Origin of the sequence: Achromobacter xylosoxidans, assembly GCF_014490035.1 — a bacterium.
GTDB classification, from domain to species: domain Bacteria; phylum Pseudomonadota; class Gammaproteobacteria; order Burkholderiales; family Burkholderiaceae_B; genus Achromobacter; species Achromobacter bronchisepticus_A.
The window spans coordinates 4,057,885-4,170,966 of sequence record NZ_CP061008.1 but is presented as its reverse complement, the minus strand read 5'-3'; the positions used below and the strand labels follow the sequence as shown (position 1 = coordinate 4,170,966).

At 66.8% G+C, this 113,082-nt stretch carries 103 protein-coding genes, 1 tRNA gene, 2 pseudogenes and 1 riboswitch (2 of these 107 cut by a window edge); of the genes and pseudogenes, 57 read left to right on the top strand and 49 right to left on the bottom strand.

The window, feature by feature from the left end:
• Together IAG39_RS19360 and IAG39_RS19355 are read right to left on the bottom strand one after the other, a co-directional pair.
• A protein-coding gene (locus tag IAG39_RS19360; protein WP_118935022.1) for an AMP-binding protein crosses the window boundary here: on the bottom strand, positions 1-1,076 show its 5' portion. Its footprint begins 541 nt before the window's first position; 1,076 of the gene's 1,617 nt are visible here — the first part of the coding sequence; it begins with the start codon at positions 1,074-1,076; its stop codon lies off the left edge, out of view.
• Between the two features lie 3 nt (positions 1,077-1,079).
• Complete coding sequence (locus tag IAG39_RS19355) at positions 1,080-2,120, bottom strand: cyclase family protein (RefSeq protein WP_118935020.1); 1,041 nt, start codon at positions 2,118-2,120, stop codon at positions 1,080-1,082.
• Positions 2,121-2,223: 103 nt separating this feature from the next.
• On the opposite strand from IAG39_RS19355, the gene IAG39_RS19350 reads away from it, so the two are divergent.
• Together IAG39_RS19350 and IAG39_RS19345 are read left to right on the top strand one after the other, a co-directional pair.
• Complete coding sequence (locus IAG39_RS19350) at positions 2,224-3,219, top strand: Bug family tripartite tricarboxylate transporter substrate binding protein (protein WP_059380587.1); 996 nt, start codon at positions 2,224-2,226, stop codon at positions 3,217-3,219.
• Positions 3,216-3,938 carry an SDR family oxidoreductase gene (locus tag IAG39_RS19345; RefSeq protein ID WP_118935018.1) on the top strand — a complete coding sequence of 241 codons (723 nt, stop codon included), beginning with the start codon at positions 3,216-3,218 and terminating at the stop codon, positions 3,936-3,938. The genes IAG39_RS19350 and IAG39_RS19345 overlap by 4 nt, the downstream gene beginning before the upstream one ends.
• On the opposite strand, the gene IAG39_RS19340 is transcribed toward IAG39_RS19345, so the two are convergent.
• Positions 3,935-4,810, bottom strand: coding sequence for a GlxA family transcriptional regulator (locus IAG39_RS19340; RefSeq protein WP_118935028.1), 876 nt, complete (start codon positions 4,808-4,810; stop codon positions 3,935-3,937). The two genes, IAG39_RS19345 and IAG39_RS19340, sit on opposite strands and share 4 nt — an antisense overlap.
• A gap of 90 nt (positions 4,811-4,900) precedes the next feature.
• On the opposite strand from IAG39_RS19340, the gene IAG39_RS19335 reads away from it, so the two are divergent.
• On the top strand, positions 4,901-5,575 hold the full coding sequence (locus IAG39_RS19335) for a DJ-1/PfpI family protein (protein WP_118935016.1): 675 nt from the start codon (positions 4,901-4,903) through the stop codon (positions 5,573-5,575).
• Positions 5,576-5,594: 19 nt separating this feature from the next.
• Here IAG39_RS19335 and IAG39_RS19330 read toward each other — a convergent pair whose 3' ends face one another.
• Positions 5,595-6,077: an Lrp/AsnC family transcriptional regulator gene (locus IAG39_RS19330; protein ID WP_054454795.1), complete on the bottom strand. Its 483-nt coding sequence runs from the start codon at positions 6,075-6,077 to the stop codon at positions 5,595-5,597.
• 142 nt (positions 6,078-6,219) lie between these two features.
• On the opposite strand from IAG39_RS19330, the gene IAG39_RS19325 reads away from it, so the two are divergent.
• The gene (locus tag IAG39_RS19325) at positions 6,220-6,741 is read left to right on the top strand and encodes a LysE family translocator (RefSeq protein ID WP_223283516.1); all 522 of its coding nucleotides are present in this window, start codon (positions 6,220-6,222) and stop codon (positions 6,739-6,741) included.
• A gap of 145 nt (positions 6,742-6,886) precedes the next feature.
• Here IAG39_RS19325 and IAG39_RS19320 read toward each other — a convergent pair whose 3' ends face one another.
• Both IAG39_RS19320 and IAG39_RS19315 read right to left on the bottom strand, forming a co-directional pair.
• On the bottom strand, positions 6,887-8,773 hold the full coding sequence (locus IAG39_RS19320; protein ID WP_059380583.1) for an ABC transporter ATP-binding protein: 1,887 nt from the start codon (positions 8,771-8,773) through the stop codon (positions 6,887-6,889).
• A gap of 352 nt (positions 8,774-9,125) precedes the next feature.
• Positions 9,126-9,839 (bottom strand): GntR family transcriptional regulator, encoded by a 714-nt coding sequence (locus tag IAG39_RS19315; RefSeq protein WP_187774052.1) that lies wholly within the window; start codon positions 9,837-9,839, stop codon positions 9,126-9,128.
• A 139-nt stretch (positions 9,840-9,978) separates the two neighbouring features.
• On the opposite strand from IAG39_RS19315, the gene IAG39_RS19310 reads away from it, so the two are divergent.
• The 14 genes from IAG39_RS19310 (at position 9,979) to IAG39_RS19245 (ending at position 21,464) form a co-directional block, all read left to right on the top strand.
• Complete coding sequence (locus tag IAG39_RS19310; RefSeq protein ID WP_054456504.1) at positions 9,979-10,842, top strand: VOC family protein; 864 nt, start codon at positions 9,979-9,981, stop codon at positions 10,840-10,842.
• Positions 10,839-11,564, top strand: coding sequence for a class II aldolase/adducin family protein (locus IAG39_RS19305; protein WP_240633286.1), 726 nt, complete (start codon positions 10,839-10,841; stop codon positions 11,562-11,564). The genes IAG39_RS19310 and IAG39_RS19305 overlap by 4 nt, the downstream gene beginning before the upstream one ends.
• Positions 11,561-13,015, top strand: a complete 1,455-nt coding sequence (locus tag IAG39_RS19300; protein WP_059374175.1) for a 2-hydroxymuconic semialdehyde dehydrogenase — start codon at positions 11,561-11,563, stop codon at positions 13,013-13,015. The genes IAG39_RS19305 and IAG39_RS19300 overlap by 4 nt, the downstream gene beginning before the upstream one ends.
• Before the next feature lie 74 nt (positions 13,016-13,089).
• Positions 13,090-14,265, top strand: coding sequence for an ABC transporter substrate-binding protein (locus IAG39_RS19295; protein WP_059374176.1), 1,176 nt, complete (start codon positions 13,090-13,092; stop codon positions 14,263-14,265).
• A 19-nt stretch (positions 14,266-14,284) separates the two neighbouring features.
• A complete protein-coding gene (locus IAG39_RS19290; RefSeq protein ID WP_059374177.1) occupies positions 14,285-15,205 on the top strand; it encodes a branched-chain amino acid ABC transporter permease in 921 nt (306 codons plus the stop codon).
• A 28-nt stretch (positions 15,206-15,233) separates the two neighbouring features.
• Positions 15,234-16,265: a branched-chain amino acid ABC transporter permease gene (locus IAG39_RS19285; protein ID WP_059374463.1), complete on the top strand. Its 1,032-nt coding sequence runs from the start codon at positions 15,234-15,236 to the stop codon at positions 16,263-16,265.
• Positions 16,262-17,035 (top strand): ABC transporter ATP-binding protein, encoded by a 774-nt coding sequence (locus IAG39_RS19280; protein ID WP_118932986.1) that lies wholly within the window; start codon positions 16,262-16,264, stop codon positions 17,033-17,035. Before IAG39_RS19285 ends, IAG39_RS19280 begins: the two co-directional genes overlap by 4 nt.
• A gap of 11 nt (positions 17,036-17,046) precedes the next feature.
• A complete protein-coding gene (locus IAG39_RS19275; protein ID WP_118932987.1) occupies positions 17,047-17,745 on the top strand; it encodes an ABC transporter ATP-binding protein in 699 nt (232 codons plus the stop codon).
• 1 nt (position 17,746) lies between these two features.
• Complete coding sequence (locus tag IAG39_RS19270) at positions 17,747-18,517, top strand: SDR family NAD(P)-dependent oxidoreductase (RefSeq protein WP_118932988.1); 771 nt, start codon at positions 17,747-17,749, stop codon at positions 18,515-18,517.
• Between the two features lie 89 nt (positions 18,518-18,606).
• A complete protein-coding gene (gene aac(6') / locus IAG39_RS19265) occupies positions 18,607-19,050 on the top strand; it encodes an aminoglycoside 6'-N-acetyltransferase (RefSeq protein WP_118932989.1) in 444 nt (147 codons plus the stop codon).
• Between the two features lie 98 nt (positions 19,051-19,148).
• On the top strand, positions 19,149-19,400 hold the full coding sequence (locus IAG39_RS19260; protein ID WP_118933037.1) for a hypothetical protein: 252 nt from the start codon (positions 19,149-19,151) through the stop codon (positions 19,398-19,400).
• Between the two features lie 3 nt (positions 19,401-19,403).
• The gene (locus IAG39_RS19255; RefSeq protein WP_223283388.1) at positions 19,404-20,072 is read left to right on the top strand and encodes a hypothetical protein; all 669 of its coding nucleotides are present in this window, start codon (positions 19,404-19,406) and stop codon (positions 20,070-20,072) included.
• 65 nt (positions 20,073-20,137) lie between these two features.
• Entirely contained in the window at positions 20,138-20,440 is a 303-nt protein-coding gene (locus IAG39_RS19250) for an ArsR/SmtB family transcription factor (protein ID WP_054456511.1), read from the top strand.
• A 61-nt stretch (positions 20,441-20,501) separates the two neighbouring features.
• Positions 20,502-21,464: a zinc-dependent alcohol dehydrogenase family protein gene (locus IAG39_RS19245; protein ID WP_118932990.1), complete on the top strand. Its 963-nt coding sequence runs from the start codon at positions 20,502-20,504 to the stop codon at positions 21,462-21,464.
• A gap of 16 nt (positions 21,465-21,480) precedes the next feature.
• Here IAG39_RS19245 and IAG39_RS19240 read toward each other — a convergent pair whose 3' ends face one another.
• The 12 genes from IAG39_RS19240 to IAG39_RS19185 form a co-directional block, all read right to left on the bottom strand.
• Positions 21,481-23,883, bottom strand: a complete 2,403-nt coding sequence (locus tag IAG39_RS19240) for a TonB-dependent siderophore receptor (protein WP_118932991.1) — start codon at positions 23,881-23,883, stop codon at positions 21,481-21,483.
• 114 nt (positions 23,884-23,997) lie between these two features.
• Positions 23,998-25,023, bottom strand: a complete 1,026-nt coding sequence (locus IAG39_RS19235) for a FecR domain-containing protein (protein ID WP_118932992.1) — start codon at positions 25,021-25,023, stop codon at positions 23,998-24,000.
• A 34-nt stretch (positions 25,024-25,057) separates the two neighbouring features.
• Positions 25,058-25,564 (bottom strand): sigma-70 family RNA polymerase sigma factor, encoded by a 507-nt coding sequence (locus IAG39_RS19230; protein ID WP_059374186.1) that lies wholly within the window; start codon positions 25,562-25,564, stop codon positions 25,058-25,060.
• 194 nt (positions 25,565-25,758) lie between these two features.
• Positions 25,759-26,268 carry a flavin reductase family protein gene (locus IAG39_RS19225; protein ID WP_118932993.1) on the bottom strand — a complete coding sequence of 170 codons (510 nt, stop codon included), beginning with the start codon at positions 26,266-26,268 and terminating at the stop codon, positions 25,759-25,761.
• A gap of 75 nt (positions 26,269-26,343) precedes the next feature.
• On the bottom strand, positions 26,344-27,372 hold the full coding sequence (locus IAG39_RS19220) for a methionine synthase (protein WP_118933039.1): 1,029 nt from the start codon (positions 27,370-27,372) through the stop codon (positions 26,344-26,346).
• 26 nt (positions 27,373-27,398) lie between these two features.
• Entirely contained in the window at positions 27,399-28,382 is a 984-nt protein-coding gene (locus tag IAG39_RS19215) for a DUF1852 domain-containing protein (RefSeq protein WP_118932994.1), read from the bottom strand.
• A 236-nt stretch (positions 28,383-28,618) separates the two neighbouring features.
• Positions 28,619-29,509 (bottom strand): LysR family transcriptional regulator, encoded by an 891-nt coding sequence (locus tag IAG39_RS19210; protein ID WP_059374189.1) that lies wholly within the window; start codon positions 29,507-29,509, stop codon positions 28,619-28,621.
• A 56-nt stretch (positions 29,510-29,565) separates the two neighbouring features.
• A complete protein-coding gene (locus tag IAG39_RS19205) occupies positions 29,566-31,944 on the bottom strand; it encodes a TonB-dependent siderophore receptor (RefSeq protein WP_223283389.1) in 2,379 nt (792 codons plus the stop codon).
• Positions 31,945-32,183: 239 nt separating this feature from the next.
• A complete protein-coding gene (locus IAG39_RS19200) occupies positions 32,184-33,164 on the bottom strand; it encodes a FecR domain-containing protein (protein WP_223283390.1) in 981 nt (326 codons plus the stop codon).
• Entirely contained in the window at positions 33,140-33,652 is a 513-nt protein-coding gene (locus tag IAG39_RS19195) for a sigma-70 family RNA polymerase sigma factor (RefSeq protein ID WP_118932997.1), read from the bottom strand. Before IAG39_RS19195 ends, IAG39_RS19200 begins: the two co-directional genes overlap by 25 nt.
• Before the next feature lie 52 nt (positions 33,653-33,704).
• Positions 33,705-34,847 carry an NADH:flavin oxidoreductase gene (locus IAG39_RS19190; RefSeq protein ID WP_118932998.1) on the bottom strand — a complete coding sequence of 381 codons (1,143 nt, stop codon included), beginning with the start codon at positions 34,845-34,847 and terminating at the stop codon, positions 33,705-33,707.
• A gap of 1 nt (position 34,848) precedes the next feature.
• A complete protein-coding gene (locus IAG39_RS19185; RefSeq protein ID WP_118932999.1) occupies positions 34,849-35,244 on the bottom strand; it encodes a RidA family protein in 396 nt (131 codons plus the stop codon).
• A 139-nt stretch (positions 35,245-35,383) separates the two neighbouring features.
• Here IAG39_RS19185 and IAG39_RS19180 point away from each other — a divergent pair, with 139 nt between their 5' ends.
• Entirely contained in the window at positions 35,384-36,292 is a 909-nt protein-coding gene (locus IAG39_RS19180; protein WP_118933040.1) for a LysR substrate-binding domain-containing protein, read from the top strand.
• A 31-nt stretch (positions 36,293-36,323) separates the two neighbouring features.
• On the opposite strand, the pseudogene IAG39_RS19175 reads toward IAG39_RS19180, so the two are convergent.
• Positions 36,324-37,015: pseudogene (locus tag IAG39_RS19175) on the bottom strand (TetR/AcrR family transcriptional regulator).
• A gap of 15 nt (positions 37,016-37,030) precedes the next feature.
• Here IAG39_RS19175 and IAG39_RS19170 point away from each other — a divergent pair.
• Complete coding sequence (locus tag IAG39_RS19170) at positions 37,031-38,458, top strand: MFS transporter (RefSeq protein ID WP_118933000.1); 1,428 nt, start codon at positions 37,031-37,033, stop codon at positions 38,456-38,458.
• On the opposite strand, the gene IAG39_RS19165 is transcribed toward IAG39_RS19170, so the two are convergent.
• A complete protein-coding gene (locus IAG39_RS19165) occupies positions 38,436-39,365 on the bottom strand; it encodes a LysR family transcriptional regulator (RefSeq protein ID WP_118933001.1) in 930 nt (309 codons plus the stop codon). The genes IAG39_RS19170 and IAG39_RS19165 overlap by 23 nt on opposite strands.
• A 153-nt stretch (positions 39,366-39,518) precedes the next feature.
• Between IAG39_RS19165 and IAG39_RS19160 the strand changes: the two genes are divergently transcribed.
• Complete coding sequence (locus IAG39_RS19160) at positions 39,519-42,101, top strand: penicillin G acylase (RefSeq protein WP_118933002.1); 2,583 nt, start codon at positions 39,519-39,521, stop codon at positions 42,099-42,101.
• Here the strand turns inward: IAG39_RS19160 and IAG39_RS19155 are convergent.
• The gene (locus IAG39_RS19155) at positions 42,073-45,684 is read right to left on the bottom strand and encodes an ATP-binding cassette domain-containing protein (protein WP_059374198.1); all 3,612 of its coding nucleotides are present in this window, start codon (positions 45,682-45,684) and stop codon (positions 42,073-42,075) included. The genes IAG39_RS19160 and IAG39_RS19155 overlap by 29 nt on opposite strands.
• A 92-nt stretch (positions 45,685-45,776) precedes the next feature.
• On the opposite strand from IAG39_RS19155, the gene IAG39_RS19150 reads away from it, so the two are divergent.
• A complete protein-coding gene (locus IAG39_RS19150; RefSeq protein ID WP_118933003.1) occupies positions 45,777-46,745 on the top strand; it encodes a LysR substrate-binding domain-containing protein in 969 nt (322 codons plus the stop codon).
• Positions 46,746-46,760: 15 nt separating this feature from the next.
• On the opposite strand, the gene IAG39_RS19145 is transcribed toward IAG39_RS19150, so the two are convergent.
• The 10 genes from IAG39_RS19145 to IAG39_RS19100 form a co-directional block, all read right to left on the bottom strand.
• A complete protein-coding gene (locus tag IAG39_RS19145) occupies positions 46,761-47,489 on the bottom strand; it encodes a GntR family transcriptional regulator (protein WP_059374200.1) in 729 nt (242 codons plus the stop codon).
• On the bottom strand, positions 47,486-49,015 hold the full coding sequence (locus IAG39_RS19140) for an AMP-binding protein (RefSeq protein ID WP_118933004.1): 1,530 nt from the start codon (positions 49,013-49,015) through the stop codon (positions 47,486-47,488). The genes IAG39_RS19145 and IAG39_RS19140 overlap by 4 nt, the downstream gene beginning before the upstream one ends.
• Positions 49,016-49,044: 29 nt before the next feature.
• Complete coding sequence (locus IAG39_RS19135; protein ID WP_118933005.1) at positions 49,045-50,283, bottom strand: thiolase family protein; 1,239 nt, start codon at positions 50,281-50,283, stop codon at positions 49,045-49,047.
• A complete protein-coding gene (locus tag IAG39_RS19130; protein ID WP_118933006.1) occupies positions 50,280-50,987 on the bottom strand; it encodes an ABC transporter ATP-binding protein in 708 nt (235 codons plus the stop codon). The genes IAG39_RS19135 and IAG39_RS19130 overlap by 4 nt, the downstream gene beginning before the upstream one ends.
• Positions 50,984-51,739, bottom strand: coding sequence for an ABC transporter ATP-binding protein (locus tag IAG39_RS19125; protein WP_118933007.1), 756 nt, complete (start codon positions 51,737-51,739; stop codon positions 50,984-50,986). Before IAG39_RS19125 ends, IAG39_RS19130 begins: the two co-directional genes overlap by 4 nt.
• Positions 51,736-52,752, bottom strand: coding sequence for a branched-chain amino acid ABC transporter permease (locus IAG39_RS19120; RefSeq protein ID WP_118933008.1), 1,017 nt, complete (start codon positions 52,750-52,752; stop codon positions 51,736-51,738). The genes IAG39_RS19125 and IAG39_RS19120 overlap by 4 nt, the downstream gene beginning before the upstream one ends.
• Entirely contained in the window at positions 52,749-53,606 is an 858-nt protein-coding gene (locus IAG39_RS19115) for a branched-chain amino acid ABC transporter permease (RefSeq protein WP_059374206.1), read from the bottom strand. Before IAG39_RS19115 ends, IAG39_RS19120 begins: the two co-directional genes overlap by 4 nt.
• An 84-nt stretch (positions 53,607-53,690) precedes the next feature.
• Positions 53,691-54,872 carry an ABC transporter substrate-binding protein gene (locus IAG39_RS19110; RefSeq protein WP_118933009.1) on the bottom strand — a complete coding sequence of 394 codons (1,182 nt, stop codon included), beginning with the start codon at positions 54,870-54,872 and terminating at the stop codon, positions 53,691-53,693.
• A 173-nt stretch (positions 54,873-55,045) separates the two neighbouring features.
• Positions 55,046-55,849, bottom strand: coding sequence for an N-formylglutamate deformylase (hutG, locus tag IAG39_RS19105; RefSeq protein WP_118933010.1), 804 nt, complete (start codon positions 55,847-55,849; stop codon positions 55,046-55,048).
• Positions 55,850-55,967: 118 nt separating this feature from the next.
• On the bottom strand, positions 55,968-56,921 hold the full coding sequence (locus IAG39_RS19100) for a LysR family transcriptional regulator (protein WP_165867861.1): 954 nt from the start codon (positions 56,919-56,921) through the stop codon (positions 55,968-55,970).
• Between the two features lie 103 nt (positions 56,922-57,024).
• On the opposite strand from IAG39_RS19100, the gene IAG39_RS19095 reads away from it, so the two are divergent.
• Entirely contained in the window at positions 57,025-58,290 is a 1,266-nt protein-coding gene (locus tag IAG39_RS19095; RefSeq protein ID WP_118933012.1) for an MFS transporter, read from the top strand.
• Here IAG39_RS19095 and IAG39_RS19090 read toward each other — a convergent pair.
• Positions 58,251-58,889 carry a TetR/AcrR family transcriptional regulator gene (locus IAG39_RS19090; protein ID WP_059374210.1) on the bottom strand — a complete coding sequence of 213 codons (639 nt, stop codon included), beginning with the start codon at positions 58,887-58,889 and terminating at the stop codon, positions 58,251-58,253. The genes IAG39_RS19095 and IAG39_RS19090 overlap by 40 nt on opposite strands.
• Positions 58,890-59,039: 150 nt before the next feature.
• On the opposite strand from IAG39_RS19090, the gene IAG39_RS19085 reads away from it, so the two are divergent.
• From IAG39_RS19085 to IAG39_RS19070, 4 genes are read left to right on the top strand one after another with little or no spacing between them, the layout of a single operon-like run.
• The gene (locus tag IAG39_RS19085) at positions 59,040-59,723 is read left to right on the top strand and encodes a MarC family NAAT transporter (RefSeq protein WP_059374211.1); all 684 of its coding nucleotides are present in this window, start codon (positions 59,040-59,042) and stop codon (positions 59,721-59,723) included.
• Positions 59,710-60,744 carry a DUF4105 domain-containing protein gene (locus IAG39_RS19080; protein WP_118933013.1) on the top strand — a complete coding sequence of 345 codons (1,035 nt, stop codon included), beginning with the start codon at positions 59,710-59,712 and terminating at the stop codon, positions 60,742-60,744. Before IAG39_RS19085 ends, IAG39_RS19080 begins: the two co-directional genes overlap by 14 nt.
• Positions 60,741-62,642, top strand: coding sequence for an esterase/lipase family protein (locus IAG39_RS19075; RefSeq protein ID WP_118933014.1), 1,902 nt, complete (start codon positions 60,741-60,743; stop codon positions 62,640-62,642). The genes IAG39_RS19080 and IAG39_RS19075 overlap by 4 nt, the downstream gene beginning before the upstream one ends.
• Positions 62,642-62,863, top strand: a complete 222-nt coding sequence (locus IAG39_RS19070) for a hypothetical protein (protein ID WP_124260369.1) — start codon at positions 62,642-62,644, stop codon at positions 62,861-62,863. The genes IAG39_RS19075 and IAG39_RS19070 overlap by 1 nt, the downstream gene beginning before the upstream one ends.
• Positions 62,864-62,910: 47 nt before the next feature.
• On the opposite strand, the gene IAG39_RS19065 is transcribed toward IAG39_RS19070, so the two are convergent.
• A complete protein-coding gene (locus IAG39_RS19065) occupies positions 62,911-64,191 on the bottom strand; it encodes an LLM class flavin-dependent oxidoreductase (protein WP_059374215.1) in 1,281 nt (426 codons plus the stop codon).
• A 174-nt stretch (positions 64,192-64,365) separates the two neighbouring features.
• Positions 64,366-64,472: riboswitch (TPP riboswitch) on the top strand.
• A gap of 102 nt (positions 64,473-64,574) precedes the next feature.
• On the opposite strand from IAG39_RS19065, the gene IAG39_RS19060 reads away from it, so the two are divergent.
• Complete coding sequence (locus tag IAG39_RS19060) at positions 64,575-66,026, top strand: sodium:solute symporter family protein (RefSeq protein WP_059374216.1); 1,452 nt, start codon at positions 64,575-64,577, stop codon at positions 66,024-66,026.
• A 47-nt stretch (positions 66,027-66,073) separates the two neighbouring features.
• Here the strand turns inward: IAG39_RS19060 and IAG39_RS19055 are convergent, their stop codons facing one another.
• Genes IAG39_RS19055 through IAG39_RS19045 form a run of 3 tightly spaced genes read right to left on the bottom strand, consistent with a single transcriptional unit; the run spans position 66,074 to position 69,957 of the window.
• Positions 66,074-67,585, bottom strand: a complete 1,512-nt coding sequence (locus IAG39_RS19055; RefSeq protein ID WP_118933017.1) for an AMP-binding protein — start codon at positions 67,583-67,585, stop codon at positions 66,074-66,076.
• Positions 67,582-68,796, bottom strand: coding sequence for a thiolase family protein (locus tag IAG39_RS19050; RefSeq protein WP_059374218.1), 1,215 nt, complete (start codon positions 68,794-68,796; stop codon positions 67,582-67,584). The genes IAG39_RS19055 and IAG39_RS19050 overlap by 4 nt, the downstream gene beginning before the upstream one ends.
• Before the next feature lie 27 nt (positions 68,797-68,823).
• Positions 68,824-69,957, bottom strand: coding sequence for an ABC transporter substrate-binding protein (locus IAG39_RS19045; RefSeq protein ID WP_118933018.1), 1,134 nt, complete (start codon positions 69,955-69,957; stop codon positions 68,824-68,826).
• Positions 69,958-70,078: 121 nt separating this feature from the next.
• On the opposite strand from IAG39_RS19045, the gene IAG39_RS19040 reads away from it, so the two are divergent.
• Together IAG39_RS19040 and IAG39_RS19035 are read left to right on the top strand one after the other, a co-directional pair.
• Positions 70,079-71,035, top strand: a complete 957-nt coding sequence (locus IAG39_RS19040) for a LysR substrate-binding domain-containing protein (RefSeq protein ID WP_118933019.1) — start codon at positions 70,079-70,081, stop codon at positions 71,033-71,035.
• 160 nt (positions 71,036-71,195) lie between these two features.
• The gene (locus IAG39_RS19035; RefSeq protein WP_059374221.1) at positions 71,196-71,909 is read left to right on the top strand and encodes an autoinducer binding domain-containing protein; all 714 of its coding nucleotides are present in this window, start codon (positions 71,196-71,198) and stop codon (positions 71,907-71,909) included.
• 134 nt (positions 71,910-72,043) lie between these two features.
• Here IAG39_RS19035 and IAG39_RS19030 read toward each other — a convergent pair.
• Together IAG39_RS19030 and xth are read right to left on the bottom strand one after the other, a co-directional pair.
• Positions 72,044-72,119: transfer RNA gene (locus tag IAG39_RS19030), tRNA-Ala, on the bottom strand.
• A 66-nt stretch (positions 72,120-72,185) separates the two neighbouring features.
• Positions 72,186-72,968: an exodeoxyribonuclease III gene (gene xth / locus IAG39_RS19025; RefSeq protein WP_059374222.1), complete on the bottom strand. Its 783-nt coding sequence runs from the start codon at positions 72,966-72,968 to the stop codon at positions 72,186-72,188.
• 349 nt (positions 72,969-73,317) lie between these two features.
• Between xth and IAG39_RS19020 the strand changes: the two genes are divergently transcribed.
• The 6 genes and pseudogenes from IAG39_RS19020 (at position 73,318) to IAG39_RS18995 (ending at position 75,348) form a co-directional block, all read left to right on the top strand.
• The gene (locus tag IAG39_RS19020) at positions 73,318-73,839 is read left to right on the top strand and encodes a sigma-70 family RNA polymerase sigma factor (RefSeq protein ID WP_118933020.1); all 522 of its coding nucleotides are present in this window, start codon (positions 73,318-73,320) and stop codon (positions 73,837-73,839) included.
• Positions 73,840-73,990: 151 nt separating this feature from the next.
• A complete protein-coding gene (locus IAG39_RS19015) occupies positions 73,991-74,239 on the top strand; it encodes a FecR/PupR family sigma factor regulator (RefSeq protein ID WP_118933021.1) in 249 nt (82 codons plus the stop codon).
• 142 nt (positions 74,240-74,381) lie between these two features.
• Positions 74,382-74,483 (top strand): annotated as a pseudogene (locus tag IAG39_RS19010) (antibiotic synthesis protein MbtH); the annotation flags it as partial.
• A 40-nt stretch (positions 74,484-74,523) separates the two neighbouring features.
• Positions 74,524-74,664: a hypothetical protein gene (locus IAG39_RS19005; RefSeq protein WP_187523984.1), complete on the top strand. Its 141-nt coding sequence runs from the start codon at positions 74,524-74,526 to the stop codon at positions 74,662-74,664.
• A 202-nt stretch (positions 74,665-74,866) separates the two neighbouring features.
• Positions 74,867-75,133 (top strand): hypothetical protein, encoded by a 267-nt coding sequence (locus IAG39_RS19000; RefSeq protein ID WP_059374273.1) that lies wholly within the window; start codon positions 74,867-74,869, stop codon positions 75,131-75,133.
• Positions 75,130-75,348: a hypothetical protein gene (locus tag IAG39_RS18995; RefSeq protein ID WP_059374274.1), complete on the top strand. Its 219-nt coding sequence runs from the start codon at positions 75,130-75,132 to the stop codon at positions 75,346-75,348. The genes IAG39_RS19000 and IAG39_RS18995 overlap by 4 nt, the downstream gene beginning before the upstream one ends.
• A gap of 41 nt (positions 75,349-75,389) precedes the next feature.
• On the opposite strand, the gene IAG39_RS18990 is transcribed toward IAG39_RS18995, so the two are convergent.
• Positions 75,390-76,175, bottom strand: a complete 786-nt coding sequence (locus tag IAG39_RS18990) for a 3-oxoacyl-ACP reductase (RefSeq protein WP_059374275.1) — start codon at positions 76,173-76,175, stop codon at positions 75,390-75,392.
• A gap of 18 nt (positions 76,176-76,193) precedes the next feature.
• Positions 76,194-76,997 carry a FadR/GntR family transcriptional regulator gene (locus IAG39_RS18985; protein ID WP_054456557.1) on the bottom strand — a complete coding sequence of 268 codons (804 nt, stop codon included), beginning with the start codon at positions 76,995-76,997 and terminating at the stop codon, positions 76,194-76,196.
• A 245-nt stretch (positions 76,998-77,242) separates the two neighbouring features.
• Here IAG39_RS18985 and IAG39_RS18980 point away from each other — a divergent pair, with 245 nt between their 5' ends.
• Positions 77,243-78,679 (top strand): aldehyde dehydrogenase family protein, encoded by a 1,437-nt coding sequence (locus tag IAG39_RS18980; protein ID WP_187523986.1) that lies wholly within the window; start codon positions 77,243-77,245, stop codon positions 78,677-78,679.
• Between the two features lie 90 nt (positions 78,680-78,769).
• The gene (locus IAG39_RS18975) at positions 78,770-79,474 is read left to right on the top strand and encodes a riboflavin synthase (protein ID WP_059374277.1); all 705 of its coding nucleotides are present in this window, start codon (positions 78,770-78,772) and stop codon (positions 79,472-79,474) included.
• 33 nt (positions 79,475-79,507) lie between these two features.
• On the opposite strand, the gene IAG39_RS18970 is transcribed toward IAG39_RS18975, so the two are convergent.
• The 3 genes from IAG39_RS18970 to IAG39_RS18960 all read right to left on the bottom strand — a co-directional run bounded on the left by IAG39_RS18970 (position 79,508) and on the right by IAG39_RS18960 (position 82,913).
• Positions 79,508-80,029, bottom strand: a complete 522-nt coding sequence (locus tag IAG39_RS18970) for a 2'-5' RNA ligase family protein (protein ID WP_118933022.1) — start codon at positions 80,027-80,029, stop codon at positions 79,508-79,510.
• A 65-nt stretch (positions 80,030-80,094) separates the two neighbouring features.
• Entirely contained in the window at positions 80,095-81,588 is a 1,494-nt protein-coding gene (locus tag IAG39_RS18965; RefSeq protein ID WP_118933023.1) for a M81 family metallopeptidase, read from the bottom strand.
• A 23-nt stretch (positions 81,589-81,611) separates the two neighbouring features.
• Complete coding sequence (locus tag IAG39_RS18960) at positions 81,612-82,913, bottom strand: MFS transporter (protein ID WP_118933024.1); 1,302 nt, start codon at positions 82,911-82,913, stop codon at positions 81,612-81,614.
• Between the two features lie 193 nt (positions 82,914-83,106).
• On the opposite strand from IAG39_RS18960, the gene IAG39_RS18955 reads away from it, so the two are divergent.
• On the top strand, positions 83,107-84,021 hold the full coding sequence (locus IAG39_RS18955) for a LysR family transcriptional regulator (protein ID WP_118933025.1): 915 nt from the start codon (positions 83,107-83,109) through the stop codon (positions 84,019-84,021).
• Between the two features lie 57 nt (positions 84,022-84,078).
• Positions 84,079-84,663, top strand: coding sequence for a spermidine N1-acetyltransferase (gene speG / locus IAG39_RS18950; protein WP_013393257.1), 585 nt, complete (start codon positions 84,079-84,081; stop codon positions 84,661-84,663).
• Between the two features lie 70 nt (positions 84,664-84,733).
• Here speG and rtcR read toward each other — a convergent pair whose 3' ends face one another.
• Complete coding sequence (gene rtcR / locus IAG39_RS18945) at positions 84,734-86,347, bottom strand: RNA repair transcriptional activator RtcR (protein ID WP_118933026.1); 1,614 nt, start codon at positions 86,345-86,347, stop codon at positions 84,734-84,736.
• Positions 86,348-86,554: 207 nt separating this feature from the next.
• Here rtcR and IAG39_RS18940 point away from each other — a divergent pair, with 207 nt between their 5' ends.
• From IAG39_RS18940 to rtcA, 4 genes are all read left to right on the top strand, one after another.
• Complete coding sequence (locus tag IAG39_RS18940) at positions 86,555-88,117, top strand: vWA domain-containing protein (RefSeq protein WP_118933041.1); 1,563 nt, start codon at positions 86,555-86,557, stop codon at positions 88,115-88,117.
• Between the two features lie 282 nt (positions 88,118-88,399).
• Positions 88,400-89,623 (top strand): RtcB family protein, encoded by a 1,224-nt coding sequence (locus tag IAG39_RS18935; RefSeq protein WP_118933042.1) that lies wholly within the window; start codon positions 88,400-88,402, stop codon positions 89,621-89,623.
• A 39-nt stretch (positions 89,624-89,662) separates the two neighbouring features.
• Positions 89,663-90,481 carry a nucleotidyltransferase domain-containing protein gene (locus tag IAG39_RS18930; RefSeq protein WP_118933027.1) on the top strand — a complete coding sequence of 273 codons (819 nt, stop codon included), beginning with the start codon at positions 89,663-89,665 and terminating at the stop codon, positions 90,479-90,481.
• A 17-nt stretch (positions 90,482-90,498) separates the two neighbouring features.
• Positions 90,499-91,542, top strand: a complete 1,044-nt coding sequence (rtcA, locus tag IAG39_RS18925; RefSeq protein ID WP_118933028.1) for an RNA 3'-terminal phosphate cyclase — start codon at positions 90,499-90,501, stop codon at positions 91,540-91,542.
• A gap of 12 nt (positions 91,543-91,554) precedes the next feature.
• Here rtcA and IAG39_RS18920 read toward each other — a convergent pair whose 3' ends face one another.
• Positions 91,555-93,963 (bottom strand): heavy metal translocating P-type ATPase, encoded by a 2,409-nt coding sequence (locus IAG39_RS18920; RefSeq protein ID WP_223283391.1) that lies wholly within the window; start codon positions 93,961-93,963, stop codon positions 91,555-91,557.
• A 133-nt stretch (positions 93,964-94,096) separates the two neighbouring features.
• On the opposite strand from IAG39_RS18920, the gene cadR reads away from it, so the two are divergent.
• From cadR to IAG39_RS18890, 6 genes are all read left to right on the top strand, one after another.
• Positions 94,097-94,531: a Cd(II)/Pb(II)-responsive transcriptional regulator gene (cadR, locus tag IAG39_RS18915; protein WP_118933030.1), complete on the top strand. Its 435-nt coding sequence runs from the start codon at positions 94,097-94,099 to the stop codon at positions 94,529-94,531.
• Positions 94,532-94,719: 188 nt separating this feature from the next.
• A complete protein-coding gene (locus IAG39_RS18910) occupies positions 94,720-95,901 on the top strand; it encodes a CaiB/BaiF CoA transferase family protein (RefSeq protein WP_118933031.1) in 1,182 nt (393 codons plus the stop codon).
• Positions 95,902-95,980: 79 nt separating this feature from the next.
• Positions 95,981-96,724 (top strand): FadR/GntR family transcriptional regulator, encoded by a 744-nt coding sequence (locus tag IAG39_RS18905; RefSeq protein ID WP_118933032.1) that lies wholly within the window; start codon positions 95,981-95,983, stop codon positions 96,722-96,724.
• Positions 96,721-97,536, top strand: coding sequence for an enoyl-CoA hydratase (locus tag IAG39_RS18900; RefSeq protein WP_059374288.1), 816 nt, complete (start codon positions 96,721-96,723; stop codon positions 97,534-97,536). Before IAG39_RS18905 ends, IAG39_RS18900 begins: the two co-directional genes overlap by 4 nt.
• 178 nt (positions 97,537-97,714) lie before the next feature.
• The gene (locus IAG39_RS18895) at positions 97,715-98,698 is read left to right on the top strand and encodes a Bug family tripartite tricarboxylate transporter substrate binding protein (protein WP_118933033.1); all 984 of its coding nucleotides are present in this window, start codon (positions 97,715-97,717) and stop codon (positions 98,696-98,698) included.
• Positions 98,699-98,784: 86 nt separating this feature from the next.
• Entirely contained in the window at positions 98,785-99,378 is a 594-nt protein-coding gene (locus IAG39_RS18890) for a nitroreductase (RefSeq protein ID WP_118933034.1), read from the top strand.
• Here IAG39_RS18890 and IAG39_RS18885 read toward each other — a convergent pair.
• Positions 99,339-100,835, bottom strand: coding sequence for an MFS transporter (locus IAG39_RS18885; protein ID WP_118933043.1), 1,497 nt, complete (start codon positions 100,833-100,835; stop codon positions 99,339-99,341). The genes IAG39_RS18890 and IAG39_RS18885 overlap by 40 nt on opposite strands.
• Before the next feature lie 118 nt (positions 100,836-100,953).
• Between IAG39_RS18885 and IAG39_RS18880 the strand changes: the two genes are divergently transcribed.
• Complete coding sequence (locus tag IAG39_RS18880) at positions 100,954-101,781, top strand: AraC family transcriptional regulator (protein ID WP_118933035.1); 828 nt, start codon at positions 100,954-100,956, stop codon at positions 101,779-101,781.
• 196 nt (positions 101,782-101,977) lie between these two features.
• On the opposite strand, the gene IAG39_RS18875 is transcribed toward IAG39_RS18880, so the two are convergent.
• Positions 101,978-102,319, bottom strand: a complete 342-nt coding sequence (locus IAG39_RS18875) for a hypothetical protein (protein WP_059374290.1) — start codon at positions 102,317-102,319, stop codon at positions 101,978-101,980.
• A gap of 272 nt (positions 102,320-102,591) precedes the next feature.
• On the opposite strand from IAG39_RS18875, the gene IAG39_RS18870 reads away from it, so the two are divergent.
• From IAG39_RS18870 to lpdA, 4 genes are read left to right on the top strand one after another with little or no spacing between them, the layout of a single operon-like run.
• Positions 102,592-103,824, top strand: coding sequence for a 3-methyl-2-oxobutanoate dehydrogenase (2-methylpropanoyl-transferring) subunit alpha (locus IAG39_RS18870; protein WP_059374291.1), 1,233 nt, complete (start codon positions 102,592-102,594; stop codon positions 103,822-103,824).
• A 2-nt stretch (positions 103,825-103,826) separates the two neighbouring features.
• The gene (locus IAG39_RS18865) at positions 103,827-104,870 is read left to right on the top strand and encodes an alpha-ketoacid dehydrogenase subunit beta (RefSeq protein WP_059374292.1); all 1,044 of its coding nucleotides are present in this window, start codon (positions 103,827-103,829) and stop codon (positions 104,868-104,870) included.
• A 3-nt stretch (positions 104,871-104,873) separates the two neighbouring features.
• Positions 104,874-106,202: a dihydrolipoamide acetyltransferase family protein gene (locus IAG39_RS18860; protein WP_187774051.1), complete on the top strand. Its 1,329-nt coding sequence runs from the start codon at positions 104,874-104,876 to the stop codon at positions 106,200-106,202.
• 2 nt (positions 106,203-106,204) lie between these two features.
• Positions 106,205-107,608, top strand: coding sequence for a dihydrolipoyl dehydrogenase (gene lpdA / locus IAG39_RS18855; RefSeq protein ID WP_118934635.1), 1,404 nt, complete (start codon positions 106,205-106,207; stop codon positions 107,606-107,608).
• A 60-nt stretch (positions 107,609-107,668) separates the two neighbouring features.
• Here the strand turns inward: lpdA and IAG39_RS18850 are convergent, their stop codons facing one another.
• Positions 107,669-109,672, bottom strand: a complete 2,004-nt coding sequence (locus IAG39_RS18850) for a PEP/pyruvate-binding domain-containing protein (protein ID WP_118934637.1) — start codon at positions 109,670-109,672, stop codon at positions 107,669-107,671.
• A gap of 432 nt (positions 109,673-110,104) precedes the next feature.
• Between IAG39_RS18850 and cnbCb the strand changes: the two genes are divergently transcribed.
• Both cnbCb and IAG39_RS18840 read left to right on the top strand, forming a co-directional pair.
• Positions 110,105-111,031 (top strand): 2-aminophenol 1,6-dioxygenase subunit beta, encoded by a 927-nt coding sequence (cnbCb, locus tag IAG39_RS18845; protein WP_118934639.1) that lies wholly within the window; start codon positions 110,105-110,107, stop codon positions 111,029-111,031.
• Between the two features lie 19 nt (positions 111,032-111,050).
• A complete protein-coding gene (locus tag IAG39_RS18840) occupies positions 111,051-111,869 on the top strand; it encodes a tRNA U-34 5-methylaminomethyl-2-thiouridine biosynthesis protein (protein WP_118934640.1) in 819 nt (272 codons plus the stop codon).
• A gap of 62 nt (positions 111,870-111,931) precedes the next feature.
• Here IAG39_RS18840 and IAG39_RS18835 read toward each other — a convergent pair whose 3' ends face one another.
• Positions 111,932-113,082 carry the 3' portion of a fumarate hydratase gene (locus IAG39_RS18835; RefSeq protein WP_059374301.1) on the bottom strand. It continues 403 nt past the right edge of the window, so 1,151 of the gene's 1,554 nt are visible here — the last part of the coding sequence; the start codon falls outside the window, past its right edge; its stop codon occupies positions 111,932-111,934.

Genomic DNA, 113,082 nt, shown 5'->3' with positions numbered 1-113,082 from the left:
CGGGCGCGCACGCGCGCCTCGGGGTAGATCAGCGTGCCGCCCGGCTGGTGGCGCGCGGACACGTCGCCCTCGGCGGGATCGCGCGGCTGGCCGGCGACCAGGGCCACCAGCTCGCTGGAACCGTACAGGCCGGTCAGCGGCACGCCGGCCTCGCGGGCCAGGTCCAGCATGTTGTCCAGCGCCGGCGTGAAGCTGGCGAAGCCGAACAGCCGCACCGAGGCGAAGTCGCCTTGGGCTCCCGCCCGCATCATGCCGACCAGGGCCTCGTTGTTGGCGTAGGTGTGCGTCACCGCGTGGCGGCGTACCGCGGCAGAGGACTGGGCGGCGTCGAACACCGGCGCGCAGACCACGGGCGCGCCTTGCGCCAGGCCGCCGGCCAGCGTCGCGAAGCCGAAGGCGCCGCAGAAGGGCGCGCTGGCGAGCACGCAGCTTCGGCCGTCATAGCCATAGGCCCGCGCCACGGTCGCGCCGTGGTTCAACAGCGTGCGCTGGTCGTGCAGCACGAACTTGGGCTTGGACGTGGTGCCGGACGTGGTGAAGCACAGCACGCCCGCATTGGGCTGGGCCGGCGGCGCCGCGTCTGTGCAGGACCGCAGGTCCTGGTAGCGGTGGGCAGGCTTGCCATGAAAGCTGGCGGGCAGCGTCTCGTCGGCATTCGTCAGCGCGATCACGCCTTGCAGGCGCTCCAGATGTTCCGGCGCGACCTCGCCCAGGATGCCCTGGAAGTCTATGCCCTTGAACCCCGGCCAGAACACCAGCCAGTCCGCCTTGCCGCGTCCCAGGATGTCGGCCAGCTCCAGCGCCCGGAAGCGCGTGTTGACCGCCAGCACCAGCGCACCCAGGTGCGCGCAGGCCAGGAACGATTCCACCCAGGCGGCGCAATTGGGCAGCCAGACCGCCACGCGCTGCCCCGGGCGCACGCCGATGCGGGCAAGGCCGGCGGCCAGCGCGCGGCTGTGCGTCCGCAGTTGCGCCGCGCCGATGGGCTGGTCCTGGTCGATCAGCAGCGGCGCATCGGGCTGGCGCGCGGCCAAGGCGTCCAGGTGTTCGGAGAAAGTCGAGTACGGCATGTTCATGGCTTACACCGTGGCGATGGGCGTCACGGGAGAACCCACCGCGCCAGGCATGCGCAAGGGCGGGGCGGTCAGCAGGAAGCGGTTGCGGCCTTGCGCGTGCAGCCAGTCGGCCAGGTCCTTCAGGTACCAGAGTTCGGCCAGCGGCAGGCCCAGCTTGAAGAGGCAATGGTGGTGTAGCGGCAGGATCGAATGTCCAGGGCCGGACGTGCGCGCCGGATAGGCTTCGACCGCATAGTTGTCCGCGCAGATCGCGGCGATGCCGGATTGCGTGATCCAGTCCAGCAGCGCCGGGTCGGAGCCGTCCAGCACGGCGCCGGTCTGTTCCAGCTTGTGCGGGTCGGGCTGGCCGTCCATGGCCACGATTTCCTCGGCAAAGCCGGTGCGCAGCACCAGCATGTCGCCGCGTTCCACCGTGACGTTCTGCGCCCGCATGGCGGCCTGCAGGCCCGCCAGGTCGACGACCGTGCGGCCGGAACCGTACGCGCGCGCCAGGTCCACCAGCACGCCGCGGCCCTGCATGCCTTTTTCGGCATAGCGGTTGATGCCGAGCTTGCGCGCATACGATCCGCCGGGCGGGCAGCAGGCGTCGTCCGAGTTGTCGGGATCCGCGCCGCCGAACACGTCCACGCCGGCCGCGTAGCCGTTGTAATAGACGCGGCGCGCCTCGCCGTCCCCTTGGATGTCGAACAGCGCGCCCACGTGGCACAGGCCGTCCCACTGGGTGGAGTACTGCATGGACAGCGTGACCTGGTCGTCGGACAGCACGTCCACGGCTTCGGGCTGCACCTGCGACATCTGGAAGTTCAGGTAGGGCGTGCCTTCGCGGAAGGTGGGCTTGAGTGTGGGGGCGTGGCGGCGCGGATTCAGCACGTTGCCGCCCGGCAGGTCCAGCGGCAGCGACAGGCAGAACACCTTGCCCGCGCGCACTTCCCGCACCGCCTGCAGCACTTTTTCCTCGGTCAGCAGGTTCAGGCGGCCGATCTCGTCATCCGGGCCGAAGTCGCCCCAGGTGGAGCCTTCGGGGCGTTGGGTCCAGCGTTTCATCTGCTTGTCTCCTGGAGGTTTTCTATGTTCTTATGAATATAGTACGTATTTACGTACTTTAAAAAGAAATCCGCAATCAGCGGGTTCGATAGGAGACAAGCCCATGACGCAATTCCTGCAGCGCAGGTTGGCGATCACTGCGCCGGCCCTGGCCGCGCTGGCCTTCCTGACCTTGCCCGCGGCGCACGCCGCGGGCTATCCCGATCATCCCGTCACCGTCGTCGTGCCTTATCCGCCGGGCGGGGGCGCCGACATCTTCGGCCGCGCCATCGCCCACGCGCTGGAACCGGGCCTGAAGCAGACCGTGCTGGTCGAGAACAAGCCCGGCGCCGGCGGCAACATCGGCATGGCCTACGTGGCGCGCGCCAAGCCCGACGGCTACACGCTGGGCCTGGGCACCATCGGCACCCAGACCATCAACCAGTTCCTCTACAACAACATGGCGTTCGACCCCGAACGCGACCTGGTGCCCATCGCGCTGGTGTCCACCACGCCCAACGTCATCGCCGTCAGCGCCAAGTCGCCCTACAAAACGGTGGCGGACGTGATCAAGGCGGCCCAGCAATCCAAGGACAAGAAGCTGACCTATGCGTCGCCCGGCATCGGGTCCTCGGTGCACCTGACCGGCGCCTATTTCGAAGCCATGGCGGGCGTGACCATGCTGCACGTGCCGTTCAAGGGCACGTCCGCATCGCTGCCGGCGGTGGCCGGCGGGCAGGTCGACCTGCTGTTCGACAACCTGCCGGGCGCGCTGGCGCAGATCAAGGACGGCAATCTGGTCCGAGGCGTGGCGGTCACGTCCGCGGCTCGCGATGCTTCGGTGCCCAACCTGCCCACCGTCGCGGAATCCGGCCTGCCGGGCTTTGACGTCACCGCCTGGTTTGCGCTGTACGCCCCGCGCAACACGCCGGAGCCCGTGGTCCGGCAGCTGATCGAAGCCGCGCGCAGCGGGCTGAAGAATCCGGCCGTCGCGGCCAACTTCGCCGGCATGGGCGCCAAGCCTGGCACGCTCTTCGGCGCGGACCTGGCGGCCTTCGAGGCCGCGGAACGCAAGAAGTGGGGCGGACTCATCAAGGACAAGGGAATCACCGCGCAATGAACACGCCCACCGCACTGGTCACCGGCGGCAGCCGGGGCATAGGCCGCGCCATCATCGCGCGTCTGATCGACGATGGCTTTCAGGTCGTCAACTTCAGCCGCGGCGCGCCCGAAGCCCTCTTGCCTGGCGAGACGTTCCGCTCGGTCGACCTGGGCGACCCCGCAGCCACCGTGGCCGCCGCGCAGGAGTTGGCGGCCGAACGCCGGGTCCTGCATCTGGTCAACAACGCCGGCATGATCCAGGTCGCGCGCATCGGCGACGTCACCCAGGAGCAGATGGCGCGGATCATGGCGCTGAACGTCACGGCGCCGGTCCTGCTGATGCAGGCCCTGCTGCCCGGCATGCGGGCGGCGGGCTACGGGCGTGTGGTGAACATCGGCAGCCGCGCCGCCCTGGGCAAGGACGGACGCACCGTCTACGGCGCGTCCAAGGCGGCGTTGGCCGGGATGACGCGGACCTGGGCGCTGGAGCTGGCGGGCAGCGGCATCACGGTGAACACCGTGGCGCCAGGACCCATCGCGACTGAACTGTTCAACCAGTCCAACCCGCCGGGCGCGCCACAGACCTTGGCCTTGGAGGCGGCGATTCCGGCAGGAAGGGTGGGCCGGCCCGAAGAGGTCGCGCATGCGGTCTCCATGTTCATGGACCGGCGGGCGGGTTTCATGACGGGACAGATGCTGTACGTGTGCGGCGGCGTGTCGGTGGGGCTGGCCGGCTAGCCGCTCAGCGCCTGACCCAGCTGCGCCATTTCCTTCCTGGACATCTTGCCGGATGCCGCCAGCGCCTGCGCCCGCTCCAGGCGCAGGCGCTTGAGCACTTCGGTGGGCGCGACGCCGAAATGCGCGGCGAATTTCCGCTGGAAGGTGCGGCGCGACATCTGGCAGGCATCGGCCATGTCGTCGACCGACCAGCGCGCCGACAACTGCGCCTCGATTTTTTCCACCAGGTCGCGGAACGGCGCGGCCACGCGGTCCTGCATACGCAGCGCCTGGCTGTACTGGCGCTGGTCGCCGTTGCGGCGCATGAATACGACCAACCGGCGCGCGACCCGCTGCGACAGGTCGGCGCCGAAGTCGCGTTCGATCAGCGCCAGCGCCAGGTCGATGCCGGCGGTGACGCCGGCCGAGGTCCAGTACTTGCCGCTTTCGATGTAGATGCGGTCGTCTTCGACGCGCAGGGCCGGGTGTAGCTGGCGCAGCCGGTCGGCCGAGCGCCAGTGGGTGGTGACGGCGCGGCCGTCCAGCAGGCCGGCGGCGGCCAGCACGAAGGCGCCGGTGCAGACGCTGCAAGTGCGTCCGGCGTCCGCGTCGCGGCGGCGCAGCCAGGCGCGCGTCTCGCCATGGGCGCCCGCGAAATCGGCGCCGGGGCCGCCGGGTACGAACATCATGTCCAGACGCTCATCGCCGTCGTCGGCAAAAGTGCCGTCCACCTGCATGCGCAGGCCCTGTTCCCAGGTGCTGACCTGCGGCGTGGCGGCGATGGTGCCCAGGCGGTAGAGCTTGCGGCCGGCTTCCTCGTTGGCCGAACTGAAGGCTTGCCATGGTCCGGCCAGATCCAGCGGCTGGAAGCCGTCGTACAGGACGAATTGCACGCGCAATGGCGCATCGGGCGGCGTATTTGGCGCACGCGTCCGGGCGCGTCCGCCTATGCTGGAAGTCGTCGTTTCTAACGGAGCATCGTCATGCATGTGAATTTTCTCTTGTTCGAAGGGCTGACCCAGCTGGACATGACCGGACCGTACGAAGTGCTGGCAGGCGCGCCGGGCTTCACCGTGGATTTTGTCGCAAAAACGCGCGATCCGGTGCGCAGCGATCGCGGGCTGTGTTTCGTGCCCACGCAGACCATCGCATCGGCGCCGCCCTGCGACTTGCTGGTGGTGCCAGGCGGGCCGGGCACGGATGATGCCATTGTCGACGCCGACTGGGTAGCGTTTACACGTGCGCAAGGCCTGGCGGCGCGCTACGTATTCGGCATCTGCACCGGTTCGCTGCTGCTGGGCGCGGCTGGCCTGCTGCGCGGCAGGCGTGCTTCCAGCCACTGGCGCGCACGTGAACTGCTGTCGCGCTTCGGCGCCATTCCCAGCGATGAGCGCATGTGCGTGGACGGCAAGTTCTACACCGCGGGCGGCGTGACCTCCGGCATCGACATGGGGCTGAAGGTGGTGGCGGACCTGTGCGGCGAGGACGTGGCCAAGCTGATCCAGCTGCAGATCGAATACGACCCCAAGCCGCCGTTTCCTGGCGGCACGCCCAAGACTTCGGAGCCGGCCGTGGTGCAGCGTTATCTGGAGATGTCGCAGACGCGTTTCGAGCGCCGCTCGCAGGCGGTGGACCGGGCCGCGGCCGCGATGGCGTGAGTTCGTGCGCGCGGCGCGCTCACTTCGCCAGATGATCCAGCGGCAGCGGGCTTTGCGGCTTGACGGTCTGGATGGCGAAGTTGCTGCGGATGTCCTTCACGCCGGGCAGCTTCAATAGCGTGCCCAGCAGGAAGCGTTCGTAGGCGCGCAGGTCGGGCACCACCACCTGCAGCAGAAAGTCGGACTCGCCCGACACCAGGTGCGCGGCGATGACTTCCGGCAAGGTGCTGACTTCCTCGCGGAACAAGGCCGAGTCGCGCTCGTGGTGCCGCTCCACCTTGATGCCGACGAAGACGGTCAGGCCCAGGCCGACTTCGTCCGGCGCCAGGCGGGCTTCGTATCCCTGGATGACGCCGGCTTCTTCCAGCAGCCGCACCCGCCGCAGGCAGGGCGAAGGGGACAGGCCGATCTGTTCGGCGAGTTCGACATTGGTCAGCCGGCCGTTCTGCTGCAGGGCTTCCAGGATCCGGCGGTCGTAGGCGTCCAGTTCGCGTTTTGGCATGGAATTAGGATTAGGTTTGTTTGATTGGTTGAATATGCCAATCATCATAAATCCGATGGCATGAATAGGATGCACATGCCAGCGCCATTTTCCTAGAATGATCGCCTGAGTCAGGACGGAAAGGAGCGGGGAAATGGCGGATATGGCGATGTTTCTAGGGGCTTTGCTGATCGTCTACGTGGTGCCGGGACCCGACATGATCCTGCTGCTGGAAACCGGTGTGCTGCGCGGCAGAGGGCAGGCGCTGGCGGTGGCCGCGGGGCTGGCCATCGCGCGGGCCGCCCACGTGACCCTGGCCGCGCTGGGATTGGCGGCGCTGTTCAAGACCCATCCCTGGGCGTTCGATGCGGCGCGCACGGTGGGCGGCTGCTATCTGGTCTGGTTGGGCTTGCGGCTATTGCGCGCAGGACCCGTGTCCTACGATGCTTCCGGGCAGGCGCCCGCGAGCCGCGCGGGACTGGGGCCGGCGCTATTGCGCGGCGTGTTGACCAATGTGCTCAATCCCAAGGCCTTGTTGTTCTGCTCGGTGCTGCTGCCGCAATTCGTGTCGCCCGCCCAGGGGCCGATAGGCCAGCAGTTCGCCGTGCTGGGCGTGATCCTGGTCAGCCTGGGCCTGGCGCTGGACGTGCTGTGCGCGTTGGCGGGCGGGGCGGTGGGGCGCTAGATGTCGGCCAGCCCCCGTGCGCAGGAGATCCAGAGCCGGGTGTTCGGGCTGGCGTTGATCGGCTTCGGCTTGCGCCTGACCGTGGCCCAGCGTCCGGCCTGAACCGCCGGCCCCGCAGCTTGCGCCGCGGGACCGGCCGCCAGGCTTACTTGGCGTAGGCGTACGAGGACTCGTCGGCTTCCTCGTCCTTCGGCCGCGGCGGGACCGCGCCGTCCTCCAGCAGCTCCGACTGCGTCAGGCCCTTGGTCAGCTCCAGCGCCTGGCGTTCGAACAGGCGCCGGTACAGGCCGCCCTTCAGGCGGATCAGCGCGTCGTGGCTGCCTTCCTCGATGACGCGGCCGCGGTCCATCACCAGCAGGCGGTCCAGCGCGCGCACCGTGGACAGGCGGTGCGCCACCACCAGCGTGGTGCGGCCCACCATCAGGCGGTCCATGGCCTGTTGGATCAGCACTTCGCTTTCGCTGTCCAGGCTGGACGTGGCTTCGTCCAGGATCAGGATGGGCGCATCGGCCAGGAAGGCGCGGGCCAGGGCCACGCGCTGGCGTTCGCCGCCCGACAGCTTGACGCCGCGTTCGCCGACCAGCGTGTCGTAGCCCTTGGGCAGCGCCATGATGAAGTCATGGGCGCTGGCCAGCCTTGCCGCCTGCTCGATCTCGGCCTGCGTGGCGCCGGGGCGGGCATAGGCGATGTTCTCCGCCAGCGTGCGGTGGAACAGCACGGGTTCCTGCTGCACGATGGCGATCTGGCTGCGCAAGGACGCCTGCCGCGCCTGGGCGATGTCCTGCCCGTCGATCGTGATGCGGCCATCGTTCACGTCGTACAGGCGCTGGATCAGCTTGATGAACGTGGTCTTGCCGGAACCCGAATGGCCGACCAGGCCGACCCGTTCGCCCGGGGCGATGCGCACCGAGAAATGGTCATACAGCGCCTTGTCGTGCGCGCCATAGCGGAACGTCACGTCCTCGAAGCGGATCTCGCCGGCCGTGACGCGCAGTTCGCCCGCGCCGGGCCGGTCGTCCACGCCCAGCGGCTGCTTTTCCAGCGCGACCAGTTCTTCCATGTCGTTGACCGAACGTTGCAGGTTGCGGATGTGCATGCCCACGTCGCGCAGATAGCCTTGCAGCATGAAGAACATCGTCAGGGCGAAGGTGATGTCGCCCACGCTGGCCTGGCCGCGCGACCACAGCAGCAGCGACGCGCCCAGGATGCCCGCCTGCATGGCGACCAGCATGGCGCCCTGGATGCCGCCGTTGATCGTGCCGCGGATCCAGGTGCGGCGCGTGCGGCGGCGCCATTTGTCGACGACGCGGTCCAGCCTGACTTCTTCGCGCGCTTCGGCGCCGAAGGCCTTGACGACCGCATTGCAGCTGACGGCGTCGGCCAGCGCGCCGCCCATGCGCGTGTCCCACGCGTTGCCCAGGCGCGCGGCCGGCGCCACATAGCCCAGCGACAACGCCGCGGTCACGGCGATGTACAGCACCGAGCCCAGGCCCACCACCAGCCCCATGATGGGCCAGTGCGCGCCCAGCAGGGCGGTGGCGCCCACCAGCATCACGACCGACGGCAACAACGCGATCAGCAGCGTGTCGTTGAGGATGTCCACCGCCCACATGCCGCGCGTGATCTTGCGCACCGTGGAGCCGGCGAAGCTGTTGGCGTGCCAGTCCGTGGAAAAGCGCTGCACGCGGTAGAACGCGCTGGACACGATCCCATTCATCATCTTCAGTGTGAAGGTGATGATGTTCTGGAATATGGCCTGGCGCAGCAGCGTGCCGCCGATGCCCAGCGCGATCAGCAGCCAGAACGCGGTGACGGCCGCGCTCCAGACGATTTCGTCGCCGGCCGCGCCCGAGGCCACTGCGTCAACCAGTTTGCCGGCGTACAGCGGCGTCAGCACATCGGTCACCGCCGACAGCAGGGCGAGCACGATGATGCCGGAGGTACGCCAGGGCTGCGCGCGCCAATGGCGGAAGGTAAAGCCAAGGACATCCTTGAAGGTCTGTCCTCGTAGATCGATTTTTTTTCTGGCCATTGCAATGGCCCGGCGTCACCAGGACGCCGGGAGTCCTTGTGTGGAAAGAGGAAGGAGCGGCCTGCGCGGCGAGGCGCGGGCGATTGCGTTCAGGTTTTTGGGGCAGGCACGGAGGACCAGTCGCTAGATAGGCATCCAGCGATGGGTCCGCGCGGGCGACGACTTAATGGCGTCGCGGGGACACGCGCGGGATGGCGGTATGCGGATTCATCATCTTGCGCCTCCCAGTAGTGTGAGATGTGGGGGAAAAGGAATGGGCAGAGGCCCGAATTGAAGATTCTATAGAAGTGGTGTAGGCGAAGCAACGGGTAGGCGCGCGCCGGTGTGGGTTTTTTTCAACTGCGCGCGGCGTTCAGCCTGGGGTGAACAGCGTGGGCGGCAGGCGCGCCACGGCGTCGTAGGTCAGGCGGATGTGGGCGGCCAGCAGGTTACAGGCGCGGTCGGCATCGCGCGCCAGCGTGGCGTCCAGGATGCCCTTGTGTTCATCGTCCAGGTCGCGCGCGATGGGTTTGCGCGTGACGGTCAGGCGGCGGTAGCGCTCGGCCTGCTGGTACAGGATGCCCAGGAAATGATGCAGCCAGCGCGAGGGACAGGCGCGGATCAGTTCGCGGTGGAATTCGCGGTTGCGCTGTTCCCATTCTTCAAAGCGGGTGTCGGGGTCGGCGGCCAGGCGCTGTTCGGCCTTGCTCAGCCGGTGGAAGGCGGCCAGCACCGCGCTTTCCCAGTCGTCGTCGCCCAGCGCGATGGACTGGCGCAGGGCCTGGGTTTCAAGCAGCACGCGGTTCTCGGTGATGTCGCGGAAGTCTTCCAGCGAGATCGGCGTGACGTGGAAGCCGCGTTGTCCTTGCGCGATGACCAGCGCGTCCGACACCAGCAGCGCCAGCGCCTCGCGCAGCGTGCCTGCGCCCACGCCGTAATCGTCCTTCAGGTGTTCGACCCGCAGGCGGGAACCTGGCGGATGCACGCCCTGGATGATGTCGCGGCGCAGGTTGACATAGGCCGCGCCGACCAGGGTGTTGGCCGAGGCGGAATGGGCGAGCGGGGGGAGGGTGGCGCCGTCTGACATGGGAGCTACTTTATCACTGCGTTCAAAAAATCTCGATAAAAATTATTGACGCCGAGATTTATGCTGCTTATCGTAGAAAAAAAGCGTCGAGACCACGACCGGCACGGAGCCGGCGGCAGGCGCAACCTGGAGACAAGCAGTGATACGGCTACACGACATCCGGTACGTCCGGCTGGGTACCCGCGACCTGGAATCCGCGGTCCGCTACGCGACCGCGGTGCTGGGGCTGGAAGTGGCGCGCAAGGAGCACGGCGCGGTCTACTTCAAGTCCGACTCGCGCGACCACACCCTTTGCTACTTCGAAGGCGATCCGCGCGACCACACCACCGCATTCGAAGTGGACACGTCCGAAGAACTCGAGCATGCCGGCGCGGTGCTGGAGCGCAGCGGCTATCAGGTCGCCGCAGGCAAGCGCGAGGACGCCGAGCAGCGCTACGTGCGCGATTTCCTCAGTTTCATCGACCCCTCCGGCAACCGAATCGAGCTGGTGCACGCGCCGCATCACAGCGGCCGCCGCTACTTCCCCAGCCGCGATGCGGGCGTGACCGGCTTTTCGCATATCGGCCTGCGCACGCTGGACGCGCGGCGCGACGAAGCCTTCTGGACCGGCCTGCTGTCGGCCCGGGTCAGCGACCGCATCGGCGAAGCGCCGCTGCTGCGCATCGACGAAGTGCACCACAAGATTGCGCTGTTCCCGTCCAGCTATCCGGGCGTGCAGCACATCAACCACCAGGTCGAAAGCATCGACGACATCATGCGCGCCTGGTATCAGCTGAAGGAATGGCAGGTGCCGATCCGCTTCGGCCCCGGGCGGCATCCGACCTCGGGGGCGATGTTCCTGTATTTCGACGGCCCCGACGGCATGATCTACGAATACTCCACCGGCGTGCGCCTGATCACCGCCGAAGACGAGAAGACCTACCGGCCGCGCAGCTTTCCCGCGGTGCCGTCCTCGTTCTGCATGTGGGGCGCCAAGCCCGACATCCCGGAGTTCAAGACGTGAGCGCCGCGCCGATGAAAGCCGACGCCGGCCAGGAAGCCCTGGTGCGGGCGGCGGCGCGCGGCCTGGCCCGCGCCGGCCTGGTCCACGCCTACGGCCATTGCAGCAGCCGCCTCGACGCCGGTCACTTCCTGGTATGCGCCGCGCGGCCCATGGGCCTGATCGAACCGGGCGAGGCGGGCACGGTGGTGCCGGTGCATGGCGAGCTGCCCGAGGGCGTGCTGGGCGAGGTCCGCATCCATCAGCACATCTACCGCAAGCGCCCCGAAGTGGGCGGGGTGGTGCGTTCCATGCCACCCACGGTCATGACGCTGTCCTCGGCCCGGCTGACGCCGCAGCCGCGCCATGGCATGGGCTCGTATTTTTCTCCGTCCGTGCCGCTCTGGGACGATCCGCAACTGGTGCGCAGCGACGCCCAGGCGCGCGGCGTGGCCCAGACCCTGGGCGCGGCGCGCGCCGTGGCCATGCGCGGCAACGGCGCGGTGGTGGCGGCCGAATCGCTGATGCATGCCGTGGTGCTGACCTGGTATCTGGAGGATGCCGCGCGCATCGAATGGCAACTGCGCTCGGCCGGCCTGGCCGAAGGCGCGCCCACGCTCTCGCCGGAAGAGGCGGCTACCCGCGCCGTGGGCACGGGCCGCATCTACGAGCGCATGTGGGAATACCTGACCGCCGGCGACCCTGAAGCGGCGCTGGCAGACCTGTCACAACCGAGGACGCAATGACCGATTTCCGCAATTTCATCAACGGCGAATGGGTCGCCACGGACAAGACGTTCGACAACCGCGATCCGGTCGACAACCGCCTGATCGGACGCATCCACGAGGCCGGCGACGCCGAGGTCGACGCCGCCGTGCGGGCCGCCAAGGCGGCGCTGCGCGGCCCCTGGGGCAAACTCAAGACGCAGCAGCGCGTGGAGCTGCTGCACGCGGTGGCCGACGGCATCATCCGCCGCTTCGACGAGTTCGTCGATGCCGAGATCGCCGACACCGGCAAGCCCTACGACCTGGCCAGCCATCTGGACATTCCGCGCGGCGCGGCGAACTTCAAGATCTTCGCCGACCTGGTGCGCAACATTCCCAACGAGACCTTCGACCTGGAAACGCCGGATGGCGGCCATGCCCTGAACTACGGCGTGCGCGTGCCGCGCGGCGTGATCGGCGTGATCTGCCCCTGGAACCTGCCGCTGCTGCTGATGACCTGGAAGGTGGGGCCGGCGCTGGCCTGCGGCAACACCGTGGTGGTCAAGCCTTCCGAAGACACCCCGGCCACGGCCACGCTGCTGGGCGAAGTCATGAACGAGGTCGGCGTGCCGCCCGGCGTCTATAACGTGGTGCATGGCCGCGGCCCCGGCTCGGCGGGCGAAAAGCTCACGCGCCATCCGCTGGTCGACGGCATCACCTTCACCGGCGAAACCCGCACCGGCGAAGCCATCATGCAGGCCGCGGCGGTGGGCGTGCGCCCCGTGTCCTTCGAACTGGGCGGCAAGAACGCGGGCATCGTGTTCGCCGACGCGGACTTCGACAAGGCGGTGGCCGGCATCGCGCGCGCCGCCTTCGACAACACCGGGCAGGTCTGCCTGGGCACCGAGCGCGTCTACGTGCAGCGGCCGATCTTCGACCGCTTCGTGGCGGCGCTGGGCGAGCGCGCCCGCGGCTTCAAGCTGGGCCGTCCGAAGGATCCTGGCGTCAACCTGGGGCCGCTGATCTCGCAGCGTCACCGCGACAAGGTGCTGGGCTACTACGCCCGCGCCCGCGAAGAGGGCGCCACGGTGGTCGCGGGCGGCGGCGTGCCGGACATGCCGGATGAGCTGGCCGGCGGCGCGTGGATCCAGCCCACCGTGTGGACCGGACTGCCGGAAACCTCGGCCGTGATCCAGCAGGAAATCTTCGGCCCCTGCTGCCACATCGCGCCCTTCGACACGGAAGAAGAAGCCGTCGCGCTGGCCAACGCCACGCCCTACGGCCTGGCGGCCTCGGTCTGGACCAGCAACGTGGGCACCGCCCATCGCATGGGGCAGGCCCTGGAAGTGGGCATCTGCTGGATCAATTCCTGGTTCCTGCGCGACCTGCGCACGGCCTTCGGCGGGGCCAAGCAGTCCGGCATCGGCCGCGAGGGCGGCGTGCATTCGCTCGAGTTCTACACGGAGCTGCGCAATGTCTGCGTGAAGCTCTGACCTGTAAGCAAGCCTTAGTACCGGCAGGCGCCGCGCAGAACGGCGCCGCCGTCCATCCCCCAAGGAGACTTAGCATGCAAGCATACGCACGCGGCCTGTCCGCGCTGGCCGCGGTCGCGGCCTTGACCGTGGCCAACGCCGCAATGGCGGACATCCGCATCGGCTTTACCGGGGTGCTGTCCGGCCCCCAGGCGGCATTGGGCCAGGATCAATACGACGGCCTGATGTTGGGCATCGAGCAGCTGGGCGGCAGCCTGGGCGGCCAGAAGGCCGTGGTGATCCGCGACGACGACCAGCTCAAGCCCGACGTGGGCGCGCAGATCGTGCAGAAGTTCATCGAGAAGGACAAGGTGGACGTGATCGTCGGCCTGGGCTTCTCCAATGTGCTCATGGCCGAACTGCGGCGCATCAAGGAGTCGGGCGTGGTGGCCCTGTCCACCAATGCCGGGCCCGCGCCCATCGCCGGCCGCATGTGCCTGCCCAACCTGTTCGTACTCGGCTGGCAGAACGACAGCATGTCCGAAGCCATGGGCAAGTACGTCAAGGACCAGGGCTACAAGCGCGCCTACCTGATGTCGTCCAACTACCAGGCCGGCAAGGACAAGCTGGCTGGCTTCAAGCGCTTCTATGGCGCCGCGCCCGCCGACGAGATCTACACCCAGCTGGGGCAGCTGGATTATTCGGCCGAGATCTCGCGCATGCAGTCGGCCTCGCCCGACGCGCTGTTCGTGTTCTACACCGGCGGGGTGGGCGTGAACTTCGTGCGCCAGCTGCGCCAGGCCGGCCTGATGGAAAAACTGCCGTTCTTCTCGGAAAGCCTGATCGACTCCAACACGCTGACCGCGCTGAAGGAACAGGCGGTGGGCGCGATCTACGGCACGCCTTGGGCCACCACGCTGGACAACCCGCAGAACCGCAAGTTCGTCGAGGCCTTCAAGGCCAAGTACGGCCGCTTGCCGTCGGAATATGCGGTAGGCGGCTATGACGCGGCGTTCCTGCTGGATGCCGCCATCAAGCAGCAGGGCGGCAAGGTCGGCGACAGCAAGGCGCTGGCCGCGGCGGTAAAGGCCGCCGGCGCCAACTTCCCCACGGTGCGCGGCAAGTTCCGCTTCAACAGCAACAACATGCCGGTGCAGGACCTGTATGCCTATCAGGTCGTGAAGGAAGGCGACAGCGTGGGCCTGAAGCAGCTGGCCAAGGTGTTCACCGACCACCAGGACGCCTACGTGGCGGACTGCCCGCTGAAGTAACCGTCCCGGGAGACGCCCCATGAACGGATCCTTGCTGTTGTCGCAGATGCTCAATGGCCTGCAGCTCGGCGCCTTGCTGTTCCTGCTGTCCTCGGGGCTGACCCTGATCTTCGGCATCATGAACTTCATCAACCTGGCGCACGGGTCGCTGTACATGATTGGCGCTTTCCTGGGCGCCACCGCCTACAACGCCAGCGGCTCGTTCGCCTTCGCCATCCTGGCGGCGGTGACGGGCAGCGGCCTGGTGGGCGTGGCGCTGGAACGCCTGATCGCGCGGCCGCTGTACAAGCACGACCACCTGTACCAAGTGCTGGCCACCTTCGGGCTGATGATGTTCTTCAATGAACTGGCTTCCGTCATCTGGGGCAGCCGGCCGTATTACGCCGCCGTGCCGCAGGGGCTGGAAGGTGCCGTCAGCCTGTTCGGCAACGACTATCCGGTGTATCGCCTGATGATCATCGGCGTGGGTGCGCTGGTGGCGGTGGGCGCCTGGTTCCTGATCCAGCGCACGCGCTTCGGCATGCTGATCCGCGCGGGCGCCAGCAACGCGCCCATGGCCAGCGTGCTGGGCGCCAACGTGGACCTGCAGAAGACGCTGCTGTTCCTGCTGGGCGCGGTGCTGGCCGGCGTGGCGGGGGCGTTGGCGGGGCCGATCCTTTCGGTGCAGTCCGGCATGGGCGAGCCGGTGCTGATCCTGGCGCTGGTGGTGATCGTGGTCGGCGGCATCGGCTCGGTGCGCGGCACGCTGGTCGCGGCGCTGCTGATCGCGATGATAGACACGCTGGGCCGGGCCTTCCTGCCCGACCTGCTGCGCGCCGTGTTCGACGCCTCCGTCGCCAACGCGGTCGGGCCGGCCCTGGCTTCCATGCTGATCTACGTGCTGATGGCCGTGGTGCTGGCGTTCCGGCCGCAAGGCCTGGTCTTCTCGGCGCGTCGTTGACGCGCGCTTGTACTGGGGTTGGATCATCATGCAAGAACACACATACCGGCGCTGGGCGCTGCCCTTGCTGTTCCTGGTCCTGGCCGGCGTGCCTTTCGTGGCGCAATGGCTGGGCGAACCGTTCTACGTGACGCTGGGCGCGCGCATCCTGATCTATGCGTTGGCCGCGCTGGCGCTGAACCTGGTGCTGGGCTTTGCCGGATTGGTGAGCTTCGGCCACGCCATGTTCCTGGGCCTGGGCTGCTATGCCGTGGGCATCCTCAGCTATTACGGCTTCGGCAACGGCTGGCTGCAACTGGCCGTCTGCATCGCGGTGTGCGCGCTGGTGGCGCTGATCGTCGGCACGGTCTGCCTGCGCACCTCGGGCATAGGCTTCATCATGATTACGCTGGCGTTTGCGCAGATGTTCTATTTCCTGGCGGTCAGCCTGCGCGAGTATGGCGGCGACGACGGCCTGAACATCTACGAAGCCAGTTCCTTCGGCCTGTTCGACCTGGGCGGCAGCCAGCCGGTGTACTGGGCGGCCTGGGCGGTGCTGCTGGTGTCCAGCCTGGCGATGCTGCGCCTGCGCCGCTCGCCCTTCGGCATGATCCTGCGCGCCACCCATGCCAACCCGCGCCGCGTGGACGCGCTGGGCTACTCGGTATTCGGCGTGCGTCTGACGGCCTACGTGGCCTCTGGGGTGCTGACCGGCGTGGCCGGGCTGCTGCTGGCCAACCTGACCGCCTTCGCCTCGCCCAGCTACATGTCCTGGCCGGTGTCGGGCGAGCTCATCGTCATGGTGGTGATAGGCGGGCTGGGCAATGTGCTGGGTCCGATCTTCGGCGCCGTTGCCTATCTGCTGATGGAAGAAGCCTTCAAGAGCATGACGCAGCATTGGATGCTGCTGATGGGGCCGGCGGTGGTGATCATCGCCATGGTGGCCAAGGGCGGCTATGCCAATTCGCTGGCCTGGCTGCGGCGTCCGCCGCCCGCCGCGCCCGCGGCTCAGCCGCCGGCCGCGGGTGAGCAACAGGACCGCCGCCCGCCGGACGCGATCGCCAAGGAGGCTTCGGCATGAGCACGCAAACCGCTGCCGCGCCCGTTGGACTGTCCACGCAGGACCTGGTGCGCCGCTTCGGCGGCCTGAAGGCGACCGACGGCGTGTCGCTGGACGTGGCCCCTGGCGAACTGCACGCGCTGATCGGCCCCAACGGCGCGGGCAAGACGACTTTGATCAACCTGCTGTCGGGCGAGCTGCGGCCCGATGGCGGCGCCGTGCGCCTGGGCGCCTCCGACGTTTCCCGCGCCTCGGTGCAGGAGCGCGTGGCGCTGGGCATGCTGCGTTCCTATCAGGTGACCTCGGTGTTCGACAGCTACACGGTGCTGGACAACGCCTGCCTGGCGGCCTTGCGCAAGCGCCGCCGGCGCCTGTCGGGCTGGACCGCCTTGCGCGATTGCGCCGACGTGGTCGACGCCGCGACCGAGGCGCTGCGGGCCTGCCAGCTGGAAGATGTGGCCGAGGCGCAGGTGGACAGCCTGGCCTACGGCCAGCGCCGCCAGCTGGAGATTGCCATGGCCTTGGCGGGCGAGCCGTCGGTGCTGCTGCTGGACGAGCCCATGGCCGGGATGAGCGCGGCCGAAAGCGCCGGCGTGATCGCCTTGCTGCAAAGCCTGAAGGGCCGCTACACCATCGTGCTGGTCGAACACGACATGAACGCCGTGTTTGCGCTGGCCGACCGCATCAGCGTGCTGGTCTACGGCAAAGTCATCGCCACCGGCAGCGCGGACCAGATACGCAACCATCCCGACGTGCGCCGCGCCTATCTGGGCGACGACGCCGACGCATAAGGAGCCCCGCCATGTTGAGCATCAGCGGATTGACGGCGGCCTACGGGCATTGCCAGGCCTTGTTCGGCGTAGACCTGGACGTGGGCCAGGGCGAGGTCGTCGGCCTGATCGGCCGCAACGGCATGGGCCGCAGCACCGTCATCAAATGCCTGTTCGGCCTGCTGCCGGCCAGCCAGGGCAGCATCCGCTACGGCGAACGGTCCCTGCGCGGACTGGCGCCGTACCGCATCGGCCGGCTGGGCCTGTCGCTGGTGCCCGAAGGGCGCCAGATCTTCCCGACCCTGACGGTGGAAGAGAACCTGATCGCCACGGCGATACACCGCGGCGGCGGCCGCGGCTGGACGCTGGAACGCGTGTATGAACTGTTTCCGCGCCTGCACGAACGCCGCGCCAACCTGGGCACGCAACTATCCGGCGGCGAGCAGCAGATGCTGGCGCTGGGCCGGGCGCTGATGACCAACCCCAGCCTGCTGGTGCTGGACGAAGCCACCGAAGGGCTGGCGCCGGTGGTGCGCGCCGAAATCTGGCGCGTGCTGGCCCAATTGAAAGCCGAAGGTTTGTCGATGATCGTGGTGGACAAGAACACCACGGCCTTGCTGCGCCTGTCGGACCGCAACGTCATCCTCGACAAGGGCGTGACGGTGTGGCGCGGCAGCTCGGCGGAATTGTCCCAGCGGCCCGACCTGGTGGCCGCCTACGTAGGAGTCTGAGATGAGATTGCAGGACAAGGTGGCGCTGGTCACCGGCGCGGCCGGGGGCATTGGACTGGCGATCGCGCGGCGCTTCGCGGCCGAGGGCGCATACGTGCTGCTGGCCGACCGCAAGGAGGCCGAACTGATGGCCGCGGCCCGCGCCCTGGGCGATCGCGCCGCCGCGCTGGTGGCCGACGTGACCGACCCGGCCGACGCCCAGAAGCTGGCCGACGAGTGCCTGCGGCGCTGGGGCGGCCTGGACATCTGCGTCTGCAACGCCGGCGTGATCCGCGCGGCGGACTTCCTGGACCTGAAGCTGGAAGACCTGGATGCGGTCATGAACGTCAACGTGCGCGGCACCTTCCTGGTGGCGCAGGCCGCCGCGCGCGCCATGGTGGCGGGCGGACGCGGCAACGGCGCCATCGTGACCCTGTCCTCGATGACGGCGGAACTGGCGATGCCAGACCAGTTGGCATACGGCGCCAGCAAGGGCGCGGTGCGCCAGATGACCAAGTCGATGGCGCTGTCCCTGGCGCCGCACGGCATCCGCGTCAACGCCATCGGCCCCGGCAGCATCGACACCGAGATCCTGGCCACGATCACCAGCAACCCCGAAGCCCGCCGGACCGTGCTGTCGCGCATTCCGATGCAGCGCCTGGGATCGACCGACGAAGTCGCCAAGGTGGCGGTGTTCCTGGCCAGCGATGACGCCAGCTACGTGACCGGGCAGACGGTGTACGCGGATGGCGGCAGGCTGGCGCTGAACTATACGGTGCCGGTGCAGGAGTAGGGCGCGCGTGCCGACGCCGGATGGGTTTCGACAGCGGGCGGGGCAGGGTGATAAATTTTCGGGCGTCACCTGGAAAACGAACCCTGTCCATGAAAACCGCCGCAATTACCTCCTCCCGGGATAAGGCCTGGCTCCAACTGCGCATGGCGCTTTGGCCTGACGCGTCAGCTGCCGAGCATCAGGACGATATGGACGATCAGGTCTGCGCGCCGGACCGGTACGTTCAGTTCCTGGTGCGCGCCGACGACGGGCTCGCGATTGGGTTGGCCGAAGCTTCCATCAGGACGGACTACGTAAATGGAACGGACTCCAGTCCGGTGGCGTTCCTGGAAGGCCTGTACGTCATGCCCGAGGCCAGGCGGCAGGGCGCGGCCAGGGCCTTGATTGCTGCCGTCCGGGCATGGGCCAGCGACAGGGGCTGCAAGGAGCTGGCCTCGGATACCGCGCTGGACAATGTCGTAAGCCAGGCCACGCATGCGCGTCTGGGATTCAGGGAGACGGAGCGGGTCGTCTATTTCAACATGCCGATCTGAGACGCCAACGCGAGCCTCGCATTGCGAGTAAGGTATGGGCTGGAGGCCCTGATTTTCCGGCACCCAGGCCTGTGCCCTTCAGCGGGAACCCGAACACCATGAAGATACTTCGTCCGGCGCTGCGGACCGTTCTTGCCGCAGCCGCATGCACCTTGGTCGCCGCTTGCGCGGACAAACCTCCCCAGCAAACCGAGCTGGACTATCGCAGCCGCTCTCCGTCCACGGGGCAGGGCACGAACAACGCGCCTGGATCCTCGGACCAACGCCTGACCATACAATCCGGCGAAGGCGAGCGCCTGAATCTGCCCTGGTTCGTCCGGGATACGCAGGAATGGATCAACAGCAACTGACACATGACCAAGCCCATGACCATGCGATGGATACTCCTGGCGCTTGCCGCGCTGGCGGTGTCGCCCGCCATCAATGCCCAAACCACTTCCAAGCCTGCCGCCTGGACCCCGCCCGGCCCGACCGCATGCAGCTTCTCCGGCTGGACGACGAACGACAAGCCGGCCATCCAGGTGCGCGCGGCGGCATCCGCTCAGGCGGCGGTGGTGGGCAGCCTGCCGACGACGCGCGGCGACGGCCCCGATCCCGGGATCGACTACTACAGCGTGACCTTCGACGTGACCGAGGCGCGCGACGGCTGGCTCAAGATCAGGAACGCCAGCGACGACAAGACCGGCGACGAACAGAGCAAGCCGCGGCCCGTGTATCGGGGCGAGGGTTGGATCGAAGCCGCGGATGCGCAGGTCGGCATCCAGTCGGCGCGAGGCTACGCCCGGCCGGATGCAGGCAGTGAACGTTTGCTGGACCTGGGCGGCGACTGGCTGACCGAGCGCGCCACGCTGCGCGGCATCGTCGCCTGCCAGGGCGAATGGCTGTTGCTGGACTACGAGCTGCGCAACAGCGACACGTTCGAACCGCTGGCGCCCAAGGACCGCACGCGCGGGCGGGCGTGGTTTCGCGGCATCTGCTCGTCGTCGGAGACGACTTGCGACATGCGGTCGGTGGACAAGTAGGGCGCGGCACGCAGGGCTCAAATCCAATTTATTGACATATCGGGAAATCCCGATATTATGACGGCATGGATCTGCTCGAAATATTCAAAGCCCTCTCCAACCGTACGCGCCTTGAGATCCTCAAAGGACTGAAGGACCCCGCGAAGAACTTCCCGCCGCAGGACGAAGGCGATGTTCACACGGTGGGCGTCTGCGTCAGCAGCATCCAGGAAGGCGTGGGGCTGTCGCAGTCCACGGTGTCTGACTACCTGGCGACGCTGCAACGCGCCGGCCTGGTGGAAGCCAGGCGCATTGGTCAGTGGACCTACTACAAGCGGAACGAAGCAACCATACGCGCTCTTGCCGGGCTCATCGGGAAAGAGCTGTAATTTTTTTGCAGGTAAATATCGGAAATTCCCGATATCCCTATTTTTCGAATCAAGGAAAGCCATGAAAGCGATGACACTCCAATCATTCGGCGGCCCGGAGTCGTTCGAACTCCGCGACCTGCCCAAGCCCGTGCCGCAGGCGGGACAAGTCCTGGTCCGAGTACACGCCACCTCGATCAATCCCCTGGATTACCAGGTCCGGCGCGGCGACTATGCCGATCTGGTGCCGCTGCCGGCCATCACCGGGCACGACGTCTCGGGCGTGGTTGAAGCCGTGGGGCCGGGCGTGACGGCTTTCGTTCCTGGCGACGAAGTCTGGTACACCCCGCAAATCTTCGACGGGCCGGGCAGCTATGCCGAGTACCACGTCGCAGCAGAAGGCATCGTCGGCAGGAAGCCGCCCGCGCTCAGCCATCTGGAGGCGGCAAGCCTGAGCCTGGTCGGCGGGACCGCTTGGGAAGCGCTGGTCGTGCGCGCGGGGCTGAGAGTCGGGGAGAGCGTTCTGGTGCACGGCGGCGCGGGCGGCGTCGGCCATGTGGCGATCCAGCTGGCGAAGGCCATCGGAGCTCAGGTGTACACGACCGTGCGCGCAGCCAACGCGGAATTCGCACGCGGCATGGGCGCCGACGGGGTCATCGACTACGAAAAGGAAGACTACGTCGACGCCGTCATGCGCGAGACGGGCGGGCGCGGCGTCGACGTCGTGTTCGACACCATTGGCGGCAATAGCCTGGCGCGCAGCCCCGATGCGCTGGCGCAACTGGGGCGGGTCGTCTCGATCGTGGACATCGCCCAGCCGCAAAACCTGATCCAGGCCTGGGGCAAGAATGCGAGCTACCACTTCGTGTTCACGCGGCAGAACCGCGGCAAGCTCGATGAACTGAGCGCATTGGTTGCGCGCGGCCAACTACGGCCGCACGTGGGCGCGGTCTATGCGCTTGCCGAGATCCCGCTCGCCCATGCGCGGCTGGAGAGTCCCAATCACGGGGTGCGCGGCAAGATTGCGATTGTCGTTGCGCCCTAGGCTTGGGGGCGGCTGCTTACCAGTTGATGCGCGCCGTCAGCGTGATGTTGCGTTCATCGCCATAGAAGCAGGTGCCGGGGCAGGCGGCCACATAGGTCTTGTTGGCCAGGTTCTTCACGTTCAGGGCGAACTGCCAATTGTCCCATTGATAGCGCAGCGCGGCATCGTACGTGGTGTACGACGGGACCGCCAGGTCGTAGATCTCCTGGCGTCCCACGTAGCGCACGCCGACGCCCGCGCTCAGGCCCGGCACGGAAGCAAACCGGTAGTCCATCCAGAGCGAGGCCATGTTGCGTGGGACCGAAGCAGGGTGCGAGCCTTCATTGCCCAGATTGCTCTTGGTGACGCGGGCATCCGTCGTCGCCAGCGCCGCCACCAGGTCCAGTTGGCGATTCAGGCTGGCGCGGGCCTCGATCTCGGCGCCCTTCGAACGCACTTCGCCGGTCTGCACCAGGAAGCCCGCGTGGGCGGGATCGCTGGTCAGCACATTGCGTTGCGTGATTTCGTAGAGCGCCACGGTGATGGACGCGTCCACGCCCTTGGGTTCGTACTTCAGGCCGATCTCGTGCTGCACGCCCGTGGTCGGCTTGAAGGGATTGGCGTTGAAGTCCAGGCCCGGGGTGGGCTGGAAGGACTTGCTGTAGCTGTAGTAGGGGGCCAGGCCGTTGTCGAACAGGTACATCAGGCCGGCGCGCGGCGTGAAGGCATGGGAGCTCTCTTCACCCGTACCCGGCCTTGTGTCGGTGCGGACCGAATCGTAGCGGCCGCCCAGCAGCACGATCCAGCGGTCCTTGAACTTGATCTGGTCCTGCGCGTAGAAGCCCAGTTGGCGCATGCTGTTTTCGGAATAGTTGGCGGGGCCAAGATTCGGCCGGGCGCCATAGACGGGCTTGTACAGATCGATCGGCGCGATGCTGCCAAACTCTTGGGAACGCGTGAATTCGCTCTTGCTCCAGTCGATTCCGAACAGCAGCGTGTGTTCGACGCTGCCGTGGCGCAGCTTGCCCAGCAGCTGGTTGTCCACGGCGAGTCCCTTGTCGGTGTCGTAACGGGTTATGGCATAGCGATTGCCCAGGGCGGGGGTCGACGGATTCACGCGCGCGCTCACGGCGGCATACTGGTTGTCGGCCTTGTGTTCGTAGGCCAGCAGGTTCTGTTTCACCTGCCAGTCGTCGTTCAACCGGTGTTCGAGCAGGTAGCCCAGGGTCGTGCCCTTCACGACATAGCGGTCGAAGCCGGGTTCGCCGACGAAGCGGGAGCGCGATATGGGGCCGTTGGGATTGGATAGCAGCGTGCCTTCCAGCGGTTTGCCTGAATCGTAGGGGCTGTCGGTCCGGCTGTAGCTGGCCAGGAGCGTGATCAAGGTGGCGTCGCTGATCTGCCACTCCAGCGCGCCGGCAAGCGACCTGCGGTCATTGTTGATGTAATCGATCATGGTGTCGCTGTCGCGCGCCAGTCCAGTGAGGCGGTAGCGCACGTTTCCGTCCTCCGTCACCGGGCCGCCCAGGTCCATGGCGATCTGCTTCTTGTTCCAGCTGCCTGTCTGCAATTCGAATTCGCGCAAGGGTTCCGCCGTGGGGCGCTTGCTGACCAGGTTGATGATGCCGCCCGGCGCGGCCTGGCCGTACAGGATCGAGGCCGGCCCCTTGAGCAGTTCGATGCGCTCGAAGTTGTAAGGCTCGATCGCGCCGCTGAGCGAATTGATGGGGAACTTGGTGCCGTTCAGATACAGCGGGGCCGCGCCCGTGATGTTGAAGCCGCGGACCGTGAAGCGGGTGCCTATGTGCCTGAGCGCTCCGCCTTCCAGCGACATGACGCTGGCGGTGTAGCCCAGCGCCTGGTCGAGCGAGTCCGCAGCCTGCGCGACGACCTGGTCGCGCGGAACCACCGATACGGACTGGGGCGTTTCGTGCAGCGGCGTGTCGGTCTTGGTGGCGGTCGCGCTGCGGTGGGCGACGAATCCCTGCACCGGGCCGGAGGCGGACTCATGGATGCCCGTGACCGTGACCGCGGGCAAGGTCTGCGCGGACTCCTGGCCCGTCTGCCCGCCGGGCAGCGGGCGCAGCACGTAGCCGCCATTCGGCTGCAGGCGGGCCGCCAGTCCGGTGCCCGCCAGCAGCCTGGCCAAGCCCTCGGACGCCTGGAAGCTGCCTTGCAGGCCGGAACTGCGCTTGTCCGCGATATCGCTGGCCGAATAGGACAGCATCAATCCGCTTTCGAGCGCATAGCGGGTCAGCGCGCTTTCCAGCGGGCCGGCGGGGATCGCGTAGGTCCTGGCGCTGGCTTGGGCCAGGACAGGGTGCGTGCCGGCGCTCAAGGCGACGCCCGTTGCCGTGAACCAGAAGGCGCGGCTTGCGGCCAGCGCCAGAGTGCTGCGGGTAAGGAGGCGCGCGCCGCGCCGAGACAGGCGGTAGTCCATGAGAGATACGGTTTCCGGTAGAAAAATGTGGCTTCTATTAGGTTTGCCACTTGAGAATCGGAAACCCCTCACGTTTGCCCAAAAAATCAGGCGGATGTCTTGCGCATCGCGGCGCTAGATCGTGCGCAGGCGCACGGTGACCCAATACCGCGTCATCCGGTCGACTTCGATCGGATGAGTCCGGCGCAGCATGTCCAGCACCCGGTCGGTGTCGTCCAGCGGATAGACGCCGGAAACCTTCAGGCGGCCGGCATCGGTATCGCAGGACAGCCGGCCGGGCATGTACCGCGCAAGTTCAGCAATGAAATCGGACAGAGGCATGTCCTGCGCGACCAGCATGCCCACGGACCATGAGGCGTCACGCGGGCCGGCGGGCCGGCTGGGATCCATCGAGTCTTGGGTGAACGAGGCCTGTTCGCCAGCATGGATAAGGCGCGGCGCGTCCACATCTAGCGCGGGACGGATTTCCACTGTGCCCTCGAACACCGCGACGTGGCTGCGGCCTGGGAACTGGCGCACGCTGTAGCGGGTGCCCAGGGCGCGCACGCGGCCCTGGGCCGTCTCCACGATGAAGGGGCGTCCGGCAGGGGAGACCGGATCGGGAGCGGTGGCGACGAGTATCTGGCCGCGCAGCAGCCGGACCAGGCGCTGCGCGCCATCGAAGCGCACGTCGATGGCGCTTCCGGTGTCCAGGTCGATGCGGCTGGCGTCGGCCAGCGTGATGCCCTGGCGTTCGCCGGTACGCGTGTGATAGTCGGACTGCCAGTCTTGCCAGCCGCGCCACAGGCTGTCGCGCGCCAGCCAGGCGCCGCCGCCGGCGAACAGGGCCAGGGCCAGCGTCTTGACGGCGCGGCGGCGCGCCCGGCCGCCTCGTTCATCATGCGCCAGCGTGCCGAGCACCAGCGGCGTGTTCAATTCCCGCAGTTGCTGGCCGAACGTCTCGATGTGCCGCCAGGCGCGCTCATGGTCGGGATGCGCCTGGCGCCAGCGTTGGCAGGCTTCGCGCGTGGCGTTGCTGGCATCGGCGGCTTGCAGTGCGACCAGCCATTCCACGGCGCGCAGGCTGACACTCGCGGGCAGCGGCGGGCCGTCCAGCAGGGGAAATGCGGTCGGGCTCGGGTCCGTGGAGGCGATGGGCATGGCGGTGTGGGTCGCGGCCGCAAGAGGGCGGCGATCAGGCGCCGAAAAAACAAAGGTGCGCCGCTTTTGCGATATGGCGCTGCACGGTAGCGAGCGAGACGTTCAGCGTTGCGGCGATGTCCGCCTGCTTCATGCCTTCAAGCTGCGAGAGCAGGAATGCCTGGCGCACCGGCGCGGCCAGCGTATCCAGGCGGCGGTCCAGTTCGATCAGCGTCTCGAGCAGGATGGCGCGCGTCTCGGGGCCAGGCGCTTCCCGCTCCGGCAGGTTGGCCAGGCTGGCCAGATAGGCCTCTTCGATCCTGCGGCGCCGCATGAAATTGGACACCACGCCCTGCGCCACCGTGGTCAGCAGCGCGCGCGGTTCGCGCACCGCGACGGTCTCGCCCCGGACCAGCAGGCGCATGAACGTATCGTGTGCGAGATCGGCCGCGTCAGAGGAATTGCCCAGCCGCCGCCGCAGCCAGCCTTTCAGCCAGCCATGGTGATTCGCGTACAGCACATCGATGCCCTGGGGCGGCACTGCAAACTCGGTCGCGGACATGCGGCCCTCCGGCTCGTCGCGGGCCAGGAGGAAACCGGTGCCCGGAAATAATGAGAATCATCCGCATTCTAAGATGAGTCGCGACGCGCCGACAAGAGGCCAGAGAGCAAGGAGCCGGTGGCGGTTCTTCTCGATCCGGCCTGGCAAGGCTCCCGATTGATTGAAGCGTAGAAGAGGGCAGCGGAGGCAAACCTTCAAACCGCGCCGTGCGCGGCGATGTTCCGATACTGTCCTTTGAAATACAGCAACGGCTGCGTGGAAGCAGCTTCTTGCAGATCCAACGCTTTCACTTCACCAATCACGATCAGGTGATCGCCTGCGGCGTGTTCGGCATAGATCTCGCAATCAAGCCAGTGCAGGCTGCCGGCGATGATGGGATTGCCGAGCGGCGATTCCTGCCACGCGACTTCGTGCCACTTGTCCGTGCCGCGCTGGGCGAATTGGTTGGAAATCCTGACTTGCTCGTCTGACAGGATATTGACTACGAACCGGCCTGCCCGGCGAATCTTGGGGTAGCTGGCCGAACTGGTCATCACATTGAACGACACCAGCGGCGGATTCATCGAAACGCTATGGAACGACTGGCAGGTGAAGCCTATCGGCTCGCCTTCGATGTGCGACGTTATTACCGTGATGCCGGACGCGTAGTGCCCGAGAGCTTCGCGAAAGCGCCTGGGCTCGATCGCAGTACTGGAAAGTGACATAGTGGGGGTTGAATACTGGGTGCAGCTCGATTTGGTCGCCGCGAGCCGCTCGCGACGACCATTTCCGCCTGGGAATCAGTTCGAGAGTTCCCTGCGGACGATTTCAGCGCCGGCGCTCAAGGCGCTCAGCTTGCCTCGTGCGACTGCGCGGGACAGAGGAGCCATGCCGCAGTTGGTGCAAGGATAGAGCTTGTCGGCATCGACAAATTGCAGCGCCTTGCGCAGGGTGTCGGCGACTTCCTCGGGAGTTTCAATGGTATTGGTCGCCACATCGATGGCGCCGACCATCACCTTCTTGCCCCGAATCAGCTCGATCAGATCCATGGGAACGCGAGAGTTCTGGCATTCCAGCGAGACGATGTCGATACTGGATTTTTGCAGCTTGGGAAAAGCCTCTTCGTATTGCCGCCACTCCGATCCCAGCGTTTTCTTCCAATCCGTATTGGCCTTGATGCCATAGCCATAGCAGATGTGGACGGCGGTTTCGCACTTGAGCCCTTCAATGGCTTTTTCCAGCGTGGCCACGCCCCAATCATTCACTTCGTCAAAGAACACGTTGAAGGCGGGCTCGTCAAACTGGATGATGTCGACGCCAGCAGCCTCCAGTTCCCGGGCTTCCTGATTGAGAATCTTGGCGAATTCCCACGCCAGCTTTTCGCGGCTTTGATAGTGGCCGTCGTAAAGCGTATCGATCATCGTCATGGGACCCGGCAAGGCCCATTTGATCGGTTGCTTGGTCTGCTGGCGCAAGAACTTGGCGTCTTCGACGAACACCGGCTTGCGGCGCGCCACGGCGCCCACGACCGTCGGCACGCTGGCATCGTAGCGGTCGCGGATCCTGACCGTCTTGCGGTTCTCGAAATCAACGCCTTCCAGGTGCTCGATAAACGTCGTCACGAAATGCTGACGCGTTTGTTCGCCATCGCTGACGATATCGATGCCGGCGTGCTGCTGTTCCTGCAGAGACAAACGCAGCGCATCCTGCTTGCCCTCGGCCAAGCCCTCGTCCTGCAATTTCCAGGGAGACCAGAGTTTTTCAGGTTCTGCGAGCCAGGAGGGTTTAGGCAGGCTGCCGGCAGTGGAAGTAGGTAGCAATTTTTTCACAATAGATGCCTTGGTGCTTTTGATGATCAAAGAGGGGTGTTTGCGGACCACTGCTCAAGAATCGCCTGGTATGGTTTGATGAAATGCTCTTCGACAAACCGTCCCTGCTCTATAGCCAGCTGGCTACGCTCCTCTCGGTCATAGACAATCCGGGTCAACGAATAATCCTGGTGCTTCAAACTGGGCTGATAGGATCTTCCGGCCGCGGAATTCGCGTTGTAGATCTCTGGCCGGTAAATCTTCTGGAAAGTGTCCATCGTGCTGATGGTGCTGATGAGCTCAAGATTGGTGTAGTCGCTCAGCAAATCGCCGGAAAAATAAAAAGCCAAGGGCGCGGCGCTGTTCGGCGGCATGAAGTAACGAACCTTCATCCCCATCTTCTTGAAATATTCATCCGTCAGCGAGTATTCATCCTGCTGGTATTCCACGCCCAATACAGGATGCTGATTTTCAGTCCGATGATAGGTCTTGCTGCTGGATACGCTCAGGCATATGACGGGCGGCTTGCTGAAGTGCTCTTTGTAAGTGCTTGAATTTACAAAGCACTTGAACAGCTTGCCGTGGAGGTCTCCAAAATTGTCCGGAGTGCTGAACGTGGCTTGATTCTTGGTGTGTTCCAGCAGCAGCACGCTGAAGTCGTAATCCCGCACATACGAGGAGAAGTTATTTCCTACGATGCCTTCAATGCGCTCGTTGGTCTTGCTGTCGACGATGCTGGTCTTCAGTATTTCGATCAAGGGGAGGGCATTGCCGCTGCTTGCGCCGTCTATGCTCATCTCGACGGAAATGATCTCAAGGTTGACGGCATAGCGGTCGCCCTTGGGATTGTCCCAATGCGCCAAGGCATTGAAGCGATTGTCAATCATCCGGAGGGTGTTGCGCAGGTTCTCCTGGCGACTCGTGCCCCTGGCCAGATTGGCGAAGTTGGTCGTGATCCGCGTATTGTCTGAAGGACGATAGTCCTCATCGAAACAAATGCTCTTGATGGCAAATGCAAACTCGTTACTCATGGTGCTCTGCTGCCCTGAATCCTGGATAAAACCCGCGTCTATTTCCTGCTTTTTCAGCGCTGCTTTTTTTATTCAGCAGTCTTGACATTGACGATATAGGAGGCGTAGTTTATGTCGGGCTATCCATGAATAAAAGTGAATTGATCTCATGAAGCCATTAGCTTCATTCATGGATGGATTTGCGGTCGATCGGTCTCGGATCCGACCGCCTGGCGAGCAGACGCTACCGTGAAGAATCAAGCCGCGGCGGGCCTTTTGGCTTGTTCAATGAATGCACGCAGGTAGTCGATTCCCACGTCCGCCTCGCGAGCGCCCAGATAAATGTGCTTGGCAATGCCTTTCTTGCCCAGCCGGACTGGCACCACATTCATGGTGTCCGCGTACTCCAGCACCAGCCAGCGTGGCAACGCCGCCACCCCGCGGCCGCTGGCGACCATCTGCAGCATGATGTCCGTGGTCTCGATGGCCTTGTGCCGCCTGGGCGTGATGCCGGCCGGCGTCAGGAACATGTTGTAGATGTCGAGCCTGTCGACCGGCACCGGATAGGCCACCAGCACTTCGTTGGAGAGTTGTTTGGGGGTGACGTACTCCTCCCGGGCGAGAGGATGGTTGCCAGCGACGACCAGCACCTGTTCGTAGTCGAATACAGGCTCGAACACGAGTCCGGGCTTGTTCAGCGGATCGGGTGTGACCAGCAGGTCGATTTCGTAGCCGAACAGCGCCCCGATGCCCCCGAACTGGAATTTCTGCTTCACATCCACGTCCACATCCGGCCAGGCCGCCAGATACGGGGAGACGATCTTCAGCAGCCACTGGTAGCAGGGATGGCATTCCATGCCGATGCGCAGCGACCCGCGCTCTCCCTGGGCGAACTGGCGCAGACGCTCTTCGGCCAGAGCCAGTTGCGGCAACACCCGGTTGGCCACCGCCAACAGGTATTGACCGGCTTGGGTGAGTCGCAGGCTGCGGCCTTCACGCAGCCAGATGTCGGTCCCCAGTTGCTGCTCCAGCTTCTTCATGCTGTGGCTCAGGGCCGACTGCGTCACGTGCAGGACGCCTGCGGCGGCAGTCAGCGAACCCTGCTTTTCGACCTCCTGCACGATGGATAGATGGATACGATCAAGCATGATGAAAATTCATGGTTTATTGAGATAAAACCATTCTACTTAATCGTTTCCCCCTATCAGAAGGTCCCGCGTACCGTCAGCGTCGCGTTGCGCGGTTCACCATAGAAGCTGCCCCATCCCGGCGCGCCTATCGTCTGGTAGTAGGTCTTGTCGAACAGGTTGTTGACGTTCAATGCCGCCGACCAGTTCTTGTTGATCTTGTAGCCGATGCGCGCATTCCAGACGGCGTAAGGCGCCTGCGAGACCCGCACCGAGCGGGTTTCCGTGTAGCTGCCGGTCTGGTAGTTCACGCCGCCGCCCAAGGTCCATGCCGACCATTCGCCGGGCAGGCGGTAGTCGGACCACAGGCGCAGGATGTGCTTGGGCGTTACCGTGCGTCCGAAGTTGGTGCTGGATACCTCGGTGTCGTCCAGGAACTTCAGGGTGTTGAAGGTGTAGCCGGCAAACAGCTGCCAGCCGGGGGCCACCTCGCCGCTGATTTCGGCGTCCACGCCCTGGCTGCGCACCTTGCCGCTGGACAGATAGCAGATGTCGCCCACGGAGCATGCGCTGACCAGGTCTTGCTGGGCGCGGTTCTTCTGGTCGACGCGGAAGAGGGCGACCGAGGCGTTGACCCGGCCGTCGAGCAGCTCGCCCTTGATGCCCGCTTCATAGTTCTTGCCCAGGATGGGGTCCAGTATCTGGCCCGACGCGTCCACGGCGTTCTGCGGTTCGAAGATCTCCGCAAAGCTGACGTAGCCGGACCACTGGGGATTGAAGGCGTAGATCAGGCCGCCGTAGGGCGTGACGACGCCATTTTCCTTGTAGGGGTCGGTGTACTGCTTGCCATCGTCCCGGTACTTGCCGGTGTTCTCGTACCAGCTGACGCGGGCGCCCGCTACCAGCGTCAACGGATCGGCCAACTTGAAGCGGCCGACGCCGTAGACGCCGGTCTGCTTCATCGTGATGACGGTCGCGGCACCGCGGTAGGCGTTCTCGCGCAGCCAGTCATCCGTGGGTTCGGGCACGTGGTGATCCGGATCCCAGACGTTCACGGCGCGGTTCAGGCGCGCAGTCGCGAAATCGTTCTTGCTGGTCAGTTCGTTGATGCTGGCGCCCACGCTGATCGAGTGCTTGCGGCCCAGCGCCTCAAACGCGCCGTCCACGTCCAGGTTGAGCGCCTTGTTGTGCGTGGAGAAATCGAAGATGCCGGCGTACATCGTCGGCCCGAGCCCGGTGGCCGGATTGACCGCGCCTTCGGTGAAGGCGTATTTGGAATCGTTGGACTCCTGGGTGGAAGTCCCGGTAAGTTTCAGCGACCAGTCCTGGTTGAAGCGGTGCGCGAGTTCGGCGAACACCGTGGTCTGCTTGCCGTTCCAGCGGTTCCAGTCTTGCGAGAGCGAGGTCGAACGCTTCAGCCCGATGTCGTCGCCGTTGGTGTAGTGGGGCAGGCCGTGGAAGAACGGCGTGGATCGCAGTTCTTCGTAGCTGATGCCGCCGGTCAAGGTGGTGGCGGGTCCCAGGTCGTAGCTCAGTACGCCGTACAGCACGCCGGTGCGGCTGTCGGCGTTGTCGTAGAAGTATTCCCGGTCGTTGTAGCTGGCCACGGCGCGGCCGCGCAGGGAGCCTGACGCGTTCAAGGGGCCGGTCGCATCGATGTCGGCGCGATAGTTGTTCCAGGAGCCGCCGCTGGCCAACAGCTGCACCTGGTTTTCGGCCAGTGGGCGCTTGCGCACCAGGTTGACCGCGGCGCTGGGCGAACCGGCGCCCTGCAGCAGGCCGGTGGCGCCGCGGATGATTTCCACGCGGTCCAGGATCACGGTGCTGCTGGTGAAGCTGTTGGCCTGGGGGTAATAGAACGCGCGGTTGACGCCGTCGAACTGATAGCTGTCGACCCGGAAGCCGCGCGAGAACACATAGTTTCCGCCCATCGGGCTCTTGTAGAGCGTCATGCCGGTGCTGTTGGCCAGCACGTCGTCCAGCGTGTTGGCGTTCTGGTCGTCCATGCGCTGGCGCGTCACCACTGTGACCGACTGCGGGATCTCTTTCAGGGTCTGCTCGCCCTTGCCTATGGTCACGATCCCGCTGGTATAGCTGCCCGTGCCTTCCGTGACGGCCGGGTCGGCCATGCCCGTCACCGTGACTGGCGCGAGAGTGGTCGCGTCTCCTTGCTGAATGCGGCGCAGGTGATAACCCTCTCCGTTGGCGTTGGCCACGGCTTGCAGGCCCGTGCCTGCAAGCAGGCGCGTGAGGCCCTGTTCCGCGGTGTAGCGGCCCGTAAGCCCTTGCGTCATCACCCCGCGGGTCAGCGTCGGCGACGCGGCCACGGTGATGTTGGCGGCGACTCCGAACTGGCCCAGCGCTTCATCCAGCGTCGTAGGGGCGATGGCGAAAGCGACCCCTTGCGCGGTCGCGGGCTGAGCCCAGGACGCGGCGGGCGCGGCGAATGGAGCCATTGCGGCCAGAGCCAGATGGACGGCAAGGCGCAAGCGCGCCGGACCAGCCCCGGGCGTCTGGGGCGCGGCAAGAGTAGAGGGTGTATGGCGTGCGGCCATGAGGGCTTCCTGGTTCGTCGATGGGTAGGGCCAGACCGCGGGCGCCTCGGGTCTGTCTCTATGTCTAACGAACCACATCCGAAAATCTTCGCTGGCGTTACAAATTTCCCGGGAGAGCGCCCGGGTTGCGGCTCCGTGCGTCAGGCGCGATCGACGCTGACCCAATAGCGCGTGCGGTATCGCAGCCTCAGGTCGAGTACGCCGGCCAGCACTTCCAGAGCCCGGTCGGTGTTGTCGATGCGGAAGGCCCCCGTGACTTCGAGGTCCGCCACCCTGGGGGCGCAGCGCAGGATGCCGACGCGATAGCGTCCCAGTTCCGCGAGGAACTGATCCAGCCGCATGCGGTTCGCGACCAGCATGCCTGCGGCCCAGGCAGGCTCGGTGCCGTCGACCCGGGTTGCGGGAGACAGCGTGCGGTCGTTGAATTCCGCCTGTTCGCCGGCATGCACGGTCCGCCCGGCGGGGGCCACGCGCACAGCCCCTTCAAAGACGGCAAGACGCGTCGAGCCATCGCTGTCGTCCAGTTGGCGCACGGCAAAGCGCGTGCCGAGCGGCGTGAGCAGGCCGTGCCGGGTCTGTACGCTGAAGGGGCGTCCAGCGCCATCCGCGGCCGTCGCGATCAGGATTTCTCCGCTGCGCAGTGTGACGCGGCGTTGCTGCGCGTCGTAGCGCAGCGCCACTGCGGTATCGGTGTTCAGGGTCAGGAGGGTGCCGTCGGGCAGGGTCATGGTCCGCTGCTCGCCGGTGGCGGTGCGATAGACGGTGCTGCCTTCCCACCAGCCCTCGCGCGCGCCCGCCCATGCCAACGTGCCCAGGCAGAAGCCGCCGGCCGCCCATTTCATGACGCTGCGGCGCGAACGCTGTTCGCAGTAGCGCAGGATGGTCTGGCTGGCGGCGCCCTCGGATACTGTGGTGGCATTGATCTCGCGCCCGATGCCCTGGAGGCGTTGCCACGCGAGCTCGTGGCGCACGTCTGCCTGGCGCCATGCCGCACAGGCGGCCTGCGTGGCCGCGTCGGGGGCATCCCCGGTCCGCATCATCCATCGCGCCGCCTGCCTGATGATGTCGGGATGCAGCCGTTCGGCCTGGGCGGCGTTCATGCGTACAGCACCGCGTAGCAATGCTCCCAGGCCTTGACGATGTCGCGCTGCACGGCCGCCACCGAAATATCGAGTTGCCGGGCGATGTCGCGGTAGGGCAGGCCTTCCACCTGCGCCAGCACGAAGACCCGGCGCGCCCGTGGCGGCAACTGCTCCAGCATGCGGCATACGGCGTTCAACGCTTCCATCACCAGCGCGTGCGTTTCGGGGCTGGGCTCGACGGCCTCGTTGCGCGATGCCAGCGTTTCCAGATAGGCCTGTTCCACAGCGCGGCGGCGCGACTGGTCGATCAGAAGACGCTTGGCGACGGTGGTGAGAAAGCCGCGCGGCTCGGCAAACGCCGCGCGCGACTCGCTGCGCATGACGCGTTCGAAGGTGTCGTGCGCCAGATCCGCGGCGTTTTCGGTATTGCCGCTGAGCCGGCGGCGCAGCATTTGCACGAGCCAGCCGTGATGCTCTCGATACAGGCTGACGAAATCGTCGGAGGAGGCAAAGTCGGCGGGGGGCAAGGGGGGTTCCGTTCAAATGCTAATGGGAATGATTGCTAATTGTATAGGATCGTCATTCCAGGTGTTCCCCACGATGTCGCGCCGCATTGGCCAGGTCCGCAATCGGCGCCAGCAGCGCCCGATCAAAACTCTCCAGCGCCGCGCCCGCGCGCAATCTTGCAGGCCAATCGGAATGCGTCAGCGCGCCGCGTCCGAGCGAGACGAAGTCTGCCTCCTGCCGCGCCATCATCCCGCCGGCCGCCATCGGGTCATGCAGCGACCCGTTGGCTAGTACCGGGACCGCAACGTGCTGCCGCGCCAATGCCGCGAGGCTTGGACCCTGATCTCCAAAAGCCGGACGCCAAGCCTCGAACTCGGTCGTGTGCAGGTAGTCGATGGGCTGCGCGCCCAGCGTGCGGTAGATCTGCGCCGCATCGGCCTCGCCGCCTTCCCACTTGTGGCTGAAGTCATTGACCTTGCCCTGCGAGCTGCGCACGCCCACGACATAGCGCGGTCCGGTAGCCCGGCGCACGGCCTGGATGACCTCCACCGTCAAGCGCAGCCGGTTGTCCAGGCTGCCGCCATAGCGGTCCGCGCGCAGATTGGTGTAGCTGGTGAGGAACTGGTCCAGCAGGTAGCCGTTGGCGCCGTGGATTTCGACGCCGTCGAAGCCGGCCTCCTGCGCCCTGCGCGCCGCCTGGGCAAAGCCGTCGATGGCCTCTGCGATGTCCTTGTCCGACATGGCTTCAGGCATCCGGTACGGCCCGTCGCCCCTATAGAACGCCATTTGCTGTCCCTTGGGCTGTACGGCCGACGGACCCTTGGGCGTGCCGCAATGAGGATTGCCCTGCGACAGCGCGCCCGCATGCATGAGCTGCGCGACGATGCGGCCGCCGTGCGCGTGCACGCGGTCGACCACGGTGCGCCAGGCGTCGCGCTGCGCGTCGTCGGTCAGGCCGGGCTGGAACAGGTAGCCCTGCGCATGCGCCCGGTCGGTGTAGATGCCCTCGGTGATCACCAGGCCGAAGCCGCCGGCCGCGAAGGCTTGGTAGTAATCGGCCATTTGCGACGTGGCGCGGCCATCTTCCGTGGCGCTGACTCGAGTCATGGGGGCGACGGCGAGACGATTGGCCAGGGTCAAGCCCCTTTCCAGCTGTAGCGGCGTGAACAGTCCGACCTGCGCAGCATCGTTCGTACGATAGTCGAGCGCGCCCATGTCAACGGCCCTCCTGCGGACGCACGGCGGCGATGGCCTCGATCTCGATCATGGCGGCCGGGTCGTAGAGCGCCTTGATCTCGGCGATCGTGTCGGCGGGGTAGGGGGCCGAGAAGTGGCGGCGGCGCAGCGTGACCACGTCCTGGAAGTGCCCCATGTCGGTGACGAAGATGGTGACCTTGATGACGTCCTTCAGGCTGGAGCCGCCGGCTTCCAGCGCGCGGCGCAAGTTCAGGAAGGCTTGTTCGCCTTGAGCCAGAAAGCCGCCCTCGACGATCTTGCCGTCATCGCCGGCGCCCGCCTGGCCGGAGATGAAAAGCAGGTTGCCGAACTGGATGCCCTGCGACAGCAGGAAGGGTTCGTAGTTGTCGGGCTGGGTGACGACGCGCTGTAGCATGATGCGATTTCCTTCATTTATGGTTTGGAGGTGAATCAGCGCGAAAATCGCTGATCCATGTCGTAAATGTAGGAATATGCGGGGATGCTGACAAAGGTTCATTTATCAGCTATAAGATGAGAAAATCTCATCCATGACCATGCAACGCCGATCTCTTCCGCTCTCCGGACTGCGCGTATTCGAGGCCGCCGCGCGCCTGGGCAGTTTCAAGGCCGCAGCCGAGGAACTGGCCGTGACGCCGACCGCCGTCAGCCATCAGATCCGCGCGCTGGAAGCGCAGACCGGGCTGGTGCTGTTCGATCGTCACGTGCGCAGGGTGTCGCTGACCGAGGCGGGCGCGCAGCTCTATCCCGTGCTGCGGGATGGCTTCGATGCCTTCGAGGCGGCGCTGGCGCGCCTGACGCAGCAGCGCACGCGGATGCAGGTGACCATCTCCGCGACCAACGCCTTCACGGTGAAGTGGCTGGTGCCGCGCATGGCGGATTTCCGCGGCAAGCATCCCGGCATCGACCTGCAGTTGCAGGCCAGCGACGACGTGGTCGATCTGCGATCGGCCGCGGTCGACATCGCGATCCGCTATGGCCGCGGGCCGTATCCGGGCCTCGTCGCGCAGCCGCTGTTCACGGACCGGTTCGCGCCCGTGGCGAATCCGCGGCTGGGCGTGGCCTCACCGGACGATCTGGCCGGCGTGCCGTTGATCCGTTTCAACTGGAAGCGGTCCCATCCGGACAATCCGACCTGGGAGCGCTGGTTCGAGGTTGCGCGCCGTTCCCTGCCGCGGCAGGCGAGCCAGCTGCGTTTTTCCGATGAGGGCCATGCCATACAGGCGGCCGTGGCCGGCCATGGCGTGGCGCTGGTCAGCCTGGCGTTGATAGCGGAAGAGCTGGAAGCGGGCCATCTGGTGCAGCCCTTCGGCCCGGTGATCGCCGGGCATACCTACCATCTGGCCATGCCCGCCGACCGGCCGCCCTCGGCGCCTGTCCAGGCCGTGGCGCAATGGTTGCGCATGCAGGCGGCGGCGCACGAGCCGGGTCGCAATAACGCATAGGCGGGCCGATCGGGAGCCTGGTTCGCGGTTGTCAGCGAGCCGCTTTTGCAAGCACTTCCATGGCGGCTGCCTTGGCGCGGCCGAACTCCGCATGGTCGTCCATCGACGCGGCGACGTTGGCGTATGCCTGGTAGGCCAGCAGCTCCATGACCAGTTTCGCCTCGTCGGCGTCGGCCGCGATTTGCCCTTGCGCCCGGGCTTCGCGGATCAATTCGTGAAGACGCGCGCGTCCTGCCTCGCGGTATTGCTGGATGGCGTCGCGCAGGGGGCCGGGACGCGCACGATACTCGCTGCTTACCGCAGTGATGACGCAGCCGCCCGGCAGCTGGCGGGTTTCCACGAAGTCGAACCAGCCGGTCATCAGGGCGCGCAGCCGCGTCAGCGGCGTGCGCTTGCGCATGGCCGGTTCGACGACCTGGGTCTGGTACAGGCCTATCGCATGGGCCAAGGCCGCCAGTTGCAGGTTTTCCTTGTCGCCGAACAGAACCTGAAGATTGCTTTTCCCCACTTCGGCCATGTCGGCCACCTGGCCGAAGGTGAGGCCGTCCAGTCCTTCGACGGAGAGGAGCTTTACGGCTTCGTCCAGCACGCGGGTGCGCGCGCGCTCGCCGCGCAGGCGGCGGCCATCGGTTGGGGGAGAGGGGGGCAACGGGTTCATCGGACCTTGTTTTTCTGCTTGCGCGGGTTTCATTCTTTCACGATACTATAAATACGATCGTACATATATAAATGTAAAGAATGAACCCTGAATCCACGCTGCAAGCTGAAAAGAACCGCCCCTGGCGCGCCCTCGCGGTGCTGTTGACGGGCAACTTCGTGACGATCCTGGATCTCTTCATCGTCAATGTCGCGTTGCCCAGCATCCAGAGCGGCTTGTCGGCATCCGATACCGATCTGCAGCTGATCGTGGTGGCTTACGCATTGGCTTATGGCCTGTGCCTGATCAATGGCGCGCGTTTGGGCGATCTGTTCGGGCGGCGGCGCTTGTTCCTGGCCGGCATGGGGCTGTTCACCGTGGCTTCGGCGCTATGCGGGGTGGCGGTCACGCCGTGGCAGCTCATCCTGGCGCGCGCCTTGCAGGGGGTGGGGGCGGGCGTGCTGATGCCGCAGGTGCTGGCTTCGATCAGGGTGGTGTTCGAGGGCGAGGCGCGCAGGCGCGCGTTCGGCATCATGGGCGCGGTGCAGGGCGTGGCCGCAAGCATCTCGCAGCTGCTGGGCGGCATGCTCATCACGCTGAATCCGCTGGATCTGGGGTGGCGGCTGGTGTTTCTCATCAACGTGCCGATAGGCATTGCCGCGTTGCTCGCGGGGCGCCGGGCGCTTCCCGAATGGCGCGCGCCGGTTCCGACGCGGGTGGACCTGCGCGGCGCGCTTGCGGGCGCTGCCGGGCTGGCCCTGATCCTGGTGCCTGTCATGGAGGGACGAGAGCATGGCTGGCCCTGGTGGTCGCTTGCCGGGCCTGTGCTGGCGTTGGGCGTGCTGGCGTATTTCGTCCGCTATGAGAAAACGCTGGCCCGGCGCGGTGGCGTGCCTGTGCTGGATATGGCGCTGTTTGCCAACCGGCCATTCGTGGCTGGCATAGGCGCGGTGTTCTTCTTTTTTTCAGCCATCAGTTCGTTCTTCTTCGCGTTGACGCTGCTGTTGCAGTTCGGGCTCGGATTCGCGCCGCTGGCGGCGGGCGCCGTGTTCACGCCTTCGGCGTTGGCGTTCTTTGGCGCGTCGCTTGCCGGTCCGAAACTGGCCGCCCGCCATGGACGCGGGGCGCTGCTGTTCGGTGTGCTGGTCTTCACCGTGGGCTTGGCGCTGTCTGCGGTTACCGCCGCGATGCAGCCCCAGAACCTGGCGCTGCTGGTGGCCTCGCTGGTGCTGAATGGCGCAGGGCAAGGGCTGGTGATCCCGCTGGCATTCAACGCCATTCTGGGTTCGGTGCAGGAGGAGCAGGCCGGCATGGCTTCCGGCATGCTCAGCACCTTGCAAGTCGTGGGGACTTCCACCGGCGTGGCGGTGGTGGGCGGCGTTATCTTCACAATGCTCGAGGCCGCGGGAAGCCTGTCCGCCGGCGATGGCGCATCGGTCCATGGGCGGGCGCTGGCGGCGGCCATGCTTTACAACATTGCCGCCGCGCTGCTCAGCCTCGTCCTTTTCAGGCTGGCGACGCGCCGATAGGCGCCAAGAATCCGTCCCAGCATTCCCGGGTGAACTCATACAACGCATCCTGCGCCGTCAACGGCGTGCGCCCTGCCAGCCGGGCCAGCGCGTAGTGTCCCTGGCGCTGCGGGTCGGACGGGATCGGCACTTCGACCAGCAGGCCGGCTTCCTGCTGCTGGCGCGTGACGCAGATCACGCCCAATAGCAAGGCGTCCGTGCGCAGCGCCAATTCCACCAGCGCGTCCAGATTCTCGCAGCGGTGCGTGACCATTTGTTCCGGCGCGCCGCCTGGCCCCAGGGTTTCCGCCAGCCGCAGCGAGACTTCCGGGCTGAGAGTGGTGGATGCCACGGGGTATTGGCGGATTTGTTCTATGCCTGGCCGCTTGTGGGCGAGGATGGGATGGCCCTTGCGGCAGACCAGGCCCGCGCGCAGCGCAGGCAGGGCGCGGGTTTCCAGGTCGGCCGCGTCATACAGCATGCGGGCGTCGCAGACCATGGCGTCGATGCGTTCGTCGCGCAGCATTTCCAGCAAGGCGGCGGTGGCGCCCAGTTCGACGCCCACGCGCACCTGGGGATGGCGCTCGGCCATGTGGGCCAGGAAGGGCGACAGCAGCAGGGACGCGGGCGCCGGGCTCAGCCCGATGGACAGCGTGCCCGATTCGCCGCTGTGCAGGGTTTTCAGTTCGCGCTGCAGCTCGGCTTCCTCGAAGCGCATGCGGCGCGCGCGTTCGGCCACGCAGGCGCCGTAGGGCGTGAGGCGCACGCGGCGGGTGCCGCGGTCGAGCAAGGGCAGGCCCAGTTCGGCTTCGAGCGCCTGTATGCTGCGGCTGAGCGCTGGTTGCGACAGATTGACCGCCTCTGCGGCGCGCGAGTAAGTGCCGTGTTCGACCACCGCCAGCAGGTGTTTGAGTTTCTGAAAATCCATGCTCAGACCGCATAAATACTATGAAATAAATGCATTGGAATTATAGATAAGCTGTTCGTATCATGGTCCGCAGACGGCGCCCGCAGAGGCGCCGCACACCGCGTCCGGGACTCGCACCGCGGCGCGGCTCGTCAAATACGGAGACAGATTCGAATGAAGCAGCACTTGTTGTCGGCCGCCATCCTGGCGGCCTGCGCGGCCATGGGCGCTCAAGCCCAGGCCCAGGAAGTCCAGCAGAACGCGCAGAAGCAGTCCCAGGCCGCGATGCGCCCGGCGGGCGCGGCTAGCGGCCAGGTCACGATACGGCGCGACGGCTATGGCATGCCGCACGTCTACGCCAACACCGTGTACGGCATTTTCTACGGCTATGGCTATGCGGTGGCGCAGGACCGCCTCTTCCAGATGGAAATGGCGCGGCGCAGTACCCAGGGCCGCGTGGCCGAGGTGTTGGGCCAGTCCATGGTGGGGTTCGACAAATCCATCCGCGGCAATTTCTCGCCGGAGCGCATCCAGCGCCAACTGGCCGCGCTGCCGGCATCCGAGCGCCAGATCCTGGACGGCTATGCGGCCGGCATGAACGCCTGGATCGCGCGGGTGCGCGCCAAGCCCGGCAGCCTGATGCCCAAGGAGTTCAACGATCTGCGCTTCCAGCCCGCGGACTGGACGGCCTATGACGTGGCGATGGTGTTCGTGGGCACGATGGCCAACCGCTTCTCCGATGCCAATAGCGAGATCGACAACCTGGCGCTGCTGACCGCCCTGAAGGACCGGCATGGCGACGAGCGCGCCATGCAGATCTTCAATCAGCTGCGCTGGATGACCGACAGCCGCGCGCCGACCACCGTGCCCGAGGAAGAGGGCGTGTACCGGCCCGATGGCGCCAAACCCTCCGCCAGGCTGTCCTATGCGCTGCCGCGCTACGACGGCACGCCGCCCATGCTGGAACGCGTGGCGCGCGATCCGCAGACGCGCGGCGTGCTGGACGAGGCGCCCGCGGCCGCGTCGGCGCGCCTGCTGGCGCAGTTCGCGGAATCGGGGCAGCCCGGCATCGCCGGTTTTCCGACCACCAGCAATATGTGGATCGTGGGCCGCGACCATGCCAAGGACGCCCGTTCCATCCTGCTGAACGGGCCGCAGTTCGGCTGGTGGAATCCCGCCTACACCTACGGCATCGGCTTGCATGGCGCGGGCTTCGACGTGGTTGGCAACACGCCGTTCGCCTATCCCAGCATCCTGTTCGGCCACAACGCGCACGTGACCTGGGGCTCGACCGCGGGCTTTGGCGACGACGTGGACATCTACGCCGAAAAACTCGATCCGAACGACCGCACGCGCTACTTCCACGACGGCGTCTGGAAGACGATGGAAAAGCGCACCGAGCTCATCGAGGTCAAGGATGGGCAGCCGGTGGTGATGGACGTGTACCGCACGGTGCACGGCATCGTCACCAAGTTCGATGACAAGCAGCACGTGGCCTATGCCAAGGCGCGCGCCTGGGAAGGCTTTGAGCTGCAATCGCTGATGGCCTGGACCCACAAGGCGCAGTCGCGCAATTGGGACCAGTGGAAGCAGCAGGCGGCGCGCCATGCGCTGACCATCAATTGGTACTACGCCGACGACAAGGGCAATATCGGCTACGCGCACACGGGCTTCTATCCCAAGCGCCGTCCGGGCCACGATCCGCGCCTGCCCGTGCCGGGCACGGGCGAGATGGACTGGGACGGCATGCTGCCGTTCTCGTCCAATCCTCAGGTCTACAACCCGCGCCAAGGCTTCATCGCCAACTGGAACAACCAGCCTATGCGCGGCTATCCGTCCACCGACCTGTTCGCCATCGTGTGGGGCCAGGCCGACCGCTACGCCGAGATCGAGACCCGCCTGAAAGCCATGACGGCCAATGGCGGCAAGGTCAGCGCGCAGCAAATGTGGGACCTGATCCGCACCACCAGCTATGCCGACGTGAACCGGCGCCACTTCCTGCCGTTCCTGCAGCAGGCGGTGCAGGGGCTGCCGGCGGACGATGCGCGAGCCAGGCTGGTTGCGGGGCTGGCGTCCTGGGACGGCATGGGCACGAGCGACAAGCAGGCCGGCTATTACGACAACGCGGGGCCTGCCGTGATGGACGCCTGGCTGCGCGCCATGCTCAAGCGCACGCTGGCCGACGAGATGCCCGCGGACTTCTTCAAGTGGTACAGCGCCACCGGCTATCCGACGCAGGCGGCACCCGCCACGGGATCGGTCAACCTGACGGTGGGGGTGAAGGCGCTGTTCAACGCGCTGGCCGGCCGCGATTCGGGCGTGCCGCAGAAGTACGACTTCTTCAACGGCCAACGGCCGCAGGACGTGAGCCTGGCCGCGCTGGATGATGCGCTGGCGGCGTTGCAGAAGGCCTACGGCCAGGATCCGGCAAGCTGGCGCATACCCGCGCCGCCCATGGTGTTCGCGCCCAAGAACTTCCTGGGCGTGCCGCAGGCGGACGACAAGGCGGTGTTGAGCTTCCCGGCCACGCAGAACCGCGGCACCGAGAACAACATGACGGTGTTCGACGGCCAGGGCGTGCGCGCGGTCGACGTGGTGGCGCCGGGGCAGAGCGGTTTCGTCGCCCCGGACGGCACGCCGTCGGCCCACACCCGCGACCAGTTCGACCTGTACACCAGCTTCGGCAACAAGCGGGTCTGGTTCACGGACGCGGAAGTGCGCGCCAACGCTAAGTCGGTAGAGACGTTGCGCTATTGACGGCGTAGCCGCCCTGGTGGCTGGCCAGGCGCGCATAGACCCCTTGCCGCTTGAGCAACTGGTCGTGCGTGCCGGCCTCCGCCAGCGTGCCGCGTTCCAGCACCAGGATCAGGTCGGCATCGCGTATCGTCGACAGGCGGTGCGCGATGACCAGCGTGGTGCGGTGGCGCATCAGCACGTCCAGCGCGCCGCGTACCTGCATTTCCGATAGCGTGTCCAGGTGCGAGGTGGCTTCGTCCAGGATCAGCACGGGGGCGTTCTTCAGGAAGGCGCGGGCAATCGAGATGCGCTGGCGCTGGCCGCCCGACAACTGCATGCCGCGTTCACCCACGCGCGTCGCCAGGCCCTCTGGCAGAGCGCGCACGAAGTCCGCCAGCGCGGCTTGCTCCAGCGCGCGCGCCAGGTCCGCGGGGCTGGCTTCGGGCCGGGCCAGCCGGATGTTGCCTTCGAGCGTGTCGTTGAACAGATAGGTGTCCTGCGTCACCAGCGCCACGCGCTCGCGCAGGCCGTCGAGCTGCAGTTCGCGCAGGTCCACGCCATCGAGCTTGACCTGTCCCGCGCGCGGATCCCAGAAGCGCAGCAGCAGGCTGGCCACCGTGCTCTTGCCCGCGCCCGATGCGCCCACCACCGCCACGGTGGCGCCGGCCGGCACCTTGAAGCTCAGGTCGCGCAAGGTGTCCGCGTTCTTGCCCGGATAAGCGAAGCTGACGTGCTCGAAGGCCAGCGACAGGCCGTGGGCGGAGACGGGGGCCGGCAGCGGTCCGTCCGTCACCGGTTCCGGTTCGTTGGCGACCACGTGCAGGCGGCGGGTGGCGGCGATGGTGTCCGCCAATTGCCGGCTGACCTGCGAGATCTCGGACACGGGCAGGAAAGTAGCCAGCGCGATCAGCACCAACAGGGGCAGCATGCCGGCCGACAGCGCGCCGGCCGATACCTGCAGCGCGCCCACGACGGCCACCGCCAGGCCGCCCAGGCCCATCGCGATTTCAAAGCCCGCGGTCTGGCGCGACAGGTCGTCCAGGATGTCCAGGCGGCGGGTGCGGTAGCGGTCCGCCACGCGCAGGAATTCATCGCGGCGGCGGCCGGTGGCCTGGAAGGCGGTCAGGTCGGCCAGGCCCTGGATGGTGTCGGTGGTGTGCGCGCTCATCTCGCCCAGCGCCTCGCGCGCCTTGTCGCCCAGCGCGTCGACCTTGCGGCGTCCGCGCACCGGCGACACCAGCGCATAGGCCAGGAAGGGCAGCAGCGCCAGCGCCACCGGCCAGCTGTAGACGCCCAGGAAACCCAGCACGGACAGCGGCACCAGCACCGAGACGATGGCGGGAGCGATGGTGTGGGCGTAGAAGTACTCCACCATTTCCACGTCCTGGGTGGCCAGCGCCACCAGGTCGCCGGAGCGGCGCTGCAACAGGTAGGCCGGCGCCAGGCGTTCCAGCTTGTCGTAGAGCTTGACCCGCATGTCGGCCAGCAGCTGGTAAGCCATGGCGTGGGCCAGCCAGGACTCCAGCCAGTGGAACAGCGCGGCCAGGGGCGCTGCGACCAGCAGGCCGGCGATCAGGGCCGAATAGTCGCGGCCGTCGCGGATGGCGGCGACGATCAGCGCGCTGAACACGCCCACGCCGATGTAGGCCGCGACCCGCGCCACGCCCAGCAGGATCGTGGCGGTCAGCGTGCCGCGCCACGGCCGCACCACTGAAAGCAGGGTGCCGAGCGTGGCGCGCCAGCCGACCTGCACCGCGTCCGCGTCCAGCGAGCGCAGGGCCGGGCCTTGTCCGCCAGATTCCTGAGCGGGATCATCGCGGTCCGTCGTCTGCGCAGGGGCGGCGGCGGCCGGGGCGGCGGATCCCGCCGACGGATTGCGGTGCGCGGCCGCCTGTTCGTGCATCAGGCGGTAGTACAGGCCGCCTTGCCGCATCAGTTCCGCGTGCGGTCCTTCCTCTGCGACCCGGCCCTGGTCCAGCACCAGGCAGCGGTCGGCGCCGATGACGCTGGCCAGGCGGTGCGCCAGGATCAGCGTGGTACGGCCGGCCATCAAGCGGTCCAGCGCCTGCTGGATCAGCGCCTCATTCTCGGTGTCCACCGACGACAGCGCCTCGTCCAGGATCAGGATGGGCGCGTCGCGCAGTAGCGCGCGGGCGATCGCCACGCGCTGGCGCTGGCCGCCGGACAGCTGCAGGCCGCGCTCGCCGATGCGGGTGGCGTAGCCCTCGGGCAGCGCCATGATGAAGTCGTCGATATTGGCGGCGCGGGCGGCGGCGCGCACCTGTTCGTGGGTAGCGTCGGGGCGGCCCAGCCGCAGGTTGTCGTCGATGGTGCCGTGGAACAGCGTGATGTCCTGGCTCACCAGCGCGATGTGCGACAGCAGCGCCTGCGTGTCGAGTTCGTTCACGTCATGGCCGCCGATGCGGATGCGGCCGGACTGGGGCACGCATTCGCGCAGCAGCAGGCGCACGATGGTGGACTTGCCGGCGCCGCTGGGGCCGACCACGCCAACCCGTTCGCCCGCCGCGATGCGGAAGCTCAAGCCCTGGTGGGCGCGGCGCTCGGGCGTGTAGGAAAACGCCACGTTGTCGAATTCGATGGTGGGCGCGAGCCGGCCTGGCGTCTTGCCGCCGGCCTCCGGCGCGGGCGTCAGCGGCTGCGCGTCCGTCAACGCATGGATGCTGGCGGCGGCCGACTGGCCCAGCATGCCCCGGTGCAGCACCGAGCGCAGGTCGCGCAGCGGGCGGAAGATCTCGGTGCCGGCCATCAGCACGATCAGCAGGGCCTCCACGCTCATGTCGCCGTGGGCCACGCGCCAGGCGCCCAGCGTCAGCGCCAGCGCCGCGCCCAGGGCCACGCCCAGGTCGCTGATGCCGCGCGTCAAGAGGCTGACCGACAGCACCCAGAAGGTGTTGTCCGACAGGCTGCGGGCGCGGGCCGCCAGCCGCTGGCCCCAGGCCTTGCCCTGGCCATAGGATTTCAGCGTGGGCAGGCCCTGCACGGCGTCCAGGAAGTCCTCGCCGAAATCGTTCAGGGACTTGCTGCGGGCCAGGCTGGCGCGGCGGTCCAGCATGTGCACCGCCATCGGCCCGAACAGCGCGAACAGCGCGGCCGCCAGGAACACCAGCGCGGTGGGCACGTCCCAGAACGCGATCACGGCGAAGATGGCGAAGGGCGCCGCGGCGGCGATCGCGACTTGCGGCAGGTATTGGCCGAAGAAGGCTTGCAACTGCTCGACCCCGTCGACCACCGTCAGCATCACGCCGCCCGTGCGCTGGTTGGCGAACCAGGCCGGGCCCAGGCTCACGATGCGGTCATAAAGTCGGGCGCGCAGCGCATGCTGCACGGTGGCGGCGCAGCGGTTGGCCTGCACAGTGCGCCAGTGGTCCAGGAAGGCGCGCAGCAGCACCATGGCGGCGGCCCACAGCGCGGGGGCGAGCCAGTCCTGCCAGGGGGCGCCGTCGAACACGCGGGCCAGCAGCTGGCCCAGGAACACGTAGCGGGCGATGCCGGCGGCCAGGGCCAGCAGGCCCAGGCAGATGCCGCCCGCCATGCCGGCGCGCAGGCCCGCCGTCAACTGCCAGAGGCGCGAATCGAAATACATAGCAAACTCCTTTCAGTGCTTGCATGGTCCCCGATCCCGCGACCCGGCGAAAGCGATAGTTTTTCAATCTAGGGTTGAGCTAGACTTGACCCATGGCCGATCTCCCCAACCACACGCCGCCCCTGGCGGCCTTGCGCGCCTTCGAGGCCGTCGCCCGCCTGGGCAGCCTGAGCCGCGCCGCCGCCGAACTCCACGTCACCAAAAGCGCCGTCAGCCATCAGCTGCGGGCGCTGGAGGCGGATCTGGGGGTGGCGCTGCTGCGCCGCGGCGGCACGGTACGCCGCGCCGAAACCACCGCGGCGGGCGCGGATCTGCTGGCGTCGGTGCAACAGGCCTTGACCCTGTTGGAGACCGCCTGCCGCAACGTGCGGGCCTCGGCCCGCGGCAAACGGCGCAATACCCTGAACGTTTCCGCCAACCCGTCGCTGGCCGCCATGTGGCTGGCGCCGCGCATCGGACGTTTCATCGAGCTGCACCCCGGCATCGACATCCAGGTGTACCTGCACGCCAGCCAGGACCCGGCCTGGAAAAGCCAGGACATAGACCTGGCGTTCCTGCACGTGCGCGCCATGGGGCCGCATATCGCGGAACCCGGCGACATTCCGCTCATGACCGAAACGGTGGTGCCGGTTTGCAGTCCGTCCCTGGTCGATCCGGCCGAGCGCGGCGATCCCGCCGTGTTCCTGCGCCATCGCTGGCTGGAGGAAAAGCACGTGGACAGCCCCGAGACCGACTGGCGCACCTGGAGCCCGCGCCTGGGACTGGCCGAATCGGACTGGCAGGAGCCCATGGTGCTGAGCGGCCTGAGCACGGTCGCCGCGGCCGCGGCCGCCGGCGTCGGTATTGCCTTGGGGCGTGCGCCGCTGATCGACGAGGAACTGGCCAGCGGCCGGCTGGTACCCCTGGTGCCGCAGCTGCGCATGGCAGGCTCCTGGGGCTACGTGATGCGGATCCAGGCCAACCGGCCGATGGACGCCGCCTTGCCGACGCTGGTGGAGTTCCTGGCGGAAGAAGGGCGCAGCACCGGCGCCTGGCAGAACCTGGCGGACGCGGGGCATTGAGCCCGCGTCCGGGCGTCAGTCCGCGCCGCCCCGGCCGCGCGGCGGAGAGCTGATGGTGACCGCCGAGGTGACGATCAGCTCCATCAGGATGTTGCGCGCGAGGTTTTCGGCATAGTCGTTGCGTGCCTCCGCCGTGGCGATGGCGCGTTCGACCGACCCCTCCACGATGGCGTTGATCTGCTGGATGTGCAGCTCGCAGATCTGCACCAGGTCCGGGTGGCGCTTCTGGTGGAAGTACAGGAAGCGCCGCGCCAGCGTCTGCAGCATGGCGTGGAACTCGGCCGCGTAGCTGTTGCGCGAGGCGACGCCGATCTGGCTGGTCAGGCTGAAATGCAGGCGCATGTACATGCGCATGTCGTTGACCGCCTTCAGGTCTTCGAGCTCCCGGGCCAGGCGCGCCAGTTCGGCGCGCTCGCCGTCGTCGGCCCACTGCGCCGCCTGCGCCACGATCAGCCGTTCGATCTCGCGGCGCGCCTGGATGATCTTCAACTGGCCTTGGTAGTCGATCTCGGAGATGAAGATGCCTTGGCGCGGGGCGATTTCCACCAGGCGCTGGAACGCCAGCTTCTGCAGGGCGTCGCGCACCGGCGAGCGGCCGATCCCGACGCGTTCGCTCAGGGTGGTTTCCGACCACTGGCTGCCGGGCGGCAGTTCGCCGGTGACGATCATTTCCTCCAGGGCGCAATAGGCCTTTTCGGTCTGGCTGACAGCGGTGCGGCCAAAGAGGGGGAAAGCTTGGGTCATGGAGTCGGAAGCGCGCGTTGTTGAAGTTCGCGTTTTAACACTTTGCCGGTGCTGTTTTTCGGCAATTCATCCAGAAAGACATAGCGCTTGGGGCGCTTGAAGCGCGCGATGGATTCCAGGCACAGCCGGTCCAGGTCCCTGTCCGAGGCCTGGGCGCCGGGCTTCAACACCACGAAGGCCAGCACCGACTCGCCCCATTCGGGGTCGGGGCTGCCGACCACCGAGACTTCCTGCACGGCGTCGTGGCGCATCAGCGCCTCTTCGACCTCGCGCGGATAGATGTTGGTGCCGCCGCTGATGATGACGTCCTTGGAGCGGTCTTTCAGGTGCAGCAGGCCGCGCTCGTCCAGGATGCCGATATCGCCCGTGTGCAGCCAGCCGCCGGCCAGCGTGTCGGTGGTGGCGCGCGGATTGTTCCAGTAGCCCTGCATGACCGTTGGTCCGCTGACGACGACTTCGCCCAATTCGCCAGGGGCTGCGGGCCGGCCGGATGCCTCGCGGATTTCGACGTCCATGGCCGACTGGATGTATCCCACCGAACCCAGCAGCGCGTCATCGTTGCGAGCTACCGCGTCGGCAATCTGGGTCGCGGACAGGGCCGAGATCGACATGGGGCTTTCACCCTGTCCGTAGATCTGCGCCACGCGCGCGCCGTAGCAGGCCACCGCGTCCTTGATGTCCTCGATGTAGAAGGGCGCGCCGCCCACGATCAGCGTGCGCAGACCGGGGGGCGCGCCGCCCGCCAGGCGGGCGTGGCGCACCATGCGCTGCACGATGGTGGGCGAGGCGAACAGGCTGACATTGCGGTAGTGCGTCAGCAGCCCTGATAGTTCGTCTTCGTCCAGGCCGCCGCTGTCCGGCACGATCTGCAAGGCGCCGTGCAGCCAGTACGGAATGCTGTAGAGGCCGCCGCCATGCGACAGCGGCGCCACGTGGACCATGGCGTCGCCAGGCTGTACCGACTGCACGTCGGCATAGAAGTTCAGGCACATGCCGAACAGGTTGGCGTGGCTGAGCATGACGCCCTTGGGCTTGCCGGTGGTGCCGCTGGTATAGAACAGCCAGGCCAGGTCCTGCGGCGGACGCGTTTCCAGGGGCAGCCGGGGACCCAGGGCGCCGGCCGCGTAGTCGGCCGATTCCACGTCCACCACGCGCGTCGCGGGCAGGCTGCGAGCGACGGGCGCCAGCGCCTGCAGCAATTCGCCTTGCGACAGGCACAGGCGCGCATCGCAGTCGCGCAGGATGTATTCGAGTTCGTTGGGATGCAGCTTGGCGTTGACCGGCACGGCGCACAGGCCGGCGTGCCAGATGGCCAGCATCGATTCGATATAGCTGGGGTGGTTGCGCAGCGCCAGCATGACGCGCTGGCCGGGCGCCAGGCCCAGCGGGCCGCGCAGCCAGCCGGCCAGCGCCTGCACCCGGGCCTGGAGCTGGGCGTAGCTGAGGGGATCGCGGGTGCCAGCGGCCAGCGCCGGCTGGTCGGCATAGGTGGTGGCGCTGCGGTGAAAGAGAGAGCTGAGATGCATGGCGGTTTCTGGGTTGATGGGGGCGTGGATCAGCGGCCAAGCAGGGTGATGCAGGTCACTGCCTCTTCCACGCCGTTGAAGCCGCCGCCGTTCTCGGCGATAGCGAAGCGCGCGCCTTCGACCTGGCGGGCGCCGGCTTCGCCGCGCAGCTGGATCACCATTTCATGGACCTGCGCCAGCCCGGTCGCGCCGATGGGGTGGCCGCGCGACAGCAGGCCGCCGGATACGTTGATGGGGATGCGGCCGCCCAGGCTGGTGGCGCCGGATTCGGCCATCGGTCCGCCTTCGCCGAAGGCGCAGAAGCCCAGCGCCTCGGTCTGCTGGATCTCGGCAAATGCCGTGGCGTCGTGCACTTCCGCCAGCGACATGTCCTGCGGGCCGACCCCCGCGCGTTCATAGGCTTCGAGCGCGGCCAGGTGGCACAGGTGTTGGTCGTAGCGGTCGGCCGGGCGGTCCGTGGCGGTGCGCAGCACGCTGGCGTACAGGCGCACGGCGCGGGCGCGTTGCAGGCGCTTCAGGCCCTGGGCGTTGCAGACGATGGCGGCGGCCGCGCCGTCGCTGATGGGCGCGCACATGGGCAGGGTCAGCGGCCAGGACACGGGACGGGCGGCCAGGGCCTCGTCTATCGTCATGGGGTACTGGAACTGGGCCAGCGGATTGCGGGTGGAATGCATGTGGTTCTTGGCGGCCACGGCGGCGAGCTGGCGCTGGGTGGTGCCGAAAGTCTTCATGTGCAGCCGCGCCAGGCTGGCGTAGATGTCCATGAATACGCTGCGCTTGCCAGGCTCTTCGAAGCCGGGCGGGGGCGTCACGTCGGGCGCCAGCGCCATCAGGCGCGCCATCTGCGCTTGTGCGTCGTGCACGTCCCAGGCGCCGTCGAACACGGCGAAGCTCTTCGCCTTGTCCTCGGAAAACAGCTTGTCCACGCCCACGGCCAGGCAGATGTCGCCCGCGCCCGAGGCCACGTACAGGTGCGCCGCGTTCAACGCGGTGCTGGAGCTGGCGCAGGCGTTCTCCACGTTGGTGACGGGGATGCCGGCAATGCCCATGGCCTTCAGCGCGACCTGGCCCGCCACCATGTATTGGCCTTCGATGGAACCCTGGCCAGCGGTGGCGAAGTACGCTGCCTGCAGGTCGGCGGCGTCGCAGCCCGCGTCGGCCAACGCCTGCGTCACGGCGTCGCGCACCAGGTCCTTGACGCTTTTGGCAGGCTGCTTGTCGAAGCGGGTGATGCCCACGCCCGCGATGTAGGTGGTGTCGTTGCTCATGCTTGGATGCCCGTGGTGAGGATGGATTCAATGATGTGGCGGTTGGTCTCGACTTCGGCGGCCGATCCGCTCCAGGCGATTTCGCCGTGGTCCAGCACGTACTGGCGGTGCGCCAGGCGGGCGGGGACCTTCAGGTTCTGCTCGACCAGCACAATGCCGGTGCCTTGGCGGTGGACTTCGGCGAACACTTCGATCAGTTCGTTGACAATGCGCGGCGCCAACCCCTCGGTCGGTTCGTCCAGCAGCAGGACGCGCGGATTACCCAGCAGCGCTCGCGCGATCGACAACATCTGCTGTTCGCCGCCGGACAACTGGTCGCCATGGAAGCCTATGCGTTCACCCAGCCGGGGAAAGACCCGCAGCACGCGGTCCTGCGTCCAGTAGCCGGGCTGGTGCGCCAGCGCGCCCATGCGCAGGTTTTCGCGCACGGTCAGGTTGGGGAAGATGCGGCGGGTGTCAGGCACCAGCGCGATGCCGTCGCGGCTGATCTGTTCGACGGCGCGGCGCGTGGCGTCCTGGCCGCCGATCAGCCGGTTGCCGGCCGAAAGGGGCAGCAGCCCGATCAGCGTTTTGAGCACGGTGGACTTGCCGGCGCCATTGCGCCCCACGATGGCGACGATTTCGTCCTGGGTCGCGCGCAAGCCTATGTTCTTGAGCGCCAACGCCTGGCCGTAATGCACGCTGGCATGTTGCAGTTCGATCATGCCGCCACCTCTTCGCCCAGGTAGACGGCGCGCACGGTGGCGTCGTCGCGGATGGCGGCGGGCGGCCCCTCGGCGACCTTGCGGCCGTTGGACAGCACCACGATGTGTTCCGACAGCGTCATGATCACGTCCATGTTGTGTTCGATCAGCAGTACCGTGCGGCCGGCGGCCGCATGGCGGATCAGGCGGTTGGCGGCGGCGATTTCGTGGTGGCCGACGCCGGCCAGCGGTTCGTCCAGCAGCAGGATGCGCGGATCGGGCAGCAGGGTCAGGCCCAGTTCCAGCGCCCGTTGCAAGCCATACGACAAGGTGCCCGCCACGGTGTCGCGCCAGGCCGTCAGGTCGGTCAGCTCCAGCATGGCGTCGATGGTGGACGCCAGGCGGCGGTCGTAGCGTGGCGCCAGCCAGAACGGCAGCAGATGGGAGTGGCTGATCTGCGCGGCGATGCGCAGGTTCTCCAGCACCGTCATTTCAGGAAAGATCTTGGTGATCTGGAAGCTGCGGCCTATGCCGTGCCTGGCGCGCTCATGGGCCCGCAGGCGCGAGATGTCCGCGCCGTGGCACAGGATGCGCCCGCCATGCCCGGGCAGGTTGCCGGACAGCACGTTGAGCAGGGTGGTCTTGCCCGCGCCGTTGGGGCCGATCAGGCCGTAGACGCGGCCGGTTTCGAAGGCGTAGCTGAAGTCCTCGATGGCGCGCAGCGCGCCGAAGGTGACGCTGACCTGTTCGCATTGCAGGGCGATGTCGCTCATGACGGGCTCCCTTCGCGCGGGGCCAGCGGCACGGCGGGCGCGGATGGACTGGCGGGGGCGGACGCCGGGGGGCGCTTGCGGCTCCAGCGTGCCTGCAGCGCGCCCAGCACCCCTTGCGGGAAGTACAGCGTGGCCAGAATGAAGACCAGGCCCAGGATGCCGTACCAATAGGGCGTCCAGCCGCTGAGCCATTCCTTCAGGGCTTCGAACAGCAGCACGCCGGCCACCGGCCCCCACAGCGTGCCGGCGCCGCCCAGCAGGGTCATGATGATGACGTCGCCGGAGGTGGTCCAATGCAGCATCTGCGGATTCATGTACATCAGCACCGCGGCCAGCAGTCCGCCCGCCAGGCCGCCGACGGCGCCGGACACGAGGAAGGTGATCTGCTTCAGGCGCTGCACGTTGTAGCCCAGCTGGGCGGCGCGGATTTCGTTCTGGCGCACGCCCGCGACCGCGCGGCCGAAGGGCGAAGCGCGCAGCATCGCCATCAGCGCCATCACCAGGGCGAACACGGCGGCGACATACCAATAGAAGTTCACGGTATCGAAGAAGTCGATGCCGGCGAGTTCCGGCCGGCCGATGCCGGGCAGGCCGTCCGCGCCGCCGGTCCATTCGCGCAGCTTGCTGTCGGCCAGGATGTACATGAGCTGCGACAGCGCCAGCGTGACCAGCGCAAAGAAGATCCCCGAGACCCGCAGCGCGAATACGCTGAAGATCCAGGCGCAGGCCGCGCCCGCCACGATGGCGAGCGCCAGCCCCGCCTCGAACGGCAGGCCGTAGCGCTGGGTCGCCAGCGCCAGCGCGTAGCCGCCCGCGCCCAGGAAGGCGGCGTGGCCGAAGGACACCATGCCCAGCAGACCGAACACCAGGTCGAAACCCACGGCGAAGATGGACCACACCATGATCAGGATGGTCAGGTTCAACAGAAAGTCGTTTTGCGTGCAGAAGGGCACCGCGATCACCGCGGCGGCCATGCCTGCCGCGATGGCGGCATCTTGGCGGGAAGTCGTCATGCCAGCCTCGCTTGGCGGGAGAACAGTCCTTGCGGACGGGTGAGCAGGGTGGCGATCAGCATGGCGAACGTCAGGATGTCGACCCAGCTGGGCATGAAGGTGTAGCCCACCGCGCGCACCATGCCGATCAGCAGCGACGCCGCGACCACGCCGCGGATGTTGCCCAGCCCGCCCAGGATCACCACGATGAAGCAGTCGATGATGGTGTTGGTGGCCATGCCCAGCTCGATCGGAAACAGCGGCGCGGAGATGGCGCCGGCCAGCCCGGCCAGCGCCGCGCCCACGCCGAACACCGCGCTGCGGATGGTGGCGGCCGGCAGGCCCAGGATGCGCACCATTTCGCCGTCGCTGCTGGCGGCGCGGACCAGCATGCCGAAGGTGCTTTTCTCCAGCACGAAGAACAGCGCGGCGGACACCAGCAGGCCGAAGGCGATGACGAACAGGCGGTAGACCGGGATGGTGCTGCCGGCCAGCTCGACTGTGCCCGCCAGCAGCGCCGGCATCGGCGTTTCCTGGTAGCCCAGGCCCCAGACGAACTTCACGGCCTCGCTGATGACGAGGATGAAGCCGAAGGTCAGGATCAGCTGATAGAAGTGCGGGCGGTTGTACAGCGGCCGCAGGGCCAGCCTTTCCATCGCCACGCCGACGAGGCCGACGCCCACCGTTGCCACGACCAGCCCGGCGATGAAGGAACCGGTGCGCAACTGGATGTCGAAGGCCAGGTAGGCGCCCAGCATGTACAGCGCGCCATGGGCGAAGTTAATGACGCCCAGCATGCCGAAGATAAGCGTAAGGCCGGACGCCAGCAGGAATAGCAGCATTCCCAGGCTCAGGCCGATGATCACGGTGGACATGGCAGAAATCCGTCAGGCGGCGCGCAGGGCGCGCCGGGGGGAGAGCCGGTCCGCGGGGACCGGCGGATGCGTGACGCGGTGGCGTCAGCCCGCGCAGGGTTCGAAAACCTGATCCGGCGGGAACACCTTGACGATGTCCATGACGTAGGCCGGCTGCGGCGGTTTGCCCGTGGCCACCACGCCCCACAAGCCGTTCTGCATGGCCTGGTGGTCGCAGGCGCGCATGGTCTTCTTGCCTTCCACGGAGTTGGCGCGTTCGCTGGCGGCAAACGCCTCGACCCACTTTTCCTTGTCCCAGGTGCCGGTCTTGTCGACCACGTCCAGCCACCAGCTCATGCCGTCGTAGGCTTCGCCTGCGGCGGCCGAGGGGAACTCGTTGTATTTCTTGCGGAAAGCCTCGACGAAGGCCTTGTTGGCGTCGTTCTCGACGGTGAAGTGATATCTCACGCCCGATTGCACGCCGACCGCGGTGGGGCCGACGCCGGCTGCCATGGTCTCGTCGGCGATCACCGGACCGAAGATCTTGCGCGTCTTGCCGAGTTCGATCTGGCCGGCCTGCTTGACCATGGTGACGGCGTCCGAGCCCGTCATGAACAGCGCCACGCCGTCGGCGTTGGAGCGCGCGATCTTGTCGGCGATTGAGGAATAGTCGCGGTTGCCCAGCGGCGGGAAGTCGGCGCCCACGATCTCGATGCCGGCCTTCTCGGCTTCGCGCCGGTACCAGTCCCAGCTGTCGCGCGTGGCCTGGTAGTCGGCCGTCACGCCGTAGATGCGCTTGAGCTTCTGCTCCTTGGAGTAGGCCAGCGCCATGCGCTGCTCCATGCCCAACGTGTTGGAGGTGCGGAAGGTGTAGCGCGAGCCGCCCGGCACCGTGATCTTGTCGTCGGCCGACATGGTGACCAGATGGGGAATCTTGCGCTGCTTGGCGATGTTCATGATGGCCAGCGTGCTGGCCGAGCTGACCGCGCCGAAGATCATCTGCGATCCATCGGAGATCAGGCGGGTGGTTTTCTGTACCGCGGGCTGCGGCTTGGTTTCATCGTCTTCCCAGGTGACCTGGATGGGCTTGCCCAGCACCTTGCCGCCGCGCTGCTCGATGGCGATGGTGACGCCCTTGCGCATGTCTTCGCCAAAGATGCCGTAGGTCCCCGACAGCGAGACCACGCCGCCGATCTTGAACGTGTCGGGATCGGCGGCGCGCGCCCCTGTCGCATACAGGGCGCACAACGCCAGCGCGCCGCAGGCGGCGTGACTCCATGTCTTCATTTTTGTCTCCACGTATTTTTTATTATGGCTCGTAATGTTTTACGTAGCTCAGTTGAAATACTACGTTTTGGACTGTGATGTGAAAAATTGGGGAATACCCGAGCGCCCAGACAAAAAAACCGCCCCGAGGCGGCTAGCGCCTGGGGCGGTTTGGGGTGGAGGCCGGCTTGCGGTCAGCGCTGGCGCGCCTTGGTCTGCTCCAGCGCCGACTGCACCATGCCTTCGACCAGCGGAATGACCTTGTCCGCCAGCTCGGGCCGATAGCCGTAGGGATGCGTTTCGTCCATGTAGGTGGACTGGCACATTTCCAGCTGGATGGCGTGAACGTTGTCGGCGGGCTTGCCGTAGTGGCGTGTGATGTAGCCGCCCTTGAAGCGGCCGTTCACCGCCCAGGTGTAGGCGGTGTTTTCGCGCAGCCGCTCTTCGACTGGCGCCAGGATGTCGGGCGCGCAGGCCGCGCCGTCGGCGGTGCCGATGTTCAGGTCGGGCAGCTTGCCTTCGAACAGGCGCGGCAGCACGCTGGCGATCGAGTGCGCTTCCCACAGCAGCACGGTGCCGTGCTCGGCCTTGATGCGGTCGATTTCCTCGCACAGCTTGGCGTGGTAGGGCTTCCAGTAGGTCTGTAGCCGGTGCTCGCGTTCCGCGTCGGTCAGGACGGCCGCGTTGCGGTAGAGGGCGTCGCCGCGGAAAGTCTGGGTCGGGCACAGACCGGTCTTGGTCTGGCCGGGATACAGGCTTTCATCGTTGGGCGGACGGTTCAGGTCCACCACGTAGCGCGAATAGCGCGCGCCAATGACGGACGCGCCCAGCGTCTCGGCGAACTTGTACAGCGTGTCCAGGTGCCAGTCGGTGTCGCCCGACTGCAGCCCCAGCGGCGTCATCTGCGCGCGCTGCGCGTCGGGGATCATGCTGCCCAGGTGGGGAATGGAGATCAGCAGCGGCGCCGTGCCGCGGCTGAATTGGTAGATATCGCTCAAGTAAAACTCCGGGGGAAATGGCGGGGCGCAGGCAAGGGCATGCCTGGCAGCGTCCCTGGGTATCCGGTATTGCGCCCGGCGGGGCAATGCCGGCAATCATAGTGGATCGGGCGCATGCCTAAGGCCGCGGCGGCGCGGCGTCGCCGGCCCAGGGCGCGCCGCCGCGCCATCTGTCGGCGATGGCGTCGATCAGGACGCGCACCTTGGGCGCCAGATGGCGGCGGTGCGGATAGACCGCGCACACCGGCGCGCCAGGTGGAGCTACGGATTCCAGCACCGGCGCGAGCCGGCCGGCGCGCAAGTCCTCGCCCACCAGGAAGGCGCCCAATTGGACGATGCCTTCGCCCGCCAGCGCGGCGTCGCGCAGCGCTTCGGTGTTGCCCAGCCGCAGGCGTCCAGCGACATGCACGCTGCGTTCCTGGCCGTTGACGGCAAAGCGCCAGGGGACCAGCGCGCCGGCATGGGTATAGGCCAGGGTGTGGTGGCCGGCCAGGTCGTCCGGGCTGGCCGGCACGCCATGGCGGTCCAGGTAGCCGGGGGCGGCGCAGGTGATCAGGCGGTGCGGCGCCAGCACGCGGCGCACCAGCCGGCTGTCGGTTTCGCCGCCGATGCGGATGGCGACGTCCACGCCGTCGCGCACCAGGTCAATGTAGTCGTCGGAAAAGCCGACGTCCGCCTCGACTTCGGGCCAATCGCGCAGGTACTCGCGCAGCAGCGGCATGATGTGCAGCCGCCCCAGCGATACCGGCAGGTCGATGCGCAGCCGGCCGCGCGGCGCCTGCTTGCGGCTGGCCATGGCGTCGGTGGCGTTGTCGACCTCGGACAGGATGCGCTGCGCGTGTTCGTAGAAGACGCGGCCCTCATCGCTGAGGCTGACGCTGCGCGTGCTGCGATGGAGCAGCCGCGCGCCCAGGCCCAGTTCCAGGCGCGCGATGCACTTGCCGACGGCCGAACGCGACAGGCCCAGCTTTTCGGCCGCGGCGGTAAAGCTCTGCGTGTCAGCCACGCGCACGAATGCGAGCAGGTCGCCGATGTGATCCAACCGGGCGGCCGGGTAGGATGAATTGCGCACGATTCGTCCCTTGTGTTTATTGATATTCCTACTTTATCAGCGAAATGGAAACAGTAGACTGCCTAGGGTCGGCCCGGCAAGGGCCTTACTGGAACCCCCGATCATGACCCGCGGCATTTCCCCTGAAGACCACGCCCTCGCTGGCGCTTCGTGTACCGAACCCATGCCCGAGCGCGCCGGCTGGCGCGCGTGGCTGGGCGTGATCGCCGTGGGCCTGGCGACCTTTTGCGTGGTCACGACCGAAATGCTGCCGGTCGGGCTGTTCGTGCCCATCACCGCGGCGCTGGACGTTTCGGTGGGCATGGGCGGCTTCATGCTGTTCGTGCCCGCCATCCTGGCGGCGCTGTTCGCGCCGCTGGTCGTCATCGGCGCAAAGGGGGCGGACCGCCGAGTGATCCTTGGCGGTCTGCTGGCGTTGCTGGTCTGCGCCAACGCGGCCAGCGCCTGGGCGCCCAGCATGCCTTGGTTCCTGGCGGCGCGGGTGCTGGTGGGCTTTTGCATCGGCGGCGTCTGGGCGATCGCCGGCGGACTGGCGGGCCGGCTGGTCGGGCCGGGCTCGGTGGGATTGGCCACGTCCGTCATTTTCGGCGGCGTCGCGGTGGCGTCCGTGCTGGGCGTGCCCCTGGGCGCCTTCATCGGCGAGCTGGCCGGCTGGCGCGCGGCCTTCGGCGCCATGGCGGCGCTGTGCGCGGCCGTGCTGCTGCTGAATCTGCTCAGCCTGCCGCCGTTGCCCGCGGCGCGCACGCTGCGTCCGCGCCAACTGGTGTCGCAATTGGCCAATCCGAGCTTGCGGCGGGGGCTCCTGATCACGCTGTTCCTGGTCGCGGGCCATTTCATGGCCTACACCTTCGTTCGTCCGCTGCTGCAGATCCACGCGGCGTTCGGCCAGAACTGGATCGGACCGCTGCTTTTCGCCTACGGCGCGGCAGGCGTGGCGGGCAACTTCCTGGGCGGGACCGCGGCCGCCAGGCGGCCGGCCGCGACGCTGCTGCTGATCGCGCTCAGCCTGCTGGTGGTCTTGCTGCTGCTGGGCATACTGGGGCAACTGCGCCCGGCCGCCGCGGCCTTGCTCTTGCTGTGGGGCTTGGCCTATGGCGCGGTGTCGGTGTCGCTGCAAACCTGGATGATGAAGGCCGCGCCGGATGCCGTGGAAGCCGCCACCTCGCTGTTCGTCGCGATGTTCAACCTGGGCATCGCGGCAGGTTCGCTGCTGGGCGTGCCCAGCGTGGACGCGCTGGGGCTGCGGACCAATTTGTGGCTGGCCGCGGCCTGCATGCTGTGGCCTGCGTGGATGCTGGCGCGGGCAGGGTGGGGCGAGTGGCGCGGCGGCTACGCGCGAAAGGCGCGCAACAGGGTGTCCACGCCGTAGCGGCAGGTAGCCAGATGCTCTTCGTTCGGGCCTTCGGCGCGGCCGCCGGTCAGCCGCGCGTGCGACGCGATGCCGTCGATCAGGTTGCCCAGCGTACGCGCCGCCTGGCGCGGATCGTCGATGCGCAGTTCTCCGCGATCGCATGCCCGTTTCAGGCATTGTTCCAGGGGCGCATGCAGTTGCACTTCCACCGCCAGCCGCAGGGATTCGGCCAGGTGCGGCAGGCGATGCGATTCCGAAACAATCAGGCGGTAGAGCGCGGCCGATTTGGGTAGCAGGGAGTAGTTCAAGAGGCGTCGCGACAGCTCGTGCAGGGCGGGGCCGACGGGCTGGTCCAGCATGGTGTCCGGGAATACCGTCGCGCGCATGTCGTTCAATTCATGCTCCAGCACCGCGACCAGCAACCCCTCCTTGTTGCCGAACAACTGGTAGGCGGTGGCCGCCGATCCACCGGCCTGCCGCACGATGCTCTGGATGGAGGTTTGCGCGTAGCCGTGCTCCAGCAGTGACTGTGTGGCGGCTTCGAGCAGGCGCTCGCGGCGCGCCTCGCCCCGGCTGGTCAGCGCGCGCGGCGCCGTATCGTCTGGAATCGTGTTCACTTCATTCCCATGGCCGCGTGTCGGTCGCGGACTCTCTAGCGCCACGCGGGTGCCTGGCTAAAAATGTGTAATGTATAGTACATTACGCACTTGACTTCATTCAAGCAGCTGTGACCCGCCGCAACGGCGTCGCCTGCAGCGCTCATCACCATGATCGACGACCTGGTTCAATTGGGAAAACTGGTCAGCCTGGGGCTGGCCTTGATGCTGCCCCTGGCCAACCCCCTGACCTCCATGACATTGCTGCTGTCCCTGGGCCAGCAGATTCCCTATAAAGAGCGAGAACGCCAGGTCACGCAGGCCGCCTTTTACGTGGTTGGCATCATGCTGGTCACCTACTACGCCGGCGCCTGGATCATGCATACCTTCGGCATTTCGATTCCGGGGCTGCGCATCGCGGGCGGACTGATCGTAGCCAGCATCGGCTTCAGCATGGTGTTCCCGTCCGCGCCGTCGACCGCCTCCGAGGCCGACGTGGCTGACGCCCAGGCCAACCGGCAGACACCCAACATCGCCTTCGTGCCGCTGGCGATGCCGGGTACGGCGGGTCCGGGCTCCATCGCCATGATCATCAGCGGCGCGGCAACCCTCGATGCCTCGGTGACGCAGACCTATGCGCCCTGGGTGATGGCGGTGACGCCCATCCTGGTGTTCTCCCTGCTTGGCCTGCTCTTCTGGATTTGCCTGCGGTCGGCGGGCCGCATCGTGGCCGTGATCGGCCAGGGCGGGGTGGAGGCCATCTCCCGCATCATGGGCTTCCTGCTCGTGTGCATGGCGGTGCAGTTCGTGATCAACGGCGTTCTGGAAATCGTGCAACAGCATGGCGGCATCTAATCGGGCCCGGCGCGGCTGCCTGGCGATTGCCGGGCGCGTCATCTTCAGCCTTGTTCTCATTCTGTCCGCGCTGTGGGGCGGCCTGGCCCTGGCCTACCGCTTGCCGGGCGGCGCGGTAGTGCAAGGCGCGGCGGCGCTGGCCTGGGCCGGGCTGTGCCTGTACGCGGCCATCGCGCTGTGGCGCGGGCGCGCGCGGCGCGCCGCCTGGACCTGGCTGGTCGGCATGGCCGCGCTATGCGTCTGGTGGCAGACGCTGGCCCCGTCCAACGACCGCATCTGGGCCGATGACGTGGCGCGCACGCTGCGCGGCAGCGTCTCCGGATCCATCGTCACCTTGGACAGCGTGCGCAATTTCGATTGGCAGGCCGATACCGACACGCGCTACACGGCGCGCTGGGAAAGCCAGCAATACAACCTGAACGAGCTGGTTTCCGTAGACATGGTCCTGTCGTACTGGGGCAGCCCGGCCATCGCCCATACGCTGGTCTCCTTCGGCTTCACCGACGGCCGCCACGTCGTGTTCTCGGTCGAGATCCGCAAGGAGCGCGGCGAACAGTTTTCCGAGGTCGGCGGCTTCTTCAAGCAGTTCGAACTGAGCGTGATCGCAGCGCAGGAGCGCGACATCCTTTACGTGCGAGCCGGGCCGCGCGCCGAACGCGTGTACCTGTATCCCGTCGACATGCCCGTGGCCGCCATGCGTGAACTGTTCCTGTCCTATGTGCGTACCGCCAACGAGCTGGCCGACGAGCCGCGCTTCTATCACACGGTGACGGCCAACTGCACGACGCTGGTCTACAGCATGGTGCGCGCCATCGTGCCGGGCCTGCCGATGGACTACCGCATCCTCCTGTCGGGTTACCTGCCGGAATACCTCTACGAACAAGGGGGGCTGGATACCAGCAAGCCTCTGGCCCAGTTGCGCGAACAAGCCTACCTCGGCAAGCCGGCCTTGCCCGGTCCGGATCCGGTTGCGTTCTCGCGCGCCATCCGCCAACCGCCCGCCGCCGGGGCCGCGCAATGAGCGGAATCTGGACGGCCGGCGCGAAGGGCTGCGCGATCCTGGCCCTGCTGGCGTGCGCCGGCTGCGCAGGCGTCAAGGTATCGTCTGTCAGCACCCAGGATTACATCGCCCAGCGCCGCGGCGACGTGCTCACCACCGGCCAGCTGAGCGCGTCCGCGCGCGAGTCCATGGCCGTGCTGGGCCTGAACGCGCAGGAATGCCGCAAGGACCGCGACGCCTGCACCCATGCGCTTGCCACCATGGATGGACTGGACAGCGAACGGCGCCTCTCCACGCTGTCCGAAGTCTGGCTGATGGAGGCGCTGGCCACGGAAAAACAGCGCCCCGACAGCCAGGCCGGCCAGGACGAGCTGCTGGACGCCTATCTGCAGACGGCGCGGGCCGCCTACGCCTATCTGTTCTTCACGCCGCGCTCGCCCAGCGACCGCGCCTTCGAGGACCGCCAGACGCAGGTGCGCGACTATTACAACTACGCGGTGCAACAGGCCGTCACGCGCCTGTTCGAGCAGCATCGCGGCCGTCCGCCGGAGCCCGGGGCCAGCATGGCGGCGGGGCCCTGGCAGGTGGTGGGCGAGATGTCCGACGTCAAACTGCCCGGCGGCAAGCAGTTTCCGCACGAACTGGTGCCCGCGGCGAACTTGACCTTCCGCGGGCTGCGCAGCATGTACCGGCGCGACGGCTTCGGCGCCGAACTGGTGGCGGTCACGGCGCGCCGCGTGAACGATGCCGACACCTTCAAGACGCCGTACAGCGAAACGCCGTTTCCCGCCGTGACCGTCATCATGGGCTTTCCCGGCGATACGCTGGAACAGGTCATGGCCACGCAAAACGCGACCCTGGCAGCCTACGACCCCTACAAGCGGGACACGGTGGAACTGGCCGGCACGACGGTGCCGCTGGCCGCCAACTTCACCTCCGGCTACGGCTTGTGGCTGGCGCGCTCGGGCTTCGCCACCCAGGCGCTGCGCAACGTGCTGGGCAATGAAGAGGGCATCGACGCGCCGCACGTCTATCTGTTGCAGCCCTACGACCCGGACCGGCGCACGGTCGTCATGCTGCACGGCCTGGCCAGCAGCCCCGAGGCCTGGATCAACGTCGCCAACGAAGTGCTGGGCGACGAAACCCTGCGCCAGAATTACCAGATCTGGCAGGTTTATTACCCGACCAACGCGCCGCTGGCGCTGAACAACCGCGCCATCCGCGACGCGCTGCGCCAGACGATCGGGCATTTCGATCCCATGGGCGCGGCGCAGGCTTCGCGCGACGCCGTCATCATCGGGCACAGCATGGGCGGCGTATTGAGCCGGTTGCTGGTATCCTCCTCCGGCACCGTGCTGTGGGATGCGCTGCGCGACCACGCCAAGCTGGACGATGCCCGCCTGGCCCAGGCGCGCGCCGAATTCGATCCGGTGTTGAGCTTCGAGGCGTTTCCCGGTATTTCACGCGCGGTGTTCATCGCGGCGCCGCACCGGGGCACGCCCTTTGCCGAGAACACTTTGTCGCGTTGGCTGTCCAACCTGATCACGCTGCCCGTGACCGTAGTCAGGCAGTTCGCCAAGCTCAACAGGCTGGCCGACGGCGATGGGCCGGCCCGCGAATCCTCGATCCGGATATCCAATGGCGTGGACAACCTGAGCGAAAAGGACCAATTTGTGAGACTGACCGCGTCCATGCCGATTTCGCCGGCGGTGCGTTACCACAGCATCATCGCGAACAACACGCCCGGCGTCCCGCTGGCGGATTCGGATGACGGCCTGGTCCCGTACCGCAGCGCGCATCTGGACGGGGCCGAATCCGAGAAGATCATCGACTTCTCGCATAGTGTGCAGGAGACGCCGCAGGCGATCCTGGAGCTCAGGCGCATTTTGCGGCTGCAGCTGGAACAGGGGGCGCGCTGATGCACGGGTTATTGTTCGGCCTGCTGGGCGCTGCCGCCGGTATCTTGATCGCGGCGCTGTTGCGCCAGCCGGGCGTGCTGCTCTATGACTGGATCGCGACGCGCGCGGCGGCCAGGCGTCAGGCCGTCCTGCGCAAACGCCAAGCCCTGATCGTCGAGGCGGCGGCGCGCGATGCCGCGAAGGCCAAGCGCGGCCGGCCGCCTGTCACGCAAGCCGGATAACCCTGAGCGGCGCGCCGAGATGGCCCGCCGGGGACGGCCGCGCCGGCCTATCGGGATCCCAGTCCCAGGTGCCCGCGCAGCGTGCTGTGTTGGTACTCGGTGCGGAACAAGCCCCGGCGTTGCAGCACCGGAATCACGTGCTCGACGAAATCATCGATCCCCCCGGGCAGGGAAGGCGGCATCAGATTGAAGCCATCGGCGCCTTCGTTGCGGTACCAATGCTCCATCCGGTCGGCGATCTGTTCGGGCGTGCCCACCATGGTGCAGTGGCCGCCGCCGGCCGCCAGCCGTCCGAGCAACTGGCGCACGGTGGGCTTTTCGGTTTCGATGATGCGCAGGATGGTCGCGTAGCGGCCCTTGGGGCCGGTGAATTCCGCCAGGGGCGGCAGAGCCGGCACGGGCGCGTCCAGCTCCCAGGCGGAGCAGTCCTGCAGCACGAACATGCCCAGCTGGCGCAGCGAAGCGTCGCTGGGCAGCAACACGTCGAGCTCGCGCTGCTTGGCCCGGGCCTCAGCCTCGGTCGAACCCACGTAGGTGACCAGGCCCGGCATGATCGGCACGAAATCCTGGCGTCCCGCGGCCAGCACGCGCCGCTTGATGTCGCGGTAGTAGGCTTGCGCAGCGGGCAGGTCGTAGGCGACTGCGTAGATCGCTTCGGCGCGCCGGGCGGCCAGATCGCGCCCCTGGTCCGAGGCGCCGGCCTGGAACAGCACCGGGCGGCCTTGCGGCGGACGCGGCACCGTCAGGGGGCCATCCACCAGGAAATGCTCGCCGTGATGGCCGATCTTGTGCACGCGCGCGGGCACGCCGTAGTCGCCGGCGCGGTCGATGGCCAGGGCATCCGCGTCCCACGAGTCAAACAGCTTCAAGGCGACGTCGACGAATTCCTCGGCGCGCGCATAGCGCCAGTCATGCCCCGGCATGGACTCGTAGCCATGATTGCGCGCTTCCGCGTCGAACATGGACGTGACTACGTTCCAACCCATCCGACCGCCCGAAATATGGTCCAGCGAGGCCACCATGCGGGCCGCGTGAAAGGGCGTGAAGAAGGTGCTGGAGACCGTGCTGATCAGGCCGATGCGGGAGGTGGCGCGCGCGATCGCGGCCATGGCGGTCAGCGGTTCCAGGTGCCAGCGGGGGCCGTCGCCGATGTTGTCGACCGATTGCCCATCGGCAAAGAAGATGGCGTCCAGCTTGCCGCGTTCGGCGGTGCGCGCCAGTTCTTCGTAATAGGCGATGTCGCCCAGCCGCTCGGCGGCCGAGTCCGGATGGCGCCAGGCGGCGCGGTGATGGCCGCAGCCGAAAATGAACAGGTTCAGATGCAGCATGGCGATCCGGCCCGGACAGGGGCGGTAAAAGGCGCGATAGGCATGGTCAGGCTCTACGATTGCAGCGGCGGACAGGAAAACGGCCGCCGCACGCGGGCGAACTTAGCACAAAAGCCGCTGGCGGGCGTCCGCGCCCGGCGCGTTGACATTGGCGTGCCGCTCTCCTAATCTTGCGGCAATTCCTGGGGGAGCCCTGCAAGGGCTGAGATTCCGCGACATCGCGGTAACCCTTTGAACCTGATCCGGGTAATGCCGGCGAAGGGAAGGACATCGCGCAGTCCGCGCGCCCTCCCTAGACTTTCATTCATCTTGCGGCCTGCGTACCAGCGGGGCCGCCGCGTTGCGCGTCCGGCTGCCCGCCGGCAGCGGGAGGACCGAAACCCATGTTGACCCAATCCACCGCCCTGATGTGGCTGCTGCTGTTTTCGGGCGGCTTTGCCGTGGCCAGCGTGCTGTACACGCGCCGCAAGCGCGGCACGCTGGAGGACTACATCGTCGCCCGCAACAGCCAGGGCGCCTTCGGCACCATCCTGACGCTGATGGCTTCGACCCTGGGCGCGTGGATCCTGTTCTCGCCCGCGCAGGCTGCCACCTGGGGCGGCCTGGCGGCGGTGATCGGCTACGCGCTGGGATCGATGTCGCCGCGCCTGGTCATGATTCCGCTGGGACGGCGCATGCGCGAACTGATTCCCCACGGACACACCCTGACGGAGTTCCTGATGGCGCGCTACGGCCGGCCCATGTACGGCCTGGCGCTGTTCATCATGCTGTTTTATCTCTTCATTGCCCTGTCGGCCGAAGTCACGGCGATCGCCAAGCTGGTCACCATGCTGGCGCCCGTGCCGCTGTGGGCCACCGCCGCCATCGTGATGGGCACCACCTTGCTCTACACCACCTACGGCGGCCTGCGCTCGTCGATCTTCACCGACCAGGTGCAGATGATGGTGATCGTGCCCCTGCTGGTGATTCTGTGCGTGGTCGGCTGGCAGGCCGCGGGCGGCGCCATGCCCACCATCGAAGCGCTGCAGGCCAAGGCGCCGCAGCTGCTGGACCTGACCGATCCGGTGGGCATCAAGGCGGGGCTGACCTTTTTCGTCGCCATCCTGCTGACGGGGATTTTCCACCAGGGCAACTGGCAGCGCATCTATGCCGCCCGCGATGCCCGCTCCATGCGCAACGGCTTCCTGCTGGGCGGCCTGCTGGTCGCGCCCTTCATCTTCCTCATGGGACTGTTCGGCCTGGCCTTCGTCGGCCTGGCGCCCCAGGGCGACAGCTCCATCGCGCTCTTCAGCGTCATCATGCCGCATGCACCGGCGTGGTTCGTGATCGCGTTGATTCCCTTGGGGCTGTCGCTGGTCATGAGCACCGCCGACACGGCGATCAGCGCCGTCTCCAGCATCATCGCGGTCGACATGCGCCGCCTGATGCCCAACGCCAGTTCCATGACCATGAAGCGCCTGGCGCGCTGGCTGGTGCTGTTGATGGCCATCCCGGTCATGATCGTGGCCTCGCAGGGCTACAGCGTGCTGTACCTGTTCCTGCTGGCCGACCTGCTGTGCTCCGCCGCCGCCTTTCCGGTGTTCTATGGATTGTTCAGCCGCAAGCACGACGGCCTCACCGCCACTGTCGCGACCCTCTCCGGCTTGGCGGCGGGCCTGTTCTACTTCCCGGCTCCGGGCGACAAGCCCTCGTTCCTGCTGGAGTCCTTCCTGCTGGCGGCGGTGGTGCCGGTGGTGACGACGGTGCTGATGCGATGCCTGCTGCGCGGCCGCAAGGAGTTCGATTTCTCGACCCTGAGCGCGGCGGTGCGCAGGCTGGATCGGGACCCGGCGTGAGCAGCGGGCCGGCCGCGTGACGCCCCTGCCGGGGCGTCGCGCAGCCTTTATGGCGCGCGCAGCGCCTTCTTGTCCACCTTGTTGGCGCCCGTGTAGGGCAGGGCGTCGAGTATGCAGACGACCGCCGGCACCTTGTAGCGCGCCAGGTTCGACTGGCAGTGCGCGATCAGCCCGGCCTCGTCGATTGCCGCGCCCGGCCGCAGGACGACGAAGGCGCGGATGACCTCGCCGCGATAGCTGTCCGGCCAACCCACCGCGGCGGCTTCGGCCACGTCCGGATGCAGGTACAGCACCTCGTCGATCTCGCGCGGGTAGACGTTGTAGCCACCGGAAATCACCAGATCCTTTTTACGGTCGCGGATGTACAGGAAGCCGTCCTCCGCGAACTCGCCGATATCGCCCGTATAGAGCCAGCCGTCGCGCAGGGTTTCAGCGGTGGCGTCCGGCCTGGCCAGATAGCCTTGCATGATCTGCGGCCCACGCGCGCGGATTTCGCCGCGCTGGCCGGGCGGCAGCACGACCGTGCCTGATTCCAGGTCGACCACCTGCACCTCGGTGCCGGCCACGGGCGTGCCGACCGAACCATGGCGGGCGCCGGCCGGGCCGTTGTAGGTGAGGATGGGGCCCGCTTCAGTCTGGCCGTAGCCCTCGTAGATCGGCGCGCCTACCGCAGCTTCCCAGCGCCGGTGCACTTCTTCGGCCAGCGGGGCGGATCCGGAATAGCAGACGCGCACGCTGGACCAGTCGGTGGCCGCGAAGCGCGGGTGCGACAGCAAGCCGGTGTAGATGGTGGGGCTGCCGGGAAACAACGTAATGCGCTCGCGCTCTACGGTGTCGCAGACGTCGTCGGGCCGGTAACGCGGCAGCACCACCAGCGTGGCCGCGGCGCTGGCGGCCAGGAACAGGCCCATGGCCATGCCGTAGGAATGGAACAGCGGCATGGCGCAAAGCACGCTGTCGGCGCCGTAGCGGGTGGGCAGGGCCAATTCCCGCTGCAGCACATTGGTGGCGATGGCGTCGCGTCCGAGGATCACGCCCTTGGGGTGTCCGGTCGTGCCGCCGGTGTATTGGAGCAAGGCCGGCGCCTGGGCGTCGGCATCGTCCAGCGGCGCATCGTCCAGGCCTGGCTCCGGCTTCAGCCACTCACGGGCCTCGTCTTCGGCGACCAACGGGATGCCCAGCGCCGCGGCCAGCGACGCCGCGACGGCCGCCGATGCCGCGTCCGCAATCAGCAGAGCGGGCTGCGCGTCGCGCAGGATGAACTCCAGTTCGCGCGCGGTATACAGCGGATTGAGCGGCACATGCTGGTTGCCGGAGCACTGCAGCGCCAGCGTCACCACGCAGGCCAGGTCCGAATTGCCCAGCAGCGTTGCGATGCGCGCGCCGCAAGGCGCGTGGACGCGTAGATGGCGGGCCGTCGCCCAGACTTCGGCGGCGTAGCGCCGGTAATCGACGCGACGTGTGCCGCAAACCAGGGCCGTGCGTTCGGGCCAGTCGCGCGCCGCGCGGGCCAGCACGGCGGGAATGCGCAGGACGCCTTCAAGGCTGGATTGGCTCATCGTGCCGCTCCGCCAGCGTCCACGCGCAAGACCACGGCCATCGCGCTGTCGCCGGCCGCGCAGCCCGTGAACAGGCCCAGGCCGCCGCCACGCTCGGCCAGTTCTTCGATGAGCTCGATGACGGACCGAAGGCCGGTCGGGCTTTGGGGATGGCCCCACACCAGCGAGCAGCCATAGTTGTTCATGGCCATGACGTCGAACCCCGTGGCGCGCGCCAGCGCAATGTCCGAGACCACGAAGGGGTTGTGCGTCTTCACCGCATGCAGGTCGGACACGGCCAGGTTGGCGCGTTGCAGCGCGTGGCCGGCGGCTTCGATCGGCGCCTGCGGCATATAGCCCTTTTCGGTGCGCGACTGGCCGAAGCCCAGAATCTCGATGCCGATCTCGGGGCGGCGCGACAACTCACGCGCACGCGCGGCGGTTGCCAGAACCATGCCCGCGTTGCCGTCGGCCGGATGCGTCTGCCCGCCATAGGTGATGGTGCCGCCGGGCAGCACGGGCGCCAGGCGCGCCAGACCCGCTTCTGTGGTGGCATGGATGCCTTCGTCGCCTTCCAGCACCGATGCGATTTTGGCGTAGCGCGGGTCGGGCACCTCGAAGGGCAGCGTCATGTAACGCTGCTGGAACCGGCGGCCGCCGGCGCAGGCCTGCGCGTACTGCTCGTAGCGGCGCAGCGTGACGGCATTCTGTTCGTCCGTGGAGATGCCATGGCGCTCGGCCACGCGCTCGCCGGTCTGCAGCATGGACAGGCCGCTCCAGGGATCGTGCGAAAAATTGTCCAACACCCAGTTTTCATGCGCGCCGGAGCCGCCGGGGCCGGCGGGATCGGGATGGTAGAGCTGCGGGCCGTTGGACACGCGGTCGGCCATGAGGACCAGCGAGGTTTCGGCGTTGCCGAGCATGAGTTCGGCCGCGGCCGCGGCCAGGCCCCGCACCGAGGTGGCGCAAGCCTGCGAGACCACCGGCCCCGCCAGATGGGGCGCGCCCAGCATGCCGGCCACCCAGGGCAGGCCGTAGAACGAGCCCTGCTGCGGCACCGAGCAGCCCAGCACCGCGCTTTGCAGCGCCGCGGGCGAGATGCCGCGGCGCTCCAGTTCACGGCTGGCGGTCCAGGCCGCGAAACGCAGGCTGTGCAGGCGCGACAGGCTGCCCTGCCAGCGCGAGAATGGGGTGCTCCAATACACGCCATAGGGAATGTGTACGCCGGTCATGCGGACTCCTGTTGCAAGAAAGGCGGCTTACGGCAGGAACTGCCAGGCGCCCGAACGGGCCTGCATCAGCACGACGCCGCGCTCGTCCAGACCGTTGTGGTTGGTGGGCGACATCATGTAGATGCCCTGGGTGCCGACGGTGCCCTGCAGGCTTTCCAGGGCGTCGCGCAGCGCCTGGCGGAAGGCGGGGGTGCCGGGCTGGGTGCCCGCGGGAATCTTGGCCACGGCCGCGTCCAGCAACAGATAGGCGTCGTAGGTGTAAGGCGCGAAGGCGTTGCGCGAATCGGCGCCGTAGGCCGATTCATACTGCTGGGCGTAGCGCGTGGCGACCGGCTTGATCGGGCTGTCCGCGGGCAGCTGTTCCACCACTTGCACCGGGCCGCTGGGCACGATGACGCCATCCACGCCCTTGCCGCCCAGCTTCAGGAAATCCTTGTTGATCACGCCATGCGTGTTGTACTGGACGCCCTGATAGCCGCGTTCGCGCAGCGACAGATGGGGCAGGGCGCCCGGCGTGCCCGAGCCGCCGACCAACACCGCGCCGGGGTTGAGAGCGACAATCTTCAGCACCTGCGCCGTGACCGAGTTGTCGGTGCGCGCGTAGCGTTCGTTGCTGAGCACCGTGATGCCGCGCTTGGCGGCCGATTCCTGCAACGCGCGGTAGACGGCGTCGCCCCAGGCGTCCGAGAAGCCGATGTAGGCCACGCTCTTCACGCCGCGCTTGGCCATGTCGGCGGTCAGCGAGTCCACCATCAGGTCTATGCCATGGGCCACCACGAAGATCCATTCGGCGCGGTCGGGGCTGACCATGATGGGCGCCAACGAGAGCTGCGGCGTGCGCGCTTCGCGGGCGACTTCCGTGACCGCCATCGAGGTCGGCACATTGCTCGGGCCGATGATGGCGTCCACCTTGTTCTCGGTGATCAGCTTGCGCGCCGTCCTGACCGCGGACGACGGATCGGTCGCATCGTCCAGCGCGATGTACTCCACCGGTTGGCCGCCCAGCGTCTTGGGCAGTAGCGGCACGGTGCTGCGGTATAGCGACCCCATGGAGGCTCCGGGGCCGGTGCTGCTGGCGATCACGCCGATGCGGATGTCGGCGGACGCGGCGGCGGGCGCCAGGGCGCAGGCCAGCGCCAGCGCGGCAAGACGATGAAACATGGCTATTCCCCTTTTTTGGATATCACCCGGTTAGCGGGATGACCCTAGTATGGGCGTGTTGGCGATAACTGGATAATTGCGATTCCTTATCAATCGATAACCAACTTGCCGGGCGTATTCCATGCCGGACATCCCCCCTTTGCAGCAGCTGCGGTCGCGCCTGCGCATCCGCCACCTGGTCTTGCTGGACGAGCTGGGACGGGTCGGCAATCTGCACCGGGCAGCCGAAGCAATGCACCTCAGCCAGCCCGCGCTGAGCAAGCTGCTGGGCGAGGCCGAAGCGCTGGCCGGTCAGCCCTTGTTCGAGCGTTCGCATCACGGCGTCGCGCCGACCGCGCTGGGTTTGCTGATGATCGACCGCGCCCGCCTGCTGCTGAACGAACTCGACGCGACGCACGCCGAACTCGCCGCCGCTGCCAACGGCGCAAGCGGCAAGGTGAGGGCGGGCATTTTCCCGGTGGTGGCGCATCTGCTCGTGCCCCTTGCGGCGCAACGCCTGCAGGAGACGCATCCGGCGCTGCGCATCGAGCTGTCCGAAGGCCTGGAAAAGCAGTTGTTGCCCGCCTTGCGCGCAGGCGAGCTGGACTGCGTGGTGGGACGGCTCGGGGTGGAGGGGGCGGACGCCGACCTGCAATGCGAGATCCTTTACGACGAGGCCACCGCCGTGGTCTGCGGCCCGGCCCATCCGCTGGCCTCGCGCAGCCGGTTGAGCGGCGCGGCGCTGGACAAATGCCGCTGGGTGCTGCCGTCGCGCAACGCGGCGCTCTACAGCATGGTCGCCGCCGCCGTCTCGGCGCGCGGCGCGGGCTTCCCGCAGGTTGCCATCGAATCCAGCGCCATTCTGACCATCGTCTCGCTATTGCAGCGGACCTCGCTGCTGTCGGCTATTCCGCTGCGTGTGGCTCGTGCTCTGGCGGCCAACGGGCAACTGGCCATCCTGCCGCTGGCCTTGCAGGCGCGGCTGCACCCCGTGGGCATCATGACGCGGCGGGACGTGCGCACTGCGGCTGCGGCATCGTTGTTCCTGGATGCGTTGCGAGACGCCGCGACGACAGTGCGCGTCGACGCAAACGTTTGAATATCGCCTGTCAATAAATAAAAAATGAACAAGTAATTATATTTGTTTAAATTTTGAAATATTTCAGGAGTTTAACTATATTGTGACTGCGGCGTTATTGATTTTCAGCCGTGCGATTTTCAAATGATGGCGATGCAAATGCACGAGGGTGGAATTCGGAATGAAGCCGTGGGCACAAGACCTTTTATTGGCGACTAATAGCGCGACCACTGAGCAAGCCGTTTTCACGGAGGTGGCCACCGCTGCATTGAATCTGGGGTTTTCTTATTGCGGGTATGTGGTGGGGGCGGCCTTGCCGTTTACCAATCCCCAGGTCGTCATGATCAGCAATTATCCAATCTCCTGGCAGGAGCGTTACGCGCAGGCGCGTTACGTGGAGATCGACCCCACCGTAAAGCACTGCGGCCAGTCCGCGATACCCATCGTCTGGTCGGACAGGGTGTTTGCGGGAACGCCTGAGCTTTGGGACGAGGCGCAGGCGGCAGGCCTTTGTGTGGGGTGGTCTCAGTCGAACCTGGACGCTTACGGAACCGGGGGGATGCTGACGCTGGCCAGACAGAAGGAGCAACTCTCCGACGAGGAACTGATTAGCAAGGAATTGCGCATGCGATGGCTGGTGACCGCTGCGCACCTGGCATTGAGCAGGGTCACGCTGCCGCGATTCAAATTGGCGCCGGATACTCCATTGACGCGTCGCGAGACCGAAATTCTAAAATGGGCGGCGGACGGAAAGACCAGCAGCGACGTGTCCGAAATACTGGCGATTGCCGAGTCGACGGTCAGATTTCACACGAAGAACGCCATTTCCAAGCTCGGCGCCCGAAATCGGACTGCAGCCGTGGCGCGCGCCGCGCTGCTCGGACTCTTGCGATAGGTGGGCGGCGCATTGGCGGCCCGCCGATCTCCGCATGCTGCGGGATCGAGATTCCGCAGGCGCCGGAACCCGGCGCATAAAGCAAAACAGGGCACCACATCGCTAAATGTAGTGCCCTGTTTTGGCGGGAATTTTGGTGGAGCGGAGGAGGATCGAACTCCCGACCTTCGCATTGCGAACGCGACGCTCTCCCAGCTGAGCTACCGCCCCAATGAAGCAAGACCAAGACTATACAGGAATGTTCTTGGCCTGCGCAATATGCCGTCGTGCAAAAAATCAGGCGAATTCCAAGGTTGCCACCACAGGGGCGTGATCGGACGGTTGCTCGTTGCGGCGCGGCTCCTTGTCGATGACGCAGGCGGTGCAGCGTTTGACCAGCGGCGCGGACAGAAGGACGTGATCAATGCGCAAGCCGGCATTGCGGCGGAACGCGAACTGGCGGTAGTCCCACCAGCTGAAGGATTTCTCCGGCTGCTCGAAAAGGCGGAAGGAATCCGCCAGTCCCAGGTCGATCAGGGCGCCGAAGGCCTTGCGCTCCGGCTCGGACACCAGCACCTGGCCTTCCCATTTCTCGGGGTTATGCACGTCTTCGTCGGCTGGCGCGACGTTGTAGTCGCCCAGCACCGCCAGCCGCGGATACTGCTTGATCTCGTCGGCCAGCCAGGCGCGCATGGCTTCGAACCAGTCCAGCTTGTAGGCGTACTTGTCCGAACCCACCGCCTGGCCGTTGGGGCAGTATGCGCAGACGACGCGTACGTCGCCTTCGGCGCTGGGAAAGGTCAGCGCCAGGACGCGCTGCTGCGGATCCTCATAGCCGGGAATGTTGCGCACCATGGACGTGCCGGGCACGCGCGAAATGATGGCGACGCCGTTATAGGTTTTCTGGCCGGCCCAGACGGCGCGGTAGCCGGCCTCGGTGAAGGCGGCTTCGGGGAACTTGTCGTCCGTGAGCTTGAGTTCCTGGATGCACAGCACGTCGACGGGATTGGCTGCCAGCCAGTCCAGCACCTGCGGCAGGCGCACATTCAGGGAGTTCACGTTCCAGGTGGCTAATTTCATGATTTTCGTAGACCGTTCATTCATGCGGCTTGCGGCGGCGTCGCCCGCCACGATCCCGGTTCCAGCTGATCTTCTGGCCATGCATCCGGGGCGTGGTCGGCGGTCGCCGGGGACAGACGCAGATGATACCGTGGCTGCGCCGCCCGGGCCGGCGGCCTGTCCGCGCTGAAGCTGACTCTCAGGCTTTCAGGGCGCCATGCAGTAGCTAGCTTGAGGCCCTATAAAAAGAGCCGGGTTGGGCGAACAAAGGGGGCGCGGCGTTAGATATTCGATCTTCCATTAATAATAATTTTTCTCAATAGATTGAGTTGTTTCAAGTCACCATAGATCTGTGCGCGGAGGCACTTCGATGTCCATGGGTTCGCAGGGAGCGGGGCTTGGAGACGTTTTCATTGCACATCGGGCGCAGCTGCGTCGCATCGCGCAAAGAATCGTCGGCACGCCGGAGATCGCGGATGAAGTGACGCAAGACGCCTACCTGAAGCTCATTGAAGGGGCATGCGCGCGCGACGTCAGCGAACCTTTTGGTTACTGCTGCCAGGTGGTCCGTAATCTGGCGTTGGACCATTGCCGCCGTCAGGCCGTCGAATCCACGTATCGCATTTATACGGACGATGGGGAGTTGCCGCAGGTCGCTGGCGGCTGCGTGCCGGAGCGTCGCTTCCAGGAGCGGCAGGTGATCGATGCCATCGACCAGATCCTCGGCACCTTGCCGCCCAGGACGCGGCGCGCCTTCGAACTCTATAGGCTCGGCGGTTTGACGCAACGTGAGGTGGCGCGGCAAATGGGCTGCTCGGCCACGCTTGTGAACTTTATGCTCCGGGATGCCACTGAGGCCGTCGCCAGCTGCCGCGATTTGTTGGAGGTCTGAGTCCGCAGGTATCGGGCTGCGCAGTTGCGCCTTGGGCTTGGTTGGCGCAAGCATGCGGTTCGGACGGTATGCCGCCGCCCAAAGAAGTTATCGTGGATAGCCTTTTCCTATACCATAGCGCCGACTAGCCATTCAGGCCCGACGGTAGCCAATGGGCGATGACATCGATTCGAAGCAAGACCCGGTCTGGGATGCTGCCTGGTCCTGGGTGCTGCGCCAGCACGAGCACGATTGCTTCGACGCAAACGCTGAAGCCGAGTTGGTGCAATGGCTTGCCGTCGATGCGGCCCATCGTCAGGCCTACGACAAGGCCGGCCGCCTGTGGTTGATGGTGGGCTTGGTTCCTCCCGCGAACGATATCAATATCCCCGGCGCCGAGGAGCGCGGCGGCAAGGCCTAGTTTTCAGGCTTGTTCTCGCCACGTTTGCAGCCATCGACGCCATGCCGCTGTGCGCGGTTTGCATCTCCTTCCCCCTGCACGCTCGATCAGCGCCGCATCCGCAAGGATGCGCTTGCACATGTTCGCGCGCTGCTTGACCGGCGGCTGGCGCGCTGTCGACGGCGTCAAGGGAGACAAGAAAACCGTTCTCGATTATGTCGAGAAGACTTGGACCGACATGCGGCCGCTGTCGCTGCGCACGTGAATGGACGAACAATCTGCGGCGATGCAAGGCCGGCCATAGCATGGCAAGCCACGACGACCGCTATTTCCATCTGGCTGACCGCCTGATACGGATGGAGAATGGTGAGATCACGGCGATCGAGACATCGGTTGGAGGGGATCTGGCGAAGTTGGCGCCCGCCGAGTTGGTTGCCGTGCAATGAGAGGCTGTCGTTCGCCGGCGTTGCCCAGATAGTTTATGTGTGAATTTTTATTTCCACCCTGAGTGGATGGCGCAGCCTGGGATGGCTCGCTCCAGGCCGCGGGCGGGGAAGTACACAAAATGTTCTATTTTTTGCGGTTTTCTAATGCCTGAGAATTGACGCGGCGTCTACGCTCCCTACAGTTTCCTGAACGGAGAGGAGTATGAAGCCCCTTGATTTGGATCAGGTTCCTCCTGGCGCGGCCGGAGTTCCCGGCATCCCCATCGTCGGCTGGCTGTTGGACGGGCCGCAGCCCGAGTTCACCGATATCGTCAGCGTTGCCCGCCAATGGATGGCGGACGGGCAGCGCGTGTCCGAAGTGGTGCGGGCGCAGGACTGCCGGGGAGCGCCCGCGACGGGGCCTGGGCTCATCCTGATGCGCGCCTGCGGCCTCGCGGGAAAGCGCTCGGGCGCGGAGAGAAAACAATGAAAACCGGAGTGATCAGGCTCAACGGGCATCAGCTCGAATATGAACTCAGGCCGCTGGCGGCGCAGCAAGGCTACGAAGCCTGGGTACGCACCGCGCCAGGCCGCGAATGGACGCGGATAGGCGTGGGCGATTCCGCCTTCGTGAGCGAGGATGCCGCGCTCAAGGGCATCAAGTACGCGGCAGTGGAAATCAGCGCGCGACGGCTGCAGGCCTAGGGTTTGCCGGCCCATGGCGCGTCAGGCCGTCGCGTCTTGCATCAGCCTTTTACCAGCCCGCCGTCGACGATCAGGTTCTGTCCCGTCACCGCGCGCGACCAGGGGCTGGCGAAGAACAGCACGGCGTCGGCGAATTGCTCGGGCGTGGTGACTTCGCGCAGCGGCGTGCCCGCGGCAATCATGTCGAAGACCGCGTCCGGCGTGGCCGCCGAGGCGTCGGTGGTGCGCAGCAAGCCGCCCGAAACCATATTGACGGTAATGCCATCGGCCCCCAATTCATGCGACAAGGTGCGGGTGAAAGCCAGCAGCGCGGCCTTGGCCGCGGTGTAGTCGTGGTACGGCACCACCGGGTTCTGGACCAGGTTGGTGCCGACGTTGATGATGCGTCCGCCGCCAGCTGTCCGCATGCCGGGCAGGGCTGCCTGCGTGGTGTTGAGCGCGGCGCGCACGCTGCCTTCCAGCTGCGCGTTCATCTGTGTCCAGTCCAGTGCGCCGGCATGCGGACGGGCGTCGCCGTTGAACTGGAAGGCCGGCAGGGCGTTGTTGACGACCGTGGCAACGGGCTGGCCGAAATGCTTGGCGGCCTGCGCGAACATGGCGGCGACGGCGGCCGGGTCGCGCACGTCGGCCTGCAGCGCGATGGCGCGGTCCGGCGCGCTGGCGGCCAGCGCCTGCGCGCGTTCGGCGCTGTTCAGATAGTTGACGACGACCTTGGCGCCTTCGCGCAGGAAGGCGCGGGCGATGGCGGCGCCCAGGCCGCGGCTGGCGCCGGTGACGACGACGAGTTGCTGGTTCAGGTCCAGGGAGGGGCGTTGCTGCGATGACATGTCGTTAAGGCTTCCTGCTCAGTGTTCCGAGCCGCTGTTCAGCATGCGGCTGCGGGCTTTTTCAATATGGGCGCGCATGACGTTGCGTGCGCCTTCGGCGTCCTGTTCCTGGATCAGCCGGTAAATGTGGCGGTGTTCCTCGATGGCGGCGCGGGTGCGCTTCCAGGGTTCGCTGTGGACCAGGTGGCGCATGACGTTCACGGCGTGGCTGACGTCGTACTCCAGGGACTTCAGCACCTGCACGAAGCGCTGGTTGCTGGTGGCCGCGGCGATGGCGCGGTGGAATCCGTAATCGTGATGGTGGGCGATGGCGCCGGAAGCGTCGGCTTCTTCGTAGCCGGTCAGCATGCGGTCCATTTCGCGCAGGTCTTCGTCGGTGCGGCGCAAGGCGGCCAGGTAGGCGCATTCGGGCTCGATCACCATGCGCAGTTCCAGGCCTTCCAGGATGTGGCCAACGCGGCGCGCCGGGTCCACCGCGGGCATGCCGCCCATCAGGTCGGGCTTTGCGCGCACGTAGGTGCCCGAGCCGCGGATGGAGTCCACCAGCTGGTCTTCGCGCAGCCGATCCAGCGCCTGCCTGACCACTGGCCGCGATACCTCGAACAGCGCGGCCAGCTCCAGTTCCGTCGGCAGCTTGTTGCCGGGCGCGATCTTGCCGGTGGCAATGGCATAGAACAGGCTTTCGTAGACGCGCTCCGCAAAGCGCTCGGCGCGCACGTAGCCCAGGCCCGAGGCCACTTCCGCCAGCACGTCCAATTCCGGCCGGGGGCGGTCCACGGCTTGCAGCAGCGATTCCAGCTGTGGATCCCGCACATTGCTCATCGTCATTCCTACATGCATTGCCGGGCTTGTCAGTCACCATGACAAATCCGGGGTGGCGTTAAGCCGCTGAATTATTAGGGATTACCCGAGGTGATCAGGAAATATCCTGACTCTTGGGACAAAAGCTGTCAATTCAATTGACAAGTTGCGGGCCGCTCCCGTACCTTGACCCGAAACCAAAACGCAATCCGCGCGCGACGCCATATCCCCGCAACCGGCCGTCCGGCCGCTACTTTACTCCGCACATCGTGACTCAGAAGAACTTTATCGCCAACCAATGGGTGGCAGCCGCCACCGGTGAAACCATTCCCGTCCTGAACCCGTCCGATGGCAAGCCCTTCGAGGCGATCGCGCGCTCGGGCGCCGCGGACGTGGATCGCGCGGTGACCGCGGCGCGCGAGGCTTTCGAAGGGGAGTGGGGCCAGATGGCGCCCGCCGCGCGCAGCCGCCTGCTGATGCGCATCGCCTTCGCGCTGCTGGACCGCCAGGAAGAACTGGCACAGCTGGAATCGGCCGACACCGGCAAGCCCATCAAGCAGGCACGCGCCGACGCCGCCGCCGTGGCGCGCTACTTCGAGTTCTATGCCGGCGCGGTCGACAAGCTGCATGGCGAGACCATTCCCTACACCCCGGGCTTCACCGTGCTGACGGTGCGCGAAGCGCACGGCGTCACCGGCCACATCGTGCCCTGGAACTACCCGCTGCAGATCTTCGGCCGCAGCGTGGGCGCGGCTCTGGCCGCCGGCAACGCCTGCGTGGTCAAGCCGGCGGAAGACGCCTGCCTGTCGCTCCTGAAGCTGGCGGAGATCGCCGCCGAAGTCGGCCTGCCGGCCGGCGCGCTGAACATCTGCACGGGTTATGGCCATGAAGCCGGCGCGGCGCTGTCCGCCCACCCGGGCATCGACCATATCTCGTTCACCGGTTCGCCGCAGACGGGCAAGATGGTGGCGCATGCCGCCGCCGAGAACCATGTGCCGGTCACGCTGGAACTGGGCGGCAAGTCGCCCCAGATCGTGTTCGACGACGCCGACCTGGACGCCGCCATGCCGGTGCTGCTGGCGGCCATCATCCAGAACGCGGGCCAGACCTGCTCGGCCGGCAGCCGCGTGCTGATCCAGCGCGGCGTGTACGAAACGGTGCTCAAGCGCCTGTCCGACGCGTTTTCGGCCACCGTCACCGGTCCGGCCGCGGCCGACCTGGACGTGGGGCCGCTGATCAACGCGCGCCAGCAGGACCGCGTGCGCGGCTTCCTGGCTGAAGCCGAGGCCGAAGGCATGAAGGTCGCCGCCCGCGGCAAGTTGAAGGAAGGCACGCCCGAGGCCGGTTTCTACCAGCCGCCCGTACTGTTCCGCGACGTGCCGCCCAACAGCCGCCTGGCGCAGGAAGAAGTCTTCGGTCCGGTGCTGGCCGCCATGGTGTTCGACACCGAGGAAGAGGCGCTGGAAATCGCCAATGGCACGCTGTATGGCCTGGTGGCCGGCGTCTGGACCCGCGACGGCGGCCGCCAGCTGCGTCTGGCGCGCAAGCTGCGCGCCGGTCAGGTGTTCATCAACAATTACGGCGCCGGCGGCGGCGTGGAGCTGCCCTTCGGCGGTTCGCGCCAATCGGGCTACGGCCGCGAGAAGGGCTTTGAAGCGCTGTACGGCTTCACCACCCTGAAGACGATCGCCATCCGCCACTGATCCTGGCTTGCGGGCAGTCCGACCCCTGGCAAAATATCGGTTAACGTTGATGTTTTGCTTCAGGGGCCCGGCCCCGCATTCAGGATCCGTATGTTCACCGGTATTGTTCAAGGCACCGCGAAGATCGCCAAGATCGCGGATCGCGAAGGCCTGCGCACTTTCACGCTGGATTTCCCCCCTGGTTTTTGCGTGGACCTGGCCATCGGCGCCAGCGTGTCCACCGATGGCGTCTGCCTGACCGTCACGGAAATCCTGTCCGAGAACCAGGCGACTTTCGACGTCATGCTGCAAAGCCTGGCCATCACCACCCTGGGCAGCTACCAGGAGGGCGACCGCGCCAACGTCGAGCGGGCCGCCAAGGATGGCGCCGAGATCGGCGGCCATCCTTTGTCCGGGCACGTGGACTTCACCTCTGAAGTGGTGATGGTGAAGTCGTCCGACACCAACCGTCTGATGCGCTTCAGCATCCCCGAGGCTTTCCGCAAGTATGTCTTCGCCAAGGGCTATATCGCCATCAACGGCGCCAGCCTGACCGTATCGGAAGTCAATCGCGCCGAGGGCTGGTTCGAGGTCTGGCTGATTCCGGAAACCCGCCGCATGACGGTGTTCGAGGACAAGCAGGTGGGCGATTTCGTCAACATCGAAATCGAACGCAGCACCCAGGTGGTGGTCGATACCGTGCGCGAAACCGTGCAGGAAAGCCTGGGCAGGCTGCAGCCGCTGCTGGAAGCCATCCTGAAGGAAAAGGGCCTGACGCTGGAAGACTTCGTCAGTCCGCAGGGCAAGCTGAAGTAGTGAGCGGGGGCGGGGCAGGCCGCGCCTGGCCCCTCAGCCGGAAAGCCGGGCCGAAGTCAGATCGGTCAGCACGCCATTTTCCAGGACGGCCATCGTCAACCTGTCGACCGTGCCGCGGATTTCGAGTCCGTTGCGGTTGAGTTCGTCGCACAGCGATTTCATCAGTGCGCGATTGGTGGACGACCCCATGGTGATGTGCGGCACATAAGGAATGTCCAGGCGCAAGGTCGGCGCCAGCACCTGGCGGTACAGGGCGTCATGCAGGCGCGACAGCTGGCTGTGGCCTTCATCGGGAACCAGGTACGCATAAGCGTGCGCGGGGTCGGCGCCCAGCATGGCGTAGCGGCATACGAAGTCTATCGGGCCGTGCAGGCCGGCGACTTCTTCGAGGTGCTGCTGGTAGGCCTGTTCGTCGATGCCCGCGCAGCCGAATGCCATGGTGAAGTGCGCTTGCACCAGCGGATGCTGGCCGTCATGCTGGCGCCGGCACTCCTCGATGAACGCGGAGTCCGGCGCGCTGAGGCGCGGATAGGCGAGCGTGTGGAGCTTTTTCATGCCTCCAGTCTGCCACTGCGTCGCGCGAAAGCAAACCCCGCCGGCTGGCGGCGGGGTGGGGGGGCTCAGTCAGAGAACGGCTTGCCTTGCGGGCGCACGCGGATGCCGGGCTGCAGCCGGGTCCAGGGCAGGTCGGCCGGGTCGGCCTGCATCGGGCCGGGCGCCTTGGCCACCAGCACTTCGTGGGCGATGGGCTGGAAGTCCGCACGGAAGTGCACGGAACTCTTCACCACCAGTATCGCCATCTCCTCGGGCTGCACGCCGCCGACGCGGAACAGGTTGCGGTCCAGCATCTGCGACTTGGTGGCGCTGACCACCACCCGCACGCCGCCGATCCGCAGGCCGGCCACGGCTTCCAGGTCCACGTCCATGCCGTTCATCATCGGTCCGTCAAAGCGCAGCTTGCCGGGCGACAGGGTTTCGACCACGAATTCGCCTTCGAAAGCCGAATCGCCTGCCACGCCGGATTGGCCGCCCAGGCTCAGCCGGACCTTGCCGCCGACGCCGGCCGCCGTGGCCTGGCGCACCGCCTCGGGGTCGTAGAACAGTCCCAGCGCCGCATTCTGGGCGTCGGCCTGAACCAGCGCACGCAGCATGCCGGTGGTGTTGGCGTCGCCGCCCGCGCCCGGATTGTCCTGCGTGTCGGCGATGACCACCGGGCGCGACGCGCCCGCCGCCAGGGCCTGCGCACGGCGCACGGCCTCGGACGGTTCGAGGAAGTCGGGCGACCATTGCGGCTCCAGTTCCAGCACGCGCTGGTACAGGGTTTCGGTCACGCTTTCGACGGCTGCCGCATCGGTGCCGTAGGCCCAGATCACCGGGCCGCACTCGGGGAAGTCGGCCGCCGGAAAACCCGGCGCGAACGAGATGGAGGTCACGCCGGGCGTCCGCTCCAGGCGTTCCAGCAGCTCGTACACGCCTTGCGAGGGCTGCAGCATCGTGCACATGCCGTTGATGGGAATCAGGAAGGGCAGGCGGCGCTCGCTGCGGTGCCAGTTGCCGCCGGCCGCGATGCGGGCCAGCAGCAGGCGCGCCGCGTGCACGCCGGTATCCGCCATGTCCACGTGCGGGTAGGTGCGGAACGCGGCCAGGCCGTCGGCTTCATGCAGCATCTGCGCGGTCACGTTGGCGTGCAGGTCCAGGCTGGCGACTACCGGCACCGTCGGGCCGACGATCTGGCGCATGCGTGCCAGCAGTTCGCCTTCGCCGTCATCGAGGTGCTCGGCCACCATGGCGCCGTGCAGGTCCAGATAGACGGCGTCATAGGCGCCCTTGCGGGCGGCGTCCAGGATTTCGCCGGCGATCCGTTCGTAGGCGTCGCGCGTCACGTGCGCGGACGGGCTGGCGCCGGCCCAGATCACGGTTTCCATGGTGTGGCCCTGGGCGGTCATCGCGTTGATGAAGCCGCCGGCGGGGATGTTGACCTCGCGCAGCGCCAGCATGTCCTTGCCGCGCACCATGGCGGGGAAGCCTTCGCCGCGCACGAAGTTGTCGTAGGCGGCGAGCGACGGCGCGAAGGTGTTGGTTTCGTGCTGGAAGCCAGCAACCAGAATATGCATGATCGTTTCCTGTGAGTTGGACTTCAGGCGCGGGCGGGCGCGGAACGGGGCGGACGGTTCACCAGCAGGAGCAGGGCGCCTGCCACCAGCAAGGCGGAAATCACGTACAGGCCGCCAGCCAGCGTGCCGGTGGCTTCCTTGGACCAGCCGATGATGGACGGGCTAAGGAAGCCGCCGAGCAGGCCGATGCTGTTGATGAGGGCGATGCCGCCGGCTGCTGCCTCTCCTTTGAGGTACTGCGAAGGAATCGCCCAGAATACCGTGTACGAGGCCCACATGAAGCCCGTGGCGAGCGTGATGGCCGTCAGGGATAGCGCGAATTGCGTCGGCGCGGCGGTGGCGATGCAGAGCGACACGCCGGCCAGCAGGGCGGGCACCAGGGTGTGCCAGCGCCGTTCCTGCATGCGGTCCGAGCTGCGCGCGAACCACAGCATGAAGGCGGCCGCCGCGATGTACGGAACGGCGGAATACAGGCCGATTTCCATAGTGTCCTGCACGCCGGCCAGCTTGAGCAGCGTGGGCAGCCAGAAGCTGACGGCATAGATGCCGCAAATCAGGCAGAAGTACGTCAACGCCATGCGGTAGATGGCGGGATCGCGCAGCACCTGCTTGAAGGCATGCTTCTGCTGCGCGCCGCGGGTTTCCAGGTCGGCGGCCAGCAGCGCCTTTTCGTCGGCGCTGAGCCATTTGGCCTCGGCGGGTTTGTCGTCCAGGTAGCGGTAGGCGATCACGCCCAGCAGCACGCAGGGCAGGCCTTCCAGCAGGAACATCCATTGCCAGCCGTCCAGGCCGTGCGCGCCCGAGAACGCGGTCATGATCCAGGCGGATACCGGACCGCCGACGATGCCGCCGATGGGGCCGGCCAGCATCACCACCGCCATGACGCCGGCCATGCGCGACTGCGAATACCAGTAGGTCAGGTAGAAGATCATGCCGGGCGCGAAGCCGGCTTCGAACACGCCCAGCATGAAGCGCAGGATGTAGAAGCTCCATTCGCCCTGCACGAACAGCATCGAGGCGGAGGTCAGGCCCCACAGCACCATGATGCGGCTGATCGTGCGGCGCGCGCCGATGCGGGTCAGCAACAGGTTGCTGGGCACTTCGAAGATGACGTAGCCCAGGAAGAAGATGCCGGCGCCCAGGCCGTAGACGGCGTCGGAGATGCCGATGTCCTGTTGCATCTGCAGCTTGGCGAAGCCGATGTTGATGCGGTCCAGGTAGGCAAAGACGTAACAGAGCAGCAAGAAGGGCAGCAGGCGCCACGTGATCTTGCGATAGAGCGGGGCCAGGCGCGGGTCCGCGCCCGGCGTGGTCGGATGGGGCATTGCATGTCTCCTCGCGCGGGTCTGGCGCCCGCGGTGGCTGGGGTTGGGCCGGAATCCTCATGGCTTCCGGGCCGCCATATTGGAAGACTGCGGCGTTCCGAACAATGACCGGGGTGATAAATTATCGTTGCCCTATGGGCAACATTCGAATCACTTTCAACTGGCGCGGCCTAGCGCCCCAGGAATGCGGGATATGCAGGAAATCAGCCAGGTCCGCCTGAAGTACTTCAACGAGGTCATGGCCTGCGGCTCGATACGGGGCGCGGCCGACAAGCTGGATACGGCGGCCTCGGTCATCAGCCGGCAGATCCAGGTGCTGGAAAAGGAGCTGGGCGTGCAACTGTTCGAGCGGCGCTCGCGCGGACTGACGCCCACCGAGGCCGCCGACATGCTGCTGGAGTACCACCGCGGCTGCCGCGCCCAGCAGGAACACCTGAACGCGCGCCTGCAGGAATTGCGCGGCATGCAGCGCGGCAACGTGCAGCTGATGATCAGCGAAGGCTTCATCGACGGCTTGATGGAGCACGTGGTCGGACCGTTCTGCATCGAATATCCGCAGATCAACATCAGCGTCAACGTCGGTTCGGTCAACGAGGTGGTCGAGGCGGTGGCTTCGGACGCGGCCCACATCGGGCTGGCCTACAACCCGCCGGTGGACCCGCGGCTGCGCTGCCGCGCCAGCCGCAAGCATCCGGTCTGCCTGCTGGCGGGGCGCGGCCACGCCTTGGCCTCGCGTCCAGGGCCGCTGACCATCGCCGACATCATGCCGTATCCCTTCGCGCTGATGTCCGCGCCCTACGGGCTGCGCCAGGCGGTGGACCTGCTGGAATTCACCGAGCGCATCCACCTGACGCCCAGCCTCACCACCAATTCGCTGCGCGTACTGAAGCAGTACGCAATGACGGGGGCCGGCGTGACGCTGATGCCGAACCTGGGCGTGCATCATGAGCTGGCCAGCGGCGAACTGGTGGCGATTCCGATCGCGCATCCCATCCTGAGCGCGCCCGAATGCCAGGCGCTCCTGCGGCTGGGAAGGCCGCTGTCGTCCGCCGCCAATGAGGTCATGCGGCGCATCGAACAACGCCTGCCGGCGTTCTCGGGCGGCTGAGCGCCAGCGCGTCGGGCCGCGCCCGCTTACAATGGGCGCACTTTCGGAGGTATCACCATGTCGGTCACAACCGATATCAAAATACGCCCCCTGGAGCGTGGCGACCTGCACTTCGTGCACAAGATCAACAATAACGACGTCATCATGCGTTATTGGTTCGAAGAGCCCTACGAGGCCTACGACGAACTGGTCGCCCTGTATGACCGCCACTTGCACGACCAGAACGAGCGGCGCTTCATCATCGAGCACGACACCGGGCAGCCCGCCGGCCTGGTCGAGCTGGTGGAAATCGACTACATCCACCGCCGCGCCGAATTCCAGATCATCATCGCGCCCAGCTATCAGGGCCGGGGCTACGCCAAGGCGGCGACGCGCATCGCGGTGGGCTATGCCTTTCGCGTGCTGAACCTGCACAAGGTCTATCTGGTGGTGGACAAGGACAACACCGCCGCCGTGCACATCTACGAGCGCTGCGGCTTCCAGATCGAAGGGCTGTTGAAGGAAGAGTTCTTTTCCAACGGCGGCTACCGCGACGCCTACCGCATGGCCCTGCTGCAGCACGACCATCTGCGCGACGTGGGGCCTGGCGCGCCGGATGCGCCGGTGCTGCGCGACTGGCCGCAGGAAGAGCAGGCGGGCTGAGGCGGGCATGGTTGCCAGCAAAGCGTCGGGCAGAGTTGCCCGGCGCTTGTTCCTTGCCGGCTGGGCGGCTTCAGCCTTCCCGGCCCGAAACGCTTTCCCAGTTCAAGCCGAATTTCAGCAGATATTTGCGCAGGCGGTCAGCATCGTTGACCACGGTGCGTTGCGCGCGCGAGCGGTTGTACAGCTTGCGTCCCGCCTCGGACAGCGAGTCTGATTGCCGGCACACGCCGATGACGGCTTGGAGCTGCAGGCGATCGAACAGGTCGAGGCCATCGACAGCGTCGGCGGGCAGCAGCGCGTCCAGGCGCGTCCTGTCGCCGTCGCGGTCCGCGGGCGCGCCGCGCTGCCATAGCCAGTTCAGACGCTGGATCTCGGCTTCCACCAGTTCCAGCGGGATCCGGCCGCCGTCCGCCAGCGTCGCCAGCCGCGTGATACTGGCCGACAGGTCGCGGAAGTTGCCGATCCATTTGGCCTCGGACGATCTGGCGAACTTCAGGTAGCGCGTGCGCGCTTCGGCGTTGAACCGGACCACGGCGCCGGTTTCCTCGGCGGACCGCATGAGCAGGTGGTCGACGTTGGGCTCGATGTCCTCGGGCCGCTGCGCCAGCCCGGGCAGGTCATAGGACCACAGGTTGATGCGCGCATACAGGTCTTCGCGGAAGCGCCCCTGCGCCACGTCCACGCGCAGGTCGCGGTGGGTGCCGGCGATCAGCTGGAAGTCGCTGCTGGTCTCGCGGTCGCTGCCCATGGGCAGGAAGCGCTTTTCTTCCACGGCCTTGAGCAGCATGGCCTGCTCGTCCAGGCCGAGTTCGCCGATTTCGTCCAGGAACAGCACGCCCTGGTGGGCCGTGCGCAGCAGGCCAGCCCGGTCCGCGGCCGCGCCGGTGAAAGCGCCTTTCTTGTGGCCGAACAGCGTCGAGGCGGCGCCGTCGCCGCGCAGCGTGGCGCAATTGACCTCGACGAATTCGCCCTGGACCTGGTGACGGGACTTCTTCAATTCGTACATGCGGCGCGCCAGGTGCGACTTGCCCGCGCCGGTGGGGCCGGTCAGCAGGATGGGCGCCTGCGAGCGCACCGCCACCCGTTCTATCTCTTCGATCAGCGTATTGAACGCCTTGTTGCGCGTGGCAATGCCGCTCTTGAGGAATTGCAGCGCGTCCTCGCGCGCCTGGCTGAAGCGGCGGGCCAGCACGTCGTAGCGCGACAGGTCCAGATCGATCAGCGTGTACTTGCCGGGACCTTCGCCCGCCTGCTTCCTGGGCGGCGCGGTCTGCAGCAGCACGCCAGGAATGGCGCGCGACTCCACCATCAGGAACATGCAGATCTGCGCGACGTGCGTGCCGGTGGTGATGTGCGCCCAGTACTGCTCGCGCTCCGGGTCGAAACGATAGCCGCGCGTCCAGTCGTAGAGCGCCCCGTACATTTCGCCAAAATCCCAGGGATCGGCGAAGTCCATCGGGATCAGGTTCACGATGGTGTCGGGCGACAGGTTGGCGATGTCCTGCTGCATCACCTGGGCCAGCGCCTTGTAGCGCGTCGGATAGAACAGTTCGAGCCTGTGGATCAGCGTGTCTTCGTGCTGGACCAGCGATACCGTGGGCCGCCATTTCGCCCAGCGGCCTGCACCCTGGCCGGCATCCAGCTGGGTGCCGAGGAAGCCGATGACGACGTTCTTCTTTTGCATAGTTTTTTGGATAAAAGACTAGCTAATATTCTATATAAATCCTAGAGACGATGAGATGAGATTTTCTTCCTGCCCGTTTTGGAAATTAATTAATAGTTAAAAATCAATGGCTTGAGAAAAATTTCCGAGCGATCTGGCAAAGTTGGCACGCCCTTTGCATAAGGAGATGCATAGACAACGAATCGCATGCAAGAAGGAGAACGCTCCATGGTCAACACGCAACTCTTCCAATCCCTGCGCGGCGCGCTGCTGCCGGCAGCCTTGGACGCCAATCAGGAACGGGCGCCGGCCTATGAATTCGGCCCGCGCCATCAACTGGCCCAGCTTGCCGTTACCGGCTGCCTGCGCCAGACGTTCTACGCCCAGGCGCAGGATCAGCTGGATCGCGTGCTGGCACTGGCCGCGAGCGTAGATCCGGCCTTCGTGGCCAAGACGGCGATCCATGCCCGCGAATCCGGCTACATGAAGGACATGCCGGCGCTGCTGGCCGCAATCCTGGCCGTGCGCGACCTGAGCCTGCTGGCCCAGGTGTTCCCGCGAGTGGTGGACAACGGCAAGATGCTGCGCAACTTCGTGCAGATCCTGCGCAGCGGGGCCGTGGGCCGCAAGTCGCTGGGCACTCGGCCGAAAAAGCTGGTGCAGCGCTGGTTGCTGCAAGCCACGGAAAAACAGTTGCTTAACGCGGCCGTGGGCAATGCGCCGTCGCTCGCCGACGTGGTGAAGATGGTGCATCCCAAGCCTGCCGAGGCCTGGCGCGCGGCCTGGTTCGCCTGGCTGATCGGCAAGCCCTATGACGAAGCCGCGTTGCCGCCCGCGACGCAGGCGTTTGAGCGCTACAAGCGCGATGCCACGGGCGTGCCGCCGGACGTGCCGTTCCAGATGCTGACCTCGCTCGAGATGGGGCCGGCACAGTGGGCCCAGGTCGCGCGGGCCGGGTCCTGGCAGATGGTGCGCCAGAACCTGAATACCTTTGCGCGGCACGGGGTGTTCGAGCTGCCGGGCATGGCGAAGGCCATTGCCGCCAAGCTGCGCGATCCGCAGGCCGTGACCCAGGCGCGGGTGTTGCCGTACCAGCTCATGTCGGCCTTCAAGGCGACGGGCGAGGCGGTTCCGGCGGTGGTGCGGGATGCGCTGCAGGACGCGATGGAGCTGGCGATCGCCAACGTGCCCCGCTTCAGCGGTCGTGTGGTCGTGTGTCCCGACGTGTCGGGGTCGATGCAGTCCGCGGTAACGGGCTGGGCCGGGTCGGCGACGTCGGCGGTGCGCTGCATCGACGTGGCGGCCTTGGTGGCGGCCGCCGTGCTGCGCAAGAACGGCCGCGCCCGGGTGCTGCCGTTCGAGTGCGACGTGGTCGATGTGCGGTTGAACCCGCGCGATTCGGTCATGACCAACGCCCAGAAGCTGGCTGAAGTCGGCGGAGGCGGCACCAGCTGCAGCGCGCCGCTGGCTTGCCTGAACCGGGAACGGGCCAAGGTGGACCTGGTGATCCTGGTCTCGGACAACGAGTCCTGGATGGATGCGCGGCGCCAGGGAGCGACCGAAACCATGCGCCAGTGGGAGACGCTGAAACAGCGCAACCCGCGCGCGCGGCTGGTGTGTATCGATATCCAGCCGCAGGCGACCACGCAGGCGTCGGAACGTTTCGACATTCTGAACGTGGGCGGTTTTTCCGACGCCGTGTTCGAGATGGTGGCAAGCTTCGCCGAAGGACGGATGGGCGCCGAGCACTGGATCGGCGAGATCGAGGCCGTGTCGCTGGGAGTCCAGTAGGCGGCCAGGCCGCCGCAGGAAATTGATGTACCGATTACGCGCGAATGCCGGCAGGACTACATCGGATGCCACGGGGTTCAAATCCCCAGGCCGGGAAACCGGAGCAGGCTACGTCTTGCCAATCTGGTCGCGCATTGTCTTGCTCCGGAGGAGGTTCCTCCGGGGCGAGTTGGACGAATGCGGGCGGGACTACATTCCAAATTGTCCGTCTCGCCCACGAACTAGTCGTCCGTTGCTCGCCTTATGCAACAGTATTGTTCAATAGAAAAGAAGAAGATCAACATGTCGAATCAGAACTACAACGTCGAGGAAATCGCTGGCGGCGTGCCGGTGAAAATGTGGACCAAGGGCGTGCCCGTCGAAGACGACGCCAAGCGCCAGCTGGCGAACGCCGCCCGTCTGCCCATCGTGTTCAAGCACATCGCGGCCATGCCGGACGTGCACTTGGGCATCGGCGCGACCGTGGGATCCGTGATCCCGACGGTCAAGGCCATCATCCCGGCGGCGGTGGGCGTGGACATCGGTTGCGGCATGATGGCCGCCAAGACCACGCTGCGCGCCGAGGACCTGCCCGACAACCTGGGCCCGCTGCGTGCGGCCATCGAGCAGGCCGTGCCGCACGGCTCGGCGCCGCGCGGACGTCGCGACACGGGCAGCTGGGAGAACCCGCCCGTGTCGGTGGACCAGGTCTGGGCCACGCTGGCAGACGAGTTCGATGCCTTGTGCGAGCTGCATCCGCGTCTGCGCAACACCAACAACCGCAAGCACCTGGGCACGCTGGGCACGGGCAATCACTTCATCGAGGTTTGCCTGGATGAGGCGGGCTTTGTGTGGTTCATGCTGCACTCGGGTTCGCGCGGCGTGGGCAACGCCATCGGCACGCATTTCATCGAGCTGGCCAAGAAGGACGCGCAGCGCCACCAGAGCAATCTGCCGGACGAGAACCTGGCCTACTTCGAGGAAGGCGCCCAGTATTTCGGCCACTATGTGCGCGCGGTGTCGTGGGCGCAGCAGTTCGCGCTGCGCAACCGCGAGGTGATGATGGCCAACCTGATCGCGACGGTGCGCAAGGTCATCGCCAAGCCCTTCGAGTCGCACGTGGAGGCGGTGAACTGCCACCACAACTACGTGCAGCGCGAACGCCACTTCGGCGAGGACGTGTTCGTGACCCGCAAGGGCGCGGTCAGCGCCAAGCGCGGCGAACTGGGCATCATCCCGGGCAGCATGGGGGCGCGCAGCTACATCGTGCGCGGCCTGGGCAACCCGGAGAGCTTCGAGAGCTGCAGCCACGGCGCGGGCCGCGTCATGAGCCGCACCAAGGCAAAGAAGATGTACACGGTGCAAGACCAGGTCCGCGCAACAGCAGGCGTGGAATGCCGCAAGGACGCCAATGTCATCGACGAAATTCCGATGGCCTACAAGGACATCGACGCCGTCATGGCGGCGCAGCGCGACCTGGTGGAAGTGGTGCACACCCTGAAGCAGGTGGTGTGCGTGAAAGGCTGACGGAGCGGGGCGCGGGCCCCATTCCTCTAGGAGAAGAACATGAAGCAGGAAAGCGTCATGAGCGCGCATCCGGTGTCGGACGACATGCGCGCGCTCATCGCCGAGAAACTCGCCGACATCGAGCGCCAGCACCAGGTGACGGTGCTGTACGCCTGCGAGTCGGGCAGCCGGGGCTGGGGTTTCGCCTCGCCCGATAGCGACTACGACGTGCGTTTCGTCTACGTGCACCGGCTGTCCTGGTACCTGACCGTGCTGCCGGGGCGCGACGTCATCGAACAACCCATCAGCGGCGACCTGGACATCAACGGCTGGGACCTGCGCAAGACCCTGGGACTGCTGCGCGATTCCAATCCCACGCTGCTGGAATGGCTGCGTTCGCCCATCGTCTATCGCGCCGTCGAGCCCTGGGCGCCGCGCCTGCGGGCGCTGGCCGAAGAGGAGTTCTCGCTGGTCCGCGGCTATCACCATTACGTGTCCATGGCCCGCAAGAATCTGCGCGAGCATCTGCTGGGCGAGGTCGTGCGCTACAAGAAGTACCTGTACGTGCTGCGGCCGCTGCTGGCGGCGCGCTGGATCAGGGACGGACGCGGCGCGCCGCCCATGCGCTTTGCCGAGCTGGCGAGCGCGACGCTGACCGACCAGGCGCTGCTCGATGAACTCAACGCCTTGCTGGAGGTGAAGATGCGCGCCGGAGAGGCCGCGACCAGCCCGCGCTGGCCGGGCCTGCACGACTTCATCCTGCGCGAGTTGGAAACGGCGCAGGCGCACGTTCCGGTTGCGGGCGACAGGCCGGACCTGTCGCGGCTGGATCAGTACCTGCACGATGCCGTCCTGCATTTCGATGCCGGACCCGAGTGAAACAGAATTGGATGTGTATGAAAGTGATAGAAATCGACGGGGCCGCCGGAGAGGGCGGCGGCCAACTCCTGCGGACGTCGCTGGCGCTGTCCATGTGCACGGGCCAGCCGTTCGCCATGACCCGCATCCGGGCGGGGCGGGCCAAGCCCGGGCTGATGCGGCAGCATCTGGGCTGCGTCAACGCCGCGGCCGAGATCAGCGGCGCGCGCACGCAGGGCGCGGAATTGAACTCGCAGTCGCTGAGCTTCGCGCCAGGCAAACCGCGGGCGGGTGACTACCGTTTCCATCTGGGCACGGCGGGCAGTTGCGGACTGCTGCTGCAGACGCTGTGGCCGGCCCTGATGATGGCGGACGCGCCCAGCCGCCTGTCGCTGGGCGGCGGCACGCATAACCCGGCCGCGCCGCCGTTCCATTTCCTGGCGCGCAGCTATGCGCCCCTGCTGGGGCGGCTCGGCGCGCGGGCGGAACTGAACCTGCGCCGATTGGGCTTCTACCCCGCAGGCGGCGGCGAGATCGACGTCTCGATCTGGCCTGCCGCCGACGCGCTGGAGCCGTTCGACCTGACCGAGCGCGGCGCGCCCGCCGCGCGCTACGCCGAGTGTTATGCGCCAGCCCTGCCGCGCGCGGTCGCGCGGCGCGAACTGGAGCATCTGGGCGAGGCGCTGGGCTGGACCGCGGAGCAGTTGCGCGTCGCGCCCGCGCGCCAGCACGAGGGGCCGGGCAACGCGCTGCTGGCGACGCTGGAGCACGAGCACGTTTGCGAGGTCTACACCCGTTTCGGCGCCAAGGGCGTGGGCGCTGAGCAGGTGGCCCAGGAGCTGGCGCAGGACCTGCGCGGCTATCTGGATAGTGACGCGGCGCTGGGGCCGTACCTGGCGGATCAGTGGGCCTTGCCGCTGGCCCTGGCCGTCTGGCGCCGTGGCCGGCCCGCGCGCTACACCTGTACCGAACTGACCGCGCATGCGCACAGCAACTTCGCGGTCATCCAGCAGTTTTTGCCGGTGAAGTTCGCCGCCGTCCCGCAAGGCGCGGGCTGGCGCGTATCGGTCGAGCCCGCCTAGGGCGGGCTGGTCCTAGTGGGCGGCAGGCGCCGCCCGCAACAGCCGCAAGCCGTTCGCCACCACCAGCAGGCTGGCGCCAACGTCGGCGAACACCGCCATCCACAGCGTGGCGTTGCCGGTCATGGCCAAGGTCAGGAACACGGCCTTGATGCCCAGCGCCAGCGCGATGTTCTGCACCAGCACGCGATGCGTGGCGTGGGACAGGCGCAGGAAGGTGCCGATCTTGCGCAGGTCGTCGTCCATCAGGGCGACGTCGGCCGTTTCGATGGCGGTACCGGTGCCGGCCGCGCCCATGGCGAAGCCGATGTCGGCGCGGGCCAGGGCGGGGGCGTCGTTGATGCCGTCGCCCACCATGCCGACGCGGCCGCCCGACGCCAGCTTGCTTTCGATGGCGGTCAGCTTGTCTTCGGGCAACTGGTCGCCGCGGGCTTCGTCGATACCGACCTGTTGCGCGATGGCTTGCGCCGTGGGCGTGTTGTCGCCCGTCAGCATCAGGGTGCGCACGCCCAGGGCGTGCAGGTCCGCGATGGCGGCGGCGCTGGTCGGCTTGACCGTGTCGGCCACGGCGGCCACGGCCAGCACGCGGCTGCCGTCGGTCAGCGCGATGGCGCTCTTGCCCTGGCGTTCCAGTTCATCCAGGCGCGCTTCCAGCTTGGGGCTGGAGACGCCCAGTTCGCGCATCAGGCGGCGGTTGCCCAGCTGGAAGGTCACGCCGTCCAGCGTGGCGCTGACGCCGCGGCCGGGCAGGGCGGTGAAGTCCCGCACGTCCAGCAAGGCCGTGCCGGCGTCGCGCGCGGCATTGGCCACGGCCAGCGACACCGGGTGGTCGGAGCGGGCGGCCAGGCTGGCGGCGACCAGCGCGGCCGGTTGGCGGCTTTGGTCGGACACATCCCAATCCTGGATGTCGGTCTGCACCGGCTTGCCGTGGGTCAGCGTGCCGGTCTTGTCCAGCGCCAGCCATTTCAGGTTGCGGCCTTCTTCGAGATACACGCCGCCCTTGACCAGGATGCCGCGGCGCGAGGCCGCGGTCAGGCCGCTGACGATGCTGACCGGGGTGGAAATGACCAGCGCGCAGGGGCAGGCGATGATCAACAGCGCCAGGGCGCGGTAGATCGCGTCGAACCAGGGCTGGCTCCAGAACAGCGGGGGCAGCACCGCCACCAGCACCGCGATGCCCACCACGGTCGGCGTATAGATGCGCGAGAAGCGGTCGATGAAGCGCTGGGTCGGCGCGCGCGCGCCTTGCGCCTGTTCGACGGCGTGGATGATGCGCGCCAGCGTGGTGTTGCCCGCCGCTGCGGTGACGCGGTATTCGAAGGAACCCGCGGCGTTCACGGTAGCCGCGTAGACCGGGTCGTTCTGTGTCTTTTCCACCGGCAGGCTTTCACCGGTGATGGGGGACTGGTCCACCGCCGAGCTGCCGCTGACGATGATGCCATCGGCCGCGATGCGTTCGCCCGGGCGCACCCGCACGATGTCGCCCACCTGCAATTTGGCGGCGGGCACTTCCAGCCAGTCGCCATTGGCCTGGCGCACGGTGGCGGTTTCCGGCGCCAGGTCGAGCAGGCCGCGGATGGCGTTGCGCGCCCGGTCCAGGGAGCGGGCTTCGATCAGTTCGGCCACGTTGAACAGGAACATCACCATGGCCGCTTCGGGCCATTGGCCGATCAGCACGGCGCCAGTGACGGCGATGCTCATCAGGGCATTGATGTTGAGGTTGCCGTTGCGCACGGCGATCCAGCCCTTGCGGTAGGTGCTGACGCCGCAGGCCAGGATGGCGGCCACGGCCAGGGCCGCGGTGACGCCCAGCGGCCAGCCGGCGAAATGCGACAGTTCCGACAGCGCCGCCAGGACGCCGGCGCCGCCGATCAGCCACCAGTTCACCGGCTTGGCGGCGGGGGCGGGTGTGCCGGGGGCGTTGTCGGCCAGGGGCTCGGGCGTCATGTCCAGCGACTTGATGGCGGCCATGACGCGGTCCAGCGCGCCTTCGGCATGCACCACCGTCAGGACGCGCTGCATCAGGTTGAAGTCCAACGCGTGCACGTCGGCCATGTTGTCGAGCTTCTTGCGGATCAGCGTTTCCTCGGTGGGGCAGTCCATCTGTCCGATGCGCAGGCGCGCCAGCGACTGGCCGGGGCCGGCGGTAAGCGCGGCCGCGCCGGCGCCCGAGACGCTGAAGGGCTGGCCGTCGCCGTGGCCGCAGCAGGCGTCGCCGCCGTGGTCGTGCTTGTGGCTGTGGTCGTGCTTGCGACCGTGGGCGTGATCGTGGCCGGCGTGGTCGTGGCTGTGATCGTGGCCCGCGTGGCTGTGATCCGCGTGATCATGCCCCGCATGATCGTGTCCGGCATGCGCCTGGGCGTTCTTGGCGGGAGCGTCGCATGCGTCATGCGCGCAGCAGGCGCCGCCTTGCCCGGCGGGCATATGTTCGTGTTTTTTGACCGGAGGTAAAGACATCGTCCTCTGCCTTGAAATAAGCTGGTGACGCTATTCCACACCTTGGAGTTACTATAGGGTCAACCCCCTATATCAATCGGATGCGATCCGGGAGGCAGCGATGCGTATCGGCGAATTGGCCACGGCGGCCGGGACCACGGTCGAGACCGTCAGGTATTACGAGAAAGAAGGGCTGTTGCCGGCCCCGGAACGGGGGCTGAACAATTACCGCAGCTACGGCCAGCCCCATCTGGAGCGGCTGCGGCTGATTCGCAATTGCCGGGCGCTGGACATGACGCAGGACGAGATCCGCGCCATTCTGTCGCTGGCGGACAACCATCAAAGCGGTTGCGGCCCCATCAATGAACTGTTCGACGAGCACATCTCCCACGTGGACGAGCGCATCGCCGAGCTGACCCAGCTCAAGGCCCAGCTCACCGAACTGCGCCAGCGCTGCCTGTCGGCCCGGCCCGACACGGAAGACTGCGGCATCCTGCATGGCCTGAGCGAAATGCAGGTCGAAGAGCGCCAGGAACGCCACACCCACCTGGGCTGACACCGGCCCTGCAAAGGGCGGCATCACGGAATACAGGCCTGATGGCCTAGGGAAAACCCGCCGCGCAAAAAGCGCGGCGGCGTCTTGTTGCGCCCAAAATCAACATGTAAGATGTCCAACATCCAACAAATAATGACAAGGCGGCGCGGTTCACCCCCCAGCGACGCCGAACAGAGAGGCAGACAAGCATGGATTCCAAGCCCTTGGGCCGATTCACCGTCCTGGACCTGACGCGAGTGCGCTCGGGACCCGCCGCCGTGCGCCAGTTCGCGGACTGGGGCGCCACCGTCATCAAGATCGAAGAGCCGGGTGACGAGCAGGACGACAAGCCGGGCGGTTCCGCCCAGTTCGCCGACTACCAGAACACCCACCGCAACAAGCGCAGCGTCACGCTGAATCTGAAGCACCGGCAGGGCCGGGCGCTGTTCCTGGACCTGGTGCGCCAGGCCGACGTGGTGGTGGAAAACTACCGGCCCAACGTCAAGTTCAAGTTGGGCATCGACTACGAGACGTTGCGCCAGGTGAACCCGCGCATCGTCTACGCCAGCGTGTCCGGCTTCGGGCAGGACGGCCCCTACGCCGGACGGCCAGGGCTGGACCAGATCGCACAGGGCATAGGCGGGCTGATGTCGGTGACGGGCGAGCCCGGCCGTGGCCCCATGCGGGCCGGGATCCCGGTGGCGGACCTGACTTCCGGCCTGTTCTGCGCCATCGGCATCTTCATCGCGCTGCTGGAGCGCGAGGTGTCGGGGCAGGGGCAGTGGGTGCAGACCTCGTTGCTGCAATCGCAGGTCTGGATGATGGATTTCCAGGCGATGCGCTGGCTGATGAACGGCGAGGTGCCGGGCCAGAGCGGCAACGACCATCCCACCAGCAGCCCGACCGGCGTGTTTCCCACCAGCGACGGCTATATGAACATCGCGGCCATGGGCAACGATATCTATGCGCGCCTGTGCCGCGTGCTGGAACTGCCGGAACTGATCGAGGACGAGCGCTTCCTGACCGTGCCGCTGCGGGCGCGCAACCGTCCGGCGCTGAACGCGGCCATCGGCGCGCGCACCGCGACCCGACGCACCGCCGAATGGATCGCGTTGATGAACAAGGAAGGCGTGCCTTGCGGTCCGATCCTGGGCATGGACCAGACCTTCGAGGATCCGCAGGTGCGCCACCTGGGACTCAGCCGCGAGATTCGCCATCCCGCGCTGGGGCCGATCTCGGTGGTGGGGCAGCCGATGATCCTGAGCCGCTCGAGCGCTGGGGAAATGGCGCCCGCGCCCGAGCGCGGCCAGCACAATGGCGACGTCTACGGCGGCATGCTGGGCTTGGCGCCCGCCGACTTGCAGCAGCTGGCCCGCGAAGGCGTCATTTAAGGGATCCGTCCAGGCACCGAGCATAAAATCGCCGCCAAGGCCGCCCGCGTATCCGGCGGCCCAGACGGAGACAGCCCCCATGAACGCACCATCCACCGCCGCCGACCAGGTCTTTTCCAGCCTGGGACGCCCCGACAACCTGCCGGACGAGATCGCTTCGCAGATCCGCCAGAAGATCGTGGCGCGCGAATTCGAGCCCGGCCAGCGCCTGCCCACGGAGTTCGAGCTGGCGCAGATGTTCGCCGTCAGCCGCAACGTGGTGCGCGAGGCGATCGCGCGGCTGAAGCTGTCGGGATATGTGGATACGCGGCGCGGCGTGGGCTCCTTCGTGGCGCAGGACGTGGGCACGCGCAATTTCGAGATCGCGCCCGAAGACCTGCTGCAGCCCGAGCCGCTGGCGCACATCTTCCAACTGCGCGTGGAGCTGGAATCCGGCGCGGCCGCGCAGGCGGCCTTGCACCGCACCCCCGAACAGATCGAAACCCTGCGCCAGGCCCTGCAACGGGTAGACGCGGCTGGCAACGACTGGCAGGCCGGCGCCGACCACGCGCTGGACTTCCACATGGCCGTGGGCGAGGCCACCAACAACCCTTACTTCGTGCGCCTGTTGGCGCACCTGCGCCACGTGTTCCGCGGCGCCGTGCGCACGCTGCGCTACACCAGCGCCGGCACCGAGCGCGTGCCGGAAATCGAACGCGAACATCACCGCATCTTCGATGCCATCGTGGCGGGCGACAGCGAGGCCGCGCGCCTTGCCATGCGCGCCCACCTGAGCAATGGCATTCAACGGCACCAGACAGTCATACAAGGAAAGCAACCGTGACCATACAACGCATCCTGCAGGGCGATATCACCGACAGCATCGTGGCCGAAAAGCGCGGCGCGGTGGGCTGGCTGACCTTCAACGATCCGCAGCGGCACAACGCCGTGTCGTTCGCCATGTGGGAGGCGGTGCCGGTGGTGCTGGAAGCCTTCCGCCAGGACCCGGAGATTCGGGCGGTGGTGCTGCAGGGCGCGGGCGGCAAGGCCTTCGTCAGCGGCGCCAACATCTCGCAGTTCGACAAGCTGCGCAGCGGCGAAGACGCCGTGGTGGAATACGAACGCGTGGCCGAAACCGCGCAGCTGGCGCTGTACGACTACGACAAGCCCACGATTGCGTACATCCAGGGCTATTGCATCGGCGGCGGCCTGAACATCGCACTGTGCTGCGACATCCGCATCGCCTCGGACAACAGCAGCTTCGCCATTCCCGCCGGCAAGCTGGGCCTGGGCTACCGCCTGACCGCGATCCGCAACCTGGTGACGGCGGTCGGTCCGGCCAACGCGTTGGAGATCTTCCTTACGGCGGCGCGCTACGACGCCCATCAGGCCAAGGAGCTGGGCCTGATCCGCAGGGTGGCCCCGGCGGACGAACTGCCGCAGGTGCTGGAGACCATGCTGGCGCAGATCCAGGCCAACGCGCCGCTGACGCTGCGCGCCGGCAAGAAGATGATCCGGCAGCTCCAGCAGCTGGGGCCGGAAGTCGACGTGGAGGGCATGCGCCGTCTGGTGCTGGAGTGTTTCGAAAGCAATGACTACCGCGAAGGCCGCAAGGCGTTCGCGGAAAAGAGAGCGCCGGTGTTCACCGGCACCTGATCTCCGGCCGCGGGCCGGATTCCCTACGCGGCTTGCAGGTCCGCGCCGTCGCCGGCGCGGCCCGGGGGAGGCTTGCGTCCTGAATCCGTCGCGGACCGGATCAACCCGGCCACCGATCCCACCGGGGACGGCCAGGCCATAGACCGCGCAGCAGAAGCGCGGCGACGAGGAGACAGACATGAAAGCGGTTCATCTGAGGGCAGGCCTGGCGGGTTTGGCGGCGTGGCTGTGCGCGGCGCCGCTGCACGCGCAGGGGGCGTACCCTAGCCAGCCGGTGCGCATCGTGGTGGGCTACGCCGCCGGCGGCACCACGGACATCCTGGCGCGGGCGCTGGGCGAGCAGTTGAGCAAGGAGCTCAAGCAGCCCGTCATCATCGAAAACAAGGCCGGCGCCGCCGGCAACATCGCCGCGGCCTCCGTGCAGCAGGCCGCGCCCGATGGCTACACCTTGTTCATGGCCACCGTGTCCAGCCATGGCATCAATCCGGTCGTGTACAAGAAGTCGCTGGGCTACGACCCGGTGGGCGGCTTCACGCCGGTCAGCATGATCGCGTCCATCCCGCTGGTGCTGGTCGCCAATCCCAAGCTGCCGGTCGCCTCGGTGGCCGATCTGGTCAAGCTGGCGCGCGAGAAGCCGGGCGACCTGAACTATTCCTCCAGCGGCAATGGCTCGCCGGTACACGTGGCTGGCGCCATGTTCGCCTCGGAGGCCAAGGTGCAGATCCAGCACGTGCCGTACCGGGGCGGGTCGCTGGCCAATTCCTCGGTCATGAGCGGCGAGACCCAGTTCAGCTTCGCCACCTTGCCGGCGGCCTTGCCGCAGGTTCGCGCGGGCGCCTTGCGCGCCCTGGCCGTGACCACGCGTGACCGTTCGGCAGAACTGCCCGACGTGCCGACGGTGGCCGAGGACCCGATGTTCAAGGGCTACGAGATCAACACCTGGAATGCGTTGATGGCCCCAAAGGGCACGCCCGACGCGGTGGTGGCTGTGCTGAACCAGGCGGTGGCGCGCTCGCTGGCGGTGCCGGCCCTGCAGACCCGTTTCAAGGGCGAGGGCGCCACGCCCGGCGCCAGCAGCCCGGCCGAGCTGGGCCAGTTCGTCAACGCGGAGCTGGCGCGCTGGGCGGGCGTCATCAAAGAGGTCGGCATCCAGATCGAATGACCTCTGGCGGTCCGGGGGGATGACGGCCTGCGGCGGCGGAGTGGCGTAATATGAATTGTGTTTCTTTCTCATTGACGCCTGATCCGATGACCACGACCCCGACCGCCACCCCGTTGCACGCCCTGAATACGCGCCGTTCCTTCAAGTTCCTCCGCGCCCCGGCGCCCAAGCCCGAGGAACTCGAACAGATCCTGCAGGCGGCCATGTCGGCGCCCGACCATGGCGCCTTGCGTCCGTGGCGTTTCGTGGTGATCCAGGGCGAGGCCATCGGCAAGCTGGCCGATCTGGCGCTGGACGCCGTCAAGCGCAGCGGCGATCCGCGCATGACGCCGGAAAAGGAAAAATCGGTGCGCGAATGGATGGCCGGCGTGCCGCTCTTCGTCGCGGTGGCGCAGAAGATCGCGCACGACAACACCAAGATTCCGGAGCAGGAACAGCTGCTGGCCACCGGCGCCGCCACCATGAACCTGCTGAACGCCGTGCACATGCTGGGCTACGGCGCGTTCTGGAGCACCGGTATCGGCACCTACGTCGAAGACGTGCAGAACGCGCTGGGCCTGGACGCGCTGGACTACCGTTTCCTGGGCTTCTTGGCCATTGGCACGCCGGCTTGCGCGGTGCCGCCGGCCAACCGCCCGGACTACCGGGAATTCGTCACGGAGTGGACCGGTCCGGTCTGAGTCCACTGTGTTTCTCCCTGGCCGCCCGAGACGGGCGTACGCTGAAGCAGCAGCGAAGCCAGGGCAGAGACGATGCTGAGCAGCCCCGCGATCAGGAATGCCGCGTGATACCCGGCCAGTTCAGCCACTTGCGGTATCTCGCCGCCGGCCAGGTGAGCCGTCGTCACGCCATGGGCCACAGAAGCCAGAATGGCAATGCCGACGGCGCCGCCCAATTGGCGTGAGGTGTTTTGCAGACCTGCCGCCAATCCAGAATCCTGGCGGGGTACCCCGGCCAGCACGGCCTGGGTCGCGCTCATCATCACCAGGCCGTTACCTGCGCCGACCAGCAGGGTCGGTAGCAGAAGTTCGGTCGCATGCACTGGATGCATGGGCAGCCAATAGAGCCAGATCAACCCTCCCGCAGCGATCAAGCCGCCGATCAATGGCAAGCGGGTGAAACCGGCATCGCGCAAAGAGCGGGAAGCCATTGCCGCGATTGCCAGGGCGAGGGCCATCGGCAACAGTGCCAAGCCTGTTTCCAGCGGGTTGCGTCCATCAATGCGCTGCAGCGCCAAAGACAGGAAGAACGCCGAGGCCGTGAGAATTGCGCCTAGCCCCGAGACCATGACCATCCCGATGGGAACATTGCGCAATCGGAAGATGCCGAATCGGACCAGCGGCTGCTTGGCGCGAAATTCCCGGAACACGAACGCCAGGAACATGATCAGTGCAAAAACCATTGCATTGAATACGAGCGTGTCGCTCCAGCCTGCATGAGCCGATTGCGATATGGCGTACAGAAATGATGCCAAGGACAGCGTCACCGTGATGGCTCCCGGTATGTCCAGCTTGGCCCTTGGCGTATCCGGATGCAGCGGACTCAGGCTGAGCATGACCGCTACGAACAGAATCAGGCCCAGCGGTACATTGACGAACATGACCCAGCGCCAATCGACCAGACTGGTCAGCACGCCGCCGATCACCACGCCGAAAGCAGAACCCATCGCGGCGCACGCTGCCCAACAACCAATCGCGCGATCCTGGCCGGCTCCAGGGGGATGAGCAGCCACGATCACAGCCAGCGGCGATGTTGCCAGCGCTGCGGCGCCAAATCCTTGCACTGCGCGAGCAACCAGCAGGATCGCTCCTGATTGCGCCAAGCCACCCATCAGGCTGGCGCCAGTGAACAACGCCAATCCCCATAGCAACACGTTTCGCCGGCCATAGATGTCGCTGGCGCGAGCCGCCAGCAGCATGAAGCCACCCAGCAGCAAAAGATAGATATCGACCACCCATTGAAGCTGTACCGCAGATAGCCCCAGGTCGTCCCGCATCGACGGGAGCGCGACACTCACGATGGCGCCATCCATCACGACCATGAAGGCGCACAGGCAGGCGACCAGGGTGGCAACCCAAGTTGAAATTCCATCGCGTAAAAGCGGTGGGGGCATGACTGGCGTAGAGGTGGAAGACATGTGTACCTGATCCCGAATGAACAATGGTCAATCTATCGTTGTGAAACCTGCAGATAGGCCATTGTGGTTGGCGGGAGGTAAACTGATATAACGGCAAATGGACTAAAAATAGTGAAAAATGGCCAATACGCCCGAACCGGCCCGAGTCTCTCCAACCGTTGATCTCAGCGAGTGGCTCGAAGGACCTTTCCTTATCGCGCTGAGAGGCAATGACAATCCCGACAATGAATTCCAGCTCGGGACGCGGGAGTACGACTGGCATCAGCATGCGAGAGGCCAGGTCTTCTGTGTCGAAGCGGGGATGATTCAGGTCAGGACACAGCATGGCTCGTGGCTGCTGCCCCCGCACCGTGCAGGCTGGATACCGCCGAACATTCCCCATCAGGTGCGGGTAAGTGGCGCGCTGACGGGCTGGAGCCTGCTGATCACTCCTCATGGAGGAAGACGGCTACCGAAACAGCCGTGCGTCATCGGCATTTCGGAGGTCTTGCATGCTCTGGTGCGGCGTGCCGAGAATTGGGATAAGCATGCGCTGCTGGCGCCGGAGCAGGTTCGCATCGCCGCGGTCATCCTCGACGAAATCCGCCGAGCGCCGCATGAGTCGCTTCACATCCCCATGCCTTCCGACCCGCGGCTGGCCCGTGTGGCGCAGGCGATTCTGGAAAACCCTGGCAATCCGCGCACATTGGAGGACTGGGCGCAGTGGGGAGCCATGTCGGCCCGAACCTTGAGGCGGCTGATCCTGTCGGAAACAGGCTTGAGCTTCGCCCAATGGCGCCAGCAGGCGCAATTGGGACACGCGCTGGAAATGCTGGCGCGCGGTGCGTCAGTAACGGATGTTTCCGATCAATTGGGTTACGCCTCGCCAAGCAACTTCATTGCCATGTTCCGCCGCGCCTTCGGAGATTCGCCCGCGCACTACTTCTTGACCAAAAAAGGAAGCTAGAGATGGCAATGTCCTTCGCGGACTAGGCCACTGACCGCCGCGCGGCTTCAGGGCTAGTCATCGCGGTGCATTCATACTGCCCATGGTCGGCAATGCGAGGAAGACCGGCAATCGCAAGAACCAAGCCTGACCCATGGCCCCGCATGGCCTGTTTTGCTGTTGCGCGCGCAAGGAAAAACCGGGCGGCGGCAATTCTTCATGGGCGGCGTGCCTGGCGCCGGTCCCCGAACGGCCGGAAGGCCAGGCGCACGAGCCGCTCCAGGCTCCAGCCCGCGAAGTAGAAGAGGGCCAGCGTGGGCAGTCCGATCAGCAGGTAGCCGCCGACCCAGGACAGGCCTTCCAGCAAACGGTCCAAGTTCAGTTCATGCAGTAGCGCCAGTTGCAGCGCCAGCGGCAATTGCAGCAGCACGAAACGCCCCTTGTCGTCGCCGCCGGCCGACAGCGCGGCGGCAACGCAGAGGATGACGATGGCGAGGTACAGCGCGGCGAACACGATGCCGGTCCAGCTGAACCATTTCGAGGCGGTCAATCGGGGCACGTCGGTTTCCAGCGGATCAGGGACAGGCAGTATATGACGTCGCCGGCCGCCGCCACCGCGACCCCGCCAGCGCCGCATGGCCCGCGACCGGCGCGGGCAACGAGGCCCGGCGCGGCCCCTGTTTCGGGGCTGCGCCCTGTGCTACTCTGGCTGCCGGTCGTGCATGTTCATCCCTTTGCACCGGCCGACGATGGCAATGTCCGAGGTCACCCCCTTGGGCAGTGTCTTGGTAAGAAGAATGCGCATGACACGATCAAGCGTGGAGACAATACATGAGCCAATATGGGCCGTTGAAGTTGCACGTCCCGGAGCCTACAGGGCGCCCGGGTTGCAAGACCGATTTTTCCTACCTGCACCTGTCGCCGCCCGGCGATGTGCCCAAACCCCCCATTGATGTTGCCGCGGTCGATACCGGCGGACTGGCCTACAGCCTGGTCCGGGTGATCGCGGACGACGGCAGCGCCGTCGGACCGTGGGCGCCGGAACTCAGCCATGAGCAGCTGCGCGCCGGCATGCGCAACATGCTGAAGACGCGTCTGTTCGATGCGCGCATGCTGACCGCCCAGCGCAAGAAGAAGATTTCGTTCTACATGCAGAGCCTGGGCGAAGAGGCCATCGGCACGGCCCACGCCATGGCGCTGGAGCAGGGCGACATGTGCTTTCCGACCTACCGCCAGCAGAGCATCCTGCTGGCGCGCGACGCCTCGCTGGTCACCATGATGTGCCAGCTGATGTCCAACGAACGCGATCCGCTCAAGGGGCGCCAACTACCGGTCATGTATTCCGACCGCGAACGGGGCTTCTTCAGCATCTCCGGCAACCTGGCCACGCAATTCATTCAGGCGGTGGGCTGGGGCATGGCCTCGGCCATCAAGGGCGACACCCGCATCGCTTCCGGCTGGATCGGCGACGGCGCCACCGCCGAGGCCGACTTCCACACCGCACTGACCTTCGCCCACGTCTACCGCGCGCCGGTCATCCTGAACGTGGTCAACAACCAGTGGGCCATCTCCACCTTCCAGGCCATCGCCGGCGGCGAAGGCGCGACCTTCGCGGGCCGCGGCGTGGGCTGCGGCATCGCTTCGCTGCGGGTGGACGGCAACGATTTCCTGGCGGTCTACTCCGCCTCGCGCTGGGCCGCCGAACGCGCCCGCAGCAATCTGGGGCCGACCCTGATCGAATGGGTGACCTACCGCGCCGGGCCGCACTCGACGTCCGACGATCCCTCCAAGTACCGTCCCGGCGACGATTGGAGCCACTTCCCGCTGGGCGATCCGATCGCGCGTTTCAAGAAGCACCTGATCCTGCTGGGCATCTGGTCCGACGAAGAGCATGAAGCCGTCAAGGCCGAGCTCGACGCCGAGATCCTGGCGGCGCAGAAGGAAGCGGAAAGCTACGGCACCCTGGTGGACGGCCACGTCCCCAGCGCCGCCAGCATCTTTGAAGACGTGTACAAGGACATGCCGGAGCATCTGCGCCGGCAGCGTCAGCAGCTCGGAGTCTGATCATGGCTATCGATAACAACGCTGGTCCGGCCTCCGCGCCGATGACCATGATCCAGGCTTTGCGCTCGGCCATGGATGTGATGCTGGAGCGCGACAACAACGTGGTGGTGTTCGGGCAGGACGTCGGCTATTTCGGCGGCGTGTTCCGCTGCACCGAAGGCCTGCAGGCCAAGTACGGCAGCTCGCGCGTGTTCGACACGCCCATCTCCGAAGGCGGCATCGTCGGCGTGGCGGTGGGCATGGGCGCCTACGGCTTGCGCCCCGTCTGCGAGATCCAGTTCGCCGATTATTTCTATCCCGCTTCGGACCAGATCGTGTCCGAGGCCGCGCGCCTGCGCTACCGCTCGGTCAACGAATTCGTCGCGCCCATGACCATCCGCATGCCTTGCGGCGGCGGCATCTACGGCGGCCAGACGCACAGCCAGAGCCCCGAGGCCATGTTCACGCAGGTCTGCGGGCTGCGCACGGTGATGCCGTCCAATCCGTACGATGCCAAGGGCCTGCTGATCGCGTCCATCGAGAACGACGACCCGGTCATCTTCCTGGAGCCCAAGCGGCTCTACAACGGCCCGTTCGATGGCCACCATGACCGGCCCGTCACGCCCTGGACCGGGCGGCCGGGCAGCGTGGTGCCCACCGGCTACTACACCGTGCCGCTGGACTCGGCCGCCATCGTGCGGCCCGGCAACGCGCTGACCGTGCTGACCTACGGCACCACCGTGCACGTGTCGCTGACGGCCGCCGAGGAAACCGGCATCGACGCCGAGATCATCGACCTGCGCAGCCTGTGGCCGCTGGACCTGGACGCCATCGTCAACTCGGTCAAGAAGACCGGCCGTTGCGTGGTGGTGCACGAAGCCACGCGCACCTGCGGCTTCGGCGCCGAGCTGATCGCGCTGGTGCAGGAACACTGCTTCCATCATCTGGAGGCGCCCGTGGAACGCGTGACCGGCTGGGATACGCCGTATCCCCACGCGCAGGAATGGGCGTACTTCCCCGGCCCGCGCCGGGTCGGCGAAGCGTTCAAGCGCGCGATGGAGGGTTGAGAGATGGGTATTCATGTCATCAAGATGCCCGACATCGGCGAAGGCATCGCGGAAGTGGAACTGGTCGCCTGGCACGTGAAGATCGGCGACATGGTGGCCGAGGACCAGCCCCTGGCCGACGTCATGACGGACAAGGCCACGGTCGAGATTCCCGCGCCGGTGGTCGGCCGCGTGGTCGCGCTGGGCGGGGACGTGGGCCAGGTCATGGCGGTGGGCGGCGAGCTGATCCGCCTGGAAGTCGAAGGCGAGGGCAACCTGAAGCCCGGCGCCGATGCGCCGCCGGCCAAGGCGGCTGCGGCTCCCGCGGCGGCACAACCTGCCGCCGCAGCGCCTGCGCCGCAGTCCGCGCCTGCGCCGAAGGCAGAGGCCGCCGCGCTCGCGAAGCCGGCCGCGCCGCCAGCCGCGCCGGCCAAGCCCGCGCGCCAGGCGACCGCCGCCGTCGCGCGCCAGCCCGGCGACAAGCCGCTGGCGTCGCCCGCGGTGCGCAAGCGCGCCTGGGACCTGGGCGTCGAACTGCGCTACGTGCACGGCAGCGGCCCGGCCGGCCGCATCCTGCACGAAGACCTGGACGCCTACCTGCAAGGGCAGGGCGGGGGCGCCCAAGCCCGCGGCGGCGTGGCCTACGCCGAGCGCAACGACGAGGAAAACGTGCCGGTCATCGGCCTGCGCCGCAAGATCGCGCAGAAGATGGCGGAGTCCAAACGCCGCATTCCGCACTTCAGCTACGTCGAGGAAATCGACGTGACCGAACTGGAAGAGTTGCGCGCCAGCCTCAACCAGAAGTGGGGCGCGACGCGCGGCAAGCTCACGCTATTGCCGCTGCTGGCGCGCGCCATGGTGGTGGCGCTGCGCGATTTTCCGCAGATCAACGCGCGCTACGACGACGAGGGCGGCGTGGTCACGCGCTACGGCGGGGTCCACATCGGCATCGCCACGCAGAGCGACGGCGGCCTGATGGTGCCGGTCATGCGCCACGCCGAGGCGCGCGACCTCTGGTCCATGGCGGCCGAGATCGTCCGCCTGGCCGAGGCGGTGCGCACGGGTAGCGCCAGCCGCGACGAGCTGTCGGGGTCGACCATCACCATTACCAGCCTGGGGCCTTTGGGCGGCATCGTCACCACGCCGGTGATCAACCATCCCGAGGTCGGCATCGTGGGCGTGAACCGCATCGTCGAGCGGCCCGCTATCCGCAATGGCGCCGTGGTGGCGCGCAAGCTGATGAACCTGTCGTCGTCCTTCGACCACCGCGTGGTGGACGGCATGGACGCGGCGCGCTTCATCCAGGCGGTGCGCGCGCTGCTGGAACAACCCGCGCTGCTTTTCGTGGAGTAAGCATGAGCCAGATCACTAAGACTACGACTTTGCTGGTGATCGGCGGCGGCCCCGGCGGCTACGTCGCCGCCATCCGCGCCGGCCAGCTGGGCGTGCCGACCATCCTGGTCGAAGGCGCCCAGCTGGGCGGCACCTGCCTGAACATCGGCTGCATCCCCTCCAAGGCGCTGATCCACGCGGCCGAGGAATTCGACAAGGCGCGCCACTACGCGGGCAAGTCGGCGCTGGGCATTTCCGTGTCGGCGCCCGCCATCGACCTGGCCCAGACCGTGGCCTGGAAGGACGGCATCGTCGGCAAGCTGACCGGCGGCGTGGCCGCGTTGCTGAAGAAGAACGGCGTGGAAGTGGTGCGCGGCTGGGCCCGGTTGCTGGACGGCAAGACCGTGGAAGTGGAAGGCGGCGAGTCCGGCGCCATCCGCATCCAGTGCGAACATCTGCTGCTGGCGGCGGGCTCCGAACCGACGCCGCTGCCGTCCATGCCTTTCGGCGGCATGGTGGTGTCGTCCACCGAAGCCTTGTCGCCTGCCAGCATCCCCAGGCAATTGGTGGTGGTGGGCGGCGGCTACATCGGCCTGGAACTCGGAACCGTGTACCGCAAGCTGGGCGCCGAAGTGGCCGTGGTGGAAGCGCAGGACCGCATCCTGCCGACCTACGACGCCGAACTCACCAAGCCGGTGGCGGCGGCGCTAGGCAAAATGGGCGTGGACCTGCACCTGGGCCGCAAGGTGCTGGGCCTGAACGGCGCCGGCAATGCGGTGCGCGTGCAGGACGCGGCGGGCGTCGAAACCCTGCTGCCGGCCGACCGCGTGCTGATCGCGGTGGGACGGCGTCCGCGCACGCAGGATTGGGGGCTGGAAAGCCTGCAGCTGGACCGCAAGGGCAACGCGCTGCGCATCGACGACCAGTGCCGCACCTCCATGCGCGACGTCTGGGCCATCGGCGACATCGCCGGCGAACCCATGTTGGCGCACCGCGCCATGGCGCAGGGCGAGATGGTGGCCGAGCTGGTTTCGGGCAAGCGCCGCCATTTCCAGCCTGCCTCCATCCCGGCGGTCTGCTTCACCGACCCCGAGGTCGTGGTGGCGGGCCTGTCGCCCGCGGAGGCGGAAAGCGCGGGGCTGGACTGCCTGACGGCGTCCTTCCCGTTCGCCGCCAACGGCCGCTCGATGACGCTGGAATCCACCGACGGCTTCGTGCGCGTGGTCGCGCGCCGCGACAACCACCTGATCGTGGGCTGGCAGGCAGTGGGACGCGGCGTGTCCGAGCTGTCGACGGCCTTCGGCCAGTCGCTGGAAATGGGCGCCACGCTGGAAGACGTGGCGGGCACCATTCACGCGCATCCGACGCTGGGCGAAGCGGTGCAGGAAGCGGCGCTCAAGGCGCTGGGCCACGCGCTGCACATCTAGGAAGTGCGGGCAAGGCGCCGTTCGCGGCGACCTTGCCCGGTTTGCCTTTCGGCCGGGTCGTTACCGGCTGCCGTCGATGTACGGCCGGGCCTGCAGGATCAGGATGTCGTCACCCTGCACGGCCCATTCGATATCCTGGTCCGCGCCGCCCAGGCGCTGCTTGACCTGGCTGCCCACGGCAGCCAGGCGCGCCACCAGGGCATCGTTCAACACCTGGCGCGCGCCCTCGATCGGCACTTCGCGCACGCCGCCCGCGGCGTCCGGCACCAGTTGGGTGTCTTCGGCGGAGCGGGTCAGCACCTGCACCGCCTTGGACCAGCTGGAGTACATCAGCTGTTCGGCCTGCCGCTTGCCTTCCACCACCTTGATGCCCAGGCCGCGCTTGGCCGAGATGTAGGTGACGTAGCGGCGCGAGGCGTCGAAGGGATCGCGGGTGATCATGACGCCCGAGCTGTCCGATGCCGCCGCCTGTTGCACCAGCACCGCCATCACCACGCCGTCCTGGCCGATGCCGGCCGCGCGCCGGGCTTCGTACGCTTCGTAGTTGTAGACCGAGGCCCACACGGTCTGCACGGCTTGCGCCAGCGCGTCGGCCTGTGTCACGTTGGGCACGGTGGTGTAGAGCCCCGCGCCGCTGAATCCCGGCAGGTCCTCGGAATTGGACGAGCTGCGCACGAATACGCCGCGGCCCTGCAACTGCTTTTGCCAGCGTTCGCGCCAGGCGGCGGCCAAGGCCGGATCCGGTTGGGCCTGGATGATGTCCTGGCGCAGCGCAGCCAGTTCGGCGCGGCGCACGTTGGCGTCGCCGGTGAAGTCCGCCCGCTGCTCCAGCGCGGCCATGCGCTGCGGCACGCCCAGCTGCGCCATGAAGGCCGCGTACTGCGCGAAGGGGATGCAGAAGCCGTCCGGCACGGTGGCCGCAGGCGGCAGCGTGGACTTCAGCGCGCCCAGGTTGGCCGCCTTCACGCCGCAATGGCGGCTGTCGCGCGTGACCATGCCGGAGAGCGGCTTGATCGCCTTGACCGTCAGGTCGGGCTTGGGCAGCGGCAGGGCAGCCCTGGGCGGCGGTGCTTCAGGCTTGGCGATGCGTTGCACCTGATAGCCGCTGCTGGTGACGGTCAGCTCGACCCATTGGCCGTCGTGCTCGCGCAGTGCGGCGACGGCATCGCGCACATAGGCGTTGGGAATGCGCCAGCCCTTTGCCAGCAGATTGACGTGGGACAGCAGGGTGGAGGGGCGCTGCGTGACCAGGCCGGCCACGGGCGGCAGCGCCACCGGAACCTCGTCCAGCACCAGGATGTCGGTCGGCGCCAGGTCCGGCGTGTCGTCCACCGAAGCCACGATGCGCAGCCGGCCTTGCGCCTGGCCGGTGTTCAGCGGCAGGAAGGTCTGTTCGCGCAGCAGCGATTCCTGCGTCACGGGCTTCAGGCCAGAATTCTGCGCGACCTGTTCGTGCAGCGTGGAATTGGCCTTGAAGCGCACGGGCTCGTAGAAGCTGGCCTGCAGTTTTTCCTCGGTCAGCTTCAACAGCTCCGGGGTGAGCCGGTCGCCTTCCCAGAATTCATAGGTGTAGCCGGGCAGGTCGCGCTGCCAACTGAGCGTGCCGAACAGCAGGCGCCGCTGCGGCTCCTTGTACTGCGCGATCAGCGTGGCCTTGTCGTTGGCGGGCAAGAGGCGACGTTCACGCGCGAAGTTCTCGTGCAGCGAGTAGCGCGGTGTATTGACGTAGTAGATCTTGCCGCCCTGTTTCCGGTCGATCACGAACAGCACGTGGGGGATCTCCAACGGCGTGCCAGGGTTGTAGACCCGGGCAAGCTGCTGGAATTCGGCCTGGGTCTGGATTTTCCCCAGGAAGGCGGGGCCGGTTTTCCTGGCGTCTTCCGCCTGCTGCGCCGCGCGCTCGTCGGCGGTCAACGGCCGCGAGTTTTCATAGGGCGAAGGCTTGCGGGCGGTTTGCGACTGGACGGGCGGGCCAAAGCTGGCCGCCGCCGCGCCCAGCGCGGCCAGGACGATCAGGCGGGTCAGGTGGCGGGACGAAAGGCGGCGGGCGGAAGATGGACTCATGAACGGGCGGGCGGGGCGCAGGGAGCCGCGATGATATCGGAGTGCCGCCGGCGTTTGTTTCTGGATGTGGCCAACTATGCGTTGACGTTGCTGCGGGGCGCAAAATACCCAATTTCAGTGATGTGCCTGGGGCCAGGAATGGCGTCTAATTTCTCCCAGGCTTGATCGCGCCCGCCGGCGCCGCGAGAAACCGGCCATCTCCGTACGAGAGGATGGAGACGGTTTTTCCGCAAGGTCTTTTTTAAGGAGCAGCTATCGCTGCTCTTTTTTTTCGCCTGCTCGGGAAATTCCCTAGCTGCTGAGGGCGTGCCGCCCGTTGACAGCGGCCTGCAGTGACTCGATACTCGAATCCAGTACGTATACGTACAAAATAATGGGCCTCGCAGCATCGGTCGACATCGGGTTCCCACTGCTCTCGCAAAGGAGTAAGCAATGAAGGACGGCGAAATTCTTTCCGGATTCCTGGCTCCCCATCCGCCGCACCTGGTGTACGGCGAGAACCCGCCGCAGAACGAGCCGCGCTCGCGCGGCGGCTGGGAAACCTTGCGCTGGGCCTACGATCATGTGCGCGAGAGCATCGAACGCCTGCGGCCCGATGTGCTGCTGGTGCATTCGCCGCACTGGATCACGCAGGTGGGCCACCATTTCCTGGGCGTGCCGCGCCTGGCGGGCCGCTCGGTGGACCCGATCTTTCCCGACCTGTTCCGCTACGACTTCGGCATGGACGTGGACGTAGAACTGGCCGAAGCCTGCTGCGAGGAAGGCCGCAAGCTGGGCCTGGTCACCAAGATGATGCGCAACCCGAAGTTCAGGGTGGACTACGGCACCATCACCACGCTGCACATGGTGCGGCCGCAATGGGACATTCCGGTGGTGGGGCTGTCGGCGAACAACACGCCGTACTACCTCAACACCAAAGAGGGGCTCAAGGAAATGGACCTGCTGGGCCGGGCCACGCGCGAAACCATACGCAAGAGCGGGCGGCGCGCGGTACTGCTGGCCAGCAATACGCTGTCGCACTGGCATTTTCATGAACAGCCCGAGGTGCCCGAGGACATGTCCAAGGAGCATCCAGCGCGCTACGACGGCTATCTGTGGGACATCCGCATGATCGAGCTGATGCGCAAGGGCAGGATGGGCGAGGTGTTCGAGCTGCTGCCGCAGTTCATCGACGAAGCCTTCGCTGAAGTGAAATCCGGCGCCTTCACCTGGATGCACGCGGCCATGGGCTATCCGCAGCTGGCGGGCAAGTTCCACGGCTACGGCACCGTGATCGGCACCGGTAACGCGGTGATGGAATGGAATCTTCAGGAGGCCGGGCTGTCCCGCCTCGAAGCATCCGCCGGTGCGACCGCCTAGCCCTCGAAGGACACATGCCATGACCCTCGTTTCCGCATTTCTCGTTCCCGGCAGCCCGCTGCCGCAATTGCGCAGCGACGTGGCGCCCTGGGGGCGGCTGAACCAGGCGCTGCGCGCGGCCGGCAAGTCGCTGGCGGCTTCCCGGCCCGACGTGGTGCTGGTGTATTCGACCCAGTGGATGGCAGTGCTGGACCAGCTATGGATCACCCGCGCGCGCAGCACTGGCGTGCACGTGGATGAGAACTGGCACGAGTATGGCGAGCTGCCCTTCGACATCGCCAGCGATACGGTTCTGGCCGAAGCCTGTGTGCAGGGCTGCCGCGATGCCGGCATCCATGCGCGCGGCGTGGACTACGACCACTTTCCCATCGACACGGGCACCATCACGGTCAGCACGTTGATGGGCTTCGGCACCGATCAGCTACCGGTGACGCTGGCGGCCAACAACCTCTACCACGACCATGCGCAGACGGAGCAGCTCAGCCGCATCGCCCTGCAGGCGGCCGCGCTCCAGAACAAGCGGGCAGCGGTCATCGGCATAGGCGGACTGTCCAACACCATGTTCCGCGAGCCGGTGGCGCCGGACTCGGATTGTGTGATCTCGCCGGCCGACGACGAGTGGAACCGCCGCATGTTGGCGTTGCTGGAAGGCGGCGATGCCGGACAACTGCGTGAACTCATGCCCGAGTACGCCGGGCAGGCCAAGGCGGAGATGGGCTTCAAGCACATGTCCTGGCTGCTGGGCGCGTTGGGCGGGCAGTTCCGCGGCGCCAAGGTGCTGGAATATGCGCCGCTGTATGGCAGCGGCGGGGCGGTGGTGGAATTCAAGGTGGGTTGAGGGCGCGCCGGGGCGCGGCGGGATCCAGGCTGCCCCTACCAGGACGGCTTCGACCTTCGTCGTCAGGCAGTCTCCGTCAGCGCCACCGGTATTTCCCTGGCCCCCGCCGTCCGGCGCCACTGCGCCGGCCCCGACACATGCAGGTTGCCGCCTTCGGCGTCCACCGCCACGGTCACGGGCATGTCCTGGACTTCGAACTCATGGATCGCTTCCATGCCCAGGTCCTCGAAGGCGACCACGCGTGCGCTGCGGATGGCGCGGGACACGAGATAGGCGGCGCCGCCCACGGCGATCAGGTAGGCCGCCCGGTGGCGCCGGATCGCCTCGACCGCCTGCGGACCGCGCTCCGCCTTGCCTATCATCGCCAGCAGTCCCGTGCGCTCCAGCATCATGCCGGTGTAGCCGTCCATGCGCGTCGACGTGGTGGGGCCGGCGGGTCCGACGGCTTCGTCGCGCACGGCGTCCACCGGCCCTACGTAGTAGATGGCGCGGCCGCGGAAGTCGGCCGGCAATGGTTCGCCGCGCGCCAGCATTTCACGGATGCGCTGGTGCGCGGCATCGCGTCCGGTCAGCATGCGGCCGTTGAGCAACAGGGTTTCGCCCGCGCGCCAGGATGCGACTTCCTCGCGGGTAAGCGTGTCCAGGTTCACGCGCCGGCCGGCGCTGGATCCGCGCGCGGCTCCCAGGTCGGGCCATAGGTCCAGCGACGGCGGGGCCAGGTGCGCGGGGCCGGAACCGTCCAGCACGAAGCGGGCATGGCGCGTGGCCGCGCAATTGGGGATCAGCGCGACGGGCTTGGCGGCGGCGTGCGTGGGGTAGGTCTTGATCTTCACGTCCAGCACGGTGGTGAGGCCGCCCAGGCCCTGCGCGCCCACGCCCAGCGCGTTGATGCGTTCGTGCAGTTCCAGCCGCAGCGCGTCCTCGGGCGCCAGCGCGTCGCCGCGCCGAGCCCGCGCCTGCAGTTCATGCATGTCCAGCGGCTGCATCAGGCTTTCCTTGGCCAGCAGCACCGCCTTTTCGGCCGTGCCGCCCACGCCTATGCCCAGCATGCCGGGCGGACACCAGCCGGCGCCCATGGCGGGTATCTGAGCCAGCACCCAGTCGACGATGCTGTCGGCCGGGTTCAGCATGGCCAGCCGCGCCTTGTTTTCCGAGCCGCCGCCCTTGGCCGCGACCGTGACGGCCACGCTGGCGCCCGGCACGATGCGCGTGC

Coding starts and splice junctions, on each gene's coding strand:
- IAG39_RS19050 (WP_059374218.1), bottom strand. CDS start 68,796: ATGACCGGCGTACACATTCCCTATGGCGTGTATTGGAGCACCCCATTC.
- IAG39_RS18970 (WP_118933022.1), bottom strand. CDS start 80,029: ATGAAAAAGCTCCACACGCTCGCCTATCCGCGCCTCAGCGCGCCGGAC.
- IAG39_RS19140 (WP_118933004.1), bottom strand. CDS start 49,015: ATGCATCTCAGCTCTCTCTTTCACCGCAGCGCCACCACCTATGCCGAC.
- IAG39_RS19190 (WP_118932998.1), bottom strand. CDS start 34,847: ATGGGCGCGCTCGACTATCGTACGAACGATGCTGCGCAGGTCGGACTG.
- IAG39_RS19255 (WP_223283388.1), top strand. CDS start 19,404: ATGACCAAGCCCATGACCATGCGATGGATACTCCTGGCGCTTGCCGCG.
- IAG39_RS19065 (WP_059374215.1), bottom strand. CDS start 64,191: ATGCTGCATCTGAACCTGTTCATTTTCGGCTGCGGCCATCACCGCGCC.
- cadR (WP_118933030.1), top strand. CDS start 94,097: ATGCGTATCGGCGAATTGGCCACGGCGGCCGGGACCACGGTCGAGACC.
- IAG39_RS19045 (WP_118933018.1), bottom strand. CDS start 69,957: ATGTTTCATCGTCTTGCCGCGCTGGCGCTGGCCTGCGCCCTGGCGCCC.
- IAG39_RS19125 (WP_118933007.1), bottom strand. CDS start 51,739: ATGAGCGACATCGCCCTGCAATGCGAACAGGTCAGCGTCACCTTCGGC.
- IAG39_RS19160 (WP_118933002.1), top strand. CDS start 39,519: ATGAAGCAGCACTTGTTGTCGGCCGCCATCCTGGCGGCCTGCGCGGCC.
- IAG39_RS19085 (WP_059374211.1), top strand. CDS start 59,040: ATGATCGACGACCTGGTTCAATTGGGAAAACTGGTCAGCCTGGGGCTG.
- IAG39_RS19270 (WP_118932988.1), top strand. CDS start 17,747: ATGAGATTGCAGGACAAGGTGGCGCTGGTCACCGGCGCGGCCGGGGGC.
- IAG39_RS19295 (WP_059374176.1), top strand. CDS start 13,090: ATGCAAGCATACGCACGCGGCCTGTCCGCGCTGGCCGCGGTCGCGGCC.
- cnbCb (WP_118934639.1), top strand. CDS start 110,105: ATGAAGGACGGCGAAATTCTTTCCGGATTCCTGGCTCCCCATCCGCCG.
- IAG39_RS19245 (WP_118932990.1), top strand. CDS start 20,502: ATGAAAGCGATGACACTCCAATCATTCGGCGGCCCGGAGTCGTTCGAA.
- IAG39_RS18865 (WP_059374292.1), top strand. CDS start 103,827: ATGGCTATCGATAACAACGCTGGTCCGGCCTCCGCGCCGATGACCATG.
- IAG39_RS19055 (WP_118933017.1), bottom strand. CDS start 67,585: ATGAGCCAATCCAGCCTTGAAGGCGTCCTGCGCATTCCCGCCGTGCTG.
- IAG39_RS18910 (WP_118933031.1), top strand. CDS start 94,720: ATGGATTCCAAGCCCTTGGGCCGATTCACCGTCCTGGACCTGACGCGA.
- IAG39_RS18880 (WP_118933035.1), top strand. CDS start 100,954: ATGGCCAATACGCCCGAACCGGCCCGAGTCTCTCCAACCGTTGATCTC.
- IAG39_RS19235 (WP_118932992.1), bottom strand. CDS start 25,023: ATGCCCATCGCCTCCACGGACCCGAGCCCGACCGCATTTCCCCTGCTG.
- IAG39_RS19290 (WP_059374177.1), top strand. CDS start 14,285: ATGAACGGATCCTTGCTGTTGTCGCAGATGCTCAATGGCCTGCAGCTC.
- IAG39_RS19335 (WP_118935016.1), top strand. CDS start 4,901: ATGCATGTGAATTTTCTCTTGTTCGAAGGGCTGACCCAGCTGGACATG.
- xth (WP_059374222.1), bottom strand. CDS start 72,968: ATGAAATTAGCCACCTGGAACGTGAACTCCCTGAATGTGCGCCTGCCG.
- IAG39_RS18890 (WP_118933034.1), top strand. CDS start 98,785: ATGACCACGACCCCGACCGCCACCCCGTTGCACGCCCTGAATACGCGC.
- IAG39_RS18870 (WP_059374291.1), top strand. CDS start 102,592: ATGAGCCAATATGGGCCGTTGAAGTTGCACGTCCCGGAGCCTACAGGG.
- IAG39_RS19115 (WP_059374206.1), bottom strand. CDS start 53,606: ATGTCCACCGTGATCATCGGCCTGAGCCTGGGAATGCTGCTATTCCTG.
- IAG39_RS18895 (WP_118933033.1), top strand. CDS start 97,715: ATGAAAGCGGTTCATCTGAGGGCAGGCCTGGCGGGTTTGGCGGCGTGG.
- IAG39_RS19185 (WP_118932999.1), bottom strand. CDS start 35,244: ATGCTACAGCGCGTCGTCACCCAGCCCGACAACTACGAACCCTTCCTG.
- IAG39_RS19080 (WP_118933013.1), top strand. CDS start 59,710: ATGGCGGCATCTAATCGGGCCCGGCGCGGCTGCCTGGCGATTGCCGGG.
- IAG39_RS19135 (WP_118933005.1), bottom strand. CDS start 50,283: ATGAGCAACGACACCACCTACATCGCGGGCGTGGGCATCACCCGCTTC.
- IAG39_RS19280 (WP_118932986.1), top strand. CDS start 16,262: ATGAGCACGCAAACCGCTGCCGCGCCCGTTGGACTGTCCACGCAGGAC.
- IAG39_RS19240 (WP_118932991.1), bottom strand. CDS start 23,883: ATGGACTACCGCCTGTCTCGGCGCGGCGCGCGCCTCCTTACCCGCAGC.
- IAG39_RS18985 (WP_054456557.1), bottom strand. CDS start 76,997: ATGAGCAATGTGCGGGATCCACAGCTGGAATCGCTGCTGCAAGCCGTG.
- IAG39_RS19145 (WP_059374200.1), bottom strand. CDS start 47,489: ATGACCCAAGCTTTCCCCCTCTTTGGCCGCACCGCTGTCAGCCAGACC.
- IAG39_RS19355 (WP_118935020.1), bottom strand. CDS start 2,120: ATGAAACGCTGGACCCAACGCCCCGAAGGCTCCACCTGGGGCGACTTC.
- IAG39_RS19230 (WP_059374186.1), bottom strand. CDS start 25,564: ATGTCCGCGACCGAGTTTGCAGTGCCGCCCCAGGGCATCGATGTGCTG.
- IAG39_RS19130 (WP_118933006.1), bottom strand. CDS start 50,987: ATGATCGAACTGCAACATGCCAGCGTGCATTACGGCCAGGCGTTGGCG.
- IAG39_RS18975 (WP_059374277.1), top strand. CDS start 78,770: ATGTTCACCGGTATTGTTCAAGGCACCGCGAAGATCGCCAAGATCGCG.
- IAG39_RS19260 (WP_118933037.1), top strand. CDS start 19,149: ATGAAGATACTTCGTCCGGCGCTGCGGACCGTTCTTGCCGCAGCCGCA.
- IAG39_RS19210 (WP_059374189.1), bottom strand. CDS start 29,509: ATGCTTGATCGTATCCATCTATCCATCGTGCAGGAGGTCGAAAAGCAG.
- IAG39_RS18955 (WP_118933025.1), top strand. CDS start 83,107: ATGCAGGAAATCAGCCAGGTCCGCCTGAAGTACTTCAACGAGGTCATG.
- IAG39_RS19000 (WP_059374273.1), top strand. CDS start 74,867: ATGAAGCCCCTTGATTTGGATCAGGTTCCTCCTGGCGCGGCCGGAGTT.
- speG (WP_013393257.1), top strand. CDS start 84,079: ATGTCGGTCACAACCGATATCAAAATACGCCCCCTGGAGCGTGGCGAC.
- IAG39_RS19165 (WP_118933001.1), bottom strand. CDS start 39,365: ATGGATTTTCAGAAACTCAAACACCTGCTGGCGGTGGTCGAACACGGC.
- IAG39_RS19015 (WP_118933021.1), top strand. CDS start 73,991: ATGGGCGATGACATCGATTCGAAGCAAGACCCGGTCTGGGATGCTGCC.
- IAG39_RS18935 (WP_118933042.1), top strand. CDS start 88,400: ATGTCGAATCAGAACTACAACGTCGAGGAAATCGCTGGCGGCGTGCCG.
- IAG39_RS19120 (WP_118933008.1), bottom strand. CDS start 52,752: ATGACGACTTCCCGCCAAGATGCCGCCATCGCGGCAGGCATGGCCGCC.
- IAG39_RS19070 (WP_124260369.1), top strand. CDS start 62,642: ATGCACGGGTTATTGTTCGGCCTGCTGGGCGCTGCCGCCGGTATCTTG.
- IAG39_RS19060 (WP_059374216.1), top strand. CDS start 64,575: ATGTTGACCCAATCCACCGCCCTGATGTGGCTGCTGCTGTTTTCGGGC.
- IAG39_RS18840 (WP_118934640.1), top strand. CDS start 111,051: ATGACCCTCGTTTCCGCATTTCTCGTTCCCGGCAGCCCGCTGCCGCAA.
- IAG39_RS18960 (WP_118933024.1), bottom strand. CDS start 82,913: ATGCCCCATCCGACCACGCCGGGCGCGGACCCGCGCCTGGCCCCGCTC.
- IAG39_RS18885 (WP_118933043.1), bottom strand. CDS start 100,835: ATGTCTTCCACCTCTACGCCAGTCATGCCCCCACCGCTTTTACGCGAT.
- IAG39_RS18930 (WP_118933027.1), top strand. CDS start 89,663: ATGAAGCAGGAAAGCGTCATGAGCGCGCATCCGGTGTCGGACGACATG.
- IAG39_RS19040 (WP_118933019.1), top strand. CDS start 70,079: ATGCCGGACATCCCCCCTTTGCAGCAGCTGCGGTCGCGCCTGCGCATC.
- IAG39_RS18860 (WP_187774051.1), top strand. CDS start 104,874: ATGGGTATTCATGTCATCAAGATGCCCGACATCGGCGAAGGCATCGCG.
- IAG39_RS19155 (WP_059374198.1), bottom strand. CDS start 45,684: ATGTATTTCGATTCGCGCCTCTGGCAGTTGACGGCGGGCCTGCGCGCC.
- IAG39_RS18940 (WP_118933041.1), top strand. CDS start 86,555: ATGGTCAACACGCAACTCTTCCAATCCCTGCGCGGCGCGCTGCTGCCG.
- IAG39_RS19315 (WP_187774052.1), bottom strand. CDS start 9,839: ATGTCAGACGGCGCCACCCTCCCCCCGCTCGCCCATTCCGCCTCGGCC.
- IAG39_RS19330 (WP_054454795.1), bottom strand. CDS start 6,077: ATGCCAAAACGCGAACTGGACGCCTACGACCGCCGGATCCTGGAAGCC.
- IAG39_RS19225 (WP_118932993.1), bottom strand. CDS start 26,268: ATGTCACTTTCCAGTACTGCGATCGAGCCCAGGCGCTTTCGCGAAGCT.
- IAG39_RS19095 (WP_118933012.1), top strand. CDS start 57,025: ATGACCCGCGGCATTTCCCCTGAAGACCACGCCCTCGCTGGCGCTTCG.
- IAG39_RS18995 (WP_059374274.1), top strand. CDS start 75,130: ATGAAAACCGGAGTGATCAGGCTCAACGGGCATCAGCTCGAATATGAA.
- rtcR (WP_118933026.1), bottom strand. CDS start 86,347: ATGCAAAAGAAGAACGTCGTCATCGGCTTCCTCGGCACCCAGCTGGAT.
- IAG39_RS19150 (WP_118933003.1), top strand. CDS start 45,777: ATGGCCGATCTCCCCAACCACACGCCGCCCCTGGCGGCCTTGCGCGCC.
- IAG39_RS18905 (WP_118933032.1), top strand. CDS start 95,981: ATGAACGCACCATCCACCGCCGCCGACCAGGTCTTTTCCAGCCTGGGA.
- IAG39_RS19075 (WP_118933014.1), top strand. CDS start 60,741: ATGAGCGGAATCTGGACGGCCGGCGCGAAGGGCTGCGCGATCCTGGCC.
- IAG39_RS19205 (WP_223283389.1), bottom strand. CDS start 31,944: ATGGCTCCATTCGCCGCGCCCGCCGCGTCCTGGGCTCAGCCCGCGACC.
- IAG39_RS18850 (WP_118934637.1), bottom strand. CDS start 109,672: ATGAGTCCATCTTCCGCCCGCCGCCTTTCGTCCCGCCACCTGACCCGC.
- IAG39_RS19300 (WP_059374175.1), top strand. CDS start 11,561: ATGACCGATTTCCGCAATTTCATCAACGGCGAATGGGTCGCCACGGAC.
- IAG39_RS19320 (WP_059380583.1), bottom strand. CDS start 8,773: ATGGCCAGAAAAAAAATCGATCTACGAGGACAGACCTTCAAGGATGTC.
- IAG39_RS19275 (WP_118932987.1), top strand. CDS start 17,047: ATGTTGAGCATCAGCGGATTGACGGCGGCCTACGGGCATTGCCAGGCC.
- IAG39_RS19020 (WP_118933020.1), top strand. CDS start 73,318: ATGTCCATGGGTTCGCAGGGAGCGGGGCTTGGAGACGTTTTCATTGCA.
- IAG39_RS19345 (WP_118935018.1), top strand. CDS start 3,216: ATGAACACGCCCACCGCACTGGTCACCGGCGGCAGCCGGGGCATAGGC.
- lpdA (WP_118934635.1), top strand. CDS start 106,205: ATGAGCCAGATCACTAAGACTACGACTTTGCTGGTGATCGGCGGCGGC.
- IAG39_RS18920 (WP_223283391.1), bottom strand. CDS start 93,963: ATGCCCGCCGGGCAAGGCGGCGCCTGCTGCGCGCATGACGCATGCGAC.
- IAG39_RS19035 (WP_059374221.1), top strand. CDS start 71,196: ATGAAGCCGTGGGCACAAGACCTTTTATTGGCGACTAATAGCGCGACC.
- IAG39_RS19170 (WP_118933000.1), top strand. CDS start 37,031: ATGAACCCTGAATCCACGCTGCAAGCTGAAAAGAACCGCCCCTGGCGC.
- IAG39_RS19285 (WP_059374463.1), top strand. CDS start 15,234: ATGCAAGAACACACATACCGGCGCTGGGCGCTGCCCTTGCTGTTCCTG.
- IAG39_RS19110 (WP_118933009.1), bottom strand. CDS start 54,872: ATGAAGACATGGAGTCACGCCGCCTGCGGCGCGCTGGCGTTGTGCGCC.
- rtcA (WP_118933028.1), top strand. CDS start 90,499: ATGAAAGTGATAGAAATCGACGGGGCCGCCGGAGAGGGCGGCGGCCAA.
- IAG39_RS19180 (WP_118933040.1), top strand. CDS start 35,384: ATGCAACGCCGATCTCTTCCGCTCTCCGGACTGCGCGTATTCGAGGCC.
- IAG39_RS19325 (WP_223283516.1), top strand. CDS start 6,220: ATGGCGATGTTTCTAGGGGCTTTGCTGATCGTCTACGTGGTGCCGGGA.
- IAG39_RS18990 (WP_059374275.1), bottom strand. CDS start 76,175: ATGTCATCGCAGCAACGCCCCTCCCTGGACCTGAACCAGCAACTCGTC.
- IAG39_RS18965 (WP_118933023.1), bottom strand. CDS start 81,588: ATGCATATTCTGGTTGCTGGCTTCCAGCACGAAACCAACACCTTCGCG.
- IAG39_RS19215 (WP_118932994.1), bottom strand. CDS start 28,382: ATGAGTAACGAGTTTGCATTTGCCATCAAGAGCATTTGTTTCGATGAG.
- IAG39_RS19005 (WP_187523984.1), top strand. CDS start 74,524: ATGGCAAGCCACGACGACCGCTATTTCCATCTGGCTGACCGCCTGATA.
- IAG39_RS19250 (WP_054456511.1), top strand. CDS start 20,138: ATGGATCTGCTCGAAATATTCAAAGCCCTCTCCAACCGTACGCGCCTT.
- IAG39_RS19350 (WP_059380587.1), top strand. CDS start 2,224: ATGACGCAATTCCTGCAGCGCAGGTTGGCGATCACTGCGCCGGCCCTG.